This window comes from Variovorax atrisoli 110B (genome assembly GCF_000382045.1).
Classification (GTDB): Bacteria; Pseudomonadota; Gammaproteobacteria; order Burkholderiales; family Burkholderiaceae_C; genus Variovorax; species Variovorax atrisoli.
Window position 1 is genome coordinate 510,204 of the sequence record NZ_KB907450.1, and the last position, 111,650, is coordinate 621,853.

The 111,650-nt window shown below is 67.4% G+C and carries 110 protein-coding genes and 3 tRNA genes (1 of these 113 only partly in view); 60 read left to right on the forward strand and 53 right to left on the reverse strand.

Going from position 1 to position 111,650, the window contains the following annotated elements:
- Positions 1-39 precede the first annotated feature (39 nt).
- Together G369_RS0102480 and G369_RS0102485 are read left to right on the forward strand one after the other, a co-directional pair.
- Entirely contained in the window at positions 40-834 is a 795-nt protein-coding gene (locus tag G369_RS0102480; RefSeq protein WP_019652393.1) for an adenosylcobinamide-GDP ribazoletransferase, read from the forward strand.
- Complete coding sequence (locus G369_RS0102485; protein WP_019652394.1) at positions 831-1,388, forward strand: histidine phosphatase family protein; 558 nt, start codon at positions 831-833, stop codon at positions 1,386-1,388. Before G369_RS0102480 ends, G369_RS0102485 begins: the two co-directional genes overlap by 4 nt.
- Before the next feature lie 30 nt (positions 1,389-1,418).
- Here the strand turns inward: G369_RS0102485 and G369_RS0102490 are convergent, their stop codons facing one another.
- Complete coding sequence (locus G369_RS0102490; RefSeq protein WP_080647788.1) at positions 1,419-4,172, reverse strand: LuxR C-terminal-related transcriptional regulator; 2,754 nt, start codon at positions 4,170-4,172, stop codon at positions 1,419-1,421.
- 146 nt (positions 4,173-4,318) lie between these two features.
- Between G369_RS0102490 and G369_RS0102495 the strand changes: the two genes are divergently transcribed.
- Positions 4,319-5,881 (forward strand): methyl-accepting chemotaxis protein, encoded by a 1,563-nt coding sequence (locus G369_RS0102495; RefSeq protein WP_019652396.1) that lies wholly within the window; start codon positions 4,319-4,321, stop codon positions 5,879-5,881.
- A gap of 15 nt (positions 5,882-5,896) precedes the next feature.
- On the opposite strand, the gene G369_RS0102500 is transcribed toward G369_RS0102495, so the two are convergent.
- Entirely contained in the window at positions 5,897-6,754 is an 858-nt protein-coding gene (locus G369_RS0102500) for an Ivy family c-type lysozyme inhibitor (RefSeq protein WP_020722928.1), read from the reverse strand.
- A gap of 35 nt (positions 6,755-6,789) precedes the next feature.
- On the reverse strand, positions 6,790-7,437 hold the full coding sequence (nth, locus tag G369_RS0102505; RefSeq protein ID WP_019652398.1) for an endonuclease III: 648 nt from the start codon (positions 7,435-7,437) through the stop codon (positions 6,790-6,792).
- A gap of 121 nt (positions 7,438-7,558) precedes the next feature.
- On the opposite strand from nth, the gene G369_RS0102510 reads away from it, so the two are divergent.
- Positions 7,559-8,746, forward strand: a complete 1,188-nt coding sequence (locus G369_RS0102510; protein ID WP_019652399.1) for an aminotransferase-like domain-containing protein — start codon at positions 7,559-7,561, stop codon at positions 8,744-8,746.
- Positions 8,747-8,762: 16 nt separating this feature from the next.
- Here the strand turns inward: G369_RS0102510 and G369_RS0102515 are convergent, their stop codons facing one another.
- Positions 8,763-8,990, reverse strand: a complete 228-nt coding sequence (locus tag G369_RS0102515; protein WP_019652400.1) for a hypothetical protein — start codon at positions 8,988-8,990, stop codon at positions 8,763-8,765.
- A 62-nt stretch (positions 8,991-9,052) separates the two neighbouring features.
- Between G369_RS0102515 and G369_RS0102520 the strand changes: the two genes are divergently transcribed.
- Positions 9,053-9,376: a DUF6172 family protein gene (locus G369_RS0102520; protein ID WP_019652401.1), complete on the forward strand. Its 324-nt coding sequence runs from the start codon at positions 9,053-9,055 to the stop codon at positions 9,374-9,376.
- 7 nt (positions 9,377-9,383) lie between these two features.
- On the opposite strand, the gene G369_RS0102525 is transcribed toward G369_RS0102520, so the two are convergent.
- The 3 genes from G369_RS0102525 to mfd are packed head-to-tail and all read right to left on the reverse strand — an operon-like array spanning position 9,384 to position 14,652.
- Positions 9,384-10,466 (reverse strand): Ldh family oxidoreductase, encoded by a 1,083-nt coding sequence (locus G369_RS0102525; protein ID WP_019652402.1) that lies wholly within the window; start codon positions 10,464-10,466, stop codon positions 9,384-9,386.
- Positions 10,463-11,173, reverse strand: coding sequence for a phosphoserine phosphatase SerB (gene serB / locus G369_RS0102530; protein WP_019652403.1), 711 nt, complete (start codon positions 11,171-11,173; stop codon positions 10,463-10,465). The genes G369_RS0102525 and serB overlap by 4 nt, the downstream gene beginning before the upstream one ends.
- The gene (gene mfd, locus G369_RS0102535; protein ID WP_019652404.1) at positions 11,170-14,652 is read right to left on the reverse strand and encodes a transcription-repair coupling factor; all 3,483 of its coding nucleotides are present in this window, start codon (positions 14,650-14,652) and stop codon (positions 11,170-11,172) included. Before mfd ends, serB begins: the two co-directional genes overlap by 4 nt.
- A gap of 118 nt (positions 14,653-14,770) precedes the next feature.
- Here mfd and ispD point away from each other — a divergent pair, with 118 nt between their 5' ends.
- Positions 14,771-15,493, forward strand: coding sequence for a 2-C-methyl-D-erythritol 4-phosphate cytidylyltransferase (ispD, locus tag G369_RS0102540; RefSeq protein ID WP_019652405.1), 723 nt, complete (start codon positions 14,771-14,773; stop codon positions 15,491-15,493).
- Positions 15,490-15,981: a 2-C-methyl-D-erythritol 2,4-cyclodiphosphate synthase gene (gene ispF / locus G369_RS0102545; protein WP_019652406.1), complete on the forward strand. Its 492-nt coding sequence runs from the start codon at positions 15,490-15,492 to the stop codon at positions 15,979-15,981. Before ispD ends, ispF begins: the two co-directional genes overlap by 4 nt.
- Positions 15,982-16,010: 29 nt before the next feature.
- On the opposite strand, the gene G369_RS0102550 is transcribed toward ispF, so the two are convergent.
- Both G369_RS0102550 and ompR (G369_RS0102555) read right to left on the reverse strand, forming a co-directional pair.
- Positions 16,011-17,435 carry a sensor histidine kinase family protein gene (locus tag G369_RS0102550; protein ID WP_019652407.1) on the reverse strand — a complete coding sequence of 475 codons (1,425 nt, stop codon included), beginning with the start codon at positions 17,433-17,435 and terminating at the stop codon, positions 16,011-16,013.
- A gap of 74 nt (positions 17,436-17,509) precedes the next feature.
- Positions 17,510-18,241, reverse strand: a complete 732-nt coding sequence (gene ompR / locus G369_RS0102555; RefSeq protein WP_007837017.1) for an osmolarity response regulator transcription factor OmpR — start codon at positions 18,239-18,241, stop codon at positions 17,510-17,512.
- A 173-nt stretch (positions 18,242-18,414) separates the two neighbouring features.
- Between ompR (G369_RS0102555) and G369_RS0102560 the strand changes: the two genes are divergently transcribed.
- Positions 18,415-18,774, forward strand: coding sequence for a hypothetical protein (locus G369_RS0102560; protein WP_019652408.1), 360 nt, complete (start codon positions 18,415-18,417; stop codon positions 18,772-18,774).
- A gap of 79 nt (positions 18,775-18,853) precedes the next feature.
- Entirely contained in the window at positions 18,854-19,564 is a 711-nt protein-coding gene (locus tag G369_RS0102565; RefSeq protein ID WP_019652409.1) for an SIMPL domain-containing protein, read from the forward strand.
- A gap of 48 nt (positions 19,565-19,612) precedes the next feature.
- Here the strand turns inward: G369_RS0102565 and G369_RS0102570 are convergent, their stop codons facing one another.
- Entirely contained in the window at positions 19,613-20,383 is a 771-nt protein-coding gene (locus tag G369_RS0102570) for a 3-hydroxybutyrate dehydrogenase (RefSeq protein ID WP_026346151.1), read from the reverse strand.
- A gap of 26 nt (positions 20,384-20,409) precedes the next feature.
- On the opposite strand from G369_RS0102570, the gene G369_RS0102575 reads away from it, so the two are divergent.
- The 6 genes from G369_RS0102575 (at position 20,410) to rimO (ending at position 26,467) form a co-directional block, all read left to right on the forward strand.
- Entirely contained in the window at positions 20,410-21,411 is a 1,002-nt protein-coding gene (locus G369_RS0102575) for an alpha/beta fold hydrolase (protein ID WP_020722929.1), read from the forward strand.
- Between the two features lie 94 nt (positions 21,412-21,505).
- The gene (locus G369_RS0102580) at positions 21,506-23,695 is read left to right on the forward strand and encodes a RelA/SpoT family protein (protein ID WP_051127524.1); all 2,190 of its coding nucleotides are present in this window, start codon (positions 21,506-21,508) and stop codon (positions 23,693-23,695) included.
- 48 nt (positions 23,696-23,743) lie between these two features.
- Positions 23,744-23,820, forward strand: a tRNA-Val gene (locus G369_RS0102585).
- 170 nt (positions 23,821-23,990) lie between these two features.
- Positions 23,991-24,359 carry a hypothetical protein gene (locus tag G369_RS0102590; RefSeq protein WP_019652413.1) on the forward strand — a complete coding sequence of 123 codons (369 nt, stop codon included), beginning with the start codon at positions 23,991-23,993 and terminating at the stop codon, positions 24,357-24,359.
- Between the two features lie 74 nt (positions 24,360-24,433).
- Positions 24,434-24,994, forward strand: a complete 561-nt coding sequence (phaR, locus tag G369_RS0102595; protein WP_019652414.1) for a polyhydroxyalkanoate synthesis repressor PhaR — start codon at positions 24,434-24,436, stop codon at positions 24,992-24,994.
- Positions 24,995-25,060: 66 nt separating this feature from the next.
- Positions 25,061-26,467, forward strand: a complete 1,407-nt coding sequence (rimO, locus tag G369_RS0102600; protein WP_019652415.1) for a 30S ribosomal protein S12 methylthiotransferase RimO — start codon at positions 25,061-25,063, stop codon at positions 26,465-26,467.
- Positions 26,468-26,548: 81 nt separating this feature from the next.
- Here rimO and G369_RS0102605 read toward each other — a convergent pair.
- Together G369_RS0102605 and G369_RS0102610 are read right to left on the reverse strand one after the other, a co-directional pair.
- Positions 26,549-26,633 (reverse strand) — tRNA-Leu (locus G369_RS0102605).
- A 209-nt stretch (positions 26,634-26,842) separates the two neighbouring features.
- Positions 26,843-26,927, reverse strand: a tRNA-Leu gene (locus G369_RS0102610).
- Positions 26,928-27,008: 81 nt separating this feature from the next.
- Between G369_RS0102610 and rnr the strand changes: the two genes are divergently transcribed.
- Entirely contained in the window at positions 27,009-29,279 is a 2,271-nt protein-coding gene (gene rnr, locus G369_RS0102615; RefSeq protein ID WP_244164284.1) for a ribonuclease R, read from the forward strand.
- A 67-nt stretch (positions 29,280-29,346) separates the two neighbouring features.
- Positions 29,347-30,111 carry an SDR family oxidoreductase gene (locus G369_RS0102620; RefSeq protein WP_019652417.1) on the forward strand — a complete coding sequence of 255 codons (765 nt, stop codon included), beginning with the start codon at positions 29,347-29,349 and terminating at the stop codon, positions 30,109-30,111.
- Between the two features lie 6 nt (positions 30,112-30,117).
- On the opposite strand, the gene G369_RS0102625 is transcribed toward G369_RS0102620, so the two are convergent.
- Entirely contained in the window at positions 30,118-31,578 is a 1,461-nt protein-coding gene (locus tag G369_RS0102625) for a bifunctional ADP-dependent NAD(P)H-hydrate dehydratase/NAD(P)H-hydrate epimerase (RefSeq protein WP_019652418.1), read from the reverse strand.
- Between the two features lie 52 nt (positions 31,579-31,630).
- Here G369_RS0102625 and G369_RS0102630 point away from each other — a divergent pair, with 52 nt between their 5' ends.
- Complete coding sequence (locus G369_RS0102630; RefSeq protein ID WP_019652419.1) at positions 31,631-32,059, forward strand: hypothetical protein; 429 nt, start codon at positions 31,631-31,633, stop codon at positions 32,057-32,059.
- Here G369_RS0102630 and G369_RS0102635 read toward each other — a convergent pair.
- On the reverse strand, positions 32,049-33,302 hold the full coding sequence (locus tag G369_RS0102635; RefSeq protein WP_019652420.1) for a D-amino acid dehydrogenase: 1,254 nt from the start codon (positions 33,300-33,302) through the stop codon (positions 32,049-32,051). The two genes, G369_RS0102630 and G369_RS0102635, sit on opposite strands and share 11 nt — an antisense overlap.
- Positions 33,303-33,358: 56 nt before the next feature.
- Complete coding sequence (locus G369_RS0102640) at positions 33,359-34,681, reverse strand: amidase (protein ID WP_020722931.1); 1,323 nt, start codon at positions 34,679-34,681, stop codon at positions 33,359-33,361.
- A gap of 206 nt (positions 34,682-34,887) precedes the next feature.
- Between G369_RS0102640 and rpsB the strand changes: the two genes are divergently transcribed.
- The 21 genes from rpsB (at position 34,888) to G369_RS0102745 (ending at position 56,635) form a co-directional block, all read left to right on the forward strand.
- The gene (gene rpsB / locus G369_RS0102645) at positions 34,888-35,640 is read left to right on the forward strand and encodes a 30S ribosomal protein S2 (RefSeq protein ID WP_019652422.1); all 753 of its coding nucleotides are present in this window, start codon (positions 34,888-34,890) and stop codon (positions 35,638-35,640) included.
- 80 nt (positions 35,641-35,720) lie between these two features.
- Positions 35,721-36,644 carry a translation elongation factor Ts gene (tsf, locus tag G369_RS0102650; RefSeq protein ID WP_019652423.1) on the forward strand — a complete coding sequence of 308 codons (924 nt, stop codon included), beginning with the start codon at positions 35,721-35,723 and terminating at the stop codon, positions 36,642-36,644.
- Between the two features lie 95 nt (positions 36,645-36,739).
- Positions 36,740-37,462, forward strand: coding sequence for a UMP kinase (gene pyrH / locus G369_RS0102655; RefSeq protein WP_019652424.1), 723 nt, complete (start codon positions 36,740-36,742; stop codon positions 37,460-37,462).
- Between the two features lie 11 nt (positions 37,463-37,473).
- Positions 37,474-38,034 carry a ribosome recycling factor gene (gene frr / locus G369_RS0102660; RefSeq protein WP_019652425.1) on the forward strand — a complete coding sequence of 187 codons (561 nt, stop codon included), beginning with the start codon at positions 37,474-37,476 and terminating at the stop codon, positions 38,032-38,034.
- A gap of 8 nt (positions 38,035-38,042) precedes the next feature.
- The gene (uppS, locus tag G369_RS0102665; protein ID WP_019652426.1) at positions 38,043-38,765 is read left to right on the forward strand and encodes a polyprenyl diphosphate synthase; all 723 of its coding nucleotides are present in this window, start codon (positions 38,043-38,045) and stop codon (positions 38,763-38,765) included.
- Between the two features lie 18 nt (positions 38,766-38,783).
- Positions 38,784-39,629 (forward strand): phosphatidate cytidylyltransferase, encoded by an 846-nt coding sequence (locus G369_RS0102670; RefSeq protein WP_019652427.1) that lies wholly within the window; start codon positions 38,784-38,786, stop codon positions 39,627-39,629.
- Positions 39,626-40,816: a 1-deoxy-D-xylulose-5-phosphate reductoisomerase gene (ispC, locus tag G369_RS0102675; protein ID WP_019652428.1), complete on the forward strand. Its 1,191-nt coding sequence runs from the start codon at positions 39,626-39,628 to the stop codon at positions 40,814-40,816. Before G369_RS0102670 ends, ispC begins: the two co-directional genes overlap by 4 nt.
- Positions 40,817-40,861: 45 nt before the next feature.
- Positions 40,862-42,235: an RIP metalloprotease RseP gene (rseP, locus tag G369_RS0102680; RefSeq protein ID WP_019652429.1), complete on the forward strand. Its 1,374-nt coding sequence runs from the start codon at positions 40,862-40,864 to the stop codon at positions 42,233-42,235.
- Positions 42,236-42,273: 38 nt separating this feature from the next.
- Positions 42,274-44,706 carry an outer membrane protein assembly factor BamA gene (gene bamA / locus G369_RS0102685; RefSeq protein ID WP_019652430.1) on the forward strand — a complete coding sequence of 811 codons (2,433 nt, stop codon included), beginning with the start codon at positions 42,274-42,276 and terminating at the stop codon, positions 44,704-44,706.
- Complete coding sequence (locus G369_RS0102690; protein WP_019652431.1) at positions 44,707-45,252, forward strand: OmpH/Skp family outer membrane protein; 546 nt, start codon at positions 44,707-44,709, stop codon at positions 45,250-45,252. It begins immediately after the preceding gene.
- A 14-nt stretch (positions 45,253-45,266) separates the two neighbouring features.
- The gene (gene lpxD / locus G369_RS0102695; protein WP_019652432.1) at positions 45,267-46,244 is read left to right on the forward strand and encodes a UDP-3-O-(3-hydroxymyristoyl)glucosamine N-acyltransferase; all 978 of its coding nucleotides are present in this window, start codon (positions 45,267-45,269) and stop codon (positions 46,242-46,244) included.
- A gap of 23 nt (positions 46,245-46,267) precedes the next feature.
- The gene (gene fabZ, locus G369_RS0102700; RefSeq protein WP_038113972.1) at positions 46,268-46,717 is read left to right on the forward strand and encodes a 3-hydroxyacyl-ACP dehydratase FabZ; all 450 of its coding nucleotides are present in this window, start codon (positions 46,268-46,270) and stop codon (positions 46,715-46,717) included.
- 34 nt (positions 46,718-46,751) lie between these two features.
- Complete coding sequence (gene lpxA, locus G369_RS0102705; RefSeq protein WP_019652434.1) at positions 46,752-47,540, forward strand: acyl-ACP--UDP-N-acetylglucosamine O-acyltransferase; 789 nt, start codon at positions 46,752-46,754, stop codon at positions 47,538-47,540.
- 10 nt (positions 47,541-47,550) lie between these two features.
- The gene (gene lpxB / locus G369_RS0102710; RefSeq protein ID WP_019652435.1) at positions 47,551-48,699 is read left to right on the forward strand and encodes a lipid-A-disaccharide synthase; all 1,149 of its coding nucleotides are present in this window, start codon (positions 47,551-47,553) and stop codon (positions 48,697-48,699) included.
- Entirely contained in the window at positions 48,671-49,396 is a 726-nt protein-coding gene (rnhB, locus tag G369_RS0102715; RefSeq protein ID WP_019653463.1) for a ribonuclease HII, read from the forward strand. The genes lpxB and rnhB overlap by 29 nt, the downstream gene beginning before the upstream one ends.
- A gap of 11 nt (positions 49,397-49,407) precedes the next feature.
- A complete protein-coding gene (locus G369_RS0102720) occupies positions 49,408-50,193 on the forward strand; it encodes a TrmH family RNA methyltransferase (RefSeq protein ID WP_019652436.1) in 786 nt (261 codons plus the stop codon).
- 141 nt (positions 50,194-50,334) lie between these two features.
- Complete coding sequence (gene carA, locus G369_RS0102725; RefSeq protein WP_019652437.1) at positions 50,335-51,528, forward strand: glutamine-hydrolyzing carbamoyl-phosphate synthase small subunit; 1,194 nt, start codon at positions 50,335-50,337, stop codon at positions 51,526-51,528.
- Complete coding sequence (gene carB / locus G369_RS0102730) at positions 51,521-54,769, forward strand: carbamoyl-phosphate synthase large subunit (protein WP_019652438.1); 3,249 nt, start codon at positions 51,521-51,523, stop codon at positions 54,767-54,769. Before carA ends, carB begins: the two co-directional genes overlap by 8 nt.
- A gap of 14 nt (positions 54,770-54,783) precedes the next feature.
- Positions 54,784-55,653, forward strand: coding sequence for a Kdo hydroxylase KdoO (kdoO, locus tag G369_RS0102735; protein WP_019652439.1), 870 nt, complete (start codon positions 54,784-54,786; stop codon positions 55,651-55,653).
- A 68-nt stretch (positions 55,654-55,721) separates the two neighbouring features.
- Positions 55,722-56,198, forward strand: a complete 477-nt coding sequence (gene greA / locus G369_RS0102740) for a transcription elongation factor GreA (protein WP_019652440.1) — start codon at positions 55,722-55,724, stop codon at positions 56,196-56,198.
- A gap of 11 nt (positions 56,199-56,209) precedes the next feature.
- Positions 56,210-56,635: a DUF4149 domain-containing protein gene (locus G369_RS0102745; RefSeq protein WP_019652441.1), complete on the forward strand. Its 426-nt coding sequence runs from the start codon at positions 56,210-56,212 to the stop codon at positions 56,633-56,635.
- A 63-nt stretch (positions 56,636-56,698) separates the two neighbouring features.
- Here the strand turns inward: G369_RS0102745 and G369_RS0102750 are convergent, their stop codons facing one another.
- Both G369_RS0102750 and G369_RS0102755 read right to left on the reverse strand, forming a co-directional pair.
- On the reverse strand, positions 56,699-57,418 hold the full coding sequence (locus G369_RS0102750) for a glycosyltransferase (RefSeq protein WP_099047469.1): 720 nt from the start codon (positions 57,416-57,418) through the stop codon (positions 56,699-56,701).
- A gap of 44 nt (positions 57,419-57,462) precedes the next feature.
- Positions 57,463-57,942 (reverse strand): YhbY family RNA-binding protein, encoded by a 480-nt coding sequence (locus tag G369_RS0102755; RefSeq protein WP_019652443.1) that lies wholly within the window; start codon positions 57,940-57,942, stop codon positions 57,463-57,465.
- A gap of 33 nt (positions 57,943-57,975) precedes the next feature.
- Between G369_RS0102755 and G369_RS0102760 the strand changes: the two genes are divergently transcribed.
- From G369_RS0102760 to G369_RS0102780, 5 genes are all read left to right on the forward strand, one after another.
- A complete protein-coding gene (locus G369_RS0102760) occupies positions 57,976-58,644 on the forward strand; it encodes an RlmE family RNA methyltransferase (RefSeq protein ID WP_019652444.1) in 669 nt (222 codons plus the stop codon).
- A 166-nt stretch (positions 58,645-58,810) separates the two neighbouring features.
- The gene (gene ftsH, locus G369_RS0102765) at positions 58,811-60,730 is read left to right on the forward strand and encodes an ATP-dependent zinc metalloprotease FtsH (RefSeq protein WP_019652445.1); all 1,920 of its coding nucleotides are present in this window, start codon (positions 58,811-58,813) and stop codon (positions 60,728-60,730) included.
- A gap of 59 nt (positions 60,731-60,789) precedes the next feature.
- Positions 60,790-61,674, forward strand: coding sequence for a dihydropteroate synthase (gene folP, locus G369_RS0102770; protein WP_019652446.1), 885 nt, complete (start codon positions 60,790-60,792; stop codon positions 61,672-61,674).
- A complete protein-coding gene (gene glmM, locus G369_RS0102775; protein WP_019652447.1) occupies positions 61,671-63,008 on the forward strand; it encodes a phosphoglucosamine mutase in 1,338 nt (445 codons plus the stop codon). Before folP ends, glmM begins: the two co-directional genes overlap by 4 nt.
- Positions 63,005-63,502 carry a GNAT family N-acetyltransferase gene (locus G369_RS0102780; RefSeq protein ID WP_019652448.1) on the forward strand — a complete coding sequence of 166 codons (498 nt, stop codon included), beginning with the start codon at positions 63,005-63,007 and terminating at the stop codon, positions 63,500-63,502. Before glmM ends, G369_RS0102780 begins: the two co-directional genes overlap by 4 nt.
- Before the next feature lie 81 nt (positions 63,503-63,583).
- On the opposite strand, the gene G369_RS0102785 is transcribed toward G369_RS0102780, so the two are convergent.
- From G369_RS0102785 to lexA, 9 genes are all read right to left on the reverse strand, one after another.
- Positions 63,584-64,855, reverse strand: coding sequence for an acyl-CoA dehydrogenase family protein (locus G369_RS0102785; protein WP_019652449.1), 1,272 nt, complete (start codon positions 64,853-64,855; stop codon positions 63,584-63,586).
- Positions 64,856-64,883: 28 nt separating this feature from the next.
- A complete protein-coding gene (locus G369_RS0102790; RefSeq protein WP_019652450.1) occupies positions 64,884-65,990 on the reverse strand; it encodes a phosphotransferase in 1,107 nt (368 codons plus the stop codon).
- A 50-nt stretch (positions 65,991-66,040) separates the two neighbouring features.
- Positions 66,041-66,760, reverse strand: a complete 720-nt coding sequence (locus G369_RS0102795) for a Crp/Fnr family transcriptional regulator (protein ID WP_019652451.1) — start codon at positions 66,758-66,760, stop codon at positions 66,041-66,043.
- An 81-nt stretch (positions 66,761-66,841) separates the two neighbouring features.
- Positions 66,842-67,624 carry an oxepin-CoA hydrolase, alternative type gene (locus G369_RS0102800; RefSeq protein ID WP_019652452.1) on the reverse strand — a complete coding sequence of 261 codons (783 nt, stop codon included), beginning with the start codon at positions 67,622-67,624 and terminating at the stop codon, positions 66,842-66,844.
- Between the two features lie 33 nt (positions 67,625-67,657).
- On the reverse strand, positions 67,658-69,178 hold the full coding sequence (locus tag G369_RS0102805; RefSeq protein WP_019652453.1) for a 3-hydroxyacyl-CoA dehydrogenase: 1,521 nt from the start codon (positions 69,176-69,178) through the stop codon (positions 67,658-67,660).
- A 155-nt stretch (positions 69,179-69,333) separates the two neighbouring features.
- A complete protein-coding gene (locus G369_RS0102810; RefSeq protein ID WP_019652454.1) occupies positions 69,334-70,491 on the reverse strand; it encodes an MFS transporter in 1,158 nt (385 codons plus the stop codon).
- On the reverse strand, positions 70,488-71,495 hold the full coding sequence (locus tag G369_RS0102815; RefSeq protein ID WP_019652455.1) for a D-2-hydroxyacid dehydrogenase family protein: 1,008 nt from the start codon (positions 71,493-71,495) through the stop codon (positions 70,488-70,490). Before G369_RS0102815 ends, G369_RS0102810 begins: the two co-directional genes overlap by 4 nt.
- A 112-nt stretch (positions 71,496-71,607) precedes the next feature.
- Positions 71,608-71,985 carry a hypothetical protein gene (locus G369_RS0102820; protein ID WP_019652456.1) on the reverse strand — a complete coding sequence of 126 codons (378 nt, stop codon included), beginning with the start codon at positions 71,983-71,985 and terminating at the stop codon, positions 71,608-71,610.
- Between the two features lie 148 nt (positions 71,986-72,133).
- Positions 72,134-72,817 (reverse strand): transcriptional repressor LexA, encoded by a 684-nt coding sequence (gene lexA / locus G369_RS0102825; RefSeq protein WP_019652457.1) that lies wholly within the window; start codon positions 72,815-72,817, stop codon positions 72,134-72,136.
- Between the two features lie 73 nt (positions 72,818-72,890).
- Here lexA and G369_RS0102830 point away from each other — a divergent pair, with 73 nt between their 5' ends.
- Positions 72,891-73,856: an asparaginase gene (locus tag G369_RS0102830; protein WP_019652458.1), complete on the forward strand. Its 966-nt coding sequence runs from the start codon at positions 72,891-72,893 to the stop codon at positions 73,854-73,856.
- 63 nt (positions 73,857-73,919) lie between these two features.
- Here the strand turns inward: G369_RS0102830 and adk are convergent, their stop codons facing one another.
- The 6 genes from adk to G369_RS0102860 all read right to left on the reverse strand — a co-directional run bounded on the left by adk (position 73,920) and on the right by G369_RS0102860 (position 77,828).
- Positions 73,920-74,576: an adenylate kinase gene (adk, locus tag G369_RS0102835; protein WP_019652459.1), complete on the reverse strand. Its 657-nt coding sequence runs from the start codon at positions 74,574-74,576 to the stop codon at positions 73,920-73,922.
- Between the two features lie 137 nt (positions 74,577-74,713).
- Positions 74,714-75,487, reverse strand: a complete 774-nt coding sequence (gene kdsB / locus G369_RS0102840; protein WP_019652460.1) for a 3-deoxy-manno-octulosonate cytidylyltransferase — start codon at positions 75,485-75,487, stop codon at positions 74,714-74,716.
- Positions 75,484-75,666 (reverse strand): Trm112 family protein, encoded by a 183-nt coding sequence (locus tag G369_RS0102845; RefSeq protein WP_019652461.1) that lies wholly within the window; start codon positions 75,664-75,666, stop codon positions 75,484-75,486. Before G369_RS0102845 ends, kdsB begins: the two co-directional genes overlap by 4 nt.
- A complete protein-coding gene (gene lpxK / locus G369_RS0102850; RefSeq protein ID WP_019652462.1) occupies positions 75,647-76,669 on the reverse strand; it encodes a tetraacyldisaccharide 4'-kinase in 1,023 nt (340 codons plus the stop codon). The genes G369_RS0102845 and lpxK overlap by 20 nt, the downstream gene beginning before the upstream one ends.
- Complete coding sequence (locus G369_RS0102855) at positions 76,670-77,095, reverse strand: ExbD/TolR family protein (RefSeq protein WP_026346156.1); 426 nt, start codon at positions 77,093-77,095, stop codon at positions 76,670-76,672. It lies immediately after the preceding gene.
- 100 nt (positions 77,096-77,195) lie between these two features.
- Positions 77,196-77,828 (reverse strand): MotA/TolQ/ExbB proton channel family protein, encoded by a 633-nt coding sequence (locus G369_RS0102860; RefSeq protein ID WP_019652464.1) that lies wholly within the window; start codon positions 77,826-77,828, stop codon positions 77,196-77,198.
- Positions 77,829-78,141: 313 nt separating this feature from the next.
- Here G369_RS0102860 and xseA point away from each other — a divergent pair, with 313 nt between their 5' ends.
- Entirely contained in the window at positions 78,142-79,455 is a 1,314-nt protein-coding gene (xseA, locus tag G369_RS0102865) for an exodeoxyribonuclease VII large subunit (RefSeq protein WP_019652465.1), read from the forward strand.
- Between the two features lie 50 nt (positions 79,456-79,505).
- Positions 79,506-80,087: a superoxide dismutase gene (locus G369_RS0102870; protein ID WP_019652466.1), complete on the forward strand. Its 582-nt coding sequence runs from the start codon at positions 79,506-79,508 to the stop codon at positions 80,085-80,087.
- 71 nt (positions 80,088-80,158) lie between these two features.
- Here G369_RS0102870 and G369_RS0102875 read toward each other — a convergent pair whose 3' ends face one another.
- The 3 genes from G369_RS0102875 to G369_RS0102885 form a co-directional block, all read right to left on the reverse strand.
- Positions 80,159-80,626 carry a DUF192 domain-containing protein gene (locus G369_RS0102875; RefSeq protein WP_019652467.1) on the reverse strand — a complete coding sequence of 156 codons (468 nt, stop codon included), beginning with the start codon at positions 80,624-80,626 and terminating at the stop codon, positions 80,159-80,161.
- A gap of 98 nt (positions 80,627-80,724) precedes the next feature.
- Positions 80,725-80,919: a hypothetical protein gene (locus tag G369_RS0102880; protein ID WP_026346157.1), complete on the reverse strand. Its 195-nt coding sequence runs from the start codon at positions 80,917-80,919 to the stop codon at positions 80,725-80,727.
- A gap of 153 nt (positions 80,920-81,072) precedes the next feature.
- The gene (locus G369_RS0102885) at positions 81,073-81,396 is read right to left on the reverse strand and encodes a hypothetical protein (protein WP_019652469.1); all 324 of its coding nucleotides are present in this window, start codon (positions 81,394-81,396) and stop codon (positions 81,073-81,075) included.
- Between the two features lie 219 nt (positions 81,397-81,615).
- Between G369_RS0102885 and icd the strand changes: the two genes are divergently transcribed.
- The 7 genes from icd (at position 81,616) to G369_RS0102920 (ending at position 90,114) form a co-directional block, all read left to right on the forward strand.
- On the forward strand, positions 81,616-82,875 hold the full coding sequence (gene icd, locus G369_RS0102890; RefSeq protein ID WP_019652470.1) for an NADP-dependent isocitrate dehydrogenase: 1,260 nt from the start codon (positions 81,616-81,618) through the stop codon (positions 82,873-82,875).
- 250 nt (positions 82,876-83,125) lie between these two features.
- Positions 83,126-83,485 carry an ATP-dependent Clp protease adapter ClpS gene (gene clpS, locus G369_RS0102895; RefSeq protein ID WP_038113980.1) on the forward strand — a complete coding sequence of 120 codons (360 nt, stop codon included), beginning with the start codon at positions 83,126-83,128 and terminating at the stop codon, positions 83,483-83,485.
- Positions 83,486-83,552: 67 nt separating this feature from the next.
- On the forward strand, positions 83,553-85,874 hold the full coding sequence (clpA, locus tag G369_RS0102900; RefSeq protein WP_019652472.1) for an ATP-dependent Clp protease ATP-binding subunit ClpA: 2,322 nt from the start codon (positions 83,553-83,555) through the stop codon (positions 85,872-85,874).
- A 104-nt stretch (positions 85,875-85,978) separates the two neighbouring features.
- The gene (gene cls / locus G369_RS0102905; RefSeq protein ID WP_019652473.1) at positions 85,979-87,424 is read left to right on the forward strand and encodes a cardiolipin synthase; all 1,446 of its coding nucleotides are present in this window, start codon (positions 85,979-85,981) and stop codon (positions 87,422-87,424) included.
- Positions 87,425-88,864 carry an exodeoxyribonuclease I gene (gene sbcB / locus G369_RS0102910; protein ID WP_019652474.1) on the forward strand — a complete coding sequence of 480 codons (1,440 nt, stop codon included), beginning with the start codon at positions 87,425-87,427 and terminating at the stop codon, positions 88,862-88,864. It begins immediately after the preceding gene.
- Positions 88,865-88,896: 32 nt separating this feature from the next.
- Positions 88,897-89,631 (forward strand): CatB-related O-acetyltransferase, encoded by a 735-nt coding sequence (locus G369_RS35355; protein ID WP_019652475.1) that lies wholly within the window; start codon positions 88,897-88,899, stop codon positions 89,629-89,631.
- A 27-nt stretch (positions 89,632-89,658) separates the two neighbouring features.
- A complete protein-coding gene (locus G369_RS0102920; RefSeq protein ID WP_019652476.1) occupies positions 89,659-90,114 on the forward strand; it encodes a DUF3574 domain-containing protein in 456 nt (151 codons plus the stop codon).
- 33 nt (positions 90,115-90,147) lie between these two features.
- Here G369_RS0102920 and G369_RS0102925 read toward each other — a convergent pair whose 3' ends face one another.
- A complete protein-coding gene (locus tag G369_RS0102925; protein WP_026346159.1) occupies positions 90,148-91,137 on the reverse strand; it encodes a Bug family tripartite tricarboxylate transporter substrate binding protein in 990 nt (329 codons plus the stop codon).
- Positions 91,138-91,206: 69 nt separating this feature from the next.
- Between G369_RS0102925 and G369_RS0102930 the strand changes: the two genes are divergently transcribed.
- Positions 91,207-92,052 carry an NAD-dependent protein deacetylase gene (locus tag G369_RS0102930; protein ID WP_019652478.1) on the forward strand — a complete coding sequence of 282 codons (846 nt, stop codon included), beginning with the start codon at positions 91,207-91,209 and terminating at the stop codon, positions 92,050-92,052.
- On the opposite strand, the gene G369_RS0102935 is transcribed toward G369_RS0102930, so the two are convergent.
- Genes G369_RS0102935 through G369_RS0102950 form a run of 4 tightly spaced genes read right to left on the reverse strand, consistent with a single transcriptional unit; the run spans position 92,049 to position 94,540 of the window.
- Positions 92,049-92,888, reverse strand: coding sequence for an alpha/beta hydrolase (locus tag G369_RS0102935; protein WP_019652479.1), 840 nt, complete (start codon positions 92,886-92,888; stop codon positions 92,049-92,051). The two genes, G369_RS0102930 and G369_RS0102935, sit on opposite strands and share 4 nt — an antisense overlap.
- 35 nt (positions 92,889-92,923) lie before the next feature.
- Positions 92,924-93,784 (reverse strand): sterol desaturase family protein, encoded by an 861-nt coding sequence (locus G369_RS0102940; protein WP_020722933.1) that lies wholly within the window; start codon positions 93,782-93,784, stop codon positions 92,924-92,926.
- Positions 93,785-93,788: 4 nt separating this feature from the next.
- On the reverse strand, positions 93,789-94,079 hold the full coding sequence (locus G369_RS35360; RefSeq protein WP_020722934.1) for an EF-hand domain-containing protein: 291 nt from the start codon (positions 94,077-94,079) through the stop codon (positions 93,789-93,791).
- 17 nt (positions 94,080-94,096) lie between these two features.
- Positions 94,097-94,540: a hypothetical protein gene (locus G369_RS0102950; RefSeq protein ID WP_019652482.1), complete on the reverse strand. Its 444-nt coding sequence runs from the start codon at positions 94,538-94,540 to the stop codon at positions 94,097-94,099.
- Between the two features lie 193 nt (positions 94,541-94,733).
- Here G369_RS0102950 and ompR (G369_RS0102955) point away from each other — a divergent pair, with 193 nt between their 5' ends.
- Entirely contained in the window at positions 94,734-95,456 is a 723-nt protein-coding gene (ompR, locus tag G369_RS0102955) for an osmolarity response regulator transcription factor OmpR (protein WP_026346161.1), read from the forward strand.
- Positions 95,453-96,781, forward strand: a complete 1,329-nt coding sequence (locus tag G369_RS0102960; RefSeq protein WP_026346162.1) for an ATP-binding protein — start codon at positions 95,453-95,455, stop codon at positions 96,779-96,781. The genes ompR (G369_RS0102955) and G369_RS0102960 overlap by 4 nt, the downstream gene beginning before the upstream one ends.
- 9 nt (positions 96,782-96,790) lie before the next feature.
- Here G369_RS0102960 and G369_RS0102965 read toward each other — a convergent pair whose 3' ends face one another.
- From G369_RS0102965 to G369_RS0103020, 12 genes are all read right to left on the reverse strand, one after another.
- On the reverse strand, positions 96,791-98,077 hold the full coding sequence (locus tag G369_RS0102965; RefSeq protein ID WP_019652484.1) for an amidohydrolase family protein: 1,287 nt from the start codon (positions 98,075-98,077) through the stop codon (positions 96,791-96,793).
- A 52-nt stretch (positions 98,078-98,129) separates the two neighbouring features.
- Positions 98,130-98,603 carry a hypothetical protein gene (locus G369_RS0102970; protein ID WP_019652485.1) on the reverse strand — a complete coding sequence of 158 codons (474 nt, stop codon included), beginning with the start codon at positions 98,601-98,603 and terminating at the stop codon, positions 98,130-98,132.
- A gap of 22 nt (positions 98,604-98,625) precedes the next feature.
- A complete protein-coding gene (locus tag G369_RS0102975) occupies positions 98,626-99,099 on the reverse strand; it encodes a hypothetical protein (RefSeq protein ID WP_019652486.1) in 474 nt (157 codons plus the stop codon).
- On the reverse strand, positions 99,099-100,022 hold the full coding sequence (locus G369_RS0102980; RefSeq protein ID WP_019652487.1) for an ABC transporter permease: 924 nt from the start codon (positions 100,020-100,022) through the stop codon (positions 99,099-99,101). The genes G369_RS0102975 and G369_RS0102980 overlap by 1 nt, the downstream gene beginning before the upstream one ends.
- Positions 100,023-100,155: 133 nt before the next feature.
- A complete protein-coding gene (locus G369_RS0102985; protein ID WP_186475738.1) occupies positions 100,156-101,220 on the reverse strand; it encodes an ABC transporter permease in 1,065 nt (354 codons plus the stop codon).
- The gene (locus tag G369_RS0102990; protein ID WP_019652489.1) at positions 101,220-102,827 is read right to left on the reverse strand and encodes an ABC transporter ATP-binding protein; all 1,608 of its coding nucleotides are present in this window, start codon (positions 102,825-102,827) and stop codon (positions 101,220-101,222) included. Before G369_RS0102990 ends, G369_RS0102985 begins: the two co-directional genes overlap by 1 nt.
- Positions 102,824-103,519 carry an alpha/beta fold hydrolase gene (locus G369_RS0102995; protein ID WP_063827402.1) on the reverse strand — a complete coding sequence of 232 codons (696 nt, stop codon included), beginning with the start codon at positions 103,517-103,519 and terminating at the stop codon, positions 102,824-102,826. Before G369_RS0102995 ends, G369_RS0102990 begins: the two co-directional genes overlap by 4 nt.
- A 44-nt stretch (positions 103,520-103,563) precedes the next feature.
- Complete coding sequence (locus G369_RS0103000; RefSeq protein WP_026346164.1) at positions 103,564-104,502, reverse strand: 5'-methylthioadenosine/S-adenosylhomocysteine nucleosidase; 939 nt, start codon at positions 104,500-104,502, stop codon at positions 103,564-103,566.
- Between the two features lie 101 nt (positions 104,503-104,603).
- Positions 104,604-105,608 (reverse strand): BMP family protein, encoded by a 1,005-nt coding sequence (locus tag G369_RS0103005; RefSeq protein ID WP_019652492.1) that lies wholly within the window; start codon positions 105,606-105,608, stop codon positions 104,604-104,606.
- Between the two features lie 196 nt (positions 105,609-105,804).
- On the reverse strand, positions 105,805-106,437 hold the full coding sequence (gene upp, locus G369_RS0103010; RefSeq protein ID WP_019652493.1) for a uracil phosphoribosyltransferase: 633 nt from the start codon (positions 106,435-106,437) through the stop codon (positions 105,805-105,807).
- A 45-nt stretch (positions 106,438-106,482) separates the two neighbouring features.
- Positions 106,483-107,910 carry a URC4/urg3 family protein gene (locus G369_RS0103015; protein WP_019652494.1) on the reverse strand — a complete coding sequence of 476 codons (1,428 nt, stop codon included), beginning with the start codon at positions 107,908-107,910 and terminating at the stop codon, positions 106,483-106,485.
- Complete coding sequence (locus G369_RS0103020) at positions 107,907-109,226, reverse strand: GTP cyclohydrolase II (RefSeq protein WP_019652495.1); 1,320 nt, start codon at positions 109,224-109,226, stop codon at positions 107,907-107,909. Before G369_RS0103020 ends, G369_RS0103015 begins: the two co-directional genes overlap by 4 nt.
- A 154-nt stretch (positions 109,227-109,380) precedes the next feature.
- On the opposite strand from G369_RS0103020, the gene G369_RS0103025 reads away from it, so the two are divergent.
- From G369_RS0103025 to G369_RS0103035, 3 genes are all read left to right on the forward strand, one after another.
- Complete coding sequence (locus tag G369_RS0103025) at positions 109,381-109,689, forward strand: hypothetical protein (protein WP_026346166.1); 309 nt, start codon at positions 109,381-109,383, stop codon at positions 109,687-109,689.
- Between the two features lie 73 nt (positions 109,690-109,762).
- Positions 109,763-110,353, forward strand: coding sequence for a sigma-70 family RNA polymerase sigma factor (locus G369_RS0103030; protein WP_019652497.1), 591 nt, complete (start codon positions 109,763-109,765; stop codon positions 110,351-110,353).
- Entirely contained in the window at positions 110,350-110,997 is a 648-nt protein-coding gene (locus G369_RS0103035; RefSeq protein ID WP_019652498.1) for an NrsF family protein, read from the forward strand. The genes G369_RS0103030 and G369_RS0103035 overlap by 4 nt, the downstream gene beginning before the upstream one ends.
- A gap of 25 nt (positions 110,998-111,022) precedes the next feature.
- Here G369_RS0103035 and G369_RS0103040 read toward each other — a convergent pair whose 3' ends face one another.
- Positions 111,023-111,650 carry the final stretch of a helicase HerA-like domain-containing protein gene (locus G369_RS0103040; RefSeq protein WP_019652499.1) on the reverse strand. 893 nt of this gene lie beyond the right edge of the window, so only the last 628 of its 1,521 coding nucleotides appear in the window; the start codon falls outside the window, past its right edge; its stop codon occupies positions 111,023-111,025.

Genomic DNA, 111,650 nt, shown 5'->3' on the forward strand with positions numbered 1-111,650 from the left:
GCAAGCTCGCACCGCAGTGCGAAGCACGGAGGTTCCCCGATGAGCGGCATCCGCCATTTCCTGCTCGCGCTGCAGTTCTTCACCCGGGTGCCGGTGACGGGCGCCCTGGCCGAGTGGGTCGGCTTCAGCCCGCAGATGCTGCGCGCGAGCGCGGCGCATCTGCCGGGCATCGGCTGGCTGGCGGGCGGGGCGGCGGCGCTGGTGTTCGCGGGCGTGGCCTGGGGCTTGCCCGGCGTGGCGGGTGCACTGGCCGCCGCGGTGCTCAGCACCGTCGCCACCGTGATGCTGACCGGCGCCTTCCATGAAGACGGGCTGGCCGACGTGGCCGACGGCCTGGGCGGATCGGCCAGCCGCGAGCGGGCGCTGGAGATCATGAAGGACTCGCGCATCGGCGCCTTCGGTGCAGTGGCGCTGGTGCTGGCGCTCGGACTCAAGTTCGCGCTGCTCGCCGCGCTGGCGGGGCGGGGTCTGCAGGCGGCGGCGATCGCCGTCGTCGGCGCGCATGTGCTGTCGCGGCTGATGCCGCTCTTCCTGATCCGCTGGCTGCCCTACGTGGGCGACAGCGGCGCGAGCAAGGCCAAGCCGCTGGCGGATGCGATCAGCCCGGGGGCGCTGCTCATCGCCATCGTGTGGACGGTGCCCGCCGTGGCGCTGCTGCTGCAGGCACACGACGCGGTTCACGTCGCGGCGGCGGTGCTCGCGGCCATGCTGGCGGCAGGTTGGATGGCCCGGCTCTTCATGCGGCGGCTGCAGGGCTTCACCGGCGACGGGCTGGGCGCGACCCAGCAGGTCTGCGAGCTCGCGATCTACCTCGCGCTGGCCTGGAAGGCATGAGCACGCTCTGGCTCCAGCGCCACGCGCCGGTCGTGGCGGAACCCGGCCTCTGCTACGGGGCGACGGACCTCGAAGCGTATGCCGATGCCACGCTGGCCGCCGCCCGCCGCATCGCACCGCTGCTGCCGGCCGACGTGCTGCTGTGCAGCTCTCCGCTCAGGCGCTGCGTCGCGCTGGCCGAGGCCATCGCCGCGCTGCGCCCGGACCTGTCGGTGACGCGGGACGCGCGGCTGGCCGAGATGGATTTCGGCGCCTGGGAGGGCCGGCCGTGGGCCGACATCCCGCGTGAAGACTTCGATGCCTGGACGGCCGATTTCGCCGACCTGCGCGCCGGCACGCACGGCGAGAGCGTGCGTACCTTCATGTCGCGCATTGCCGAGGCGCACGACGAGTGGCTGGCGCAGCCGCGCGACACGCTGTGGGTCACGCATGCCGGGGTGCTGCGCGCCGTGAGCCTGCTGCGGCGCGGCATCCGCTGCCCGGCTTCGGCCAGCGACTGGCCGTCCGGCGAGATGCCTTTCGGCGGCTGGCTGGTTTTCGACAATCCGGGCTGACCCAGCCTGACCCGACAGGCGCGGCAGGCCCTAGCCCGAACGCCCCCCGTCGTCGCGTTCGAGCTCCTGCCGCATGCGCCGCGCGACGGCGCTTCGCCCGTGAGCGTCCAGCTTCAGGTAGATGTTCTTCAGGTGCCACTTGACCGTGTCCAGCGACAGTCCGAGGGTGAGGGCAATCTTCTTGTTGGGCAGGGACTGCAGCAGCAGCTCGGCGATCTCTGCCTCGCGCAGGGTGAGCAGGCGCGTCAGGCGCCGGTCGTCGCGCAGCAGCGGCATGGGCGGCGGCTCGGCACGCGCGTCGCGCTGCAAGCGGGCCAGCGACTCGATCCGCTCGATGAAGAAGCCGAGCACCGGATCGAGATTGGGAATGGCCGCGGCAGAGACGATGAGCGACAGCGCATTGCCGTGCGCGCTCAGCAGGGTCTGCATCAGCCCGAGCCGGTGCCCCAGTCGCAGCGCCGCGCAGACGCGCGTTCTCGAGGCCTCGGCGCGGCCGAGCCTGTGTTCGACCTCCGCTGCCAGCATCTGCAGGGAGGCGACGAGGCCGACCTGTCCGCGCTGCTGGTAGTGGTTGGACAGGCGTTCGATCTTCTCCAGCGCATCGGGAAGCTCGCCGTCGTGCATCGCCATGCGGATGCGTCCGCGCTCCACGATGTCGGCGATGCGCCGCAGGGTGCCCGGCCCCACGCCCGGGTGCCTGGCGTGCAGCGCCTCCATCTCCCGCAACGACTCGCGCGCGCCGTCGGCGTCGCCGGTCGCGAGCTGGATGCCCTGTTGTTCCAGCAGCACGCAGGCCAGCGCGCGGTCCATGGCAAAGCGCCGCATGAAGCCGCCGGCCTGCGCGAGCTGCTCGAGCGCCTCGGTCCAGCGGCCGGCGGCCTGCTGAGCGCGGTTGGCCACGATCATCATGCGCAGGGTGGTGTCGGGGATCAGGCCGTCGTGCGTGCCGAGCTGTTCCTGCATGAAGCGCGCGGCGGCGAGCGGGCCCTGCTGCTCGTACAGCACCTCGACCAGCAGCTGGGCGGTCAGCCGCGCGGCCTCGCGGCAGCGGGCGCCGCGCTCCTGCGCCTCCGCCAGCACCTGGCGGTAGATGCGCTCGGCCCGGTGCATGTGGCCCTCGATGGCGTATGAAAGCCCGACCAGGCACTGGCCCACCAGCGAGCCGAACAGCGTGCCGGCGACCGGCTCGCCATCGATGCGCGGCGCCGGCTCGTCACGCTGGATGCGCCGCGCTTCCTCGAATTCGCCGCGGTGCAGGTGCAGCCAGGTGAGCACGTTGCGTCGCCCGGCGAGCGCGAACTCGTCGGCCGCCGGCGGCGGTGCCAGCAGTTCGGGCAGCAGCCACGAGAGCGCGTCGTTGTCGTCGTTGCGGATGGCGAAAAGGCAGCCGAGCAGCGTCAGCCGGTAGCGCATGGCGGGGTCGAGCGCGCCGGGCATCTGGCGCAGCCGCTCGATGCTGCGGGCGCAGTCGTCGAGCCGGTAGTCGGCCAGCTCGACCCAGGCAATCCAGAGAGCGAGGTTTGCGTTGTCGCCGATCTTTCCGGGGTCGATCTGGCGCATGAGCGCGATCACCTCGCTCATCCGGCCTCGCGTGAAAAGCGCCTCCGCGCCCCGCACGGCCAGCCGGGCAGCGGTGTCGTGGTCGTCGGCCGCCAGCGCGTGGCGTACCGCCTGATGGTGCATGCCGCGGATCGCGAAGGCCTGGCAGGCCGTGGCATGCACCCGCAGGCGCGTGGCTTCGGGCCAGGCCTCGAAACGCACCAGCAGCACGCTGCGCAGCAGCGGATGCATGTGCCACCAGCGCTCGTGGGGGGCCGTCTCCGGCGTTTCGGTCACCAGCGACAGCAGGCCCTCGTGCACCAGCGGTTCCAGAAGCTCGGCGCACATGGCCGGCGTGAAGCCTTCGCCGGCCAGGTCGGCGCACAGCGGGGCGCTGAAGCGGGTGGCGGCGGCGCAGAAGGTGAGCAGGCGCAGCTGGGTCTCGGACAGGCGCGGGAAGACGTGCGCGTCGAAGTAGGCGGCGAAGGGCTCCGGGTCGGCCACCCCGTGCACCAGCGGCGACTGTACGCTGCGCCGGCGGCGCACGTCGGCGCTGGCCAGCCGCAGCAGGGCCGGCCAACCTTCCGTCAGCCGATGGATCGCCGCGGCGGCGCGCTCGTCGAGCCGGGGCAGGCGCATGCCGAGGTAGTCGATCGATTCCGGCAGGCTGAAGCGCAGGTCGTCGTTGCGCAGTTCCAGCACCGTCTTGGACGCCGGGGCGTGCGCCAGCGTCATCGGCAGTTCGTCCTGGCTGGCGAAGACGCACATCAGGTTGGGCGGCGCGTACTCCACGAGCAGTTGCAGCGCGTGCAGCACGAGGCCGCTCTGCGCGCGCTGCACGTCGTCCACGATCAGCACCACCCTGCGTCCGTGCGCCGCGATGCCCCGTACCAGCGCGATGACCATGCGCTCCATGGCGAGTGCGTCGGGAACGGCGTGCGCCATCGCCTGCCGGGGAATGACGGAGTCGATGCCCGCCAGCGCCGACATCAGGCCGGTCATGAAGTGCAGGTCGCCTTCGGGCAGGTCGGCGAGCCTGAGCCAGGCGATGCCCGCGTCCGCGGAGACCAGTTCGCGCTGCCAGGTCAGCAGCAGCGAGCTCTTGCCGAAGCCGGCTGGCGCGCGCAGCACCACGCACCGTCGGGTGTCCGGCCCGTCGAGCCTTTCGAGCAGGCTTCGGCGGACCAGCAGTCGGCGGCTTCGCGTGCGCAGTGCCGGCGTACCGGGTATGGGGACAGGTTGCATCCGTGCGGATTCTGAGTCATCCCGCAAGCGGATCGAATCCCATATTCGAGGGTTTGCCCATCCCCACCCTTCGGGGGTGGGGTGGCGTGCAGGGGCGATGCCGATGACTCGGCGGAGCCCCCGCAAACAAGACTGGAGAACGCCTCATGTTCGATCTTTCGAATCTCAGGATCGGAGCCCGCCTAGGGCTGGGATTTGCGCTGTTGCTGCTGCTTCAGCTCGTCATCACCGGCATCGGCCTGCGCGAGATGGCGCATCTGTCGGAGCGCGTGGCCTTCGCCACCGAGGTCGGCGAACGCAAGCTCAACGAGCTCAACAACGTGCAGTCCGCCATCGGCAAGCGGGCCATCGCGGCGCGCAACCTGGCGCTGGTGTCCGATCCGGCCGCGCAGAAGGGTGACATCGAACTGGTCGGCAGCTCGCAGCGCGAGATCGACACCGGCCTGCAGAGCCTGGCCGCGGTCATGGCCGCGCCGGATGCCGCGACGCCCGACGAGCGCAGGATGCTGGAGAAGCTCGGCGCGCTCGAGGCGCAGTACCTGCCGATCGCGAAGAACGTGGTCGGGCTCGCCACCTCGCGCCAGACCGACGCGGCCGTGAAGGTGCTCACCCAGGAATGCATGCCGCTGCTCAACCAGGTGCTGGCGCATGCCTCGGCCTTCCAGGCGCTGCTGAGGAAGGGCGCGGACGAAAGCACCGCGTCGACCCAGGCCGCCTACCAGCGCGCCAAGTGGATGATCGTGTGGATCAGCTGCGCCTCGATGGCCGGCGGGCTGCTGCTGGCGTTCCGCATGACGCGCTCCATCACCCGGCCGCTGGGCCAGGCCGTGACCGTGGCCCAGCAGGTGGCGTCGGGCGATCTCACGGCCCGCATCGAGGTGGCCGACGCCTCGGAGTCGGGCATGCTGATGCGCGCGCTGCGCTCGATGAACGACGAGCTCGCCAAGGTGGTGGGTCAGGTGCGCGAGGGCACCGATTCCATCGCCTCGGCATCGAGCCAGATCGCCTCGGGCAACCGCGACCTGTCGTCGCGCACCGAGGCGCAGGCCAGCTCGCTGGAGCAGACGGCGGCGGCCATGCAGGAACTCACCGGCACCGTCAGGCAGAACGCCGACAACGCTCGCCTGGCCAACGAACTCGCCGACTCCGCCTCGCAGGTGGCCTCGCGCGGCGGGGCGGTGGTCGACCAGGTGGTGGAGAAGATGGCGTCCATCAACGCATCGTCGAGGAAGGTGGTGGAGATCATCGGCGTGATCGACGGCATCTCGTTCCAGACCAACATCCTCGCGCTCAACGCGGCTGTGGAGGCGGCTCGTGCCGGCGAGCAGGGGCGCGGCTTCGCGGTGGTGGCCTCGGAGGTGCGCAGCCTAGCGCAGCGCTCGGCCGCGGCGGCCAAGGAGATCAAGACGCTGATCGGCGACTCGGTGGGCGAGGTGGAGGCGGGAAGCACGCTGGTCAACCAGGCCGGCAGGACCATGGAGGAGATCATGGGCAGCGTGCGCCGGGTGACGGACATCATGGCGGAGATCACCGCGGCCAGCCAGGAGCAGGCCGCCGGCATCGGCCAGGTCAACGACGCCATCAAGCAGATGGACCGCACGACCCAGCAGAACGCGGCGCTGGTCGAGCAGGCCTCGGCCGCAGCTCAGTCGATGAACGACCAGGCCGCGGGGCTGGTGCACGCGGTGCGGATGTTCAAGCTGGCCTGAGCGGGCCGGCCGCGGTCAGTTCGACTTGCTGCGCCACTGCTCGCGCCAGAGCTTGTCGAGCTGCGGCGCGAGCGCGGCGGGCGGCGAGCCCAGCAGGCGGTTGCCGCCGTTGCGCTGCACCAGGCCATAGATGCGGCCGGAGCCCTGGTCGTAGAGCGCGATGGCGTTGTTGTCGTAGCAGTCGTGCGGCTTGCAGAAGGCGTGCAGCAGGTAGCGCGTGCCGTCGACGGTCACCCATTTCGGCTCGGGCGCCGGGCCTTCGCGGCGCACCAGCCATGGCTCGGTCTCGCGCGTGCCCAGGGCGGTGCGCCAGGCCTTCTGCATGGCGGGGCCGCGCGCCAGCGCGGCGGGGCTGCCGGTGGGCGGGGGCGGCACCTTGGCGGCAGGCTCGGGTGGCGGCGGCAGCGCGCGGGCGGCGCCGTTGCAGCGCCAGTAGCGCAGCTTCATCATCTCGGGGCCGAGCTGGCCGGCCAGGGGCTTGTCGGCATCGAGCGTGACGTACTGGCCGCGCGGGCTGCGGTAGACGAGGAAGGTCAGCGCGCCGGCCTTGTCCGTCTCGCCCACCAGCGCCACGTCGAAGCCCGCAGGCGGCGGGCTGTTGCCGAAGAGGCTGTGGACCGTCTGCGGCTCGCGGGTGACCACGCGGCGCTTGCCGCTTTCGGCGATCAGGGAATCCTCCCGGACCTGCAGCGCGGCGGCCGAGTTGTTCGCGCAGTCGGCCGACCATCGGCCGGTGTACTGCCCGACGTAGTTGGGAAGCTGCTGGCCACCCTGCTGCGACCAGGCAGCGGCCGGCAGCAGCGCGGCCAGCACGGCAAGAAGCAGGGCTCGGGAGTCGTTCGTCGTCTTCGCTGTGGTCTGGCGTCTCGTCATTCGTCTTTTCGTTGTCGTTGTTTCGTTCTCTTGTCTCAGGGCGACTTGGGCGCGGGCGTCTTCGGCTTGTAGGCGCAGAAGGCGGCCACCGCGCATTCCCAGCAGCGCGGCTTGCGCGCCACGCAGATGTAGCGGCCATGCAGGATCAGCCAGTGGTGGGCGTGCAGTCGGTACTCCGGTGGGACGCGCTTCTCGAGCTTGAGTTCCACCTCCAGCGGCGTCTTCCCGGGGGCCAGGCCGGTGCGGTTGCCCACGCGGAAGATGTGCGTGTCGACCGCGATCGTCGCCTCGCCGAAGGCCACGTTGAGCACCACGTTCGCCGTCTTGCGCCCGACGCCCGGCAGGGCCTCCAGCTCGGCGCGGGTACGGGGCACCTCGCCGCCGTGCTTCTCGACCAGGATGCGGCAGGCCTCGATCAGGTGCTTGGCCTTGCTGCGGTACAGGCCGATGGTCTTGATGTACTCCTCCAGCCCTTCCACGCCCAGTTCCAGGATGGCCTGAGGCGTGTTCGCCACGGGAAAGAGCTTGCGGGTGGCCTTGTTCACGCCCACGTCGGTGGCCTGGGCCGACAGCAGCACGGCGGCCAGCAGCTCGAAGGGGGTGCTGTATTCCAGCTCGGTCTCGGGTTCGGGGTTGGCCGCCTGCAGGGTGGCGAAGAAGAGGGGGATGTTGTCTTTTTTCATGGGGCTTCGGAAGGGGCAGGCAAGGCCGCCAGCCGCAATATATCGTCGAAAGCGGATGGCCTTACGCAGCTTTATTGACCGCGCTTTGGCGACAATGCAACCCCAGAAAGTGAGACCGACCATGCAATTCGCCTCCCGCCTCGACAACGTCGAGACCTCCGCCATCCGCGAACTCTTCAAGCTGCTGGGCAAGCCCGGCATCATCAGCTTCGCGGGCGGCTTCCCCGACAGCGCCATGTTCGACGTCGAAGGCCTCAAGGAGGCGAGCCAGAAGGCCCTGGCCGAGGAACCCGGCGGCGCCCTGCAGTACGGCGCCACCGAAGGCTACGAGCCCCTGCGCAGCCAGCTCAGCTCGTTCATGAAGACCAAGGGCGTCGACGTCGACCCCAGCGGACTGATCGTCACCACCGGCAGCCAGCAGGCGCTGGACCTGCTGGGCAAGACCATGATCTCGCCCGGCGACAAGGTGATCGTCGAGGGCCCGACCTTCCTGGCCACCATCCAGTGCTTCCGCCTGTACGGCGCGCAGCTCGTCAGCGCACCCGTCGACGCCAACGGCGTGAAGACCGACGAGCTCGAAAAGCTCATCGCCGAGCACAAGCCCAAGCTCGTGTATCTCATTCCCACCTTCGGCAACCCCAGCGGTGCCACGCTGAGCCTGGAGCGCCGCAAGAAGGTGCTCGAGCTGGCCGTGAAGTACCAGACGCTGATCGTCGAGGACGACCCCTACGGCGACCTCTACTTCGGCGAGGCCCCGCCGCCCTCGATCATGGCGCTGAGCAAGGACGTGCCCGGCAGCCGCGAGCTGCTGGCGCATTGCGGCAGCCTGAGCAAGGTGCTGAGCCCCGGCCTGCGCATCGGCTGGATGATCGCCCCGCCCGAGCTGCTGGCCAAGGCCACCATGTGCAAGCAGTTCAGCGACGCCCACACCAGCACCTTCTCGCAGGCCACGGCCGCCCAGTACCTAAAGAGCGGCCGCATGCCCGCCACGCTGGCCCATGTGCGCGAGGTGTACGGCCAGCGCGCGCAGGCCATGGGCGCGGCGCTCAAGCGCGAGCTGGGCGACGCGGTGAGCTTCACCCAGCCCAACGGCGGCCTGTTCTTCTGGGCCCGCCTGACGGGCGCCAACGGCAAGCTGGCCGATGCGAACGAACTGGCCAAGCGCGCCATCGAGAAGCTGGTGGCTTTCGTGCCCGGCGCGCCGTTCTTCGCGGAGAAGCCCGATGTCGCCACGCTGCGCTTGAGCTTCGCCACGGCCGACGTGGCGAAGATCGAAGAGGGTGTGAAGCGCCTCGGCCAGGCCCTGTAAGAGGCCCGCGCAGGGCTCAGGGCGACCGGTGCAGCCGGGGCGCCGCGAGCAGGTCCAGGTTGTCCGTGATGGCCGCATCCACGTTCGGATAGCGGCCTTTCATCTTCGACAGCGTCATGATCGTCTGCAGCGCCTTCAAATCCTTGACCGAGGGCGCGACCTTGATCTGCGCGATGGCCGCGCTGGGGTTGCCGCCGTTGATCAATGCCATCACCTTGCTTGCCCAGTCGTTCGCGCGCGCCATGTCGTCACCTGTCCTGTTGTCCGTGGAATGAGGCGACTGTACACAGCGGGTTAGGATCACCCATGAGAAAAACCTTCCAGCTTCAGGTCGAGGGCAAGCACCCCGACCGTCTACTCGAAGCCATCAAGCACGAGATCCGCAAGTACATCAAGCGCGAGCGGCGCCGCGAACTACCCGAGGGCGTGGACTACTGGGACTTCGACTGCCGCTTCGGCACGTCGCAGGAATCCGCCGAAGTCATCCACCTTTCCGCCATCACCGGCCTGATCGACGGCGTGGTGAAGGAGGGCGGCAAGCAGTTCTACATCGAGATCCTCGCCAAGCCGGCGCAGCGCAAGGCGCGCCCGGCCGGCTCGCCGGAATCCGAATCGCCCGAGGAAGGCTGAGCCCCGCTCAGACCAGCGCCTGCGCCAGCCGCAGGCCGTGGCGCTGCTCCGCATCCTGCAGCGAGCGCGCGATCGAGGGGTGCAGCCGCACCCCGTCCTTCGACTGCAATTCCCGACGCTTCAACCCGCCTTCGCCCGGCAGCCGCACAGGCTTCGCCGGGTCGATGGGCGCATTGCCGCGGCACTGCGCTGCCACATGGTCCATCTGGCGCAGGAAGGCTTCCTTGCCGCCGAAGGCGCTCAGGTCGTGCAGCGTGACGTGCACCGTCGCGCCCCAGCCCTCTGGCGGGTCGGCGCGGCCGTGGCCCGCGAGGCCGGCCGTGAGCGTCTCCACCAGCAGCGCCATGCCATAGCCCTTGTGGCCGTGGCTCAGTCCGCCCACGGGCAGCAGCGTGCCGGGGGGCTGGTCGAACAGCACCTGAGGATCGTTGGTGGGCTTGCCGGCGGCGTCGATCAGCCACTCTTCGGCGAAGGTCTCGCCGGCCGCGCGCTTGCGGTTGCTCATGCCGTTGGTGGTGATGGAGGCCGAGATGTCGACCATCACGCCGCCCTGCGACAGCGGAAAGCCCATGGCCAGCGGATTCGGCGTGAACACCGCCTGCGTGCCGCCGAAGGGCGCGACGCTGGCGGCATTGGGGTCGGAGCAGGCCAGCAGCATCAGCATGTCTTCGTGCAGCGCGCGCAGCATGTAGACGGCGAGGCAGGCGATGTGGTGGCTGCGCCGGATGACCAGCGACGCCGTGCCCAGCTCGCGCGCACGCGGCACCAGCAGGTTCATGCCCTGGTCCATCAGCCACGGGCCGGGCAGGCGCCTGCCGTCCCACAGCACGGCGGCGGGGCGGTCGGACAGCACTTCGGGCGCGCCGTCGCGCGTCATGCCGCCGGATTCCAGCTCCTTGACGTACCCCGCCAGCAGCGCGAGGCCGTGCGTGTCGTGGCCCAGCAGGTCGCCTTCGACCAGCGTGCGCGCGACCACGGCCGCCTTCGGCGCGGCGAGGCCGGCCTTCTGCAGCAGGGCGTCCGCATAGGCGACGAGCGCTTCGGCGCGATAGAGAGGAGCCGATGAAGCAGGCGCGGCGGCGTCGGTCATTTCAGTATTTCCAGCACGCGGTCGAGGCCGCCTTCGTTGATGGCCACCATGGCCTGCTCGCGCACCTTCGGCTTGGCGTGGTAGGCCACCGAGAGGCCGGCCTCGCCCATCATCGGAAGGTCGTTGGCGCCGTCGCCCACGGCGATCGTTTCCTGCGGCGAGATGCCCATGAGCGAGGCCACCTCCAGCAGCGTGCGGCGCTTCTCGGCGCCGTCGCAGATGTCGCCCCAGCTCTGCGTGACCACCTCGCCGGTGAGCTTGCCGTCGGCCTCGTCGAGCAGGTTGGAGCGTGCGAAATCGATGCCCAGGCGGTCCTTCACGCGGTTAGCGAAGAAGGTGAAGCCGCCCGACACCAGCAGCACCTTGAGGCCGGCCGCCTTGCAGGCCGACACCAGTTCGGCCGCGCCGGGGTTGAGCTTCAGGCGCTCGTCGTAGACCTGCTGCAGCGCCTCGACCGGCACGCCCTTGAGCAGCGCCACGCGGCGGCGCAGGCTTTCCTTGAAGTCCTTGATCTCGCCGCGCATCGTGGCTTCGGTGATCGCGGCCACCTCCGCCTTCTTGCCGACGGCATCGGCGATCTCATCGATGCACTCGATGCTGATCAGCGTCGAGTCCATGTCGAAGGCGATCAGCTTGAAGTCGGCGAGCTTCAGCGGCGGCTTCACGCGCTGGATGACGAGGCCGGGGGAGATTTCAGTAGCGCTCATGCGGTGGCGTTTTCCTTGACGGTGGGCTGGCCCAGGCTGCGCAGCACGTCGCGCACCATCTGGGCCCGGTCCTTGGGTTCTTTCAGTTCGCGCTCGATGCGCAGCTTCTCGTTGCCGGCTAGCTTGATGTGCCTGTTCTTCTGGATCAGCTGGATGATGGCCATGCCGTCCACCGGCGGATCCTTCTTGAATGTGATGTTGATGATGCCCGGCGCGGCGTCGACCTTCACCACGCCGTAGGGCCGCGCGAGCACGCGCAGGCGGTGGGTGTCGATCAGCGTCTGCGCCTGCGGCGGCAGCTTGCCGAAGCGGTCGACGATTTCCTCCAGCAGCGTGTCGATCTGGTCGGGCGTCTTCGCCGTCGCCAGCTTCTTGTAGAACGACAGGCGCAGGTGCACGTCGCCGCAGTAGTCGTCGGGCAGCAGGGCGGGGGCGTGCAGGTTGATCTCGGTGGTGACCGACAGCGGCGACAGCAGGTCGGGCTCCTGCCCGGCCTTCAGCGCGCGCACGGCCTCGCTCAGCATCTCGTTGTAGAGCTGGAAGCCGATCTCCATCATGTTGCCGCTCTGGTTCTCGCCCAGCACCTCGCCGGTGCCGCGGATTTCCAGGTCGTGCATGGCGAGATAGAAGCCGGAGCCCAACTCCTCCATCTGCTGGATGGCATCGAGCCGTTGCGCGGCCTGCTTGGTCAGGCCCTCGGTGTCGGGCACCATGAGATAGGCGTACGCCTGGTGGTGCGAACGGCCGACGCGCCCGCGCAGCTGGTGCAGCTGCGCCAGGCCGAACTTGTCGGCGCGGCTGATCACGATGGTGTTGGCGGTCGGCACGTCGATGCCGGTCTCGATGATGGTCGAGCACAGCAGCAGGTTGTGGCGCTGCGCCACGAAGTCGCGCATCACGCGCTCCAGCTCGCGCTCTGGCATCTGGCCGTGGGCCACGGCGATGCGCGCCTCTGGAAGGATCTCTTCCAGCTTCTGGCGGCGGTTCTCGATGGTCTCGACCTCGTTGTGCAGGAAGTAGACCTGCCCGCCGCGCTTGAGCTCGCGCAGCACGGCCTCGCGGATCACGCCGGTGCCCTCGTTGCGAACGAAGGTCTTGATGGCCAGGCGCCGCTGCGGCGCGGTGGCGATCACGCTCAGGTCGCGCAGCCCTTCGAGCGCCATGCCCAGCGTGCGCGGGATCGGCGTGGCGGTGAGCGTGAGCACGTCGACCTCGGCGCGCATGGCCTTCATCGCCTCCTTGTGGCGCACGCCGAAGCGATGCTCCTCGTCGATGATGAGCAGGCCCAGGTTCTTGAACTTGACCGACTGCGAAAGCAGCTTGTGCGTGCCGACCACGATGTCGACCTGTCCGTCGGCCAGCCCCTTGGCGGCGGCGGCGACCTCCTTGGCGGAGCGGAAGCGGCTCATCTCGGCCACCTTCACCGGCCACTTGGCGAAGCGATCGACCAGCGTCTGGTAGTGCTGCTCGGCCAGCAGCGTCGTGGGCGCGAGGAAGGCCACCTGCTTGCCGCCGGTGACGGCGATGAAGGCCGCGCGCAGCGCCACCTCGGTCTTGCCGAAGCCCACGTCGCCGCACACGAGGCGGTCCATGGGTTGCGGCGAGATCATGTCCTGCACCACGGCGTGGATGGCCGCCTTCTGGTCGGCGGTCTCCTGGAAGCCGAAGTCGTTGGCGAACACCTCGTAGTCGGCCGGCGAGTAGCGGAAGGCATGGCCTTCGCGCGCCGCACGGCGGGCGTAGATGTTGAGCAGCTCGGCGGCCGAGTCGCGCACCTGCTCGGCGGCCTTGCGCTTGGCCTTTTCCCACTGGCCGGAGCCCAGCTTGTGCAGCGGTGCCTCGTCGGCGCTGACGCCGGTGTAGCGGCTGACCAGGTGCAGCTGGCTCACGGGCACGTAGAGCGTGGCCTTGTCGGCGTATTCCAGGTGCAGCATTTCCTGCAGCAGCGGCTTGCCGTCGGGGCCGTTGCCCTGGCCCAGGTCCATGTGGATCAGGCCGCGGTAGCGGCCGATGCCGTGCGCGCTGTGGACCACCGGGTCGCCCACGTTGAGCTCCGACAGGTCCTTGATGAGCGCCTCGACGTCGCTGACCTGCTCCTGCTTCTTGTTGCGCCGGCGCGTGGTGGGCGCGGTGGCGAAGAGTTCGGTTTCGGTGACGAAGTCGATGCCCTGCTCGCGCCACGCGAAGCCAGAGGCCAGCGCGGCGGTGGCGATGCCCGTCTTCTCGTCGCCGGACGCCTCGAACTCGGCCAGCGAATCGAAGGCCGGTGGATTCACGCCGCTGGCGCGCAGGAAGTCGAGCAGGCTCTCGCGGCGGCCTTCGCTCTCGGCGATCAGCAGCACGCGGTGCGGCGTCTTCGCGATGTGGGCCTTCAGCCCGACCAGCGGGTCTTCGGCGCCGCGCACCACGGCAAAGGGCGGCAGCCTGTCGAACTCGGCGTAGGGCGTGTCGGTGTCCACGTCGCCGCGGATGGCGAGCTGCGCATGCGGCTTGGCGCGCTGGTAGAACTGTTCGGCGTTCAGGAACAGCGCCTCGGGCGGCAGGGCGGGGCGCTCGGGGTCTCCGCGCACGAGGCGGTAGCGCTCGTTGGTGTCCTGCCAGAAATGCTGGAAGGCTGGTTCCAGGTCGCCGTGCAGCACCACGGTGGCGTCGGCGCCGAGGTAGTCGAACACGGTGGCCGTCTCGTCGAAGAACAGCGGCAGGTAGTACTCGATGCCGGCGGTGGCCACGCCGTTGCCCATGTCCTTGTAGACGCGGCTCTTGGTCGGGTCGCCTTCGAGCAGTTCGCGCCAGCGGCTGCGGAAGCGCCCGCGCGCGTCGTCGTCCATCGGGAACTCGCGGCCCGGCAGCAGCCGGACCTCGGGCACCGGGTAGAGGCTGCGCTGGGTGTCGGGGTCGAAGGTGCGGATGGTGTCGATCTCGTCGTCGAACAGGTCGACGCGGAAGGGCACGAGCGAGCCCATGGGGAACAGGTCGATCAGGCCGCCGCGCACCGCGTATTCGCCGGGGCTCACCACCTGCGTCACGTGGGTGTAGCCGGCCAGCGTGAGCTGGGCCTTGAGCTTCGATTCCTCCAGCTTCTGCTTCGCCTTGAAGTGGAAGGTGTAGCCGGCCAGGAAGGAGGGCGGCGCCAGCCGGTAGAGCGCGGTGGTGGCGGGGACCAGCACCACGTCGGCCTCTTTCTGGCTGATGCGCCAGAGGGTGGCCAGGCGCTCGCTGATCAGGTCCTGGTGAGGCGAGAAGCTGTCGTAGGGCAGCGTCTCCCAGTCGGGGAACAGGGCGCAGCGCAGGTCGGGGGCGAAGAACGCGATCTCGTCGATCAGGCGCTGGGCGTCGTTGGCGTCGGCCGTGAACATCGCGGTAGCGCGCCCGGCGGCTTTCTCGCGCATGGCCAGTTGCGCCAGCAGCAAGGCATCTGCCGACAAGGGAGGACGCGGCAGCGTGAATCGCTTGCCCGCCGTGAGGTGGGGGAGGTCCATGGAACGCTTGATGGAAATGCACAACACCCCGCGCCGGCTGGCGAGGGGTGTGCGTAACGGGCAATTCTAGAATGGCGGCCCTTTATCCGCTTGTCGGCCACGGCCGACGCTGGGCCCCATGTCCTCTTCCCGACTCTTCGTGCTGATCCCGTGCGCCGGCTCCGGCCATCGCGCGGGGCATGCGCAGTCCACGCAACCCAAGCAGTACCGGCGCTTGGCCGGCCCGCCGATGGTGGCCCATACGCTGGAGGCCTTCCGCGCGATGTCGGGGCGCTTCGCCGGGCTGGCGCTGGTGGTGTCGCCGGACGACCGGGACGTGAACGCGGTGCTGCCGCGCTTTCCGGCCGAGAACGAGTACCTGCTGCGCGTGGGCGGCGTGACCCGCGCCGCCACCGTGCGCAACGGTCTCGCGGCGCTGCGCCAGAAGGGCGCCGGCGCGCACGACTGGGTGCTGGTGCACGACGCGGCCCGCTGCCTCGTCACCTCCAGCCAGATCGAGGCGCTCATCGCCGCCTGCGAGCACGATGCCGTCGGCGGCCTGCTGGCTCAGCGGCTGGCCGACACGCTGAAGTCGTCCACCACCGAAGGCCGCGTGGCGCAGACCCTGCCGCGCGCCGACAAGTGGCTGGCGCAGACGCCGCAGATGTTCCGCATCGGCATGCTGCTCGACGCGCTGGAGCGCGCCGGCGACGCCGTCACCGACGAGGCCAGCGCCATCGAGGCGATCGGACTGTCGCCACTGCTGGTACCCGGAAGCGCCCAGAACTTCAAGGTCACCTTTCCGGAAGACTTCGCCCTGGCCGAGGCCGTGCTGCTGGGCCGCAGGAAGGAGCTGGCATGACCGCAGCGACTTTCAACATCCGCATCGGCGAAGGCTGGGACGTCCATCAGCTGGTGGCGGGGCGCAAGCTGATCCTCGGCGGCATCGAAGTGCCGCACACCACCGGCCTGCTCGGCCATTCGGACGCCGACGTGCTGCTGCATGCCATCACCGACGCGCTGCTGGGCGGCGCGGGGCTCGGCGACATCGGCCGGCACTTTCCGGACACCGATCCGCAGTTCCGCGGCGCCGATTCGGCCGTGCTGCTGGCCGAGGCGGCGCGCCGGGTGCGTGCCGCGGGCTGGGAGATCGGCAACGTCGACAGCACGGTGATCGCGCAGGCGCCCAAGCTCGCGCCGCACATTCCGCTCATGTGCCAGCGCATCGCCGACACGCTGGGCGTGGCGTTGGAGCAGGTGAACGTGAAGGCCAAGACCGCCGAGAAGCTCGGCCCGGTGGGCGAGGGCCGAGCGATGGAGGCTCGCGCGGCCGTTCTTCTCCACAGATAAGCAAGACCAGCGCGGCCGGCGGCCACCAGTCAGGCGGGCTTCTTTCCGCTGCCGCCCTGCGGTTCGCCGGGCTTGGTGCCGGGTGGCATCGCGCGCGGCATGCGGATGTGCGCCGCCAGACCCCGACCCGGCGTGCTCGTCAGCGCGAAGGTGCCGCCCATGCGCTCGATGTTCTTCGCCACGATCGACAGGCCCAGTCCCGCGCCGGCCGCGGATGTCCGTGCGGTGTCGCCGCGGAAGAAGGGCTTGGTCAGCTGCGCGAGCAGGGCCGGCTCCACGCCCGCGCCGTGGTCGCGCACCTTGATGAGCACCGCGTCGTTGTTGGCCTGCGCCTGGATCGTCACGTCGGCCACGCCGGTGGAGGGCGTCTTGCCGTAGCGGCGCGCGTTCTCGACCAGGTTGGAGATGACGCGCGTGAGCTCGACCTCGTCGCCCATCACGCGCAGGTCGGGCGGCACCTCGACCTTGATGTTCATCTCCTCGTAGTCCTGCACGGCGTAGGTGCAGGCATCGACCACGTCGCGCAGCAGCACCGGCTTGGGGTCGACGTGGTCGGGCCGCGCGTAGTCGAGGAACTTGTCGATGATCGCGTCGAGCTGGGCGATGTCGGCGGCCATGTGGTCGCGCGCGTCCTCGTCGGCCACGCTCATCTCGGTTTCCAGCCGCAGCCGGGCCAGCGGCGTGCGCAGGTCGTGCGAGATGCCGGCCAGCATGATGGCGCGGTCCTGCTCGATCTTGGCGAGCTGGTCCGCCATGCGGTTGAAGCCGATGTTGACCGCGCGGATCTCGTTGGTGCGGGCGCGCTCGTCGAGGCGGTGAGCCTCGTACTCGCCTTCGCGCACCTGCATGGTCGCGCGCGACAGCTGCTTGAGCGGCAGGTTGATGAGCCGCGTGATCAGCGCCGCACCCGCCAGCGACAGCGCCATGGCGGTGCTCAGCCATACCAGCCAGGTGCGTCCGCCCACGCGGCTGAAGCGGGTCGGGTCGAGCAGCAGCCAGTAGGTGTCGCTTTCGATGGTGAAGCCGATCCACAGGCCCGCCTCGTCGTTCACGCGGCTTGCCACGGTCGTGCCTTCGCCGAGCTGCTCGATGAGCTCCTCGGTCACGCGCAGGTCGAGCGCGCCGCTGGTGTAGGGCTGGAAGCGGTCGTTGGGCTCGCGCGGCAGGATGCGCACGCCCTCCTGGTCGGCCAGCGTCTTGATCAGCGACACGCGGGTGATGGCGTCGGAGTACACCAGCGCAGCCCGCGTGAGGTTCACGAGCGAGGCGATCTGGTGCGCCGTTTGGATGGCGCGCGGCTCGTATTCGAGCGAGCGGAAAGTCTGCAGCCAGGCGACCGTGCAGCCGATCAGCAGCAGAGCGAGCAGGAAGAAGGTGCGCCAGAAAAGGCTGAAGCCCAGCTTGAGGCCGGGGCGGCGGTCACGCTGCGAGCTCGCTTCGAGCGGGCTGGGCATCGTGACCTGCGCGCCGTCCTCCTGGGCAGCGCCGGGTCTGGGGGGTTGGCCGACGGCCACCTTTCAACGTGGCGTCAGGCCGTGCCGTCCGGCACGAACACGTAGCCCACGCCCCAGACGGTCTGGATGTAGCGGGGCGCAGCGGCGTCGGACTCCACGAGCTTGCGCAGGCGCGAGATCTGCACGTCCAGGCTGCGGTCGAAAGGCTCGAACTCACGGCCGCGCGCCAGCTGCGCCAGCTTCTCGCGCGACAGCGGTTGACGCGGATGGCGCACCAGCGCCTTCAGCATCGCGAACTCGCCGGTGGTCAGCGAGAGCTCTTCGCCATCCTTCTTCAGGGTGCGCGAACCGAGGTCGAAGGCGAACGGGCCGAAGGTGACGGTCTCGTTCTCGGTGGAGGGGGCGCCGGGCGCCTCGAGCGGCGGGCGGCGGCGCAGAACGGCGTGCACACGGGCCAGCAGTTCGCGGGGGTTGAAAGGCTTGCCGAGGTAGTCGTCGGCGCCGACTTCGAGGCCGACGATGCGGTCCACGTCCTCACCCTTGGCGGTGAGCATGATGATCGGCGTGCGGTCGTTGGCGGCACGCAGGCGGCGGCATACGGACAGGCCGTCCTCGCCGGGCATCATCAGGTCGAGCACGATCAGGTCGACCGTGTCGCGCAACAGGATGCGGTTGAGCGCCTTGCCGTCCTCGGCCACGATCACTTCGAAGCCTTCCTGCGTCAGGTAGCGGCGCAGCAGGTCGCGGATGCGGGCGTCGTCGTCGACGATCACGATCTTGTCGGTGCGAGCGGGAACTTGAGTCATTTCTACAACGTCGAATTTGTAACAGCGCCGATTCTGAAGGCGTTGCGGTCCGGTTGAGCCGGATTTGCTTGGGGTTTGACACTAAGTTACAAAACTTGCGGACACTCGCGGTCTGGTCATTCGACGTTAGTCCGGCAGTGGCAAAGTCGCGTGTACCGATGACTTTCGCCTCAATGAGACGTCCTTTCCCCGCACTGCCGCTCATCCTCGTTTTCGCCTGCGGCCCGTCGCTGGCGGTTTCCGGCGACTTCCTCCGGGTCGGCGAGGCAAGACGCAACGAAGTCCGCGACGCCGTCGCCGCCCACCGTGCCGAGCAGCGCGAGGAGAAGCGCCGCGGAGAAGCGATCGCCGGAAGGCGCCTCACGCCCGCCGAGCTGTTCGAACTGCGCCAGCAGGTACGCGGCCAATGGGCCCCGCCCGCCGCGGGTGCTTTGCTCAATTCGGCAGAATCGCAGCCGGCCGAGCGCATCGTGCCGGTGCCGCCGCCCGCGGTGGGCACTTTGCCGCTGGCGCCGCGCAGCCAGCGCCGCTGATGCGGCATCGATGCGCCTGCGGCCTGCCGCGGCAAGCCCGGCGCCTGCCTTTCCATACCAACATCGGGAGTACTTCGCCATGAAGAAAAAGATCAAACTGCTTGCGGCCTGCGCCGCCCTGGCTGCCGCCGGCAACGCGCTGGCCCAGAACGTCGTCGCGCCCGCGCCCCAGAACGTGCTGCAGCTGACGGCATCGGGCACCGTCGAAGTCCAGCAGGACATGCTGAGCATGACCCTCGTGACCACCCGCGATGCCGCCGACGCCGCCACCGTGCAGACCCAGTTGAAGGCCGCGCTCGACGCCGCGCTGTCCGAGGCGAAGAAGAACGCCCAGACCGGTCAGCTCGACGTGCGCACCGGCAACTTCAGCCTGTCGCCGCGCTACACGAAGGAAGGCAAGATCAACGGCTGGCAGGGCTCGACCGAGCTGGTGCTCGAAGGCCGCGACTTCCCCCGCATCACCCAGACGGCAGGGCGCATCACCACGCTCAACGTCGGCAATGTCGGCTTCGGCCTGAGCCGCGAGCAGAGGGCCAAGACCGAGACCGAGGCGCAGAACATCGCCATCGAGAACTTCAAGCAGAAGGCCAACGAACTGGCCAAGGGCTTCGGCTTCGGCGGCTACACGCTGCGCGAGGTGTCGGTGAACGCGAGCGACAACGGCCCGATCCGCCCGCGCATGATGGCGGTGCAGGCCAAGTCCTTCTCCTCCGCCGATTCGGCGGTGCCGGTCGAGGCCGGCAAGACCGCCGTGGTGGTGACGGTGTCGGGCTCCGTGCAGCTCAAGTAGAGCCCATATATAGATAGAGAGGGCAGGTCCCCGCCGGCGGGCTACCCTCTATTGGGCAGTCCAGCCGCCGTCCATCGCCCAGGCCTGGCCACGGACCTGATCGGCAGCCGGCGAGCACAGGAAGACGGCCAGGCCGCCCAGTTGCTCGACGGTGGTGAACTGCAGCGAAGGCTGCTTTTCGCCAAGCAGGTCGTTCCGGGCCTGCGCGACGGTGATGCCTTCGCGCGCTGCGCGGTCGTCGATCTGCTTCTGCACCAGCGCAGTCAGCACCCAGCCGGGGCAGATCGCGTTGACGGTGACTCCCGTGGTCGCGGTTTCCAGCGCGACCGCTTTGGTCAGGCCGACGATGCCGTGCTTGGCCGCGACATAGGCCGACTTCTGCGCCGACGCCACCAGTCCGTGCGCGGAGGCGATGTTGATGACCCGGCCCCAGTTGGCCTCGCGCATCGCGGGGATTGCCAGCCGCGTGGTGTGGAAGGCGCTGGTGAGATTGATCGCGATGATCGCGTCCCAGCGTTCGAGCGGGAAGTCTTCCACCTTGGCGACATGCTGGATGCCGGCGTTGTTCACCAGGATGTCGACGCGGCCGAACTTCGACGCGGCGAACTTCATCATGTCCTCGATCTGCTCGGGCTTGCTCATGTCGGCGCCGTGGTACTCGGCGCGCACGCCCAGCGCCTCGACCTCGGACTTGGGCGCGGCGTAATCGCCGAAGCCGTTGAGCACGATGTCTGCGCCCTGCTGGGCGAGGGACTTGGCGATGGCGAGGCCGATGCCACTGGTGGACCCCGTAACAAGCGCGGTTTTGCCTTTGAGCATGAAGATCAATCTCCGGATGAATTAGGATGCGACGAGACAATTATCCGCACCAGGACACCTTCGTTTCCATGACCGAACCGACGCTTCATCACGTGGCGTGCGATGACGCCCAGGGCGGCCACCGCATGGCCTATTGGCAATGGGGCGACGCGGGCAGCGAACACGTCGTGGTCTGCGTGCATGGACTGACCCGGCAGGGGCGCGATTTCGACCTGCTGGCCCAGTCCATCGTGGAGCGTGCTGGCGGCGACGTGCGCGTGGTCTGCCCGGACGTGGTGGGCCGTGGGCGCAGCGACTGGCTGCGCGATCCATCTCTCTACCAGGTGCCGGTGTATGCGGCCGACATGGTCGCGCTGATCGCCCGACTGCATCGCGAGCAGCCGATCGGCACGCTCGACTACATCGGCACCAGCATGGGCGGGCTCATCGGCTTCGTGCTGGCAGGCCACAAGGAATTGCCGCTGGCGCGGCCCATCCGCCGCTTCGTCGCGAACGACGTCGGCCCGACCATCGAGCCGGTGGCGCTTCAGCGCATCGGCGCCTACGTCGGCAAGAGCGGCAGCTACGAGAGCGTGCAGGCGGCGGCCGATGCCATGTGGGCGCTGTCGACCACCTTTGGTCCGCACACGCCGCAGCAGTGGCTGGCGCTGTCGCAGCACATGGTGGTGCCTGCCTCGCAGCGCACGTCCGATGGTTCGGCGAAGGTCGAGGCACGGGGCGACGAACCTGGCGAAGGCGGCCGCTGGCTGCTTCACTACGACCCGGCCATCGGCGTGGCGCTTCGTGCGATCACGCCGGAAGCCGCTGCGCAGGGCGGTGCGATCATGTGGAGCCTGTACGACGCCATCCAGGCGCGCACGCTTCTCACCCGCGGTGCCGAATCGGACCTCCTGTCGCGCGACACGGCCGTGGCCATGACGCAGCGCGGACCGCACGCCACGCTGGTCGAGTTCGAAGGCGTGGGCCATGCGCCGACCTTCGTCGATCCCGCTCAGATAGCAGTCGTCACCAGGTTCCTTTTCGACTGATCCGCAGCCGATTGACTGATTTGAGCAAGTGAGTGAGCGAAGCGTGAAGCGCGATTCATCGAGTCTGCAGACGGCAACCGCGTCAGAGGCGGTCATGGTCGATTACCCGCTGTCCGCGGCGACGGCCGAGCGCACGCCGGTGATGGAGAACATGCTGGCCCGCGCGCGCGCCTTCGCCGAGCCGCTGATCGCCGACGAGAAGCTCGATACAGGAGAGAACACGCTCGCGCACGCCGACGCGGTGGCTGCCATCGTTGCGAAGATGGGGGGCTCCGAGGCGATGCAGGCGGCGAGCTACCTGGTCTATTCGTGCCAGCACCTGAACCGTCCGCAGGAGGTGATCGCCAAGGTGTTCGGCGACAACTTCGCCTCGCTCGCCGTCGAGACGACCAAGCTGGTACGCGTGCAGGAGCAGGCCCGCTCGGCCTCGCAGGGACATCACATCGAGGGCGCCGGCGCGCAGACCGAGAACGTGCGCAAGATGCTGCTTGCGTTCTCGCGCGACCTGCGCGTCGTGATGCTGCGGCTGGCTTCGCGCCTGCAGACCCTGCGCCATGCGGCCGCAAGCAAGCAGCCAGCCCCCGAGGGGGTCGCGCGCGAGTCGCTGCAGGTCTTCGCGCCGCTGGCCAACCGGCTGGGCATCTGGCAGGTGAAGTGGGAGATCGAGGATCTTTCGTTCCGCTTCCTCGAGCCCGAGACCTACAAGCTGATCGCACGGCTTCTTGACGAGAAGCGCGTCGAGCGCGAGGGTTACGTGGAGCAGCTGCGCTCCAAGCTGGAGCGCGAGCTGCAGACCGAGGGCATCAAGGCCGCGGTGCAGGGGCGGCCCAAGAACATCTACAGCATCGTGAAGAAGATGCGCGGCAAGTCGCTCGACTTCGCGCAGGTCTTCGACATCCTGGCGCTGCGCGTGGTGGTGCCCGACGTGAAGGACTGCTATGCGGCGCTGGCCTGGGTGCACTCGCACTTCCAGCCCATCGACGAGGAGTTCGACGACTACATCGCGCGCCCCAAGCCCAATGGGTACCAGTCGCTGCACACGGTGGTGCGCGAGCTGGTCGATGGCAAGGCCGGCAAGCCGATCGAGATCCAGATCCGCACAGAAGAGATGCACGACCACGCCGAGCATGGCGTGGCTGCGCACTGGGCCTACAAGGAAGCGGGCCACAAGGGCTACGCGGGCGTGTGGGCCAGCGGCGAGTACGACGCGAAGATCGCGGTGCTTCGGCAACTGCTCGCGTGGGAGCGCGATCTTTCGGGCGGCCTGCAGGGGCAGGGCCTGTTCGACGACCGCATCTACGTGCTGACGCCCGATGCGGCGATCGTCGAATTGCCTCAAGGGGCGACGCCGGTCGACTTTGCCTATACCGTGCACACGACGCTGGGGCATCGCTGCAGAGGGGCTCGCGTCGATGGCGCGATGGTTCCGCTGAACACGCCGCTGTCGAACGGACAGACGGTCGAGATCATCGCGGCCAAGGAGGGCGGCCCGTCGCGCGACTGGCTGAACGCGGAGCTCGGTTATCTCGCCAGCAACCGTGCGCGCGCGAAGGTGCGTGCATGGTTCAACGCGCAGATCACGCACGAGACCGTGGCGCGTGGACGCGAGGCCGTCGAGAAGCTGCTGCAGCGCGAAGGCAAGACCGCGGTGCGGCTCGAGGATCTTGCCTCGCAGCTCGGCTTCAAGTCGGCAGACCATCTGTTCGAAGTCGTCGGCAAGGACGAGTTCTCCCTGCGCAACATCGAGACGCTGCTGCGTCCGCCCGAACCCGCACAGGGCCCCGACGACGGCGTACTCATCAAGAAGGCACGCGGCAGCGAGAAGTCGGGCAAGGGCGGCGTGCTCGTGGTGGGCGTGTCTTCGCTGATGACGCAGCTGGCCAAGTGCTGCAAGCCGGCGCCGCCCGATGCGATCCGCGGCTTCGTCACGCGCGGCCATGGCGTCAGCGTGCATCGCAGCGACTGCAGCAACTTCCGCACGATGGCCGCGAAAGATGGCGAACGCGTCATCGACGTGGAGTGGGGCGTCGCGAAGAAGGGCGCCGAGGCGCCTGTGTATGCGGTCGACGTAGCTGTCGAAGCGGCCGACCGCCAGGGCCTCCTGCGCGATATCTCGGATGTCTTCGCGCGCGAGAAGATGAACGTGATCGGCGTGCAGACGCAGTCGATCAAGGGCACTGCGTGGATGACGTTCACCGTGGAAATCGCAGATGCAGCGCGCCTCACGCAGGTTCTTGGGCTGGTCACTGCAGTTATTGGTGTGCGATCTGCACGTCGTCGCTGAAAAACGCGATTTCTCCTGCTACAATAACTGCTTCTCGGACACATCCTTAGGCGCGTAGCTCAGCTGGTTAGAGCACCACCTTGACATGGTGGGGGTCGTTGGTTCGAGTCCAATCGCGCCTACCAATTTCTGTTTCAACCCCGGCCAACCACCGGGTCAATTGAACAGATCATCCACCGGGTTCTCCGGTGTGTATATCGCCCCTTGTGATGATGCAGGCAAAGACCTCGGCCACGTACTTGTGCTACCTTGGTCACTCTGCAACTTCATTCCATTTTTCTTGATAAGCGATTCGATGAATATGCGGTCGACCACGGCTGATCGGACTCATGCCGACAAGCGTCTGGCCGCATTGCTGAAGCAGGCTCCCATCGAGTTTGCGCGTGCCGTCTACGGCATCAACGACTACGCGAGCGGGCGCACCGACACGATGGCTGCCCGGGAAGTGGCGCGTGCGCACCGCCAGGGCATGCCCCTGACGGAGGAGCGTGCCGAGCAGCGTGCGCGGGCCTATCTGCCTACCGTTGGACAGGAGCACTGTCCGCGCTGCTGGGTGGTCTATGGCCACAAGACGCCGCTGCGATTCCGCGAAGCCGAGGGAGAGAGGCCCGAGGTCGCCGCCTGCAATGTGTGCGGCGCCGAATACGCGACCTCGTCCGATTGAGGCAAGTGGCCGGCCCGGTCAGGGTAAACCTTGTCGCGGCGCAGCAAAACCGCTCCCTAGAATCGTCCGACGACATGGGCGTCCATGTGAAGGAGTCCGCAGTGCAGAGCAAGAAGTCCGGGGTCAAGCCGGTACAGCGTGTGATCAAGAAGTACCCGAACCGAAGGCTCTACGACACCGAGACATCCACGTACATCACGCTGACCGAGGTGAAGCAGCTGGTCATCCAGAATGCCCAGTTCGTGGTGCGTGATGCCAAGACCGGCGACGACCTCACGCGCAGCATCCTGCTGCAGATCATCCTCGAAGAAGAAGCGGGCGGCGCGCCGATGTTCACGGAGCAGGTGCTGGCCAACATCATCCGCTTCTACGGTCAGGCCATGCAGGGCTACATGGGGCCGTACCTCGAGAAGAACATCCAGGCCATGACCGAGGTGCAGGCGCAGCTCGCCGAAAAGGCCGAGGGCCTGACCCCCGAGATGTGGGCCCGCTTCATGACCATGCAGTCGCCGATGCTGCAGGGGCTGATGGGCAGCTACGTCGAGCAATCGAAGAACGTGTTCCTTCAGATGCAGGAGCAGATGCAGAAGAACACCGAGCAGGTGCTGGGGGCCTTTGGCATCAAGCGTTCCTGACCTGCGGCAGGTGCCCGCAAGCGGTGGTTGCCCCGCCGTCTCCGATAGCTGGGACAATAGAGGCATATGAGCGAAGTTGCCTCCCCCGAACGCATGGCCGCGCCGACCGCCCCCAAGGTCGGCTTCGTGAGCCTTGGCTGCCCCAAGGCCCTGACCGATTCCGAACTGATCCTGACCCAGCTGAGTGCCGAGGGTTATCAAACTGCCAAGACTTTCGAAGGCGCCGATCTGGTGATCGTCAACACCTGCGGCTTCATCGACGACGCCGTGAAGGAGAGCCTCGACACGATCGGCGAGGCGCTGGCCGAGAACGGCCGCGTGATCGTCACCGGTTGCCTTGGCGCCAAGACCGGCGACCAGGGCGGCAACCTGGTGCGCCAGATGCACCCGAGCGTGCTGGCCGTGACCGGTCCGCACGCCACGCAGGAGGTGATGGATGCGGTGCATGCCAATCTGCCGAAGCCGCACGATCCTTTCATCGACCTCGTGCCGAATACCTTCGGGGTCGCCGGCCTCAAGCTGACGCCGCGGCACTATGCGTACCTGAAGATCAGCGAGGGCTGCAACCATCGCTGCACCTTCTGCATCATTCCATCGATGCGCGGCGACCTCGTGTCGCGGCCTGTGGGCGATGTGCTGAGCGAGGCCAAGGCCTTGTTCGAAGGTGGCGTGAAAGAACTGCTGGTGATCAGCCAGGACACCTCGGCCTATGGGGTCGACGTGAAGTACCGCACCGGTTTCTGGGACGGCAAGCCCGTGAAGACGCGCATGCTCGAACTGGTGCGCACGCTTGGTGAAATCGCCGAGCCGTACGGCGCCTGGGTTCGACTGCACTACGTGTACCCGTACCCCAGCGTCGACGAGATCGTTCCGCTGATGGCGAGCGGCCAGGTGCTGCCGTACCTCGACGTGCCCTTGCAGCACAGCCATCCTGATGTGCTCAAGCGCATGAAGCGCCCGGCCAGCGGCGAGAAGAACCTGGAGCGACTGGCGCGTTGGCGCGAGGTGTGCCCCGAGCTCGTCATCCGCAGTACCTTCATCGCGGGCTTTCCTGGCGAGACGGAGCAGGAGTTCGAGCACCTGCTCGATTTCATCCGCGAAGCCGAGATCGACCGCGCCGGCTGCTTTGCCTACAGCCCCGTCGAAGGCGCCACCGCCAATGACATCCCCGGCATGCTGCCGGAGGCCGAGCGCGAGGCGCGCCGTGCGCGCTTCATGGAGGTGGCCGAGGCCGTGTCGATCGCCAAGCTGCAAAGGCGCATCGGCTCGACGATGCAGGTGCTGGTCGATTCGGCGCCCGCCCTGGGTCGCAAGGGCGGGGTGGGGCGTACGTACGCAGATGCGCCGGAGATCGACGGCACGGTCCGTCTGCTGCCGCCCGAGAAGATCAGCAAGACGCTGAAGGTGGGTGAGTTCACCCGCGCGCGCATCGTGGGTGCAGAGGGCCACGACCTGATCGCACTGCCCGTTTGATGCGGATCCGATCGACCATGAAAAAAGCCACCGGAGACCGGTGGCTTGTTTCGGATGACCTGGCGGGGGTCAATTTGGATCTGGTGCCCAGAAGAGGACTCGAACCTCCACGATGTTACTCGCTAGTACCTGAAACTAGTGCGTCTACCAATTCCGCCATCTGGGCTGACTCTGCTTTTCAGCAAAGACTGCAAGTATACACAATTTGTCGCGGCTGCCCAAAAAAAACGGGGCGCGCGCAAAAAAACTGGCGCTGGTCCGGCTCTTGCCTGTCCGGTTGCGCCGACCGTTCGATGCGGATTCGATCGGCAATGAAAAAAGCCACCGGAGACCGGTGGCTTGAATCGAATGACCTGGTAAGGGTCTGTTTAAACTTGGTGCCCAGAAGAGGACTCGAACCTCCACGATGTTACTCGCTAGTACCTGAAACTAGTGCGTCTACCAATTCCGCCATCTGGGCCCACGTAGTTGCAGAAGCAACTACGTTTTGAATTTCAGGAAAGAAGGAGATCATATCAAAAATAATGTCACTTCCAGCGGCCTGCTGGATGAAATCGAAGGAACTGTTCAAGGACATCGCGACGGGCACGGCTTCGTGCAGCGCGACGATGGCGAAGCGGACATCTATCTGCCCCCGAACGAAATGCGCGCGGTGCTGCACAAGGACCGCGTCAAGGCGCGCATCGTGCGCCAGGACCGCCGCGGACGTCCCGAAGGGCGCGTGGTGGAGATCGTCGAGCGCCCTGAGCAGCCCATCATTGGCCGCCTGTTGCACGAAGGCGGCATCTGGCTCGTCGCACCGGAAGACAAGCGCTACGGCCAGGACGTCCTGATTCCCAAGGGAGCGACCGGTCCCGCGAAGGTGGGGCAGGTCGTTGTCGTGCAGCTCACCGAACCGCCGGCCCTTTTCGGCCAGCCCGTGGGCCGCGTGAAGGAGGTGCTGGGCGAGATCGACGACCCCGGCATGGAGATCGAGATTGCCGTGCGCAAGTACGGCGTGCCGCATGAATTTTCCGCGGAGTGCCTGGCCGCAGCCAAGGCACTGCCCGAGAAGGTCCGCCCGGCCGACAAGAAAGGCCGCGTCGACCTCACCGACGTCCCGCTCGTCACCATCGACGGTGAAGACGCGCGTGACTTCGACGACGCCGTCTATTGCGAGCCCGCGAAGGTGGGTCGCGGCAAGGGCTGGCGCCTGCTGGTTGCCATTGCCGATGTCAGCGCCTATGTGCAGACCGGCTCGCCCATCGACATCGACGCCTACGACCGCGCCACCAGCGTCTACTTCCCGCGCCGGGTGATCCCGATGCTGCCCGAGAAGCTGTCGAACGGCCTGTGCTCGCTCAATCCCGAAGTCGAGCGCCTGTGCATGGTGTGCGACATGCTGGTCGATGCCGACGGCGAAATCTACGCCTACCAGTTCTATCCGGCAGTGATGTTCAGCCACGCGCGCTTCACGTACACCGAGGTGGCTGCGATCCTTAGCAACACCCGCGGCCCCGAGGCTGCGAAGCGCAAGGAACGCGTCAAGGACCTGCTGAACCTCGCCGACGTCTACAAGGCGCTGCTCAAGCAGCGCGGCAAGCGCGGCGCCGTCGACTTCGAGACCACCGAGACCCAGATCATCTGCGACGACGCCGGCCGCATCGAGAAGATCGTGCCGCGCACGCGCAACGAGGCGCACCGCCTGATCGAGGAGGCGATGCTCGCCGCCAACGTCTGCAGCGCCGACTTCATCGCCCAGGGCAAGCACCCTGGCCTGTACCGCGTGCACGAAGGCCCGACGCCCGAGAAGAAGGAAATCCTTCGCGGCTACCTGAAGGCGATGGGCGTGGGCCTGAGCATCACCGATGAGCCGAGGCCGGGCGAGTTCCAGGCGATCGCCGAGGCCACCAAGGACCGTCCCGACGCGCAGCAGATCCACACCATGCTGCTGCGCTCGATGCAGCAGGCGATCTACACGCCGATCAACAGCGGCCACTTCGGCCTGGCCTACGAGGCCTACACGCACTTCACCAGTCCGATCCGGCGTTATCCCGACCTGCTGGTGCACCGCGTGATCAAGGCGATCCTCGGCAACACGCGCTACCAGCTGCCGATGCTGCCGACCCCTGGCGAGGCACACGCCAAGCTGGCCAAGCGCCTCGCGTCTCGCGTGAAGGCGCCGACGGCCAAGCCTCAGAAGGCCACCGTCGCGCCCAGCAAGGAAGTTTTGGCATGGGAGGCCGCGGGCCTGCACTGCAGCGCCAACGAGCGCCGTGCCGACGAGGCCAGCCGCGACGTCGAGGCATGGCTCAAGTGCAAGTACATGCGCGAGCACCTCGGCGAGGAGTACGGCGGGGTGGTTACTGCGGCCACCACCTTCGGCATCTTCGTCACGCTCGACGCGATGTACGTCGAGGGCCTGGTGCACATCACCGAGCTCGGCGGCGAGTACTTCAAGTTCGACGAGATGCGCCAGGAGTTGCGCGGCGAGCGCACCGGCATCCGCTACGCCATCGGCACGCGGGTGCGGGTGCAGGTGAGCCGCGTCGACCTGGACGGCCGCAAGATCGACTTCCGCCTCGTTCGCGAAGGCGAGGAGCTGACGACGCGGGCGATGAAGGACAAGGGTGCGGCATCATCGGGTGTGCCCGTGAAGGCCTCGGCCAAGCGCAGCACGCGCAACAAGGCGGAAGCCGGCAATGCCGAGCCCCGCGGCGAGCGGCCGACTTCGGCCACGGCCGGTGCGCAGTCGGCGATGCAGGCCTTCAAGTCGGCGGTGAAGAAAGCCGCCAGCAAGATGAAGGGCAAGGGGCGCAAGCCGCGCCGCTGACCGGCCTCGCATCGCCATGATCTAAACGAACGAACCATCGACAACCGAGAAGAAAGAGACAGACAGCATGAGCGCTGAAGACAACAAGGGCCGTATCGCCATCGTCACGGGTGCCGGCTCCGGCATCGGCCGTGCAGCCGCGCTGGCGCTGCTGGCCGACGGCTGGAGCGTGGCGCTCGCAGGCCGTCGCCTGGAGCCGCTGGAGCAGGTGGCGGAAGAATCGGGCGCCGGCGCGCGCGCCTTCGCGGTGCCCACCGACGTGTCGAACGCAGCCTCGGTGCAGGCCTTGTTCGCCGCGACGGTCGAGCGCTTCGGCCGCGTCGACCTGCTGTTCAACAACGCCGGCGTGGGCAACCCGCCGGGACCGTTCGAGGACTGGACACCCGAGCAGTGGCAGGGCGTGGTCGACATCAACCTGACCGGCATGTTCTTCTGCATCCAGCAGGCCTTCCGCACGATGAAGGCTCAGACGCCGATGGGCGGCCGCATCATCAACAACGGCTCGATTTCGGCCACGGCGCCGCGCCCGAACTCGGCCGCGTACACCGCGACCAAGCACGCGGTCGAAGGACTGACCAAGACCGCGTCGCTCGACGGCCGCAAGTACGACATCGCGGTGGGCCAGATCGACGTGGGCAACGCCATGACCGAGCTGGCCGCGCGCATGGCCAAGGGCGTGCCGCAGGCCAACGGAGAGCTCGCGATCGAACCGCTGATCGACGTCAAGATCGTCGGCCAGTCGGTGCTCTACATGGCGAACCTGCCGCTGGAAGCCAACGTGCTGTTCCACACCGTCATGGCGACGAAGATGCCCTTCGTCGGTCGCGGCTAGGGTCTTTCAGTCGGATGCGCGGCGGGCCAGCGCGCCGGCAGTGAGCGGGGCCGCATCGGCCGGCCAGGTGTCGGCGATGTGGCCGTGCTGCCAGACGGATTCGCGTGCCGCTTCGAACGCTGGGCGGCCCGCCGCCAGCGCTGCGCCGATCATTCCGGCCAGCACGTCGCCGGTGCCCGCGGTTGCGAGCCGGGCGTTGCCGGTCAGGTTGATGACGGGCGTCGTTTGGCCGGCGCCGGCGATGACGGTGCCTGATCCCTTGAGCACGGCAACGACGCCGAAGCGCGCCGCGAGTTCTCGCGCCGCGGCCATCCGGTCGCCCTGGACTTCCCCGACCGATCTGCCCAGCAGGCGCGCCGCTTCCAGCGGATGCGGCGTGATCACCGTTGGCGATCCAATTTTTCCGCGCGATGCCAGCTGGGCTTGCAGTGTGTTGTCGGTTGCGATGGCATTGAGCGCATCTGCATCGAGCACCAGCGCGGCCGCCGTCGAGAGCACACGTGGCAGAAGTTCGCGCACGGCTTCTGCTCCGCCGCAGCCGCAGACGGCCGTCATGTTCGAGAGATCGAGCGTTCGTGCGTCGCGCAGCATCAGTTCGGGCTGCGCGGTATCGACGGGCGCTGCGCTCGGATCGAGCAGCCCGACGAACACGCGGCCGGCGCCCCCATGCAGAGCCGCCGAGCCAGCCAGCAAAGCCGCGCCTGCCATGCCGGAGGCGCCTCCGATCACCGCGACGTCGCCATAGCTGCCCTTGTGCGAGGCATGCTCGCGAAGCTGCGCATCGGGCGCTCCGGCGATGCGCGCCACGGGGCGGTCCCTGAATGCGCCGCAACCCAGATCGTCGAACCAGACCGTGCCCGCCGCGTCGCGGCCTTGCGCCGTGAACAGGCCGGGCTTGAGCGTGAGGAAGGTGATGCAGCTGCGGGCGGCTGCCCGTGCGTGACCGGCGCCCCGAGGCAGCGTGCCGGTATCCGCATTCAGCCCGGAGGGCACATCGACGCACAGCACGGGTTGGCCGCTGGCGTGCATCTGCTCGAGCCAATCGGCCATCGTGCCGTCGGGCGGACGCGCCGAGCCGATGCCGAGCAATGCGTCGATCGCGAGTTCAAAGGCCGAAGGCGGCGTCGTGGCAAAGGTGACGCCTGCATCGCGAGCCCGCTGCAGCGATGCCTTGGCGTCCGGCGGCAGCCTGCCTTCATCGCCGAGGAAGGTGACGACCGGGAAGAAGCCCCGGTGCCGCAACTGCGCAGCAGCTTCGAAGCCGTCGCCGCCGTTGTTGCCTGGTCCGCAAGCCACCCAGATCGTGCGCGCATGCGGCGCGATCGCCATCGCGAGCCGCGCCACCGCGAGGCCCGCGCGCTGCATCAGCGTGTGGGCGGGCAGGGCGGCCGACGCTGCCTGCTCGATGCGGCGAGTTGCAGCGATGTCGAACAGATCGGCAGCAGTGGCGGAGGTGATGCGTTGCATCGACGCATTGTGCCGCCGGCCTGCCAGCGGCTTGCCTGCCTATGATCCGGGGATGAATTTCAAGGGCGCCGGTTGGCTGCTTGTTCTGCTCGTCGCGGCGCTGGTGTCGTTCCTCGCCGCGACGCTGGCGTGGATCGCCGGATTCGCGTGGGTTCTCGGCCTGCTGTGCATTGTGTGGGGCATCTTCCTGCTGGCCGAGTTCAGGCGATGGATTCCGCTGCGGGACGTGGCCTGGGCCGCCAATGTCGGTTTCGGCATCAGCGTGGTCCGCTGGTTCGACCTGCCGGCCGAAGCGACTTCCGGGCTGGAGCGCCTGGCACTCCTGGGGGCTGCCGGCTTGTGCCTGGTCTTCTTCGGGTTGGTCTGCCCCGGATTGCTGGGCTGGATGGCCGGCAGGTTCCGGCCTCCTCCGGAGCCGGAGCTTCCCGTCGAAAAGCCGGCAAGCCCGGAGGCGTTGCGCCGATGGGGTCCTAGAGACTGAGCCGTTCGACCCCGAGTCCTTCGAGGTCGATGCCCGGCTCGCGCCCTGCGATCAGGTCGCCCAGCACGCGCGCGCTGCCGCACGAGAGTGCCCAGCCGCTCGATCCGTGCCCGAGGTTGAGCCAGACGCCGGGAATGCCGCTGGCACCCAGCACCGGCGGACCGTCGGGCAGCATCGGCCGGGCGCCTTTCCACTGCTGGATGCCCGACTGCAGCGTCGCGGCACCCGGAAACCAGTCGTGCAGCACCTTGTAGAGCGTCTGCACCGCGGCGGGATTCATCGTCTCCAGCGAGCCGCCGATCTCCGCGCTGCCGGCCACGCGCACCCGCTGGCCCAGCCGGGAGATGGCGACCTTGAAGCGCTCGTCCATCACCGCGCTGCGCGGCGCATTGAGCGGCTCGCGGATCGGCGCGCTGACCGAATGGCCGTAGACCGGCGCCATCGGAATCCGCAGGCCCAGGGGCCGCAGCAGCGCGGCCGATTCCAGTCCGGCGCAGACCACCACGGCGTCGTAGCGGACCGGGTCCGAGCCGCTGGCGAGCGAGAGAGAGGTGGGCGCTGCGCGGCTCAGCGGCGCGATGTCGCAGTTGAAATGGAACTGGGCGCCGAAGGATTCGGCCTCCCACTTGAGCAGCAGTGCGAACTGGCGGCAGTTGGCCACCTCGTCCTCGGGCAGGTGGATGGCGCCTGCCAGCGGGGTATCAGGGTTCAGGGCGGGTTCGATCAGCCGGGCCTCGTCGGCGTCGACTTCCTTGAAGACGCTGCCGGCCGCGCGCAGCACGTCGAGCCCGGGCTGCACCAGCTTCTTCTCGCGCTTGGAGCGCAGCAGCACCAGGTAGCCGTCGCTGCGCTCGTAGCTGAGTTCGCGCGCCTCGGTCACCTCGTGCAGCCGGTTGCGGCTGTAGAAGGCAAGACGCTGCATGCGGGCGCGGTTGGCGAGGTAGGTGTCGAGCTTGCAGGCCTTCTGCCAGCGGGAGAGCCAGCCGAGGTCGCGCGAGCCCAGGGGCCAGCGCAGCTTGATGGCGCCGTGCGAAGAGAGCAGGGAGCGCAGCACCTTGCCGCGCATGCCGGGACCGGCCCACGGCGTGACGTATCCGGGAGCGACCACGCCGGCATTGGCGAAGCTGGCTTCCTCGGCGGCGGCGCCTCGGCGCTCGAACACGGTCACTTCATGGCCGTCGGAAACCAGTTCCCAGGCGGTGGTGACGCCGATGATGCCGGCGCCCACGATCGCGATTTTCATTGAATGTTCAGGATGAGAGAGATGGCCGGCGCCAGCGGAGCGGACGCCGTCGGCCGCTATTCTTGCAGTGCGCGTTCGGTCTGGAGCGCCACCGCAAGGACGGCGTCGTCGTGCAGCGCGGCATGCCACAGCATCAGGCCCACCGGCAATTCACCGGGGACGTGGCAGGGCAGCGAGATGGCGCACCCGTCGAGCATGTTGATGACCGACGGGTTGCGCAGCAGCAGCGCATTGACGCGGAAGAATTCTTCGTCGCGCTCGGCGCCCGGCGCCACGCTGGCGATGGGCGGCGCGGTGATCGGCACGGTCGGCGACAGCACGGCGTCGAACGGTGCGAGCGCGGCTTCGACGCGGCCGATCCAGTCGCGTCGGGCGTTGATCAGGTCGATGTACTCGTGCGCCTTCATCGTCGCGCCGCGCAGGATGCGCTGGGCCACGCGCGGGTCGTAGCCGGCGCCGCTGCGTTCCAGCAGCAGGCGATGCCAGGCGTAGGCCTCGGCAGCCGAGAAGCCGCCGGTGGCATTGATGGCGCCGAGTTCGGCGAGCTCGGGCAGTTCGATCTCCACGATGCGGGCGCCGGCGGCACGCAGAGCCTTCAGCGAGCGCTCGAAGGCGGTGGCGACGGCGGGCTCGACGCCATCGAAGAACAGGTTCTTCACCACGGCCAGCCTGTAGGCGGAGAGCGGGGCGTTGCCGGCGGTCACGCGCCGGGCGGCGAGGATCTCGTGCGCGGTGATGGCATCGCGCACCGATCGGGTCATGGCGCAGGCGGTGTCCAGGGTGGTCGACAGCGGCAGGGCGCCGGCGGTGGGCGTCAGCCGGGCCGTGTTCTTGAAGCCGACGATGCCGTTGAGCGCCGCGGGAATGCGGATCGAGCCGCCGGTGTCGGAGCCCAGCCCGATGAAGGCGGCCCCGCTCGCCACCGAGATCGCCGCCCCGGACGAGGAGCCGCCCGGAATGCGCGGCACCGCGGCGTCGCTGACGTTGGCCGGCGTTCCATGGTGTGGATTGACGCCGACGCCAGAGAAGGCGAATTCCGTCATGTTGGTCCGGCCCGTCAGCACGCCACCGGCGGCGCGCAGCCGAGCAACGGCAGGAGCATCGGCCTTTGCGGCCGGGGCGTGGGCGAGGACGGCGGAGCCGGCAGGGGTGGCCTGGCCCTCGACGTCGAAAAGGTCTTTTGCCGTGAAGGCGAGCCCGGCCAGGCGGCTCGCCGGGTCGCAGGCCTGGGCCGAACCCGGGGCCTCGTCGAACATCGTCCGGGTGAAGGCGTGGGCGCAGGCGGCGGACCTGGAGATGTCGAGCGCGCGCTCCATTTCGGTGCGGGCGTCGGTGCCACCTGCCAGAAGGTCGAGACGGGTGGCGTGGAGGTCGTTCATGGGAGCTGCAGGGTGCCGCCGGGGCGGTTCAGGTTCAGGGGAGGGGCGACGCCCGTGCTATACTCTTTGGGTTTCGCTGGCCGGGCAACGGCTTTCATTGCTCCCAGCCAGACACATCCGCAAACCGGCCCAATCAAGGTGTTGTGACTCGATTCGAAGAGCGCAAAACGGGCTGGATTTTAGACCCAACCTTTGGAGTAATTTCAATGTCCACGACCATGCGCGAAATGCTGGAGGCAGGTGTCCATTTCGGTCACCAAACCCGCTTCTGGAACCCCAAGATGGCCCCGTACATCTTCGGCCATCGCAACAAGATCCACATCATCAACCTGGAAAAGTCGCTCCCGATGTTCCAGGAGGCGATGAAGTACGCCAAGCAGCTCACCGCCAACCGCGGCACCATCCTGATGGTCGGTACCAAGCGCCAGGCCCGTGACATCGTGGCGACCGAAGCCCGCCGTGCCGGCGTGCCGTACGTCGACACCCGCTGGCTGGGTGGCATGCTGACCAACTTCAAGACGGTCAAGACCTCGATCAAGCGCCTGAAGGACATGAAGGCCCAGCAGGAAGCCGGCCTCGACAACCTGAGCAAGAAAGAGCAGCTCACGTTCACGCGTGAAATCGAGAAGCTCGAGAAGGACATCGGCGGCATCCAGGACATGAGCGCCCTGCCTGACGCCATCTTCGTGATCGACGTGGGCTTCCACAAGATCGCCGTGGCTGAAGCCAAGAAGCTGGGCATCCCGCTGATCGGCGTGGTGGACTCCAACCACTCGCCCGAAGGCATCGACTACGTGATCCCCGGCAACGACGACTCGTCGAAGGCTGTCACGCTGTACGCCCGCGGTATCGCCGACGCGATCATCGAAGGCCGCAACAGCGCCACCGGCGACGTGGTGAAGGCCATCGTCGAAGGCAATGACGAATTCGTCGAAGTCGAAGAGGGTGCCTCGGCCTGATTGGCGCGCCCGCGAGCCTGAAGAAGGGGCTTTGGTGCCCCTTTTTTTTAACCTGATTTTTGAATTCACGGAGATACAAAATGGCTGCAATCACCGCAAGCATGGTCGGCGAACTGCGCGCGAAGACCGACGCGCCGATGATGGAGTGCAAGAAGGCCCTGACCGAGGCCGACGGCAACATGGAAAAGGCAGAAGAGCTGCTGCGCATCAAGCTCGGCAACAAGGCTGGCAAGGCGTCGAGCCGCATCACCGCCGAAGGCGTGGTGGCCGCATACGCTGCCAGTGACGCCGGCGCGATGATCGAAGTCAACTGCGAAACCGACTTCGTCTCGAAGAACGACAGCTTCCTGGCCCTGGTCAACGCCGCCGCCAAGCTCATCGCCGAGAAGAATCCCGCCGACATCGCTGCACTGGGTGCACTGCCCTACGAGCAGGACGGCTTCGGCCCCACGCTCGAGGACGTGCGCAAGGGCCTGATCGGCAAGATCGGCGAGAACATGACCTTCCGCCGCTTCAAGCGCTTCGCCGGCAACGGCAAGCTGGCTTCGTACCTGCACGGCACGCGCATCGGCGTGATGGTCGAGTTCGAAGGTGACGACACTGCCGCCAAGGACGTCGCGATGCACATCGCCGCCATGAAGCCCGTGTCGATCGCTGCTTCGGACGTGCCTGCCGAGCTGATCGAGAAGGAACGCGCCATTGCTGCCGGCAAGGCGGAAGAAGACCGCAAGGCCGCCGAAGCAGAAGGCAAGAAGCCCCAGCCGGCCGACATCGTCGCCAAGCGCATCGAAGGCGGCGTGCAGAAGTTCCTGAAGGAAGTCTCGCTGCACAACCAGCCTTTCGTGAAGAACGACAAGCAGACCGTCGAGCAGATGCTCAAGGCCGCCAACACCACGATCAAGGGCTTCACCCTGTACGTGGTCGGCGAAGGCATTGAGAAGAAAGTTGACGACTTCGCTGCAGAGGTCGCCGCTCAAGTCGCCGCAGCCAAGGCTGCCGCCTAAGCCTTTATGGCTCCAGCGACGGTGCGTTCGCGCGCACCGTCGTTTTTTCATCGTCACGTTTTACACTCGTCCCGCCCAACCAAAGGAAATTGCCCATGTCTGATGCCCGTCCAGCCCACAAGCGAATCTTGTTGAAGCTGTCGGGAGAGGCGTTGATGGGTGACGATGCCTTCGGCATCAACCGCGCGACCATCGTGCGCATGGTGCAGGAGGTGGCCGAGGTCGTGAACATGGGCGTCCAGGTGGCGGTCGTGATCGGCGGCGGCAACATCTTCCGCGGCGTCGCAGGCGGTTCGGTCGGCATGGACCGAGCCACGGCCGACTACATGGGCATGCTGGCCACGGTCATGAATTCGCTGGCCCTGGCCGACGCGATGGACAAGCAGGGCCTCGTGGCCCGCGTGATGTCCGCGATCGCGATCGAGCAGGTGGTCGAGCCCTATGTGCGCCCCAAGGCGCTGCAGTACCTCGAAGAGGGCAAGGTCGTCGTGTTCGCGGCCGGTACGGGCAACCCGTTCTTCACCACCGACACGGCCGCTGCGCTGCGTGGTGCCGAGATCGGCGCCGAGCTGGTGCTCAAGGCGACCAAGGTCGATGGCGTCTACACCGCCGACCCCAAGACCAACCCCGACGCAACCCGCTACGCCACGTTGACCTTCGACGAGGCGATTGCGCAGAACCTCGGCATCATGGACGCCACGGCCTTTGCGCTGTGCCGCGACCAGAAGCTGCCGATCAAGGTGTTCTCGATCTTCAAGAATGGCGCGCTCAAGCGCGTTGTCATGGGCGAGGACGAAGGCACGCTGGTGCATGCCTAGGAGTATTTGAGATGACCATTGCAGACATCCGCAGTGCGACCGACGCGAAGATGAACCAGTCGATCGCCGCATTCCAGAACAACCTCACCAAGATCCGTACGGGCCGTGCCAATTCGGCGCTGCTCGACTCGATCCACGTGGAGTACTACGGCTCCCAGGTGCCCCTGAGCCAGGTTGCCAACGTGTCGGTGCTCGATTCGCGCACCCTCAGCGTGCAGCCGTGGGAAAAGGGCATGGGCGCCAAGATCGAGAAGGCCATTCGCGAAAGCGACCTGGGCCTCAACCCTGCCTCGATGGGCGACCTGATCCGCGTGCCGCTGCCCGCCATGAGCGAAGAGCGCCGCAAGGAAATGACCAAGCTGGTCCGCAACGAAGGCGAGAGCGCCAAGATCGCCACGCGCAACCTGCGCCGCGATGCGAACGAGGCGGTCAAGAAGCTGGTCAAGGAAAAGCTGGCCTCCGAGGACGAGCAGAAGCGCGCCGAAGCCGAGATCCAGAAGGTCACCGACCGCCATATCGCGGAAATCGACCGCCTGGTCGCGGCCAAGGAAGCGGAGATCATGGCCGTTTGAGGCCTGCCATGGCCTCGTCGGCGCCGCGCATTCCCCACCACGTTGCCATCGTCATGGACGGCAACGGCCGCTGGGCGACGCGGCGCTTTCTTCCCCGTATCGCAGGGCACAAGCAGGGCGTCGAATCGCTGCGCCGCTGCGTCAAGGCCTGCGCCGAGCGCGGCGTGGGTGTGCTCACCGTGTTCGCGTTTTCTTCCGAGAACTGGAATCGTCCTGTCGAGGAGGTTTCCGGGCTCATGGAACTGATGGTCGGCGCGCTCGCCCGCGAGGTGCCCAAGCTCAGCGCCGACGGCGTGCAGCTGCATTTCGTCGGCGAACGCGCGGGCCTGTCGCCCAAGATGGTGAACGGCCTGCTCGAGGCCGAAGCCGCCACGGCGCACAACACGCGGCTCGTGCTCAACGTCTGCTTCAACTACGGCGGCCGGTGGGACATCGCGCAGGCTGCCGCCAAGCTCGCTGCGAAGGGCGAGCCGATCACGGAACTCAGCCTCGATCGCGCCATGGCGCTGGCCCATGTGCCTGATCCTGACCTGTTCATCCGCACCGGCGGAGAGCAGCGTCTTTCCAATTTCCTGCTCTGGCAGAGCGCCTACGCCGAGCTCTTCTTCAGCGACAAGCTGTGGCCCGAATTCGACGAGGCCGCGCTCGACGAGGCCATCGCGGCCTTCCAGGGGCGCGAACGGCGCTTCGGCCAGACCTCGGCGCAAGTCTCTTCCACCGCCGAGGCCTGACGGCCCGGCAGCCTCCGCATGCTCAAGCAACGAATCATCACGGCGATCGTGCTTCTCGCGATCCTGCTGCCGGCGCTGTTCTATCCAAGTTACATCCCCTTCGGCTGCGTCATGCTGGTGCTGATCGGCGCCGGCGCCTGGGAATGGGGCCGCCTGAACGGCTACGGCCAGGGCGTGTCGCTTTTCCTGGGTGCCGAAACCATCGCGCTGTGCGCGTTGTCCTGGTGGCTCGGGTTGCTGGCGCAGCCGCTGATCCTGATGTGGACCCTGGCCAGCGCGGCCTGGGTGCTGGGCGGCGCAGCCTTGCTTCGAGTCGCCGTGCCCGGTTGGCCGCGCATTCCGCGAGGGCTGCGCCTGGTCGGCGGCCTGCTGGCGTTGTGGGTTGCCTGGCTTGCCGCGGTGCAGGCGCGCATGATCGGCATCAACTTCCTGCTGTCGATCCTCGTGCTGGTGTGGGTGGCCGACGTGTTCGCCTATTTCGCCGGCCGCGCCTTCGGCCTCAAGTTCACCCGCAGCAAGCTCGCTCCGGCCATCAGCCCCGGCAAGAGCTGGGAGGGCGTCTGGGGCGGCATGATCGGCGTGGTGGTGCTGGCCTTCGCCTGGGTCTGGGCCGACAAGGCAGCCGGCGCCACGGTGGCCAGCCTGTACACACGTCTCGCCGATCGCGGCTGGTGGCTGCTGCTGCTGGCTGCGCTGTTCCTCGCGGCCATGAGCGTCGTGGGCGACCTCGTCGAATCTCTCATCAAGCGCAGCGCCGGCGCCAAGGACAGCAGCCGGCTGCTGCCCGGCCATGGCGGCGTCCTCGACCGCGTGGATGCCCTCTTGCCGGCGTTGCCCATTGCCATGATGCTGGCTTCCCTGTGAATTCATCCAGAAGACAACGCGTTACGGTGCTCGGATCGACCGGTTCGGTCGGTGTGAGCACGCTCGACGTCATTTCGCGCCACCCCGAGCAATTCGAGGTTTTCGCGCTTTCCGCGGCCACCAGGGTCGACGAGCTGTTGGCGCAATGCGCGCAGTTCTCCCCGAAATTCGCGGTGATGGCCAGTGCGCCGCACGCCGCGCTGCTGGCCGAGAAGCTGAAGCAGAACGGCCTGAAGACGGTCGTGCTGATGGGCGACGATGCTCTTGAAACGATAGCGTCGCACGACGAAACCGATGCCGTGATGGCGGCCATCGTCGGCGCTGCCGGCCTGGGGCCGTGCCTGGCCGCGGCGCGCGCCGGCAAGCGGCTGCTGCTGGCCAACAAGGAGGCGCTCGTCGTCGGCGGCGAGCTCTTCATGCGTACTGTGCGCGAGGGCGGGGCGACGCTGCTGCCCATCGACAGTGAGCATTCGGCCATCTTCCAGTCGCTGCCCGAGGACCCATCCACGTGGGCGCGGCGCATCGACAAGATCATCCTGACCGCCTCGGGCGGCCCGTTCCGTACCCGCGCGCCCGAGACCCTCCGGATGGTGACGCCCGAGCAGGCTTGCGCGCATCCGAACTGGGTGATGGGCCGCAAGATCTCGGTCGATTCGGCCACCATGATGAACAAGGCGCTCGAGGTGATCGAGGCGCGCCATCTGTTCGGCGTGTCGCCTGAGCAGATCGAGGTGGTCATCCATCCGCAGAGCGTGGTGCACTCGATGGTCCAGTTCACCGACGCCTCCGTCATCGCCCAGCTCGGCACGCCCGACATGCGTGTGCCGATCGCGGTAGGTCTGGCCTGGCCCGAGCGCGTCGAAAGCGGCGCCGCGCGGCTCGACTTCCGCCAGATGGGCTCGCTTACCTTCGAGTCGCCCGATTCGGCGCTCTTTCCGGGGCTGGGCCTGGCCTGGCACGCCTTGCGAGCCGCGCCGGGCACAACGGCGGTGCTCAACGCTGCCAACGAGGTCGCGGTCGAGGCCTTCCTTGACCGCCGTTTGCGGTTCGATTGCATACATGCAGTCAACATGGAAACTTTGGAAAGAGTGGCTCCCTCCAAGCCGGCATCGCTGGCCGACCTGCTGGCGATCGACGCCAGCGCCCGGGCGGCAGCCAATGCCGCGGCCCTGCGATTCGCTGCCTGAAGTACCTGACCGAGCGACGCCTTTCCCCGAAAAGCAAGGACTCCGATGCTGCTTACTGTCATAGCCTTTGTAGTTGCACTCGGTGTCCTGATCGCGGTGCATGAGTACGGCCATTACCGCGTCGCGGTGGCCTGTGGCGTCAAGGTGGAGCGTTTCTCCGTCGGTTTCGGCAAGGCGCTTCTCCGATGGGAGCCGAAGCGGCAGCATCCGGGCCAGAAGACCGAGTTCGTGATCGGCGCATTTCCCTTCGGCGGCTACGTCAAGATGCTCGACGAGCGCGAAGGTCCCGTTGCGCCCGAGGAACGCCACCGCGCCTTCAATACCCAGCCCCTGCGTTCGCGTGCGGCCATCGTGGCGGCCGGGCCGATCGCCAACCTGCTGCTGGCGGTGGTGCTCTACACGGCGGTCAACTGGATCGGCGTGCAGGAACCTGTTGCCACGCTGGCGCGCCCGGTGGCGGGCTCGATCGCCGAATCGGCCGGCCTGAAGGGCGGCGAGCACATCACCCGTGCCGGTTTCGACGGCGACCTGACGCCGGTCCAGTCCTTCGAGGATCTGCGCTGGCGCATGACGCGCGGTGCGCTCGACGGCCGGGACCTGACCATCGAGGTCGCGGGCGAGGGCGGTCGGCCTGCACGTGAACTGGTGCTTCCGCTGAGCCGCATGGAGGCCAGAGACGCCGATCCGCAGATGTTCCGCAAGATCGGCGTGCTGGCACCCCTGACCCGGCCCGAGATCGGAGAGGTCATGAAGGGCAGTGCAGCCGAGTCGGCCGGCCTGCTCAAGGGCGACGTGGTCCGTGCCATCGGCGCCACGGCGATCATCGACGGCCAGCAATTGCGCGAAGCGATCCGCGCATCGGTCGACAACGGCCAGCCGCGCACGCAGGCCTGGGAGATCGAGCGCGGCGGCCGTTCGCTCACCATCGACGTGAAGCCCGAGGTTCGCGAAGAGGGCGGCGCCAAGGTGGGGCGTGTGGGCGCCTATGTCGGCGCACCGGCTGAAATGGTGACTGTGCGCCAGGGGGTGATCGATGGCATCTGGCGTGGCGTGGTGCGCACCTGGGAGGTGTCCGCGCTGACCGTTCGCATGATGGGCAAGATGGTCATCGGCGAAGCGTCGATCAAGAATCTCAGCGGTCCTCTCACGATAGCCGACTACGCGGGCAAGTCCGCGAGCCTCGGATTGACGCAGTACCTGGTGTTCCTGGCGCTCATCAGCGTGAGCCTCGGGGTGCTCAATCTCATGCCGCTGCCGGTCCTCGATGGAGGACACCTGATGTATTATCTTTGGGAGGGCCTGACCGGCAAGAGCGTCTCCGACGCCTGGATGGAACGGCTTCAGCGCGGGGGTGTGGCCCTGTTGCTGGTCATGATGTCGGTCGCACTCTTCAACGACGTCACGCGGCTCTTTGGTTAACTTTCTGCCGGCCCTTTCCGTGCCGGCTCAATTCACAGATGAACAAAAACTTCAGTCGCTTTCGCCTGCGTAGCGTTGTCGCGGTGGTTGCAAGTGCGCTTGCAGCTTCGGCCGCCTGGGCCGTCGAACCCTTCACGGTGCGCGACATCCGCGTCGAAGGTCTGCAACGCGTCGAGGCCGGTACGGTCTTCGCGTCGCTGCCGCTGCGCGTGGGCGATACCTACAGCGACGAGCGCGGTTCCGCCGCCATTCGCGCGCTGTTCGATCTGGGGTTGTTCAAGGACGTTCGCATCGACGTGAACGGCAACGTGCTGGTGGTCATCGTGGAAGAGCGCCCGACCATCGCCGATGTCGACTTCGTCGGCACCAAGGAGTTCGACAAGGCCGCGCTGCAGAAGGCGCTGCGCGAAGTCGGCCTTGCCGATGGCCGGCCCTACGACAAGGCTCTGGCCGACCGCGCCGAGCAGGAGCTCAAGCGCCAGTACGTGAGCCGCAGCCTGTACAACGCGCAGGTCGTGACCACCGTCACGCCGATCGAGCGCAACCGCGTCAACCTGACCTTCACCGTGACCGAAGGCGAATCGGCCCGCATCCGCGAAGTGCGCGTGGTGGGCAACAAGGCCTTCAGCGAATCGACTCTGCTGAGCCTGTTCGACCAGGACAGCGGCGGCTTCATGAGCTGGTACACGAAGTCGAACCAGTATTCGCGCACCAAGCTCAACGCCGACCTCGAAACCCTGCGCTCGTACTACATCACGCGCGGCTATCTCGAGTTCCGCATCGACTCGACCCAGGTCGCTATCTCGCCGGACCGCAAGGACCTGACGGTGACCGTCAACATCACCGAAGGCGAGAAGTTCGTGGTGTCGAGCGTCAAGCTGGACGGCAACTACCTCGGCCGCGACGACGAGTTCAAGTCGCTCATCACCATCAAGCCGGGTGAGCCCTACAACGGCGAACAGGTCACCGAGACCACCAAGGCCTTCAACGACTACTTCGGCACCTTCGGCTACGCCTTCGCGCGCGTGCAGGCGCGTCCCGAGATCGACCGCGTCAACAACCGCGTGGCCCTCACGCTGCAGGCCGAGCCCTCGCGCCGCGTCTACGTTCGCCGCGTTTCCGTCGGCGGCAACAACAAGACCCGCGACGAGGTGATCCGCCGCGAATTCCGCCAGTACGAGGCCTCCTGGTACGACGGCGACAAGATCAAGCTGTCCCGCGATCGCGTGGACCGCCTGGGCTTCTTCACCGAAGTCAACGTCGACACCCAGGAAGTGCCCGGCTCGCCGGACCAGGTGGACCTGACCGTCAGCGTGGTCGAGAAGCCCACCGGCAGCCTGCAGCTCGGCGCCGGCTACTCCAGCGCCGAAAAGGTCGCGCTGACTTTCGGCATCTCGCAGGAGAACGTGTTCGGCTCGGGCAACTTCCTGGGCGTGCAGGTCAACACCAGCAAGTACAACCGTACGCTGTCGTTGACCGCGACCGATCCGTACTTCACGGCGGACGGCATCTCGCGCACGTTCAGCATCTATCACACGACGACGCGTCCGTACCAGACCTCCACCGACGGTGACTACAAGCTGGTGAACCAGGGCGCCTCCATCCGTTTCGGCGTGCCGTTCAGCGAAGTCGACACCGTCTTCTTCGGCATCGGCCTGGAGCGCTATGCGTTCGACCCGAACAGCTCGACTGCTTTCTCCGGCTTGTATACGCCGCCGTCGTACCTCAATTACTTCGGATGCCAGAAGGACGCCACGGGCCTGCTGGTGGTGAACTGCAGCCAGAAGAGCGTCTGGGGCGTCCCGCTGAGCGTCGGCTGGGGCCGCGACAGCCGCGACAGTGCCCTGATCCCGACCACAGGTCGCCTGCAACGTGCCAACCTCGAAGTCGGCGCCGCCGGCGACATGAAGTACGTCAAGACGAACTACCAGTACCAGCAGTTCTTCGCGATCAACAAGCAGTACACCTTCTCGATCAACGGCGAAGTCGGCTATGCCAAGGCCTTCGGCAACAAGGTCTACCCGATCTTCAAGAACTTCTACGCGGGTGGCCTGGGTTCGGTGCGCGGCTTCGAGCAGAACTCGCTCGGCCCGCGCGACGCCCCGCTGTTCCTCCAGAGCGAAGGCGCGGCCATCGGCGGTACGAAGAAGGCGATCTTCAACGCCGAGCTGAGCACTCCGTTCCCGGGTGCCGGCAACGACCGCACCCTGCGTCTGTATGGCTTCTTCGACATCGGCAACGTGTTCGGCACCCGGGCGCCCGGCGTGACCGACGAGCAATGGAGTGCCGAGAAGAAGCTGCGGGCCTCGGTCGGCCTGGGTATCAGCTGGATTTCGCCGCTGGGTCCGCTGCGCCTCGCCTATGCCTTCCCGGTCAGGTCCCAGAAGGAAGTGGGACAACCCTTCACGGCAGGCTATATCCCCAAGGATAGAATCCAGCGCCTCCAATTCCAGATCGGAACGTCTTTCTAAATGAAGCATTTGATTCGCGCCGCGGCCGGCGCGTTGTTGATTCCCGTTTTTGCACTTGGCGCGGCTCCGGCCCAGGCGCAGGAAACCTTTCGCATCGGCTTCGTGAATCCGGACCGCGTGCTGCGTGAGGCGCAGCCGGCCAAGAACGCCCAGGCGAAACTCGAGGCGGAATTCCTCAAGCGCGAGAAGGACCTGACGGCGCAGGGCGATGCCCTGAAGGCCGCATCGGAAAAATTCGAGCGCGAGGCGCCGACTCTGGCCGAGTCGCAACGTGTCGCCCGCCAGCGCGCGCTGGTCGATCAGGACCGCGATTTCCAGCGCAAGCGCCGTGAGTTCCAGGAAGACCTGAACGCGCGAAAGAACGAGGAGCTCCAGCAGGTCTACGAGCGCGCCAACCGCGTGGTGAAGCAGGTGGCTGAAGCCGAGAAGTACGACGCCATCCTGCAGGAAGCGATCTACATCAATCCGAAGCACGACATCACCGACAAGGTGATCAAGGCGCTGAACGCGTCCGTCGCTTCTCCTGCGCCCGCGGCCGGCAAGTAACGCCGCGAACCGGCGTGTCACTGCAGCTCGGAGCCATTGTCGACGCCCTCGGGGGCGAGCTTCATGGCGATGCGGCGCTGCCCATCGAGCGGCTTGCGCCGCTCCAGAATGCGCAGCCCGATGCGCTCAGCTTCCTGAGCCATCCCAAATACCAGCAGGAGCTGGCGGCCTCCAAGGCCGCCTGCGTGATCGTGTCGCCCGCCATGCGGGAGGCGGCCGCGGCGCGCGGTGCCTACATCGTCACGCCTGATCCGTATCTCTACTTCGCCCGTCTCACGCAGCTCTGGAAGTCGCATCACGCGCGTCCGGAGGCCGACCTCATCCATCCCAGCGCGGTGATCCACCCTGAAGCGCAGGTCGACGCCACGGCGCGCATCGGCGCGCTGTGCGTGGTGGAGCGGGGCGCCCGCATCGGTGCGGGCACCGTGCTGAAGTCGCGCGTGACGGTCAGCGAGGACTGCTTCATCGGCGAACGATGCCTGCTGCATCCAGGCGTGGTGATCGGTGCCGACGGCTTCGGGCTCGCCCCGCACGAGGGGCGCTGGGTCAAGATCGAGCAGCTCGGCGCGGTGCGCATCGGTAACGACGTCGAGATCGGCGCCAACACCTGCATCGACCGCGGCGCGCTGGACGACACCGTCATCGAAGACGGCGTGAAGCTCGACAACCTGATCCAGATCGGCCACAACGTGCGGGTCGGCAGGAACACGGCCATGGCGGGTTGCGTCGGCGTGGCCGGCAGCGCGAACATCGGTGCCGGATGCACCTTCGGTGGCGGTGCCATCGTGCTGGGGCACCTGACCGTCGCCGACGGCGTGCACGTGTCGGCCGCGACCGTGGTCACCCGTTCCATCCACAAGGCCGGCCAATACACCGGCATGTTTCCCATCGATGACAATGCGAACTGGGAAAAGAATGCGGCAACGCTCAAGCAGTTGCACAGCCTGCGCGAACGACTGAAGGCGCTGGAGAAGGCTCCCTCGAAAAAATGACGACGATGCAGGAACAGAAAATCATGACGACGACGCTCGATATCCATCAAATCCTCAAGCTGCTGCCTCACCGCTACCCGTTCCTGCTGGTGGACCGCGTGCTGGACATGGAAAAGGGCAAGCGCATCACGGCGCTCAAGAACGTGACGATGAACGAGCCGTTCTTCAACGGCCACTTCCCGCACCGCCCTGTGATGCCGGGCGTGCTGATGCTCGAAGCGATGGCGCAGGCGGCGGCGCTGCTGTCGTTCCATTCGCTGGACATCGTGCCGGACGACAACACCGTCTACTACTTCGCCGCGATCGACGGTGCCCGCTTCAAGCGCCCCGTGGAACCTGGCGACCAGCTGACCCTCGAAGTCGAGATCGAGCGCATGAAGGCGGGCATTTCCAAGTTCAAGGGCCGGGCCCTGGTGGGCAGCGAACTCGCCTGCGAGGCGTCGCTGATGTGCGCCATGCGCCAGATCAACTGATGGCCGGCCGCAGCCAGTCGCTCATCCACAAGGCATGACCCAGGTTCACTCGACGGCCATCGTCGACCCCCAGGCACAGCTCGACGCCTCGGTGTCGGTCGGGCCCTATGCCGTGATCGGTCCGCACGTGCGGATCGGCGCGGGCACCACCATCGGCGCGCACTGCGTGATCGAGGGGCGCACCACCATCGGGCGCGACAACAGGATCTTCCAGTTCTCGTCGCTCGGCGCCGTTCCGCAGGACAAGAAATACGCCGGCGAGCCGACCGAGCTCGTCATCGGCGACCGCAACGTGATCCGCGAGTTCTGCACCTTCAACCTCGGCGTGCCCGGGGCAGGTGGCGTGACGCGTGTCGGCAACGACAACTGGATCATGGCCTACACGCACATCGCCCACGACTGCCGTGTGGACGACCACACCACGCTGGCCAACAACACGACGCTGGCCGGGCACGTGCACCTGGCCGACTGGGTCACGGTCGGCGGGCTCACGGGCATCCACCAGTTCGTCTCCGTGGGCGCCCACGCCATGCTGGGCTTCGCGAGCGCGGTCACGCAGGACGTGCCGCCTTTCATGCTGGTCGATGGCAATCCGCTGGCGGTGCGCGGCTTCAACATCGTCGGCCTGCGCCGGCGCGATTTCTCCGCCGAGCGGATCGCGGCGGTGAAGCAGATGCACCGCCTGCTGTACCGCCAGGGCAAGACGCTCGACGAGGCGCGGGCAGGCATCGCCGCACTCGCGACCGAAATGCCCGAGGCGGCCGGTGACGTCGCGCTGATGGAATCCTTCCTCGCCAATTCGACGCGCGGCATCGCGCGCTGAAGTGACGGCCATGCAGAACGACGGACAGCGACGCTTCGCGCTGGTCGCGGGCGAAGCGTCCGGTGACCTGCTCGCCGGCCTCCTGCTCGACGGCCTGCTGGCGCGCTGGCCTGATCTCCAGAGCGCCGGTATCGGCGGCCCACGCATGCTGGCCCACGGCTTCCAGAGCTGGTGGCCGCAGGAGAAGCTCGCGGTGCGCGGCTACATCGAGGTGCTGCGGCACTACGCCGAGATCGCCGGCATCCGCCGGCAGCTCAAGGCGCGGCTGCTGCAGGAGCGGCCTCAGCTCTTCATCGGCGTCGACGCGCCCGATTTCAACCTCGACCTCGAGGCCGGCCTGCGCAGCCAGGGCATGAAGACGGTGCACTTCGTCTGCCCGTCGATCTGGGCCTGGCGGCCCGAGCGCATCGAGAAGATCCGCGCCGCAGCCGACCACGTGTTGTGCATCTTCCCCTTCGAGCCCGAACTGTTGGCGGAGAAGGGGGTCGCCGCGAGCTATGTCGGCCATCCCGTCGCCAACGTCATTCCGATGGTGCCCGACCGCGCCGGCGCGCGTGCGGCGATCGGCCTGGCGCCCGATGCGCCGGTCGTGGCCCTGCTGCCGGGCAGCCGCCGTTCGGAGATCCGCTACCTGGCCGCCCGCTTCTTCGCCGCTGCGGCGCTGATGCAGAAGGAGCGACCGGCGCTGCAGTTCGTGGCTCCGATCATCCCGGGCCTGCGTGCCGAAGTCGAAACCCTGCTGCGGGCCAGCGGCATGGCCGGCCGCGTCACGCTGCTCGACGGCCAGTCGCATGCCGTGCTGGCCGCCTGCGACGCCACGCTGATCGCCAGCGGTACCGCCACGCTCGAGGCGGCGCTGTTCAAGCGGCCGATGGTCATCGCCTACAACATGAATGCGCTCTCTTGGCGCCTGATGCAGCGCAAGCAGCTGCAGCCCTGGGTGGGATTGCCCAACATCCTGTGCCGGGACTTCGTGGTGCCCGAGTTGCTGCAGGAAGCCGCCACGCCCGAGGCACTTGCCCGCGCCACCCTCGACTGGCTCGATGCGCCGGAAAAGACCCGGGCACTGCAACAAAGATTTTCAGAGCTGCATGTGCAATTGCAGCGCGATACGCCCACACTTTGCGCCGATGCGATCCAGAAAGTTCTTGAAGGCTGAGCAGGCCCCGCTGGCGTGGGATGCGCCCGGCCTGATCGCCGGTGTCGACGAGGCGGGCCGGGGCCCCCTGGCCGGGCCGGTGGTGGCGGCCGCCGTGATCCTCGACGACCTGCGGCCTATCCGCGGTCTCGCGGATTCCAAGACGCTCACGGCCCTGCAGCGCGAACGCCTGCACGACCAGATCCTGGCCAAGGCGCTGTGCTGCTCCATCGCGCAGGCCACCGTCGAGGAGATCGACACCCACAACATCCTGCAGGCGACCATGCTGGCGATGCGCCGGGCCGTCGAGGGGCTGCGGCTCAGGCCGGCGAAGGTGCTGGTCGACGGCAACCGCCTGCCGACGCTCGACGTGCTGGCCGAGGCCATCGTCAAGGGCGATGCGCGGGTCAAGGCGATCTCGGCCGCGTCGATCCTCGCGAAGGTGCACCGCGACCGGCTTTGCGAGCAGCTGCACGTCGAGTTTCCGCACTACGGCTTCGCCGGCCACAAGGGCTACGGCACGCCCGAACACCTGGAGGCCCTGCAGCGCCATGGCGCCTGCGTGCACCACCGCAAGTCTTTCAGCCCGGTGGCGGCGGCGCTGGCACGTACCGGTGGAACCTTGAAGGTGGCGCTGCCCGTCGAAACCGACGGCCAGCCGCCGATGGGCCTCGGCGCCATCGAAGTGTCGCGGCCCGAGCTTCGCGCAGCCCCCTGAGCCTTGCCCCGATGACTTCCGACACCGGCGCCAGCCACATCAGCTCGCGCGACAACCCGCTCCTCAAAGACCTGCGCAAGCTCGCGCAGGACCCCGGCGCCTATCGCAAGCTGGGACGGATCTGGCTCGAAGGCGATCATCTTTGCCGGGCTGCGCTGGCGCGGGGCGTCAAGCCCGCCGTGGCGGTGTTCTCGGAGTCGTTCTGGCCCAAGGCGCCGGCCGAGTGGTCGGCTGGTGCTATCAAAACCGTAGTGGTTGCCGACAACCTCCTGCGCGACATCAGCGGCCTGGAATCGCCGGCGCCGATGGGCTTCGTGCTCGATGTGCCGTCTCGGCCCGAGCTGCTTGCAGATGCGCCCAGCGTCGTGCTCGACCGCCTCCAGGACGCCGGCAACGCCGGCTCCATCCTACGCAGCGCCGCGGCGTTCGGCTTCACCCAGGTGATAGCGCTCAAGGGCACGGCGGCGCTGTGGGCGCCCAAGGTGCTGCGCGCCGGCATGGGGGCGCATTTCGGCCTGCGGCTGATCGAAGGCGCGGACGCCGACGCGCTCGAAGGCCTGAAGGTACCGCTGGTCGCCACCAGCTCCCACCGCGGCGACTGGCTGCACAGGGCCGAATTGCCCCATCCATGCGCCTGGTTGATGGGACATGAAGGGCAGGGCGTCTCGGCGGCGCTGGAGGCACGGGCTTCGCACCACATCCGGATCGCCCAGCCAGGCGGTGAGGAGTCGCTGAACGTGGCCGCCGCGGCCGCGATCTGCCTCCATGCGAGCGGAGCAGCCCTGCTGGCCAAATAACACACCCAGTCCGGGCTACAATCGGGGGCTTACTCGCAAATCAGCGTCGCCCGGCCGCCTACAACGCCATCTTCCCCTTAAGCAGCAGTCCCCAGGCACGCGCCTGAGGCTCCGGGCGACCGTAACCATCCGGAGAACCCAGTGCTTTTGTCTCTCAAGGGAAGTTTCCCGCCCGCCATCCTGGCGCTCGCAGACGGCACGGTCTTTCTCGGCAACTCGATCGGAGCCACCGGCTCCACGACCGGTGAAGTGGTGTTCAACACCGCCATGACCGGCTACCAGGAAATCCTCACCGACCCGAGCTACTGCCAGCAGATCGTGACGCTCACGTATCCGCACATCGGCAACTACGGCGTCAACGGCGAGGACATCGAAGCCGACAAGATCCATGCCGCGGGCCTGATCATCAAGGACCTGCCCCTCGTCGCCTCCAACTTCCGCAAGACCGCCACGCTGACCGAGTACCTCGTGTCCGGCAACACCGTGGCCATCGCGAACATCGACACCCGCAAGCTCACCCGCCACCTGCGAACCAACGGCGCGCAGAACGGCTGCATCCTGGGCCTGGCCGCGGGCGAGACCGTGACGCAGGCGCTGATCGACAAGGCCATCGCCTCCGCCAAGGCCGCGCCGAGCATGGCGGGCCTCGACCTGGCGAAGGTGGTGTCGGTCAAGCAGACCTACGAGTGGACCGAGACCGAGTGGAAGCTGGGCGCGGGCTACGGCGTGCAGATCACGCCGCGCTTCCACGTCGTGGCTTTCGACTACGGCGTCAAGAAGAACATCCTGCGCATGATCGCCCAGCGCGGCGCGCGCATCACCGTGGTGCCGGCGCAGACGCCCGCGGCCGACGTGCTCAAGCTCAAGCCGGACGGCATCTTCTTGGCCAACGGCCCCGGCGACCCGGAGCCCTGCGACTACGCCATCAGCGCCGTCAAGGAGCTGATCGAGACCGGCATCCCGACCTTCGGCATCTGCCTGGGCCACCAGATCATGGCGCTGGCCTCCGGCGCCAAGACCTTCAAGATGAAGTTCGGCCACCACGGGGCGAACCACCCGGTGAAGGACCTCGACAACGGCCGCGTGAGCATCACCAGCCAGAACCACGGTTTCGCGGTCGACGAGAAGTCGCTGCCGGCCAACCTGCGTCCCACCCACATCAGCCTGTTCGACAACACGCTGCAGGGCCTGGCACGCACCGACAAGCCCGCCTTCTGCTTCCAGGGCCACCCCGAAGCCTCGCCGGGCCCGCACGACATCGGCTACCTGTTCGATCGCTTTACGGCACTCATGGAAAAGAACAAGACGGAAAAGACGGAGAAAGAGAATGCCTAAGCGCACAGACCTCAAATCGATCCTCATCATCGGCGCCGGCCCGATCATCATCGGCCAGGCCTGCGAGTTCGACTACTCCGGCGTGCAGGCCTGCAAGGCGCTGCGCGAAGAAGGCTACAAGGTCATCCTGATCAACAGCAACCCCGCGACGATCATGACCGACCCGGCCACGGCCGACGTCACCTACATCGAGCCCATCACCTGGCAGACGGTCGAGAAGATCATCGCCAAGGAGCGTCCCGACGCGATCCTGCCGACCATGGGCGGCCAGACCGCGCTGAATTGCGCGCTCGACCTGTGGCGCAACGGCGTGCTCGACAAGTACACGGGCGCATCCACCAACAAGCCCGTCGAGCTGATCGGCGCCACGCCCGAAGCCATCGACAAGGCGGAAGACCGCCTGAAGTTCAAGGACGCGATGACCAAGATCGGACTGGGCTCGGCCCGCTCCGGCATCGCGCACTCCATGGACGAGGCCTGGGCGGTGCAGAAGCACGTTGGCTTCCCGACGGTGATCCGCCCCAGCTTCACGCTCGGCGGCACCGGCGGCGGCATCGCCTACAACCCGGAAGAGTTCGAGACCATCTGCAAGCGCGGCATCGAAGCCTCGCCGACCAACGAGCTGCTGATCGAAGAGTCGCTGCTCGGCTGGAAGGAGTACGAGATGGAGGTCGTGCGCGACAAGGCCGACAACTGCATCATCGTCTGCTCCATCGAGAACCTCGACCCGATGGGCGTGCACACCGGCGACTCGATCACCGTGGCACCCGCGCAGACGCTGTCCGACAAGGAATACCAGATCCTGCGCAACGCCTCCCTGGCCGTGCTGCGCGAGATCGGCGTGGACACCGGCGGCTCTAACGTGCAGTTCTCGATCAATCCGAAGGACGGCCGCATGGTCGTCATCGAGATGAACCCGCGCGTGTCGCGTTCGTCGGCGCTGGCCTCCAAGGCCACCGGCTTCCCGATCGCCAAGGTCGCGGCCAAGCTGGCCGTGGGCTACACGCTCGACGAGCTGCGCAACGAGATCACCGGCGGCGCCACGCCGGCGTCGTTCGAGCCCTCGATCGACTACGTCGTCACCAAGATCCCGCGCTTCGCCTTCGAGAAGTTCCCGCAGGCCGATTCGCGCCTCACCACGCAGATGAAGTCTGTGGGCGAGGTGATGGCCATGGGTCGCACCTTCCAGGAGTCGTTCCAGAAGGCGCTGCGCGGCCTCGAAGTCGGCGTCGACGGCATGAACGAGAAGACGCAGGACCGCGAAGTGCTCGAGAAGGAGCTGGGCGAGCCCGGCCCCGAGCGCATCTGGTACGTGGGCGATGCCTTCGCCCAGGGCATGAGCGTCGAGGAAGTGTTCGCGCTCACGAAGATCGACCCGTGGTTCCTGGTGCAGATCGAGGAGATCGTGAAGATCGAGCTCGAGCTGGAAACCAAGTCGCTCGACGACATCGACGCCGCCACGCTGCGCCTGCTGAAGCAGAAGGGCTTCTCCGACCGCCGCCTGGCCAAGCAACTGCGCACGACCGACACTGCCATCCGCGAAAAGCGCCGCGCCCTGGGCGTGCGCCCGGTCTACAAACGCGTGGACACCTGCGCGGCCGAGTTCGCCACCAACACGGCCTACATGTACTCGACCTACGAGGACGAGTGCGAGGCCGATCCGAGCGACAAGAAGAAGATCATGGTGCTCGGCGGCGGTCCCAACCGCATCGGCCAGGGCATCGAGTTCGACTACTGCTGCGTGCACGCCGCGCTTGCCATGCGCGAGGACGGCTACGAGACCATCATGGTCAACTGCAACCCCGAGACCGTGTCGACCGACTACGACACGTCCGACCGCCTGTACTTCGAGCCGCTGACGCTGGAAGACGTGCTCGAGATCGTCGACCGCGAAAAGCCCCTGGGCGTGATCGTGCAGTACGGCGGCCAGACGCCGCTGAAGCTCGCGCTCGACCTCGAGGCCAACGGCGTGCCGATCATCGGCACTTCGCCCGACATGATCGACGCCGCGGAAGACCGCGAGCGCTTCCAGAAGCTGCTGCACGAGCTCAAGCTGCTGCAGCCGCCGAACGCCACCGCGCGCACCGAAGCCGAGGCGCTCGAGAAGGCCTCCGAACTGGGCTACCCGCTGGTGGTGCGTCCGAGCTACGTGCTGGGCGGCCGTGCGATGGAAATCGTGCACGAGCAGCGCGACCTCGAGCGCTACATGCGCGAGGCCGTCAAGGTCAGCAACGACTCGCCGGTGCTGCTCGACCGCTTCCTGAACGACGCGGTCGAATGCGACGTCGACTGCCTGCGCGACGCCGAGGGCCAGACGCTCATCGGCGGCGTGATGGAACACATCGAGCAGGCCGGCGTGCACTCGGGCGACTCCGCCTGCTCGCTGCCTCCGTACAGCCTGAGCGCCGAGACGGTGGCCGAGCTCAAGCGCCAGAGCGCCGCCATGGCGGCCGCGCTGAACGTGGTCGGCCTGATGAACGTGCAGTTCGCCATCCAGCAGAAGGACGGCAAGGACGTCATCTACGTGCTCGAAGTGAACCCGCGCGCATCGCGCACCGTGCCCTACGTGAGCAAGGCCACCGGCATCCAGCTCGCCAAGGTGGCGGCACGCTGCATGGCCGGCCAGTCCCTGAAGTCGCAGGGCATCGAGAAGGAAGTGACGCCGCCGTACTTCAGCGTGAAGGAAGCCGTGTTCCCGTTCGTCAAGTTCCCGGGCGTGGACACCATCCTCGGCCCCGAGATGAAGTCGACCGGCGAAGTGATGGGCGTGGGCAAGACCTTCGGCGAAGCCTTCGTGAAGTCGCAGCTGGGCGCGGGCACGCACCTGCCGAAGTCGGGCAAGGTCTTCATCTCGGTGAAGAACAACGACAAGGCACGTGCCGTCGAAGTGGCGCGCGGCTTGGCCAAGCTGGGCTTCGAACTGATCGCGACCAAGGGCACGGCCGCTGCCATCAACGCCGCAGGCATCGAGTGCGCGACGGTGAACAAGGTGACCGAAGGCCGTCCGCACATCGTGGACATGATCAAGAACAACGAGATTGCCTTGGTCATCAACACGGTGGAGGAGCGCCGCAACGCCATCACCGACTCGCGCCAGATCCGTACCTCGGCGCTGCAGGCCCGCGTGACCACCTTCACCACGATCTTCGGCGCCGAAGCCGCGGTGGAAGGCATGGGCTTCATGGACGAGCTCGGCGTGATCTCGGTGCAGGAAATGCACGCGCAACTGGCTGCGGCCTGAGCGTCATCGCGACCATGGAAACGCAGCTCGTCGAACTCGGCCTGACCGACTGGAACGCGGCCACGCCCAACGAGGCGTGGATCGCGGAGCTGGAGGCGGGCAAGGTGCTGTACTTCCCGCGCCTGGGCTTCGAGCTGCTGCCCGAAGAGCGCAGCCTGCTCACGCCCAGCCTGCTGTCGCCCGACGTGCGCAACATCAGCCTCGACGCCAACGGCAAGCTCAAGGGCGCCGTGGGTGACGAGACGGTGCAGCGCAAGGCGGCAGCGATGGTGGGGCGATTCAGGGCGCAGGCCACGCAGCTCATCCACGGGCTGCTGCCGCACTATGCGCCGGCCCTGCGGCTCGCGCCGACCAGCTACAGGCCGGCACAGGTCGAGACGCGCGTGCAGTCGTGGCGTGCCGACGACCGTCGCTTGCATGTCGATGCATTCCCGTCGCGGCCGAACTACGGCGAGCGGATCCTGCGCGTCTTCACCAACGTGAACCCCGACGGCGCACCGCGGGTGTGGCGCGTGGGCGAGCCTTTCGAAGACATCGCGAAGCGTTTCCTGCCGCGCGCCAAGCCTTACTCGCGCCTGCAGGCGAAGCTGCTGCAGGCGTTGCACGTCACCAAGTCGTTCCGCAGCGAATACGACCACCTGATGCTGCAGCTGCACGACGGCATGAAGTCGGACATGGCCTACCAGGAAAACTCGCCGCAGGAAACTGCGAAGTTTCCGCCGGGTTCGGTGTGGGTCTGCTTCTCGGACCAGACTTCGCACGCCGTGATGGCCGGCCAGTTCATGCTGGAGCAGACCCTCCACCTGGATGCTTCCAAGCAATACAATCCGGCTTCGAGCCCGCTCGCCATCCTGAGCCGGCTGACAGGACGGACGCTCGTCTGAGCGCAGTCCCCCATCGACCGCCGAACGGCAGCGTTCGGCGGTTTCGCTTTATGGAGAGAAAACTAGACATGGCGACCATCCCCATCACCAAGCGCGGCGCGGAGAAGCTGCGCGAAGAACTGCGCCGGCTCAAGTCGGTGGACCGTCCTGCTGTCATCAATGCGATCGCCGAAGCGCGCGCGCAGGGTGACATCAGCGAGAACGCCGAATATGAATCCGCCAAGGATCGCCAGGGCTTCATCGAAGGCCGCATCCTGGAGATCGAGGGCAAGCTTTCCGCATCGCAGGTGATCGATCCCAGCGAGCTCGACGCCGGCGGCAAGGTGGTTTTCGGCTCCACCGTCGAACTCGAGGAAGAAGACAGCGGCGATGCCGTCAAGTACCAAATCGTGGGCGAGGACGAGGCCGACCTGAAGCAGGGCCTGATCAACGTCTCCAGCCCGATCGCCCGCGCGCTGATCGGCAAGGAAGAGGGCGACACTGCTGAAGTGCAGACGCCCGGCGGCCTCAAGCGCTACGAGATCGTGGCGGTCAGTTACGTCTGATCGCGGCGCGCATGAAGGACCTGAAGGATCGTATTGCGCTGATTCTGGCCGCCTTCTGGTGGGGCAGCCTGACGACGATCGGCTTTCTGGTCGTGCCCATGCTCTTCGCGAAGCTGGGCAACCCGTCGGTGGCGGGTAATTTCGCAGCGCAGCTGTTCGAGGCGCAGAGCTGGATCGCCATCGCCTGCGGGGTGATCCTGCTGATCCATTTCCGCTCCAAGGCCGACGAACGGATGAGCGGACCGGCGATGACGACCATCTTCTTCATCCTGGGTGCGCTGCTGCTGGCGCTGTTGCAGCAGTACGCGGTGGCACCGCGCATCGTGGCCCGCGAGAACCTCAAGCTGTGGCACGCCATGGGCACCGGGATGTACTTCTTGCAGTGGCTGTGCGCCGGCGTGGTGCTGTGGCGCATCGGGGGCCGCACGGCAGGCTGAAGCGACGGCGGAGCAAGAAAAAAAGGCGGCCCGGGCCGCCTTTCGCTTTTTGCCTGTCGCTTCCTACTCTTTCCAGTATTCCGCGACCCAGCGAGCCGGCTTGATGAAGCGGAATGCCCGGTTGCGGCGGCCCGCCAGCGCGTCCGGCGGGTTGCATTCGCCGTGGAACACCATGATGCGGGCGCCTTCGGGCACGAAGGGCTCTTCCCAGTAGTTGGTCGGCCAGGTCGGGATGCCGTGGTACTTGAAGCTCGGGCACCAGCCGTCGGGCCAGTAGGCCAGCTTGCCCTGCTTGTGGAGCACGTCCGACAGGTAGGTCTGCTCGTTGCGGTATTCGGCCTGGACCTTGTCCATGTTGGCCCGGAAATACGCCAGCACATCGGCATGGGCGCCGAGCTCGAAGCGATAAACCGAGGAGTTGCCCGTGATCCGGCCGCGCCGCCAGGGACGGTCGTAGTCGTGGATGATCAGGAACTCGCCCGGCTGCTCGAAGAAGGCGTCCAGGCTGCCCACGACGACCACGTCGAGGTCGAGGAAGAGTGCGGGGCCGCGCAGGCCGTGCAGGTCCTTCTCGAAGGTGGTGAGCTTCTTCCAGGCGCCATCGCGCTGGCCGGGGGCCAGGTGCAGGTTCAGCGGCGGAATCGGCAGGCAGGTCACCTCGGGACGCACGCCGTTGCCATCGTCGGTCAGGCAGACGAACTTGAAGTCGCCGCTCAGGTGGCGGCGGACCATCGCGTACAGCCGGTTGACGTACTCGGGGCCGTACTTCGTGCCCCACTTCATGCAGAGGATGTGGCGCTGAGCGCCTTCGGCGGCTGCCACCAGGCTTAATCCGCCTGGTTGCGCTTCTTGGCCGACAGCGGCCGCTTCGCCTTGGCGCGCTTGATGGTGCCACCCGGGGTGAGGCGCTGGTTGCCCAGAACGCGCAGGGTCTTGATTTCAGGGCGCTGGCCGCCGCGCTTGCTGTACTTGACGATCTTCACGTCGCGCGGGCCGGGCATGCGGTCTTCGTCGACCACGCGTTCCTTCTCGGGCTTCGGGCGCCACAGCACGAGCAGCTTGCCGATGTGCTGGATCGGGGCGGCATCGAGTTCGTCGGCCAGTTCGCGCAGCATGGCGTCGCGGGCCAGGCGGTCGTCGGAGAAGACGCGGATCTTGATCAGGCCATGGGCCTTGAGCGCCGCGTCGGCTTCCTTCTTCACGGCAGGGGTGAGCCCGTCTCCACCGACCATGACGATCGGATCCAGGTGGTGAGCTTCGGCGCGATGCACCTTGCGCTCGGCAGGGGTAAGTTGAATGGCGGGCATCCCCGTATTATCGACCCGTACACGAAGACCCCCATGAGCACCAAAGCCAAAAGCAAGAAAGTCAACAAGGCGTGGCTGCACGACCATATCAACGACCCCTATGTGAAGCTCGCCACGAAGGAGGGCTACCGGGCTCGCGCCGCCTACAAGCTCAAGGAGATCGACGAGTCGTTCGGCCTGATCAAGCCGGGCCAGCTGGTGGTGGACCTCGGCTCCGCCCCCGGCGCCTGGAGCCAGTACCTGCGCCGGCGCATGTCGCCGGGCGGGGCTGCCGCAGGTGAGCTGAACGGCACCATCATCTCGCTCGACCTGCTGCCGATGGAGCCCATCGAGGGCGTGACCTTCCTGCAGGGCGATTTCCGGGAGGACGACCTGCTGCAGCAGTTGCTCGGCGTGCTCGCCGGACGCAAGGCCGATCTTGTGGTTTCGGACATGGCGCCCAACCTGTCGGGCATCCATTCGGCCGACGCGGCCCGCGTTTCGCACCTGATCGAGCTGGCTATCGACTTCGCCCAGAACCACCTGAAGCCCGAGGGGGCGCTGGTGGCCAAGGTTTTCCATGGCAGCGGCTACGACGAGCTGGTGAAGCTCTTCAAGGCCAATTTCCGTGTCGTGAAACCTTTCAAGCCCAAGGCGTCGCGGGACAAATCGGCCGAGACCTTCCTGGTCGGGGTGGGGCTGAAGGCAGCGGATACGCCTTGATACCGGCCCGAGCAACATCCTTTGCGGTGCAAACCCATGTCAGGCTATGGCTGCATTAGGGAAATGCCAGCTTTTCGTAGCTTGAAAAGCCTAAAATGGGGCGCAATTGCGTACCCACAGCGCGTTTTTTCATTCACCTGTCACGCGCTTTAGCCTGGAGCTTCGTTTGAACAATCAGTGGTTTTCCAAAGTTGCCGTATGGCTCGTCATTGCCATGGTGTTGTTCACTGTCTTCAAGCAGTTCGACACCCGCGGTGGCGTCGGCTCGGGGACAGTCAGCTACTCCGAGTTTCTGGATCAGGTCCGCAACAACCAGATCAAGAGCGCCGTCATTCCTGAAGGCGCAGCAGGCGGCGAGATCGTCGCCGTCACGAACGACGACCGCAAGATCCGCACGACCGCAACCGTGCTCGACCGCGGTCTCGTGGGCGACCTGATCGACCACAACGTCAAGTTCGACGTCAAGCCGCGCGAAGAAAGCTCCCTGCTCATGACCCTGCTGGTCAGCTGGGGCCCGATGCTGCTGCTGATCGGCGTCTGGATCTACTTCATGCGACAGATGCAGGGCGGCGGCAAGGGCGGGGCGTTCAGCTTCGGCAAGAGCAAGGCCCGCATGATGGACGAGAACAACAACACGGTCACCTTCGCCGACGTCGCGGGCTGCGACGAGGCCAAGGAAGAAGTCCGTGAAGTCGTCGATTTCCTGAAGGACCCGCAGCGCTTCCAGAAGCTCGGTGGCCGCATCCCGCGCGGCCTGCTGCTGGTCGGCCCTCCGGGCACCGGCAAGACGCTGCTGGCCAAGTCGATCGCCGGCGAAGCCAAGGTGCCTTTCTTCTCGATCTCGGGTTCCGACTTCGTCGAGATGTTCGTCGGCGTGGGTGCTGCCCGTGTCCGCGACATGTTCGAGAATGCCAAGAAGAACGCTCCCTGCATCATCTTCATCGACGAAATCGATGCGGTGGGCCGCCAGCGCGGCGCCGGCCTCGGCGGCGGCAACGACGAACGCGAGCAGACGCTCAACCAGATGCTGGTCGAGATGGACGGCTTCGAAACCAACCTCGGCGTGATCGTGGTGGCTGCCACCAACCGCCCCGACATCCTGGACGCCGCTCTGCTGCGCCCGGGGCGTTTCGACCGCCAGGTCTACGTCACGCTGCCCGACATCCGCGGCCGCGAGCAGATCCTCGGCGTGCACATGCGCAAGGTCCCGCTGGGCCAGGACGTGAATCCGAGCGTGATCGCCCGCGGCACGCCCGGCATGTCCGGCGCCGATCTGGCCAACCTCTGCAACGAAGCCGCCCTGATGGCCGCCCGCCGCAATGCGCGCGTGGTCGAGATGCAGGACTTCGAGAAGGCCAAGGACAAGATCTTCATGGGCCCCGAGCGCAAGAGCATGGTCATGCCCGAGGAAGAGCGCCGCAACACGGCCTACCACGAGTCCGGCCATGCCCTCATCGGCAAGCTGCTGCCCAAGTGCGACCCGGTCCACAAGGTCACGATCATTCCGCGCGGCCGCGCCCTCGGTGTGACCATGAGCCTGCCGTCGCAGGACCGCTACAGCTACGACCGCGAGTACATGCTGAACCAGATCAGCATGCTGTTCGGCGGCCGCATCGCCGAGGAAGTGTTCATGCACCAGATGACCACCGGCGCGAGCAACGACTTCGAGCGCGCCACCAACCTGGCGCGCGACATGGTCATGAAGTACGGCATGAGCGATGCGCTCGGCCCGATGGTCTACGCCGAGAACGAAGGCGAAGTGTTCCTGGGCCGCTCGGTCACCAAGACCACGAACATGAGCGAGCAGACCATGGAGAAGGTCGACTCGGAAGTCCGCCGCATCATCGACGAGCAGTACGCCCTGGCGCGCCGCCTGATCGAGGAGAACAGCGACAAGATGCACGCCATGGCCAAGGCGCTGCTCGAATGGGAAACCATCGACACCGAGCAACTCGACGACATCATGGCCGGCCGCGCGCCCCGTCCTCCCAAGGACTGGACGCCCCGCATCCCGCCTTCGGGCAGCGGTGGCGGCAGCGGCGGCACGCCGGCCGTGACGACCGATCCGGCTCCCAACGCAGCGTGAGCGCGAGCTTGGCGTCAAACGACAACGGGGCCTCTGGCCCCGTTTTCGATGGCGTACAGATGAGCGCCGGCGGCGCCTTCTGGCAGACCTCCCGCTTCCGCATCGACCTCGCGCAGCCGCGCGTCATGGGCATCGTCAACGTCACGCCCGATTCCTTTTCCGACGGCGGCACCCATGCCTCTACCGAGGCGGCCCTCCGGCACTGCGAGCAACTGCTGAAGGAAGGCGCCGACATCCTCGACATCGGCGGCGAGTCGACTCGTCCCGGCAGCCCCGCGGTGCCGCTCGATGCCGAACTGGCGCGCGTGGTGCCGGTGGTACGCGAGGCTGTCAGGCTGAACGTACCGATCTCCATCGACACCTACAAGCCCGAAGTCATGCGCGCGGTGCTCGACCTGGGCGCGGATATCGTCAATGACATCTGGGCGCTGCGTCAGCCGGGCGCGCGCGAGGCGGTCGCCGCGCACCCCTCGTGTGGCATCTGCCTGATGCACATGCATCGCGATCCGCAGACCATGCAGGCGTTGCCCATGGCGGGCGATGTGGTTCCCGAAGTGCTGTCATTCCTTTCGGCCCAGGTGCAACTCCTGCGCGCGATGGGAGTCGATTCCTTGCGCATCACGCTCGATCCTGGTGTTGGCTTCGGCAAGACGGTGGCACAGAACTTCGCCTTGCTCGCGCGGCAGCGCGAGTTGCTCGCCGGTGGCTATCCGCTGCTGCTGGGCTGGTCGCGCAAGTCGTCGATCGGTGCGGTCACCGGCATCGAGGTGGCGGGAGAGCGAATCGTGCCCAGCGTCGCCGCGGCGGTGCTGGCGGTGGACAGGGGAGCGGCCGTGGTGCGCGTACACGACGTGCGCGACACCGTCGCGGCACTCGCGGTATGGCGCGCCATGAAGGCGCAAGAGTCACTAAAACAAACACAAGAGCAGACACCCTCAACATGACCCGCAAATATTTCGGCACCGACGGCATCCGTGGCACCGTAGGCAAGGCGCCCATCACTCCCGACTTCGTCCTGCGCCTCGCGCACGCGGTGGGCCGCGTGCTCAAGAAGACGCAGTCGCGCCCCACGGTGCTCATCGGCAAGGACACGCGCATCTCGGGCTACATGCTCGAATCCGCGCTCGAGTCCGGCTTCAACTCTGCCGGTGTCGACGTGGTGCTGCTGGGGCCGCTGCCGACGCCCGGCGTCGCTTATCTCACCCGCGCGCAGCGTGCGAGCCTCGGCGTGGTGATCAGTGCCAGCCACAACGCGTATCCGGACAACGGCATCAAGTTCTTCAGCGCGCAGGGCACCAAGCTCGACGACGCCTGGGAGCTGGCCGTCGAGGCCGCGCTGGAAGAAGACCCGGTATGGGTCGATTCCGCCAACCTCGGCAAGGCGCGCCGCCTGAACGACGCGCCCGGGCGCTACATCGAGTTCTGCAAGAGCACCTTCGCCAATGACCTGAGCCTGCGCGACATGAAGCTGGTGGTCGATGCGGCCCACGGCGCGGCCTACCAGGTGGCACCCAACGTGTTCCACGAACTGGGCGCTGAAGTGACCAGCATCGGCGTCGCCCCCGACGGACTGAACATCAACAAGGGCTTCGGCGCCACGCATCCCGAGGCGCTGATCGCAGCGGTGACGGCGCAGAAGGCCGACTACGGCATCGCACTCGACGGCGACGCTGACCGCCTGCAACTGGTCGACGCGAGCGGGCGCCTCTTCAACGGCGACGAGCTGCTCTACCTCATGGTGTCCGAGCGCATCGCGCGCGGCGACAAGCCGGTGGGTGTGGTCGGCACGCTCATGACCAACAAGGCCGTCGAGATGGCCCTGCGCAAGCAGGGCATCGAGTTCGTGCGCGCCAAGGTCGGCGACCGCTACGTGCTCGAAGAGCTCGACAAGCGCGGCTGGCTGCTGGGTGGCGAGGGCTCCGGGCACCTGCTGGCGCTCGACCGCCACACCACCGGCGACGGCATCGTGAGCGCGCTGCAGGTGCTGCAAGCCTGCGTGCGCAGCGGCAAGACGGTGGCGCAGCTGCTCGAGGGCGTCACCCTGTTCCCTCAGACGCTCATCAACGTGCGCATCTCGCCCGAGCAGGACTGGAAGGCCAACAAGGCGCTGGCCAGCGAAACCGAGCGCATCGAAGCCGAGCTCGGCGATTCCGGCCGCGTGCTGATCCGCGCGAGCGGCACCGAGCCGCTGGTGCGCGTGATGGTCGAGGCGCGCGATGCGAAGCAGGCCGAGTCCTGCGCCAAGCGCCTCGCGGCGACGCTGGATCCCGCGCGATGACGGCGGCGGCGACGCCGATCGAGGTGTTCATTGCCGACTATCGCAATACCGCCCACGCGGCCGCGCTGGTCGACCTTCTCGATGCCTATGCCAGCGACCCGGCCGGGGGCGGCAAGCCGCTCGAGGCTGCCGTGCGCCAGAGCCTTCCGGCCGAACTGGCTATGCGGCCCCAGGCATTCAGCGTGCTGGCGTATGAAGGCGGCCAGCCCGTGGGCCTTGTCAATTGCATCGAGGGCTTCTCGACTTTCGCCGCCAGGCCGCTCGTGAATGTCCACGACGTGGTGGTGCTGCCCAGCCATCGTGGGAAGCGCGTGGCGCAGCAGATGTTTGCGCTGGTGGAAGAGGAGGCCCGCAGGCGCGGTGCCTGCAAGCTGACGCTGGAGGTGCTGTCGGGCAACGCGCCGGCGTTGCGCGCCTATGAGCGCGAAGGCTTCGCGGGCTACCAGCTCGACCCGGCTTTCGGCACCGCTGTCTTCCTGCAGAAGAAGCTCTGAAAAAGAAGAGGGCCGGGGGCGAATCGATCGCCGTCGGCCCTCACCCCGGCGCTCTCCCAGGGGGAGAGCGCGCAAGTCAGATCAGAAGCGCGTCACCGGCATTTCGGCGTCGGCCTTGCCCGGTGCGTACTTGCCCAGCTCCCACTTGGCGATCGCATTGCGGTGCACTTCGTCCGGACCGTCCGCGAAGCGCAGCGTGCGTGCGCCGGCATAGGCCGAGGCCAGCGGGAAGTCGTCGCACATGCCGCCGCCGCCGTGGACCTGCATGGCCCAGTCGATCACCTGGCAGGCCATCGAGGGTGCCACCACCTTGATCATCGCGATCTCGTTCTTCGCGACCTTGTTGCCGGCCACGTCCATCAGCCATGCGGCCTTCAGCGTGAGCAGGCGGGCCATGTCGATCTTGCAGCGGGCCTCGGCGATGCGCTCCTGCGTCACCGTCTGCGAAGCCACGGTCTTGCCGAAGGCCACGCGCGACGAGGCACGCTTGCACATCAGCTCCAGCGCGCGCTCGGCCAGGCCGATCAGGCGCATGCAGTGGTGGATGCGTCCGGGGCCGAGGCGGCCCTGGGCGATCTCGAAGCCGCGGCCTTCGCCCAGCAGCATGTTGCTCGCGGGCACGCGCACGTTCTCGAAGTACATCTCGACGTGGCCGTGCGGCGCGTCGTCGTAGCCCATCACGTTCAGCGGGCGCACGATGCGGATGCCCTTGGCGTCGGCCGGCACCACGATCATGCTCTGCTGCGAATGCCGCGGCGCCTCGGGGTCGCTCTTGCCCATGGTGATGAAGACCGCGCAGCGCGGATCGGCCGCGCCGGAGATCCACCACTTGTGGCCGTTGATGACGTACTCGTCGCCCTGGCGCTCGATGCGCGTGGAGATGTTGGTGGCGTCGCTCGAGGCCACTTCGGGTTCGGTCATCGCGAAGGCCGAGCGGATCTGGCCTTCGAGCAGCGGCTTGAGCCAGCGGGCCTTGATCTCTTCCGAGCCGTAGCGGGCGATGGTCTCCATGTTGCCGGTGTCGGGTGCCGAGCAGTTGAAGGCCTCCGATGCCCATGGCACCCGGCCCATGATCTCGGCCAGCGGGGCGTACTCCTGGTTGGTCAGCCCGGCGCCGTCGTAGCCGGAGGCCGCTGCGCTGTCGACCGGCAGGAACAGGTTCCACAGGCCCTGGGCCTTGGCCTTCTCCTTGAGCTTCTCGACCGTCTTGAGCGCCGTCCAGCGCTTGCCGGCGGCTGTGTTCGCGGCAAGTTCGGCGGCGTACTCGGCTTCGGCCGGATAGATGTGGTCGTCCATGAATGCCTGCACGCGCTTCTGCAGGTCCTTGGTCTTGGCCGAGTATTCGAAGTCCATCTTGTCTCTCCTGGTGGGGTGGGGCGGCTTATGCCTTCTGGGCAAACTGCCAGGCCATGTCGGCCATGGGGCGGGCGCCGCGGGCGGATGCCACGGCTTGCTCGCTCGACGCGGTGCCGGCCTCGACCCGCTTGGCAATGCCTTGCAGGATCGCGGCCATGCGGAACAGGTTGTAGGCCTGGTAGAAGTTCCAGTCGGGCGCGAGCGCCTCGGGCGTGCTGATGCGGGTGCGCTCGCAGTAGCGGCGGATGTATTCGTTCTCGGTGGGGATGCCCAGCGAGGCGACATTGACACCGCCGATGCCGCGTCCGGTGGTCGGCGGCATGTGCCACGACATGCAGTGGTAGCTGAAGTCGGCCAGCGGATGGCCCAGCGTCGACAGCTCCCAGTCGAGCACCGCGATGATGCGCGGCTCAGTGGCATGGAACATCACGTTGTCGAGGCGGTAGTCGCCATGGACGATCGACACCTTGCTCTCGTCGCGCGCGCTTGCGGGCATGTGGGCCGGCAGCCAGTCGATCAGCCGCTCCATGGCCTCGATGGGCTGCGAGAGCTCGCCCGCGCCGTCGGCCGATGCCTTGTACTGCTTGCTCCAGCGGCCAATCTGGCGCTCGAAGTAGTTGCCGGGCTTGCCGTAGTCGGCCAGGCCGCGGGCGGCGAAGTCGACGGTGTGCAGCGCCGCGATCACGCGGTTCATCTCGTCGTAATGGGCGGCGCGCTCGGCGTTGCTCATGCCGGGCAGCGACTGGTCCCACAGCACGCGGCCCTGCATGAACTCCATGACGTAGAAGGCACGGCCGATCACGCTCTCGTCTTCGCACAGGCAGTACATGCGCGGCACGGGCACGTCGGTGCCGGCCAGGCCGCTCATCACCTTGTACTCGCGCTCCACCGCGTGGGCCGAGGGCAGCAGCTTCGCGACCGGGCCCGGCTTGGCGCGCATCACGTAGCTCTGCGTGGGCGTGACCAGCTTGTAGGTCGGGTTCGACTGGCCGCCCTTGAACATCTCGACCGTCAGCGGGCCCTTGAAACCGTCGAGGTTCTTCCCGAGCCAGGCCGCGAGCGCGTCGACGTCGAAGGCGTGCTGTTGCGAGACGGCACGGGTGCCGATGAAGGAGGAGAAGTCCTGGCTCATGTCGGTGTGTTTGTCTGCCTGTGGTTGTTGTTCTGCTGGTCGTTGCCGCCCTAGCTCTCAGCTTCCGAGACGCGCATCAGCGCAGCCCGGTCGAGCACCACGAGGCCGCCCGGCTCGATGCGGATGGTGCCCTCGCGCTCCATGGTCTTGAGCTCCTGGTTGACCCGCTGGCGCGATGCGCCCAGCAGCTGCGCCAGTTCTTCCTGTGCCAGCTGCAGGCCGATGCGCATCTGGCTGCCGTCTTCCAGGTTGGGCACGCCGTAGCTGCGCACCAGGTGGATGAGCTGCTTGGCCAGCCGCGCGCGCAGGGGCAGGGTGTTGAGGTCTTCCACCAGCCCGAAGAGTGTGCGGATGCGCCGCGCCTGCAGCCGCATCAGCGCCTCGTACAGCTCCACGTGCGAGGCCAGGATCTTCTGGAAGTCGGCGCGCGCCACGCACAGGATGGTGGTGTCCCCATGCGAGTAGGTGTCGTGCGTGCGCCGGTCCCCGTCGAACATCGCCACGTCGCCGAACCAGATGCCCGGCTCCACGTAGGTCAGCGTCACCTGCTTGCCCGAGACGGCCGTCGAGCTCACGCGCACCGCGCCCTTGGCACAGGCGATCCAGTGTTCGGGCGGATCGCCGCGGGCGGCGATCAGGTCGCCGTCCTTGTAGCGTTTGACGAAGGCGCATCGGAGGATGTCGTGCCGCAGCGATGGAGAAAGGGAAGAAAACCAGCGACCACTGTTGATCGCTTCACGTTCTTCGATGGTAAGAATGGGGTCGTCCATTGGTCTGTCCTCTCGGCGACTGGAAAGCTGGTGGGTGTCACGGGAGCGACGCCGTCGGGCGCCGGCTCGTCACATGGGTACTTACTCGTATTGCGGCGGCTTCTTCTCGAGGAACGCGGCGATGCCGATGCCCGCGTTCGCGTGATGCAGGTTGCGCACGAAGTGATCTCGCTCCTGCGCGAGCTGCGAGGCCAGCGTGGCGCCCCGGGCCTCGCTCAGCAGCTCCTTGATGCTGGCCAGCGAATTCGGCGCACGCGCGTTGAGCCGGCCCGCCAGCGCCAGTGCGCCCGCAAGGGCCTGGCCGCTTTCGGTGAGCTCGTTGACGAGGCCCAGCGCATGCAGGCGCGAAGCCGCGATGCGCTCGCCGTTCATCAGCCATTCGCTCGCAAGCTGGCGCGGCAGCTGCCGGCCGAGGTGCCAGCTCAGGCCGCCGTCGGGCGAAAGCGCCACGTTGCTGTACGAGGCCGCGAACACTGCATCGCGCGCCGACACCACGAAGTCGCAGGCCAGCGCGAGCGAGAAGCCCGCGCCCGCCGCAGCACCTTCGACGGCAGCGATGACCGGCTTGGGAAAGGTGCGGATCGAATCGATCCAGTTGTGCAGGCCCTCGATGCTCTCGGCTTGCACCGAGCGGTCGAGCTGCCGGTTGGCCAGCAGCCGCTGCAGCGAGCCGCCGGCGCAGAACCATGAGCCTTCGCCCACGATGACCACGCTGCGGATTTCCGCGCTGTTCTCGGCGCCGTTGAGCGCTTCGATGCCCGCCGCGTAGATGTCGGGGCCCAGCGCGTTGCGCTGGGTGGGGTTGGAGATCGTCAGCACCATGGTGCTGCCCTCGCTCGTGCTCTTGAGTTCTGCGGTGCTCATGGATCGTTTCCGTGCTCGTCAGTTATTTCGCGATCATTCTTCTTCGTGCAACAGGCTCAGGCCCAGGGCGCCGCGGCGGCGCAGCCATGGGCTCGGGCGATAGCGCGGGTCGCCATACACCGTCTGCAGGTTGAACAGCACCTCGAGCATGTTGGTCGGCCCGTAGAGGTTGCCCATGGCGAGCGGGCCGCGCGGATAGCCCAGGCCCAGCTGCACGGCGGTCTCGAGGTCGGCCGGCGTGCACACGCGCTGCTGGCACATGTCGGCGGCGATGTTGACGATGGTGCCGATCACGCGCTGCGTGACGAAGCCGCCGCTGTCGCGGATCACGCTCACGGCCTTGCCGTCGCGTGCGAAGAGGGCGTGTGCGGCATCGCGGATGTCGCGGCGCGTGGCCGGGTTGGTGGCGAGTACGCGGCGCTTGGTGGCTGCATCGTCGATCAGCATGTCGATGCCGACGGTGCGCGTGGCGTCCAGCCGCTCGACGGCGGCGACCGTGGTCACGTCGAAGCCCAGCGGCGCGACCAGGATCAGCGATTGCGGCGCGGCAGTGGCGCCGCTGTCGATCTGCGCGCCCAGCGTGTTCACCAGGCGAAGCAGTTCGGCGCGGCGTGCCGCACGCGGCGACACCCACACCGAAGGCGTACCCTCGACGACCGGCGCGGGCGCCTCGGGCGCCTGCTGCATCACGCCGTCGTCGTAGCGGTAGAAACCTTCGCCGGTCTTGCGGCCCAGCGCGCCGGCAGCCAGGCGCTGTGCGGTGATCACGCTGGGTCGGAAGCGCGGCTCCTCGAAGTACTGGTGGTAGATCGACTCCATCACCGGATGCGACACGTCGAGCGCCGTCAGGTCCAGCAGCTCGAAGGGGCCGAGGCGGAAGCCGGCCTGGTCCTTGAGGATGCGGTCGACGGTCGCGAAATCGGCCACGCCTTCACCGACGATGCGCAGCGCCTCGGTGCCGTAGCCGCGGCCTGCATGATTGACGATGAAGCCGGGCGTGTCCTGCGCCTGCACTGCGCTGTGGCCCATCTGCGTGGCGTAGCCGGCGAGCTGTTTGCAGACTTCGGGTGCGGTCTTGAAGCCCGCGACCACCTCGACCACTTTCATCAGCGGCACCGGGTTGAAGAAGTGGAAGCCCGCGACGCGCGCCGGATGCTTCAGCCCCGCTGCGATGGCCGTCACCGAGAGGGACGAGGTGTTGGTGACAAGCGTGGCGGTCTCGGCCACCACGCCTTCGAGTTCGCGGAACAGCTTGCGCTTGACTTCGAGATCTTCGACGATGGCCTCGACCACCAGGTCGCAGCCGGCCAGCGCCTGGATCGAATCGACAGCCTTCAGGCGGGCGATGCAAGCGTCGCGTGTGGCGGCATCGATCTTGTTCTTCTCGTGCAGCTTGTTCCATTGGGCGCCGAGAGCTTCGCGCCCGCGCTCGGCGGCGCCTGCGAAGCTGTCGAGCAGCAGCACTTCGCTGCCTGCCTGCGCTGCGATCTGCGCGATGCCGCGCCCCATGGCGCCGGCGCCGACGACGCCGATTCGGGAGTAGTTCACTGTCATGTGCTGGAGATTTTCACTGGTTGGGTGGTATCCGGGCCCGCCGTGCAGGCGTCGACGCGACGCGGCATCGATGGATGCCGCTGCCGCAGTCGAAGACACCGATTTTGCAGCCCCGAGCGCAGGGGCCGTGACGGGTTTTACGCGGGGGCGCGCTTTCAGGGGGCGCGCCGGCTGCGGTCGATCGCAACGCTCAGCGAGATGGCGACCATCAGCAGGCCGAGGCCGACCCAGCTCATCCAGGCGCTGGCGTCATGGGCCAGCAGCCATCCGCCCAGCGCCGCACCGACGGCCTGGCCGGTGTAGATGCCGGAGCTGTTGAGCGCCACCGAGCCCGGCGCCAGCGCGGGCGCCAGGCCCACCAGCCGCGCCTGCTGTGCCGAGTTGGCGGCGAAGCAGCCCAGCCCCCATGGAACGAGCACTGCGGCCAGCAAGGCCAGCGTGGAGGCCATGGGCCAGAGCAGCAGGCTCAGCGAGATCAAAAGCGTGGTGACGAGCACCATGCGCCCGGCGCCCACGCGGTCGATGAATCGGCTGACCAGCATGTTGCCCACCAGCCCGCACACGCCGAACAGCGCCCACATCACGCTGAGCGTGGTGGCGTCGGCACCGTAGCTCTGCTTGAGGATCGGCCCGAAGTAGCTGAAGAGCACGAACTGGCCCGCGCCCTGCAGCGCCGTGACCGAGACGATGCCCATCAGCACCGGGCTGCGCAGCACGCGCGACCATGCAGCAGCCGTCAGCGCGGCAGGACGGATGCCGATCGGCAAGGTGAGCCACACCGATGTCGCGCTCGCGACACTGAGCGCCGCAATCGCGCCGAAAGCCATGCGCCAGCCAAGATGCCCGCCGATCAGCGCGCCGATGGGCAGTCCCAGCACCGAGGCCATCGACCAGCCGAGAAAGACGAAGGTGACGGCCCGCCCGCGATGCTCCGGCGGCACCAGCAGGCCGGCGCAGGCGGCGGCCTGGGGCGTGAAGATGGCCGGCGCGATCACCGTGAACATGCGCACCGGCAGCAGCGCGCCGAAGCTGGGCATCAGCGCGCAGGCCACGTGGCCGAAGGCATACCAGAGCAGGGTGAGGGCGAGAAGCTGGCGCCGGTCCCATCCGGCCACTGCGGCGGCCAGCAGCGGCGCGCCGACGCACATGACCGCGGCGGCGGCAGTGATCAACTGCCCGGCCGTGGCGGCCGTGACCGAGAGCGAGGCGCTGATCTCGTTGAGCGTACCGGGCACGACCATGACGCCCGTGCCGATCACGAAATTGCCGGCAAGCAGCGCCCAGAGCGCTCTCTGTGGCGCCGGCTGGCTCACCGGCGGACCTGCAGCGCGCCGGGATTCACGATGTTGGTGGGGTTGCCCTTGATGAAGCTCACGACGTTGTCGAAGGCCTGGCCGAAATAGCTCTCGTAGCTTTCCTGCTCGACGTAGCCGATGTGCGGCGTGCAGATGCAGTTCTCGAGGCGCAGCAGCGCGTGTCCCTGCAGCGGCGGCTCGCTCTCGAACACGTCGACGGCCGCGAGCCCGGGGCGGCCGCGGTTGAGGGCCGCGAGAAGGGCGTCGGCCTCGACCAGTTCCGCGCGGGAGGTGTTCACGAACAGGGCGGTCGGCTTCATGCGCGAGAGGTCTTCGAGCGTGATGAGGCCGTTGGTCTCTTCGTTGAGCCGCAGGTGGACCGACAGCACGTCGGCCGCGGCGAAGAACTCATGGCGGTTCTGGGCCACCTGGAAACCGTCGGAACGCGCCTTGGCGCAGCTGGCTTCACGGCCCCAGATCACGACCTGCATGCCGAAAGCCTGCCCGTAGCGCGCGACCAGCTGGCCGATGCGCCCGTAGCCCCAGATGCACAGCGTCTTGCCCTTGAGCACCGAGCCGATGCCGAAGTTGGGCGGCATGGAGGCCGACTTCAGGCCCGACTGCTGCCAGGCGCCATGTTTGAGGTTGCTGATGTACTGCGGCAGCCGGCGCATGGCCGCCATGATGAGCGCCCAGGTGAGCTCGGCGGGCGCCTGGGGAGAGCCGGAGCCCTCTGCCACCGCCACGCCCCGCTCGGTGCAGGCCGCGACGTCGATGTGCCCGGCCACGCGTCCGGTCTGGGAAATGAGCTTGAGCTTCGGGAGCTTTTCGATCAGCTGGCGCGAGATCTGGGTGCGTTCGCGGATCAGCACGATCACGTCGGCGTCCTTGAGGCGAACCGACAACTGTCCAATGCCCTTCACCGTGTTGGTATAGACCTTGGCCGCGTATGCGTCCAGCTTGGAAGCGCAGCGCAGCTTGCGTACGGCGTCCTGGTAATCGTCGAGGATCACAATGTTCATGGCACGCCATTGTGCCTCGCAGCATTGGAATGTCGCGCCGGCAAACGTTTGGATACCCGCCCCGCAGCCGATCGCAGGGCGTCAGGAGCCCGCTAAAGGGCTCGGCTCAGGCTCAATGCAGTCGCGTCGAGCGAGGCGCGGCGGCCATGGTCTCGGCGGCTTCCAGGGCGGCCAGCCGGTCGAGTTCGGCGCAAACGTCGGCCATGCGGCCGGAGATCACCATGCGGTTGTTGCCGCGTTGCTGTCCCTTGCCATCGACCACGCGGACGACGCGAAGAGGGCGTGCCTGAGCGGCCGATTCGGATGGCGTGGTACCGCTGCTGCGGGCGGTACAGGCAGGGCGAACCGCCACGTAGCGCAGCCCAGCCGAAGATTCGGCGGTGTCGAGATGGTCCCCGCGGCGGGAGGGGCGGCGCGCCGGCATCAGTCGATTGGCCAGCGATTGCAGCGGCATCCAGATGTCGGCGATGGCGAGGAGGGCGATTCCCATGTGAACTCCAAGAAAGTATGAGGTTGAACACAGGCAGGATTTCTTGAGTCGGCTGCGACAGGGTGATGGCGAAGAAGCTTCGCCATACGCCCGCCACCTGTCGCTGCCGGATGGGGTGCTGTTGCTCTGGAAAGCAGGCCGCCGTGGCCTACATCAGCATGGTGTTGCGGATGAGGCCGACCGCGAGGCCCTCGATCTCGAAGGGCTCGCCGGGCTGCACGATGATGGTCGGGTAGTCGGGGTTCTCGGCGTGCAGCTCGATGACCTGCTTGTTGCGCTTCAGGCGCTTGACCGTTACTTCGTCGCCGAGGCGCGCGACCACGATCTGGCCGTTGCGTGCTTCCTTGGTGGCCTGTACCGCGAGCAGGTCGCCGTCCATGATGCCGGCGTCGCGCATCGACATGCCGCGCACCTTGAGCAGGTAGTCGGGCTGGCGCTGGAACAGCGTGTTCTCGACGTAGTAGGTCTGGTCGACGTGCTCCTGGGCCAGGATGGGCGAGCCGGCTGCGACGCGACCGATCAGCGGCAGCGCCAGCTGGGCCATTCCGGGCAGCGAGAGCGAGAACTGGTTGCCTTCGCGGTGGCGCGTTTCGTTGAGCGAGCGCAGCGCGTCGCCCTTGAGGCGGATGCCGCGCGAGGTGCCGCTGACCAGCTCGATGACGCCCTTGCGAGCCAGTGCCTGCAGGTGTTCTTCGGCGGCGTTGGCGGACTTGAACCCGAGTTCATTGGCGATTTCGGCGCGCGTGGGCGGCGCACCGGTACGGGCGATGGCACTCTGGATGAGGTCCAGGATCTGCTGCTGGCGGGCTGTAAGCTTCACGGCGAACTGCATGTGTGGTTCCTTGCGGCACTGGTTGGATATCCAGTGCCTGTATTTTTAACCAGTTTTTAGAAGTTGACAAGCCATGGTCAATTCCTCTTCGTCGGGGCTGCCACGCCGGGTGGTTGTTTTGGGCACCGGCGGCACCATCGCGGGCCGCGCCGCCAGCAGTGACGACAACATCGGCTACACCGCCGCGCAGGTGAGCGTGGGCGACCTGCTCGGTGACATCGAGGCGCCCGCAGGCGTGACGCTGGAGGCCGAGCAGGTTGCGCAGGTCGACAGCAAGGACATGTCCTTCGCCATCTGGCAGCAACTGGCCAGGCGCTGCGCGCACTGGCTGGCGCAGCCCGACGTGGCAGGCGTGGTGATCACCCACGGCACCGACACGATCGAGGAGACGGCCTTCTTCCTGCACTCGGTGCTGGCCTCCTCCAAACCGGTGGTGCTGACCTGCGCGATGCGCCCGGCCACCGCACTGTCGCCTGACGGCCCCCAGAACGTGCGCGACGCCATCGGTGTCGCCGCGACCCGGGGTGCGAGCGGCGTGACGGTGGTGTGCGCCGGTGCGATCCATTCCGGCGTCGACATTCAGAAGGTCCACACCTACCGCCTCGACGCTTTCGCTTCGGGCGATGCGGGGCCTGTGGGCTATGTGGAGGAGGGCGAACTGCGCCTTGTCCGACCGTGGCCGGAGGGTGGCGGAATGTCGGTCGGGAAGCTCTTCGAAGCGGCCGAGCTGCAATGGCCACGGGTGGAGATCGTGATGAGCCACGCCGGCGCCAGCGGCGCCGTGGTCGAAGCACTGAGTCAGGCGGGCGGACCGGACCCTCTGCGCGGACTGGTGCTGGCGACCACCGGCAACGGCACCTTGCACCATGCGCTGGAAGCTGCCGCGCTCAAGGCGCAGGATGCGGGTATCGCAGTGCTCCGCGCGACGCGCTGCTCGAACGGGCGCATCCTGCCGAAGACGGGCGACCTGCTTCGCGATGCGGGCGAGCTGACGCCCGTGAAGGCCCGAATCGCCCTGGTGCTCGAGTTGCTGGGCTGAAAGCAGAACCGCCCCTCTGGAGGGGCGGTTCGGTGCGGGTCGGATGCTCGGTCGATGTTTCGATCAGCTGCTCAGCGCGGCCAAGGCACGCTGGGTGATCTCGTCGACCGTGCCCACGCCCTTGATGGCGCGGTATTTCGGCGCGGCGGCCGGATCGGCCTTGGCCCAGGCCGAGTAGTAGTCGACCAGCGGACGCGTCTGCTGGCTGTACACGTCGAGCCGCTTGCGAACGGTTTCTTCCTTGTCGTCCTCGCGCTGGATCAGGTCCTCGCCGGTCACGTCGTCCTTGCCTTCCACCTTGGGCGGATTGAACTTGACGTGGTAGGTGCGGCCCGAAGCCGGATGCGAACGGCGGCCGCTCATGCGCTCGATGATGTCGCTGAAGGGCACGTCGATCTCGAGCACGTAGTCGAGCTTGACGCCTGCCGCCTTCATGGCGTCGGCCTGGGGGATGGTGCGAGGAAAACCGTCGAACAGGAAGCCGCTGGCACAGTCGGGCTGCGCGATGCGTTCCTTTACGAGGTTGATGATCAGGTCGTCGCTGACCAGAGCGCCGGCGTCCATGACCGCCTTGGCCTGCAGTCCGAGCGGCGTGCCGGCCTTGACGGCTGCGCGCAGCATGTCGCCCGTGGAAATCTGGGGAATGCTGTATTTCTGGCAAATGAAGGCCGCTTGCGTGCCTTTGCCCGCCCCGGGCGCGCCCAGCAAAATTAGTCTCATGGTGTCCTCGGACGGTTCTTAGATCTTGTGTCGCGCCGAGCTTCGGCCCCATGGCTGGGCTGGGCGGAGTTGCTTCGAGGATAGCATGCGTGCCCTTCGGGAAATCCCGCTACTTGCAGCCGGAAGGACGCGAAGGCTCAGTGCCCGGCGGCCGCGAAGACCGCACGGACGCGTGCCAGGTCCTCGGGCGTGTCGATGCCGGGCCCCGGGGCAGCGTCACTAACGTGCACCGCGATGCGATGGCCGTGCCACAGGGCGCGCAGCTGTTCGAGCGCTTCCGTCGCCTCCACGGGGGAAGGCGGCAGGGAAGGAAAGCGCCGCACGAAGCCCGCGCGGTACCCGTAGATGCCGATGTGGCGCAGCGGGGCAGGGGCTGCAGGCAGCACCGTGGGTGCGGCACCGTTGGCCGAGCCGTCGCGCCACCATGGAATGGGCGCGCGGCTGAAATACATCGCGTCGCCTTGAGCGTCGAGCACGACCTTCACCACGTTGGGATTCATGAAGTCGCCGACCGAGTCGATCTCGTGGGCGGCGGTGCTCATCGCCGCCTGGGCATGCGTGGCCAGCGTGGATGCCACGGCATCGATCAGCGCGGGGTCGATCAGCGGCTCGTCGCCCTGGACATTGACGACGATGTCGTCGCCATCGAGACCCAGCTGTTCGCAGGCTTCGGCCAGCCGGTCGGTGCCGCTGGGATGGTCCTGTCGTGTGAGGACGACCTCGACGCCGTGCGCCTTGCAGGCCTCGATGATGGAGGGATCGTCGCCCGCGACCACCACGCGTGCCGCGCCCGATTCGCTTGCCCGCTGCGCCACGCGCACCACCATCGGCACGCCTGCGATGTCGGCCAGGGGTTTGTTGGGGAGCCTCGTCGACGCGAGCCGCGCCGGAACCAGAACGGTGAAGCTCACAGTCCGAGCTCTTCGTCGGAGAGCGCGCGTGCCTCGTTCTCGAGCAGCACCGGAATGCCGTCTCGCACCGGATACGCGAGTCGGGCGCTGCGCGACCACAGCTCCTGCTTCTCGGGGTTCCAGGTCAGCGGCCCCTTGGTGACGGGGCAGACGAGCAGTTCAAGCAGCTTGGTATCCATCGAGCGATGATAGCTTTGCGTCGAGTGCCGCGAAGAAATCCGCAGAGGGCGAGAATTCCAGCGGCACTGCCAGTGCGTCGGACGCCTTGCGCCACAGCTTGACGGCGTCTTTCTCGGTGCAGACGAGGGTCTGGTCCAGACCCGATGGGCGTTGCCAGCTCTCGAAATCGAAGTGATCGGGCAGCGCGATGGTGTCGGCAAGCGTCAGGCCGCGGGCGCGCAGCATCTCGAAGAAGGCCTCGGGCCGCGCGATCGCCGCCAGTGCGACCAGGGGCCTGCCGGCCAGGGATGCCAGGGGCACGCGCTTGCCGTCGCTGCCCACGGCGGTGTCCGAAAGAGCACGCGTGGCGGTATGCCCACCCGCGAAAGCCGGCCGCGATCCGCTGTGCAGCACCAGGTCGCAGCGGCGCGGCCAGGCTTCTCGCAACGGGCCGGCAGGCAGGCGCCACCCGTTTCCGATTCCGCGGTCGTCGAATACGCAGATCTCGATGTCGCGCGCCAGGGCCAGGTGCTGCAGCCCGTCGTCGCTGACGATGACCTGGGTGGCCGGATGCCGCTCGAGCAGGGCGCGCGCCGCATCGATGCGCCGGCGCGCCACGAACACCGGTGCCCCGGTCGCATGGTGGATCAGCGCCGGTTCGTCGCCAACGTCCTGCGGATCGCTGTCGCCGAGCACTTCGCGGCAGTCGTCGGTGCGCCGGCCATAGCCGCGCGACACCACGCCGACCCGCATGCCGCGCGCCTGCAGGTGACGCACGACGGCCATCACGACCGGCGTTTTTCCCGCACCCCCCGCGATCACGTTGCCGACCACGATCACGGGTACCTGCACTCGCTCAACCCTCAGCAATCCCGCGCGATAGAGCAGGCCGCGCAAGGCGAACAGCGCGGCATAGACGAGCGACAGGGGCCAGAGCAGGCAGGCCAGGAGGCCGCGGTGCAGCCAGGCCTGCTGCAGGCGCGAACCTGTGTGGCCGCTGTTGCCGCTGCCTTCGGAAGGCACTCAGCGGCCGGCCTGCGCCGTCGACTGGGCCGCGAAGGTGATCTGCATCAGGCCCGCGCGGCGCGCGGCCTCCATCACCGTCACCACGGCCTGGTGCGGGCTGGTCGCGTCGGCGCTGATGATCACGACGCTGTCCTTGCCGCCGGTGGCCGCGGCGGCGAGAGCGGTCGTCACGGTCTCAACGCTGCGGTCGGCCACGGGATTCTTGTTGATCGAATAGCGGCCGTCGGCCGACACCGAAACGATCACTTCCTTCGGATAGTCGCGCTGCGCGTCGACGTCCGCCGTGGGCAGGCGCAGCTGCATCTCGGTGAACTTGCTGTAGGTGGTCGACAGCATCAGGAAGATCAGGATCACCAGCAGCACGTCGATGAACGGGATCAGGTTGATCTCCGGCTCGTCGCGCGCGCTGTGGCGGAACTGCATGCGGCCGCGGGTCATGACAAGTCTCCGTCGCGGCGCTGCAGGGAGGCGGCTGCCCGCTCGGGGGGGAGCGCAGAGCACGCAGTGACAGGCGTGGGGGCCATCATTTGCGCAGTGCGTTCAGATGGCGGGCGAAGCGCTCGCCGGAGAGTTCGAGGTTCAGCAGGTACTCGTCGACCCTGCTGCGGAAGTAGCGCCAGAAGATCAGCGTCGGGATGGCGACGATCAGGCCGAAGGCAGTGTTGTAGAGCGCGATCGAGATGCCGTGCGCCAGCTGGGCCGGGTTGCCCGAGCCTACGGCGCCGCTGCCGGGCGACTGCGAGCCGAAGATCTCGATCATGCCGATCACGGTACCCAGCAGGCCCAGCAGCGGGGCTGCCGAGGCGATGGTGGCCAGCGCAGGAAGGTAGCGCTCGAGCCTGTGCGCCACGGTGCGGCCCGAGGCTTCCATCGCGGCGCGCAGGTCGTCCTCGGTGCAGCGCGGATTGGCGTTCAGCGCACGCAGGCCGGCGGCCAGCACCTGGCCGAGCATCGAGTTGCGTTCCAGTTTGGTCACCACATCGGGCCCGGGAATCGCGCCATGCGAAGCGGTGATGGTCTCGTCGAGCAGCTTCGGCGGAAGGACCCTCACCGTCTTGAGGCTCGTGAAACGTTCTATAACCAGCGCGAGCGCGATGACCGAACAAGCAAGCAAGGGCCAGATCGGCCAACCTGCGGCAACTATGATGGAAAACAAGAAAATCCTCCGGCCCGTAGACTGCAAATGCGCGGCGATTATCCACTGAGGTCACCATCGTCACGCGCCTTGTTTTTGTGTCAGCAAGGACGCACAGATTCTGTGGATAACTTTGTGATTAACCTGCTGCGCAACGTGTCCGGACCCGCATGGGACGGCCTTTTCGCTGGATCGACTGAATTTTGAGCAGCACTTTTTTCAATGAAATCAACAGGTTGCACGAGAAACCGTGCAACTGTCCCGCCCCGAGGGCTGAATGCGGGGGCCATGGCGCCCGTTGTGGAAGAGTGGCATTCGGCCGAGCGTGCACTTTGTGAGCTTGCGTGAACCGAATTCCGTGCCGGGGCCGCGCGTCTGGGCTGTCGGCGCGCTGTGCCGAGCTGTTGCCGATGCGCTCGACGCGCGCTTCAACCCGGTGTCCGTGCGCGGCGAAATCTCGGGCTTTTCCCGTGCTTCGAGCGGACATTGTTATTTCGCGCTCAAGGACGAATCCGGCCAACTGCGCTGCGCGATGTTTCGTCGTGCTGCCGGCCTGCTCGATTTTTCGCCGCGCGACGGCGACCAGGTCGAGGTGCGCGGGCGGCTCGCCGTCTACGAGCCGCGCGGCGATCTGCAATTGGTCGTCGAGAGCCTGCGCCGGGCGGGGCAGGGCGCCCTGTTCGAGCAGTTCCTTCAGCGCAAGGCGCGCCTCGAAGCGGAAGGCCTCTTCGATCCGGCACGCAAGCGTGCGCTGCCGACCATGCCGCGTTCGATCGGCATCGTCACTTCGCTCGGCGCGGCCGCGCTGCACGACGTGGTCACTGCGCTGCGAAGACGTGTTCCGCACATCCCGGTCGTGCTTGCGCCTGCGGCGGTGCAGGGCGCCAATGCGCCGGGAGAGCTGGTGCGGGCGCTGCAGTCGCTGTACGAACTGACGCCTGCCGTCGATGTGATCCTGCTGGTGCGTGGCGGCGGCTCCATCGAAGACCTCTGGGCCTTCAACGACGAGACGCTGGCCCGCACCATCGTGCGCAGCCCGGTGCCGCTGGTCAGCGGGGTGGGGCACGAAACCGACTTCACCATCGCCGATTTCTGCGCCGACCTGCGCGCGCCGACGCCCACCGCCGCCGCGGAACTGGTCAGCGCGCCGCGCGACGTGTGGCTGGGAGCTCTAGACCTGATCGAGGAGCGCTTGGGCGATGCCTTGGGCGGGCGCCTCGATACGCTCGGGCAGCGGCTCGACCAGGCAGCGGGGCGCCTGGGGCGTCCGTCGGGCCTGGTGAGCCGGCAGCAGGTGCGCCTTGCCCATCATGCGCAGCGCCTGCGCTACACGGTGCTGGCCCGCAGGGAGCGCCTCACGCAGGCGCCGCGCCGGATCGCCGCCGACTTTCCACAGAAGCTTGAGCGCGCGGTGACCCAGCGCCGCGATCGGCTGGAGCGCGTGGCTCTGCGCATGCGGCTGCTCGATCCGGCGCTGGTGCTGCAGCGCGGCTACGCCTGGCTCACCGATGTGGACGGCCATGCGATCGTCAGCGCAAGGCAGCTTGGGCCCGGCGATGCCGTCAAGGCGCGGCTCGCCGACGGCGAGGTCGACCTGACCGTCACACCGGGCGGTGCGACGGGAACGCGTCCGACGCCGTCTCGATGATTACTTCCTAGAATCCCTCTTTCCCGCAACCAACCCACGAGTAAAAAACCATGGAACATGTGCTCCCACCCCTGCCGTACGCCCTGGACGCACTGGCACCCGAGTATTCGAAGGAAACCCTCGAGTACCACTACGGCAAGCACCACAACGCCTACGTGGTGAACCTCAACAACCTGCAGAAGGGCACCGAATTCGAGTCGATGACGCTCGAGGAGATCGTCAAGAAGTCCAGCGGCGGCATCTACAACAACGCCGCGCAGATCTGGAACCACACCTTCTTCTGGAACTGCATGAAGCCGCAAGGCGGCGGCGCTCCCACCGGCGCGCTGGCCAAGGCCATCGAAGCCAAGTGGGGCAGCTACGACGCCTTCAAGGAAGCCTTCGTGAAGTCGGCCGTGGGCAACTTCGGCTCGGGCTGGACCTGGCTGGTGAAGAAGGCCGACGGTTCGGTGGACATCGTGAACACGGGCGCAGCCGGCACGCCGCTGACGACTGCAGACACCGCGCTGCTGACGGTGGACGTCTGGGAGCACGCCTACTACATCGACTACCGCAACTTGCGTCCGAAGTTCGTCGAGACCTTCCTGGCCAAGCTGGTCAACTGGGACTTCGCCGCCAAGAACTTCGGCTGATCCCCCCGTTCTGCCGAAAACGAAAAAGCCGACCTTGGGTCGGCTTTTTGTCGGCTATGGACGGCAGACACTCATCGTTTGCCGGCCGCGAACAGCTCCCCGCCGATCTTCGCGCCCTTCTTGATGTTCTTCTTGGCGAACCATCCCTGGTTCATTTCGAGCACGTAGCGCACCGGCTCCTGCGAGCAATGCGTGTTCTCGGTCATGGGCTGCATGTCGGCCAGATTCACGATGCGGCCGTCGTCTGCCACGAACGCGGCGGTCAGCGGCAGGATCGTGTTGCGCATCCAGAAGCATTGCGTCGCAGGCTGCTCGAACACGAAGATCATGCCCTCGGCCTGCGGCATTTCCTTGCGGAACATCAGTCCGATTTCACGTTGCAGCGGAGTCTGCGCGACCTGCGCGTCGATCTTGTAGAGCCCGATCGACAGTTGCGTACGCGGCAGATCGGTCTGGGGTTGCTGCTGGGCATGGGCCGGCACCATGAACGATGCGGATGCGAGGAGCAGGGGAAGCAGTACGGCGAGACGCTTGAGCATCGGACGACTCTTTCAGGGCGGGGCCAGGGCCCGGCCTCGATTTAAAAATGCCAATAAAAATGCCCGCTGATGCGGGCATTGCCGGTGAGCGTGGAAGCTTACACCTTCTTGGCAGCGGCCGTGTGGGCCTTGGCCACGTGGCGAACCTTGTGCTTCTTGGCTGCGTGCTTCTTGGCCGAAGCGTGCTTGGCAGCCTTGGCGGGAGCGGGAGCAGCCGGAGCGGGTTCGGCTTGTTGAGCGAAAGCGCCGACTGCGAAGAGACCGGCGACCAGGGCTGCGAGCAGCTTGTTCATGAACATATCCTTTGAAATTCGTTGATCTGGATTGCCCTCCCTGCGGAAGGTAGACATTCAACGGAGGCCACTGCGCGCGGTTGACACCAACGTGGACACTTCAGGCGAAAAAAAAGCGCTCCGGAGAGCGCTTCTTTTGCGGGGCAGGCCGAATTACTTCGGGGTGCCGCCTTGGGTCGACTTGCGCTTGATGCTGCCGTCCTTGTTGCGACGACGCTGGTCGCGGGTTTCAGCGCGCTTCTCGCCGGAGGCTGCAGCCTTGTCGGCACCGATGGCGCCGCCTTCGGGGGTCTTGGCTTCGTCGCCGGCCGGAGCCTTGACCTGGCCAGCGGGCTTGGCAGCCTTCTTGGCTTCGGCGCGTTGCTGCGACTTGCTGTTGGTGGCGTTGCCTTGCTCGGGCGTCGTGCCGGCCGGGTTCTGGGCGTAAGCGCCAGCGGCGAACAGGCCGGCGATCATGACTGCGAGAATTTTGCTCATTGATGATTCCTCTATCGAGAATTGGTTGGAAACGCCTCCCGGCGAGCAGAAGGTCAGCCACTAACGACGCCGTCGGGCCGTCGGTTGACAAACGCTTGCTGATGGGTTGCGTCTAAAATGTACAGCGATTTGTTCGCCGGCTGTACAGCGGAATGCGCGCCGTGTCTGAATTCGCTGACAGTTGTCAAAAGTACGTCAATCCCGGAGCCGCCTCCCTTCATGACCAGTTATCAGCACATCAAAGTCCCGACCGAAGGCCAGAAGATCACGGTCAACGCCGACAACTCTCTCAATGTGCCTGACCAACCGATCATTCCTTTCATCGAGGGTGACGGCACCGGACTCGATATCACTCCGGTGATGCTGAAGGTGGTGGATGCCGCGGTGGCGAAGGCCTACGGCGGCAAGAAGAAGATCCACTGGATGGAGGTCTACGCCGGCGAGAAGTCGACCAAGGTCTATGGCCCCGATGTCTGGCTCCCCGAGGAAACGCTGCAAGCCGTGCGCGACTACGTGGTTTCCATCAAGGGCCCGCTGACCACGCCGGTCGGCGGCGGCATCCGGTCGCTGAACGTGGCGCTGCGCCAGGAGCTCGACCTCTACGTATGCCTGCGCCCCATCCAGTATTTCGAAGGCGTTCCCAGCCCGGTGCGCGAGCCGCACAAGACCAACATGGTGATCTTCCGCGAGAACTCGGAGGACATCTATGCCGGCATCGAGTTCGAGGCCGAAAGCGAGAAGGCGAAGAAGCTCATCAAGTTCCTGCAGGAAGAGATGGGGGTCAAGAAGATCCGCTTCCCCGAGACCTCGGGCCTTGGTGTCAAGCCGGTGTCGCGCGAAGGCACGGAGCGCCTCGTGCGCAAGGCGCTGCAATACGCCATCGACAACGACAAGCCCAGCGTCACCCTGGTGCACAAGGGCAACATCATGAAGTTCACCGAAGGCAGCTTCCGCGACTGGGGCTACGGCCTGGCCGCGAAGGAGTTCGGTGCGGAACTGATCGACGGCGGCCCGTGGATGAAGTTCAAGAACCCGAAGACGGGCAAGGAAATCACCGTCAAGGACAGCATCGCCGATGCCTTCCTGCAACAGATCCTGCTGCGTCCCGCCGAATACAGCGTGATCGCCACGCTCAACCTCAATGGCGACTACGTGTCCGACGCCCTGGCGGCCCAGGTCGGCGGCATCGGCATCGCCCCGGGTGCGAACATGAGCGACACCGTCGCGATGTTCGAGGCCACCCATGGCACGGCCCCCAAGTACGCCGGCAAGGACTACGTGAACCCCGGTTCTGAGATCCTCTCGGCCGAAATGATGCTGCGCCACATGGGCTGGAAGGAAGCCGCCGACCTGATCATCAGCTCGATGGAGAAGTCCATCGCCAGCAAGAAGGTCACCTATGACTTCGCCCGCCTGATGGAGGGGGCGACACAGGTGAGCTGCTCGGGCTTCGGCCAGGTGATGATCGACAACATGTAATTGCTGCGCGTCCCGGCGCCGCGGGCGTCGTGGCCGCACACGGCGGGCCCTTGAACTTCCGGAAGGAATTCAAGGGCTTTTTATTGCGTCTTCAATCGGGGTTTTCGCCGGGTTTTTTGCCTAAAACTCTTCGCGGCGCCGCCTTGGGGGAATACTGTCGCAAGCGCCGCAAACCCCTTGAATTGTCGGATAAGCGCCACCACGTTTTTTTGCTCGGCACGGCGCTTGCACGCTCTATAGAATGATTTTCATGGCAACGAGAATTCCAAAGACTCCAGGCACTCCGCCGGCGCAGAAACCGGCCGGGGACGATGGAGATTCGGTGGTCATCGAGCGCCGGCCGCAAAGAACCGCGCCGCCGCAGATGTACCAGGTGGTGATGCTCAACGACGACTACACGCCGATGGAGTTCGTGATCGTCGTGCTGCAGGAATATTTCAGCAAGGATCGCGAAACCGCTACCCAGATCATGCTCAAGATCCACCTCGATGGCCGGGGCGTCTGTGGGGTTTATTCCCGCGACATGGCGGCCACCAAGGTCAATCAGGTCATGGAGGCCGCCCAGCAGGCGGGGCATCCGCTCCAATGCATCAGCGAACCTGTTGCATGAACCAGTTGAATTGCGCAAGCTCCAACCCATCTGAGAACTTATTTACAGCAAGGCAAAAGGAAATCACATGATTGCCCAGGAACTGGAAGTCAGCTTGCACATGGCCTTCGTCGAGGCCCGGCAGCAGCGCCACGAGTTCATCACCGTGGAGCATCTGCTGCTCGCTTTGCTGGACAACCCGAGCGCCGCGGAAGTTCTGCGCGCCTGCTCGGCCAACGTCGACGACCTGCGGGCGTCGCTCACCAACTTCATCAAGGACAACACGCCCCAGGTGGCGGGTACCGACGATGTCGACACCCAGCCCACCCTGGGTTTCCAGCGCGTGATCCAGCGCGCCATCATGCATGTGCAATCCACCGGCAACGGCAAGAAGGAAGTCACTGGCGCCAACGTGCTGGTCGCGATCTTCGGTGAGAAGGATTCGCACGCCGTGTACTACCTGCACCAGCAGGGCGTCACCCGCCTCGACGTGGTGAACTTCATCGCCCACGGCATCAAGAAGAGCGATCCGCCGGAAGCCGTCAAGGGCAGCGGCGAAGCTCCCTCGGGTGAAGGCGAGGAGGGCGGCGGCGAGCGCAACGAGAAGGCTTCGCCGCTCGAGCAGTTCACCCAGAACCTCAACCAGATGGCCAAGGACGGCAAGATCGATCCGCTGATCGGCCGCGAGTACGAGGTCGAGCGCGTCATCCAGATCCTGTGCCGTCGGCGCAAGAACAACCCGCTGCTGGTCGGCGAGGCCGGCGTGGGCAAGACCGCGATCGCCGAGGGCCTCGCATGGCGCATCACGCAAGGCGACGTGCCGGAGATCCTGGCCGAGTCGAACGTGTTCTCGCTCGACATGGGCGCGCTGCTGGCCGGCACCAAGTATCGCGGTGATTTCGAGCAGCGCCTCAAGGGCGTGCTCAAGTCGCTCAAGGACAAGCCGAATGCCATCCTCTTCATCGACGAGATCCACACCCTGATCGGTGCGGGCGCAGCCTCGGGCGGCACGCTCGATGCGTCGAACCTGCTCAAGCCGGCGCTTTCCAGCGGCCAGCTCAAGTGCATCGGCGCGACCACCTTCACGGAGTACCGCGGCATCTTCGAAAAGGACGCGGCCCTGTCGCGTCGTTTCCAGAAGGTCGACGTGGTCGAGCCGTCGGTGCAGGAGACCGTCGACATCCTGAAGGGGCTGAAGTCGCGCTTCGAGGAGCACCATGGCGTGAAGTACGCCGTGGCGGCCCTGCAGGCTGCGGCCGAGCTCAGCGCCAAGTACATCAATGACCGTCACCTGCCCGACAAGGCGATCGACGTCATCGACGAGGCCGGCGCTGCCCAGCGCATCCTGCCGCCGAGCAAGCGCAAGAAGACCATCAGCAAGAGCGAAGTCGAGGAAATCGTCGCGAAGATCGCGCGCATTCCCCCTGCCAACGTCAGCAATGACGACCGCAGCAAGCTGCAGACCATCGAGCGCGACCTCAAGAGCGTGGTGTTCGGCCAGGACAAGGCGCTCGAAGTGCTCGCCTCGGCGGTCAAGATGGCTCGCTCGGGCCTGGGCAAGGGCGACAAGCCGATCGGCTCGTTCCTGTTCTCCGGTCCCACCGGTGTCGGCAAGACCGAAGCCGCGAAGCAGCTCGCCTACATCATGGGCATCGAGCTGATCCGCTTCGACATGTCGGAATACATGGAACGGCACGCGGTGAGCCGCCTGATCGGCGCGCCTCCGGGCTATGTCGGGTTCGACCAGGGCGGTCTGCTGACCGAAGCCATCACGAAGAAGCCGCACGCGGTGCTGCTGCTCGACGAGATCGAGAAGGCGCATCCGGACATCTTCAACGTGCTGCTGCAGGTCATGGACCATGGCACGCTGACCGACAACAACGGGCGCAAGGCCGACTTCCGCAACGTCATCATCATCATGACAACGAACGCGGGTGCCGAGACCATGAACAAGGCGACCATCGGCTTCACCAACCCGAGGCAGGCCGGCGACGAGATGGGCGACATCAAGCGCTTGTTCTCGCCCGAGTTCCGCAACCGGCTAGACGCCATCGTCAACTTCAAGGCGCTCGACGAACAGGTCATCCTGCGCGTGGTCGACAAGTTCCTGCTGCAGCTGGAAACCCAGCTCAGCGAGAAGAAGGTGGAAGTCACCTTCAGCGACAAGCTGCGCAAGCACCTGGCGAAGAAGGGCTTCGATCCGCTGATGGGCGCACGGCCGATGCAGCGTCTGATCCAGGACACGATCCGTCGTGCACTGGCCGACGAGCTGCTGTTCGGGCGCCTCACCGACGGTGGTCGCCTCGAAGTCGATCTCGACGACAAGGACGAAGTGCTGCTGGACATCCAGCCGCTTCCGAAGAAGGAAGGCAAGTCGAAGCCTGAAGCCGAGGAAGCAGCGGCAGGCTGATCGCTTGCGGTTCCTGAAATGAAGCCAAAGGCCGGTAGCATCGCTACCGGCCTTTTTCTTTGGGCCCGTCCATATCGAATCGCCGTCCCAGCCGCCTTCCCGCCTTGATCCTCCCCGAACTCAGCAACGAATGGAAAACCGGCCTCTCCCTCGCGTGGAGCGGCTACATCGCCGTGCTGTCGATCTGGATCGTGATGCAGAAGCGCGCTCCGGTGTCGACGATGAGCTGGATCCTCTCGCTGGCGCTGCTGCCATTCGCGGGGTTCGTCGTCTATTACTTCCTCGGGCCGCAGCGGCTGAAGAAGCAGCGCCTGAAGCGCCTGCGCAGCCGCGCCAGCGCCTCCTCGCAGGCCGACCTGGCAAGGCTGCGCGACGCGGCTCAGAACGCGCCGCCCGCGCTGCAGCAGATGGCCAAGCTCGGCACCGCGACCTGCGGGCTGCCGGTGTCGAGCGCGCTCGACGTCGAGCTGCTCTCGGGCGGCGCACGCACCTTCGATGCGATCTTCGATGCCGTTCTCGCCGCGCAGGACCACATCCACCTCGAGTACTACATCTTCGAGCCAGACCGCATCGGCACCGCGCTGCGCGACCTGCTCATCGAGCGTGCGAGAGAGGGCGTCACGGTGCGCCTGCTGATCGATGCGCTGGGTTCCAAGCGCATCGGCCGCAAGTTCATGGCGCCGATGCTGGAGGCCGGCATCAAGGTGGCGCTCTTCCATGACACCAAGATCGGCCGGCGACTGCGCCCGGTGACCAACTACCGCACCCACCGCAAGATCGTGGTGTGCGACGGCCGTGTCGGCTTCACCGGCGGCGTGAACATCACCGACGAGGAAGACAAGCGCACCAACCCCGACGCCTACCACGACGTGCACCTGCGCATCGAAGGCAGTGCCGTGCGCTGGCTGCAGACCACCTTCCTTGAAGACTGGACCTACGCCACCGGCGAAGACCCGCGCGGCATGGACGACGCGCTCAACGATATGCTGCCGCAGCTGGAGGCCGGCCACATTCCGGTGCAGATCGTCACGAGCGGCCCCGACAGCCCGATGGAAGCCATACATCGCATGCACGTCGAGGCCATCCATTCGGCCACGCACCGCGCCTGGCTCACCACGCCGTACTTCGTGCCCGGCGAGCCGGCACTGATGGCGCTCACGAGCGCTGCGCTGCGCGGCGTCGACGTGCGCCTGCTGGTGCCGCGCCGCAGCGACTCGGCCGTCGTGAGCGCCGCCGCGCGGTCGTACTTCGACGAGCTGATCGCTGCCGGCGTGAAGGTATGGGAGTACAAGGCGCGCATGCTGCATTCCAAGACCCTGGTGGTGGACGATCATTGCGCGATGATCGGCACCGCCAACTTCGACAACCGCAGCTTTCGCCTCAACTTCGAGGTCAGCGCGGTGGTCTATGGTCCCGAGCTGACGCGTCCGCTGGCGGCGCAGTTCGAGACCGACCTGCACAGTTCCGGCGCGGTGCGCGCCAACCGGCGCCAGGGTTTCTGGCGCCGCCTCGGCGACGCCATCGCGCGCCTGTTTTCACCCCTGCTCTGAATGAACCACACTTTTCTCTGGCACGACTACGAAACCTTCGGCGCGGTGCCGCGCCGCGACCGTCCGTCGCAGTTCGCGGCCGTGCGCACCGACGCGGAGCTCAACGAGGTCGGCGAGCCGCTGATGATCTACTGCAAGCCCGCGCCGGACTACCTGCCCAGCCCCGAAGCCTGCCTGATCACCGGCATCACGCCGCAGCTGTGCCTGGAGCGTGGCGTTCCCGAGCATGAGTTCGCCGCGCAGATCGAGCGCGCCTTCTCGCAGCCCGGCACCATCGGCGTGGGCTACAACACCATCCGCTTCGACGACGAGGTCACGCGCTTCCTCTTCTGGCGCAACCTGATCGATCCGTACGCCCGCGAATGGCAGAACGAATGCGGCCGCTGGGACCTGCTCGACGTGGTGCGCCTCACCTATGCGCTGCGCCCCGACGGCATCGAGTGGCCGGAGAAGGAAGACGGCAAGCCCAGCTTCAAGCTCGAAGACCTGGCGCGTGCCAACGGCCTGCTGCACGAGTCGGCACACGATGCCTTGTCCGACGTGCGCGCCACCATCGCGCTGGCCCGCCTCATCCGCAGCAAGCAGCCCAAGCTGTTCGACTTCGCCTTCGGCCTGCACAGGAAGGACCGCGTCGCCACCGAACTCGGCCTGCCCGCGACGCGCGAGACCGCGAAGCCCTTCCTGCATGTCTCGGGCATGTTCCCGGTCGAGCGCGGCTGCCTCGCCGTGATGTGGCCGCTGGCGAGCCATCCCACCAACAAGAACGAGCTGCTGGCCTGGGACCTGGCCCACGACCCGAGCGAACTGCGCGACATCGACGTCGAGACGCTGCGGCTGCGCCTCTTCACCCGCACCGCGGACCTGCCCGAGGGTGTGGTGCGCCTGCCGGTCAAGGGCGTGCACCTCAACAAGTCGCCGATGGTCGTCGGCAACCTGCGCACGCTCGCGGCGCCCATGGCCGAGCGCTGGGGCGTCGACCTGGAGGCGGCGATGCGCCACGCGGCCATCGCGCGCGACCTGCCCGACATGAGCGCGATCTGGTCCCAGGTATATGCCCGCCCCAAGGAGGCCACGCCCGACGTCGACGAGGACCTGTACGGCGGCTTCGTCGGCAATGCCGACCGGCGGCGCCTGAACCAGTTGCGCGGCCTCTCGCCCGAGGAACTGGCCAAGGACCGCACCGGCTTCGACGACGGCCGGCTCGAAGAGCTCCTCTTCCGCTACCGCGCCCGCAACTGGCCCGAACTGCTGAACGAGGACGAGACCGAGCGCTGGGAAGCCCTGCGCGTCGCCAGGCTCTTCAAGGGCGAGGGCGGCGCACGCACCATCGAGATGCTGTTCAGCGAGGTCGACGCGCTCTCCGAGAACGCCGACGAGCGCGGGGAGGAGATCCTCGGCGCGCTCTACGAATACGCCGAGGCCATCGCGCCCGAGGCCTGATTGACGCAACGACACAGCGGAGCGCCCAGCCCATGAGCCTGACGATCAACGCGGAACTGTCGAAGGGGCTCGAAAGCTACGGGCTCTTCCTCTCCGAAGGCTGCCTGCTGCCGACGCCGTTGCGCTTCGAGACGCCGGTGCGCATCTGGCATTCGGCGCAGCTGCATGCCAGCTGCTCCATCGGCGCCTATTCGAGCATCTCGCCCGGCGTGCTGCTCGTCGACGTTCGCATGGGGCGCTATTGCTCGATCGGCGACGGCGTGCAGACCCTGTCCGACCATCCGGCCGGCTGGTTCACCACGCACATGCTGGCCTACGCGCCGAATTTTCCGGAGCCCTACCGGCACCAGTCCGTCGGGCAGTTCGCTTCGCACTCGCCGGTGACCATCGGCAACGACGTGTGGATCGGCTCGCGCGTGAGCCTCAAGAGCGGCATCACCATCGGCGACGGCGCGGTGATCGGCGCCGGCGCCGTGGTGACGCACGATGTGGAGCCGTTCTCCGTGGTGGGCGGCGTGCCCGCGCGGGTCATCCGCCGGCGTTTTCCGGATGCGCTGGTGGAGTGCATCCTTGCCTGCCCCTGGTGGGACTGGGACCTGCGCACGCTGGCGCTCGACTGGCAGCACCCGGACGCTGCCCAGTCGATGCTGGAGGAGGCCGTTGCCGAGAACCGCCTTTCGCGCTGGAATCCCGGCTGGAGGCTGCTCGACCGCGGCCGGCCGCCGGGCGAGGGTCAGCCGGCGCCGCTAGTCCTGCTGCCGGGCTGAGTGAGGTCGACGCACCGAGGTGTTTGCATGACAACGACGACGGCAACCATCCTTTCTCCCGGCCGTGCCGCGCTGGCGGCCGCCGCGGCGGCGATCGCGCTCGCCGGGTGCGGGAGCCTGCCGCCCGCGCCTGTTGGCGCGAACGCCTGCGCAAGCGGCTTCGAGGCCTTCGAGCGCGACACGCTGTACTTCGGCCGTGCCATTCCCTCGGGTGGCCAGGTCTCCGATGCCGAATGGACCGCCTTCCTGGACAGCGCGGTGACACCGGCCTTTCCCCAGGGGCTCACGGTGATCGACGCGGCGGGCCAGTGGCGCGGCATGTCCGGCGAGGTCGTGCGCGAGCGCTCCAAGCTGGTGGTGCTGCTGCACGCCCGCAGCGAGAAGGACGACGCGGCCATCGCAACCATCGTGGGCAGCTACCGCCAGCGATTCGCACAGGAGGCGGTGCTGCAGGAGAGGCAGGCCGTCTGCGTCCGCTTCTGAAGGGTTCTGTGGGCCGCCCGGGCGGCCGCGAGGCTACAGCTTGATGCCGGCGCCCTTGACCGTCGGCCCGAGCACTTCGACCTGCTCTTTCACGAAGCCGTTGAACACGGCCACCGACTCCGGTTTCGCGACGATGCCCAGCTCGGTCAGCTTCTTCTGGATATCGGGCATGGCCAGCACCTCGTTGCATGCGGCATTGAGGCGCGCCACCATGTCCGGCGGCAGCTTGGCCGGCCCCGAGAGGCCGAAGAAGTTCTCCAGCACCAGCTTCGGCTGACGCAGCTCGACCATCGTCGGCACCTCCGGCATCAGCGGCGAACGCTGCGTGCCCGTCACGGCCAGCGGCACCAGCTGGCCGCTCTTGAAGAAGGGAACGTACGAGGTGATGACGTCGATGCCTACCGGGATGGTGTTGGCGATGAGGTCGGTGCTCATCGGCGCACCGCCGCGATAGGGCACGTGCACCATGTTGATCCCGGTGATCTTCTTCAGCAGCTCGCCGTGGACGTGCCCGATGGACCCGGGCCCGCCCGAGCCGAAGTCGATGTGGCCTTCCTTGCGCGCCAGCGCCTCGAAGTCGGCGAAGGTCTTGAGGCCGGAGCCCTTGCTCGCCATGATCACCAGCGGCGCCGCCCCGAGGTAGGCGACATGGGTGAAGCCCGTGACGGGGTCGTAGGGCAGCTTGTCGAGCGTGAATGGGCCGAGCGCGATCGGCGTGGTGTTCGACAGCATCAGCGTGTAGCCGTCGGCCGGTGAGGACGCCACCAGCGCGCCGCCGATGGTGCCGCCCGCGCCGGGCTTGTTGTCGACCACCACGGGCTGCCCCAGCTTCTTCGCGAGCTGTTCCGCCATCACGCGGGCGAGCACGTCGCTGGAGCCGCCGGGCGGGAAGGTCACGATGATCTTGATGGCCCGGTCGGGCCATTGGGCGAAGGCGGGCAGGGCTGCTCCGGCGAGGCCTGCGGCAAGGATCTGCATCGCAGCGCGCCGCGTAGGGCGATGGGGGCTTGAGTGGTGGTTCATGGCGTTCTCCGGCGACGGGCAAGAGCCAGGGCTTTAGCAGGAATCGGGCCGCCGACTTATGCTCGCCGCATGTCCGCCAACCTCGCCGCCAACCCTGCTGCCTACGCCGGGCTCGCCGACTTCGCCACGCGCCACCGCAAGCTCTTCGTGCTCACCGGCGCGGGCTGCAGCACCGAATCGGGCATTCCCGACTACCGCGACGTCGATGGCGAATGGAAACGCCCGTCGCCCGTCACCTACCAGGCCTTCATGGGCGAGGAATCCACGCGCAAGCGCTACTGGGCGCGCAGCCTGATCGGCTGGCCGACGATGGCGGGTGCCCGCCCGGGTGCCGCGCACCACGCGCTGGCGCGGCTGGGCGAGGCGGGCCGCGTCGGCCTGTTGCTCACGCAGAACGTCGACGGCCTGCACGAGGCTGCCGGCAGCCGCGGTGCCATCGACCTGCACGGGCGCATCGACACCGTGCGCTGCATGGGCTGCGAGCGGCGCACGCCGCGCGCAGAACTGCAGCTCGAACTGCGGCGGCGCAATCCGCGCTGGGCCGAGCTGGAAGCCCGCGCCGCGCCCGACGGCGACGCCGACCTCGACGGCCGTGATTTCTCCGACTTCGACGTGCCGGCCTGTCCGCACTGCAGCGGCCTGCTCAAGCCCGACGTGGTGTTCTTCGGCGAAAGCGTGCCGAAGGAGCGCGTCACCGCCGCCTTCGCCGCGCTGGAGGAGGCCGATGCGGTGCTCGTGGCCGGTTCGTCGCTGATGGTCTATTCGGGCTTCCGCTTCGTGCAGGCCGCCGCCGCGGCGGGCAAGCCGGTGGCGGCGGTCAACCTGGGGCGCACCCGGGCAGATCCGCTGCTTTCGCTGAAGGTCGAGCGCCCGGTCGGCGAGGCGCTGACGGCGCTGGCGCAGGAATTCGCCTAGCTTCGACCCGATGCCTTGAGCAGCGAGCGGACGAAGGCATCCACTGTGGTGGTGTAGGCGCCCGGCAGCCCCAGCTCGGCGTTGATCTGCGCGTGCGAGAGATCTTCCGGCGCCACCTCGGCACGGCCGCCTGTCGCCGCGATGCGCGCCGCGAACTGCCTCGCCTGAGCGCAGGAGCCGTCGCGGCGCTGGGTCGAGCACACCAGCAGCATCGGCGGCGCGCCGGAAGCCAGTGCGTCGGTGGGCGACACGCTGCGCCAGAAGGCCGGGTCGCCGCCGAATACGCGGTCGTAGAAGGGCATGTGCCGGCGCTGCATCAGTTCGGCCGTATCGAGCGCCGCACTGTCGAGTGCCACGGTGCCGAGCCAGGGGCGGGCGCCTTGCTGGCGGGCAATGGAAGGCGATGCGCTGACCAGCGCCGCGAGATGCGCGCCGGCCGAGTGGCCCATGAGCACGATGCGGCCGGCATCACCGCCCCACGAAGGAGCGTTCGCCTGCGCGGTGGCGACGGCACGTGCGACGTCCTGCGCCTGCTGCATCACGTCGACCTGCGGCACGAAGCGGTAGCTCACCGAGACCAGGATGAAACCCTGCTCGCGCACCCAGTGCTCGACCTTCCGGTCGACCACCGATGCGGCCGCCTTGTCGCCGAACATCCAGGCGCCGCCGTGGACCATCACGAGCATCGGGGCACCTTGCTGCATCTTCGGCGGCAGGTAGACATCCATGCGCTGGCGCGGATCGGGGCCGTAGGGCTGGTTGGCCAGCAGGCGCACGTCCGGCTGTGCGACAGGCGAACCGGACGGCTGCGCCGTCGCGGGCAAGAAAGCCGTCATGCACAGCCAGGCTGCGCAGATCCGCAACAAACGAGTCATGACAGGGCTCCCGGTGGACCGAAAAGGGCAGAGATTTTCGCGCGCCACCCCTTGGCTCGCCAGAGGTCGCGGCCCAGGTTCGCCCATTCGTGGAATGCGATGCGCAGCGGGTTGTGCGTGAGCAGCGGCGTGGTCAGCCCATAGCGCAGCCGCACGTCGCCTCTTTCCTGTGCGAAGGTGCCGAACATCCTGTCGAACACGATCAGCACGCCGCCGTAGTTGCGGTCGAGGTATTCCGGGTTCGACGCATGGTGCACCTTGTGGTGCGCTGGCGTGTTCAGCACCCATTCGAGCGGCCCCAGGCGAGGCATCCACGGTGCGTGCAGCCAGAACTGGTAGAGCAGGTTGGCGGCGAGGGTTGCCACCACCGCCAGCGGCGGAAAGCCCAGCCACACGAGCGGCGCGAAGAACAGCGCGGTGCCGGTGAGCTTGCCTGTCCAGCCCAGGCGCAGTGCGGCGGCCAGCGTGAGTTCGTTGGGCGAGTGGTGCACCGCGTGCGTGGCCCAGAACCAGCGCACCCGGTGCGCCGCGCGGTGATACCAGTAGTAGCAGAACTCCTGCCCCACGAAGAGCAGTGCGAAGGCCGCCGGCGTCGACAGCGAAATGGTGTCGACCCGGTGCGCATGCGCCCAGGCCAGCACCGGCGCGGCAATCGACAGGCCCAGCGCGTCGACCGCTCGCCGGCCCACCGCGTCGGCGAGCGAGGCGCCATAGGCGCGCCAGTCGTAGGACTGGCGCCGCACGAAGCTCTGGACCAGGCCTTCCAGCGTGGCCGCCGCGAGCACGAAGACGAGCAGGCCGGTCAGCCAGATGCCGATGGCGGGACCCATCGAATCACGGATCACATCGAAGGACATGGTGCTATTTTTGCCGTGCGCGGGGTTGCTGGGTCATGGCGTAGGCCTCTATCTGCTCCATCGTCACGCTGCCCGCCCGGGCTCTGTCGATGGCGTCGAAATTGCGGTAGACCCAAGGCATCCTGCCGCGGGCTTCGTCACGGGTGAGGCGCCCGTCGGCGTCGATGTCTGCGGCGCCGAAACGCTTGTGCAGCTCGGTGCGCATCTGCGCGGCGCGGCCTGCATCGGGTGTCTGGGCGCAGGCGGCGAACGATGCCGTCGCGAGTGCCAGAAGGAGGACGTGGCATGTCTTCATGGCTTTTCTCTCCGGCATCAACGGCAGGGGATGACCGCGCCGGCCGCGCTGTAGCAGGTGGCGCTGTGCGTCAGGCCGCTGCCGCTGCTGTAGCTGGTGCTGCTCTGCACGCTGTTGCCGGTGACGGCGCTGGTGGCCGTGGTGCTGCGGTTCTGGGTCACGTTGCCCGATGCGTCGCGGCTCGCGCTGCCACTGCTTTCCACGCTGCCGCGTGCGCCGGCTGCTGCAAAGCCGCTGCGGTGGCTGGCCGAGCCGTCGGGGTTGACGGAAGTCGAGCCTGCGCGTGCGGCGTAGCCTCCGTAGGGCCCGCGTACCGCTCGCATGTTGGTGGCGGTGGCGCCGCCCGCCGAGTTGGGCAGCACTACATGCCGGCTGGCCGCATCCGCATCGGCGGGCGAGCCGGATGCCAGCATGGCGCCGGCCAGCACGGCGAAGGTGGACAGGGAAAGAACGCGCTTCATGTTCGGGACTCCTTGCGGTGCCGGCTCCGCACCGCGCGGGGCCGTTGCGGTGACTGTGGCCGCGAGATGTGAGCCATCCATGGCGCGGCCAGGTCCGCTCATGACAATCCGTGAGCGCTCCTGCGGACCTTGTCATCGTTTGTCATGATTTCCCGCGCGACCGGGCAGGGCGACCGCCGTTACGATCCGCCGCATGACCGAAGCGCTGGCCCGCATCCTGATTGCCGACGACGAAGCCGACCTGCGCGCGTTGCTGCAGCGCTACCTTGGCGACCAGGGCTATGCCGTGCGCACCGTCGAGAGCGCCCTGCCGCTCGACAAGCTGCTGGCGCGCGAGCGCTTCGATGTACTGGTGCTGGACGTCATGATGCCGGGCGAGGACGGGCTGGCCGTGTGCCGCCGGCTGCGTGCCCAGGGCGAGACCATTCCCATCCTGATGCTCACCGCGCGCGGCGACCCGGTCGACCGTATCGTCGGCCTCGAGATGGGCGCCGACGACTATCTGCCCAAGCCTTTCAACCCGCGCGAACTGCTGGCGCGCATTCAGGCGCTGGTGCGCCGCCAGCGCATGCTGGGTGCGCATGGCGGACCCGCGTCCCCGCAGGAAAGCGTGCGCTTCGGCGTGTTCACGCTGCACGTCGGCGAGCGGCGCCTCGAACGCGAATCGGACGGATCGAAGGAGAACATTGCGCTGACCACCGGCGAATTCGCCCTGCTGCAGGCGCTGGCGCTCAACGCCAACCGGCCCCTGGGCCGCGAGCGCCTGATCGAACTGGCCCATGGCCGCGACCATGAAGCGACCGACCGCAGCATCGACGTGCAGGTGATGCGGCTGCGCAAGCTGATCGAGGCTGACTCCGCCCAGCCGCGCCACATCCGCACCGTCTGGGGCGTGGGCTACCTGTTCGTGCCATGAGGCTCTTTCCCCGCAGCCTGTTCGGGCGTAACGCGCTGCTGATCGTCGTGCTGATCGTGCTGGGCCAGCTTGGCGGCGCGCTGCTGCTTCGCGAGATGGTGCTCAAGCCCCGCCTGGACCAGATCGCTGAAAGCGTGGCGCGCAACGTCGACGCGATCCGCTCCGGCCTGCTGGCGCTGCCGCCCGCGCAGCGGCCGGCCTTCGTCGATGGCTTCAATCGCCAGGCGCTCGCTGGCCGGGCCGATCGCACAAGGCGGGCAGGCGAAGGACTGCGTCCGATGCTCACGCCGCTGGAGCGCAGCTTCGTGCGCTCGGTGTCGGCGCGCATCGCCAGCCTCGGTGTCGATGCCGTCTGGCGCCGCGAGGAGGACGGCGGCCTCGCGCTGCGGCTGATGGTCGACGGCAGCGAGCACTGGATCGTGATGCCCGGTGTGCTGCCGGCGCGCGAGTTCACGGGGGCGCTGGTGGCGGTGTCGATAGGCAGCGCGCTGCTCGCCCTGGCGGGAGCGCTGTGGTTCCAGCGCCGGCTCAACAGGCCGCTGGTGCGCGTGGTGCAGGCCGCGCAGACCCTGGCTGGCGGTCATGAGCCCGTGCCGTTGCCCGAAGACGGCCCCACCGAAGTGGCAACCGTGAGTCGCAGCTTCAATCAACTGGTCAGCAGCCTTCGCCAGACCGAGCGTGAGCGCGCCTTGATGCTGGCCGGCATCTCCCACGACCTTCGCACACCGCTCACCAAGCTACGCCTGGGAGTTGAAATACTGCGCGAGCGTATGGAGCCCGAACTCGTGAGCAGCATGACCCGCAGCGTGGAGGAAATGGACGCCATCGTGGGCCAGTTCCTCGATTTCGCGAGAGGCGAGGGGGACGAGAAGCCGGCGGCGACGTCGCTGGACGACATGGCGTGCTCGCTGGCTGCCGCCGGTGCCGACCATGGCCGCCCCCTGGTCCTGCAACTGGGCGACGTGCCCACTGTCGCCTTGCGCCCACAGGCCATGCGGCGCGCCATCGGCAACCTGATCGAGAACGCCTGGCGGCATGGCAGACCTCCGGTCATTCTGTCGACCCGCGTGGATGGCGACGAGATCGTCGTCGAGGTCATCGACGGCGGCGATGGCATCGAACCCGGCGAGGCCGACGCGCTCAGGCAGGCTTTTCGCCGCGGTCGTGCGGAGCGCGGCGGCGTGGCCGGCGCGGGGCTGGGGCTGGCGATCGTGCAGCGCATCGCGCAGGCGCACGGCGGGCGGCTCGAACTCGAGACGCCGCCCGGTGCCGGCCTGCATGCACGGCTGCGTCTGCCGATGCAGATCGCGCCGGGCGGCACGTAGCTTTCTGATTCAGTCCTGGGGCTTCGGCACCATCCAGCTCGTCGATTCGCCACGGCCGGGAAGGTGCAGGCTGGCCGTGGCAGCCGGCGTTTCGGCCAGCAGGCGGCCCTTGCGGAACACCTTGAGCCGTGCGGCGCGCAGGCGGATCGCCTCGACCGGGTCGCGCGCCTGCAGCAGCACGAAGCTGGCGTCGCAGCCGGCCTCGAGGCCGTAGTTCTCCAGGTGCATCACGCGCGCGGCATTCGTCGTCACCGCCTCGAAGCACTGGCGGATGCCTTCCTGGCTGGTCATCTGCGCCACGTGCAGGCCCATGTGCGCCACTTCGAGCATGTCGCCCGAGCCCATGCCGTACCAGGGGTCCATCACGCAGTCGTGGCCGAAGGCGACGTTCACGCCGGCGGCCATGAGCTCCGGCACGCGCGTCATGCCGCGGCGCTTGGGGTAGGTGTCGTGGCGGCCCTGCAGCGTGATGTTGATGAGCGGGTTGGAGACCACCGACACGCCGCTTTCGGCGATCAGCGGCAGCAGCTTGCTCACGTAGTAGTTGTCCATCGAGTGCATCGAGGTGCAGTGCGAGCCCGTCACGCGGCCCTGCAGCGCCAGGCGCTGCGTCTCGAAGGCCAGCGTCTCGATGTGGCGCGAGAGCGGGTCGTCCGACTCGTCGCAGTGCATGTCGACCAGCTTGCCCCGGTCGGCCGCGATCTCGCACAGCAGCTTCACGCTGGCGGCGCCATCCGCCATGGTGCGCTCGAAGTGCGGGATGCCGCCGACCACGTCCACGCCCTTGTCGAGGGCGCGCTCGAGGTTCTCGACGCCGCCGGGCGAGCGCAGCACGCCGTCCTGCGGAAAGGCGACCAACTGAAGATCGAGATACGGCGCCACCTTGCGCCGGACCTCCAGCAGCGCATCGACCGCCAGCAGGCTCGGGTCGCTCGTGTCCACATGCGAGCGCACCGCCAGCAGCCCCTTGGCCACCGCCCAGTCGCAATAGGCCAGCGCGCGTTCGATGAGCGCGTCGGCCGTCAGCAGGGGCTTCAGCTCGCCCCACAGCGCGATGCCTTCGAGCAGCGTGCCGCTCTGGTTGACGCGCGGCAGGCCGTAGCTCAGCGTGGCGTCCATGTGGAAATGCGGGTCGACGAAGTGGGGCGAGAGAAGCAGGCCCTGGGCGTCGAGCTTGTCGTGCGCCGGCGCATCGAGCCCGGGCGTGACTTCGGCGATGCACCCGTCCTGCACGGCGACCGACATGCCGGTGCGGCCGTCGGGGAGGGTGGCGTTGGTGATGAGGAGGTCGAGCATCGTGGCGGCCTTTGCGTGTTCTGTGGTCGATCGGTCAGCGGGATTGTCCCGCTCACTGCGGCGAGGGCTGGTGCCGATGGGCCCAGCGGTTGTTCAGGTTGTGGAGGTAGATGTACACGTAGTCGCTGCGGTCGCGGGCGACGCCGATGCTGCCCCAGTGGAATCCGGCCGGGCTGCGGGCAACGCCCATGGTGGCCAGCCAGCGCTCGTGGAAGCGATGGCGCTGGTCGACGCTGCCGTAGAAGTCGGCGTCTTCCAGCTTGCGAAGGGCGGGGGTCGTGAGCGCCAGGAAGCAGCTCACGAGCAGCTCTTTCTCGAAACGCAGCTGGAGCTGCACCGTCATGTCGCCCGAGGTTGCCGCTGCCCGGGCGAATACGCAATCCACGACCTGTCCCTCGACATGGGCGGTTTCGGCTCTTTTCGTGAAGTGGGCGGGCAGGTCGTCCGCAAGGGTGTCGATGTCGACGATGATCCCGGCCGCCGACAGCCGCCCGCTTGTCGTGTCCAGATGCAGCACCGTATCCATTCGGCTGTCCGCCTCGGCCGCTTCAGCGCGTGTTCTGCGCCCGGTACCGGTATTGCCCCGGCGCAGGCCCGACCTCGATGGTCACGCGGCGCAGCTTCTCGTCGTGTCCCGAGTCGGCCTTGGCGGTGACGACGATGCCACGCGGCGTGGCGCGGCAGGTGAGGTCGGACAGCGAAATCTCCGCGTGGTCGTTGTCGAGTTCGGCGATGGCGACCGTGTGCTCCGCGCGCAGGCTGCCGTTGGCGTCGCGGCTCATCCACTGCACGTAGAGGAACGACTGGGCGTACTGCTCGGCGTGCACCACGCGGTAGGTGCCCTGGTGGTCCTTGCCCCAGGTGCCGCACATCTGCACCCAGGTCACGGCGTCGGCCGTGCTGAAGGCCTCGTAGCCGTAGTTCATGCCGAGTGCGCGAGCGCCGTTGCCGCCCATGGTCAGCAGAGCCAGCAGCGCCGCGAGCAGGGCGCCTCGCGCGGCGGCGGCGGTCCTCGTGGTCATCAGCGTTCCCCCTTGCGGTACGGTTTCATCAGCGCCTGCGGGTAGCTCGCCTTGCGCGCCACCAGCACCAGCGCCAGGATCGACAGCAGGTAGGGCAGCATCAGGTAGATCTGGTAGGGCAGCACGGCGTCGCCCGATTGTTGCAGCCGCAGCTGAAGCGCATCGAAGAAGGCGAACAGCAGCGCGCCCAGCAGGGCCTTGCCCGGCCGCCACGAGGCGAACACCACCAGCGCCACGCAGATCCAGCCGCGTCCGTTCACCATGTTGAAGAAGAAGGCGTTGAAGGCCGACAGCGTGAGAAAGGAGCCCGCCATGCCCATGAGCGCCGAGCCCGCGACGATGGCGCCGGTGCGCGTGGCCGCGACCGACACGCCCTGGCTCTCGGCGGCCTGCGGGTTCTCGCCGGCCATGCGCAGCGCGAGGCCCAGCGGCGTGCGGTACAGCACCCAGCCCACCGCCGGCACCAGCAGCAGCGCGAACAGGGTGAGCGCGGTCTGCGCACCCAGGATGGGAATGGGCAGCCAGTCCATCGGTGCGAAGGGCGTGATGGTGGGCGGCGTGTTCACCTTCGGAAAGCTCACGCGATAGCCGAAGTAGCTCAGCGCGGTCGCCAGCAGGGTGATGCCCAGCCCCGAGACGTGCTGCGAAAGCGCCAGCCCGACGGTCAGGAAGGCATGCAGCAGCCCGAACACCATGCCCGCGAGCGCGGCCACCCCCACGCCCACCCACAGCGGCGCACCGGCATAGACCGCGAGCCAGCCGGTGAAGGCGCCTGCGACCATGATCCCCTCGATGCCGAGGTTGAGCACGCCCGCGCGCTCGCACAGCAGCACGCCGAGCGTGCCCAGGATGAGCGGCGTGGCGATGCGCAGCACCGCGACCCAGAAGGCGGCGTTGGAAAGAATGTCCAGGAGGTCGGTCATTGCGTATTTCTCCCTCGCCTTCCGGGGGAGGGCCGGGGTGGGGGCAAGCGGCGCTCGATGGGGACTCCGATGCCCCCATCCCAGCCTTCCCCCAGCGGGGGAAGGAGCAAGGCAGAAGATGCGAAGGCTGCCGTCATTTCGTCATCCTCACCCGGTACTGCGTGAGCAGCGTCGCCACCAGCACCGCGATCAGCGAGGCCGCGACGATCACGTCGGCGATGTAGGTCGGCACGCCCACCGCACGGCTCATGGTGTCGGCGCCCACGAGCACACCGGCCACGAACACCGCGGCGGCGATCACGCCAAGCGGATGCAGCCCCGCCAGCATCGCGATCACGATGCCGGTGTAGCCGTAGCCCGGCGACATGTCGAGCGTGACGTAGCTGGTGCGGCCCGCCACCTCGATGGCGCCCGCCAGCCCGGCCAGCGCGCCCGAGAGCAGCGCCACCATCACCACCGTGCGCGTCACCGGCACGCCCGCGAAGGCGGCGGCGCGCGCGTTCGCGCCCACGGCGCGGATGTCGAAGCCCAGCACCGTGTACTTGAAGATCGCCCACACCATCACCGCCAGCGACACCGCCCAGAGCAAGCCGGTATGAACCCGCGTCTGCGCGACGAGCTTGCCCAGTTCGAGGTCGGACTGCAGCGACACGCTCTGCGGCCAGCCCATGGCCGTCGGGTCCTTCATCGGCCCGTCGAGCAGCGCCGACACGCCCAGCAGCACGATGAAGTTGATCAGCAGCGTGGTGACGACCTCGTCCACGCCCAGCCGGTTCTTCATGAGCGCCGGACCCAGCAGCATCAGCGCGCCGGCAATGGCGGCGGCCAGCATCATCAGCGGGAAGAGCAGCCACGGCGACAGCTCGAAGCCGGTGCCGCCATGCATGCCGCCCACTGCCACGGCAGCCAGCGCGCCGGCGTAGAGCTGGCCTTCCGCACCGATGTTGAAGAGCCGCGCCTTGAAGGCGACGGTGGCAGCCAGCCCGGTGAGGATCAGCGGGATCGCCCGCGTGAGCGTCTCGCTCCACGCGAACACCGATCCGAAGCCGCCTTGCAGCAGCAGCGCATAGGTGCGGCCGATCGGCGCGCCGGCCCAAAGCACCAGCAGCGCGCTGATCGCCATCGTGAACACGATCGCGCCGATGGGGGCGAGCACCAACGCCATGCGCGAGGTCTCGTGGCGTCGTTCGAGCCGCATCATGACGAAGCTCCCTTGGCGTGGGATGCCGACGTCGCGCCGGCCATGGCCAGCCCGATGGCCTCGCGCGTCCATGCCGCGGCAGGGCGCGCTTCGCCCAGGCGGCCGCCGTGCATCACGGCCACGCGGTCGCCCAGCGCGAGCACTTCGTCGAGGTCGTCGGAAATCACCAGCACGGCTGCCCCCGCGTCGCGGGCGGCGATCAGCTGCTGCTGCACATAGGCGACGGCGCCGATGTCCAGGCCCCAGGTGGGCTGGTGCGCGACGATCAGGCGCGGGGCTCGGTTGGGGTGCTTCCTGTCGGCCTTGTCCTGGCTGGAGTCGGACTGGGGTTGTTCGGGCGCCAGCAGGGCGCGTCCAAGAATCAGTTTCTGCATGTTCCCGCCCGAGAGCGAGCGAGCCGGCGCCATCAGGCCGGCTCCGCGCACGTCGAACGCCTTTTCGATGCGCCGCGCATGGAGTCTGGCGGCGGCGCGCTTCACGATCCACGACCAGCGCGAGAACACGGGGCTTCGCAGCCGCTCCGACACCGCGTTCTCCCACACCGGCAAGTCGCCGACCACGCCGACCGCGTGCCGGTCCTCCGGAATGCGCGCGACGCCGCGCTGCACCAGCCGGGCCGGCGAGGGCGGCAGCGCGCGGCCCATGAGCTGTGCCGTGCCCGAGGTCGCGCGGCGCGTGCCGCACAGCAGCTCGGCCAGCGCGACCTGCCCGTTGCCCGAGACACCGGCGATGGCGGTGATCTCGCCCGCGCGCAGCGTCAGCGACACCTCGCGCAGCCGGTCTCGCCCGTCGCCCTTGGCGGAGGCCGCGGTGCTCACGTGGTCGAGCACGCAGACGGCATCGCCCACCGACTTCGCGGGCCGGCGCTTCGGCGCCTCCACCGCATGCCCGACCATCCAGAGCGCGAGCTGCGCCTGCGTGGTGTCGGCCGTGCGGGCCTCGGCCACCAGCTTGCCGCCGCGCAGCACGGCGATGCGGTGCGACACGCGCAGCACCTCGTCGAGCTTGTGGCTGATGAAGATCACCGACAGCCCCTGTGCCACCATCTGCGAGAGCGTGGCGAAGAGCGCCTCGCTCTCCTGCGGCGTGAGCACGGCGGTCGGCTCGTCGAGGATGAGGATGCGCGCGCCGCGGTACAGCGCCTTCAGGATTTCCACGCGCTGGCGTTCTCCGACCGAGAGGCTGCCGACGAGCGCATCGGGCTGCACCGGCAGGCCGAAGCGCCGCGCCACATCGAGCAGCCGCTCGCGCGCGGCGGCGCGTCGCGACACCGGGCGCCACAGCGGCTCGGTGCCCATCATCACGTTGTCGAGCACGCTGAGGTTGTCGGCCAGCGTGAAGTGCTGGTGCACCATGCCGACGCCCGCGGCGAGCGCCGCCTTGGGGTTGCCCGGCGGCAGCGGCGAGCCGAAGACTTCGATGCTGCCTTCGTCGGCGACATAGTGGCCGAACAGGATCGACATCAGCGTCGACTTTCCTGCGCCGTTCTCGCCGAGCAGCGCGAGCACCTCGCCTGCGTGCAGGTCCAGGGAAATGGCGTCATTGGCCACCAGCGCGCCGAAGCGTTTGGTGATGCCGCCGAGCCGGAGCACAAGAGGGTTCATGGGATGGCGGGCTCGGGACTGCCGAGCTCGCGGCAAAAGTTGTCGATGGCATTGGCGGCGGCGATGGGCGCGGCCTGCAGCAATCCGTGCGGACCTTCCAGCCGGACGATGCGAAGGCCCGACAGCGCACGCTGGATGGTACGGGCGGCCTGGTCGGGAACGATGCGGTCCTCCATGGCCTGAAGGTACATCGCGGGCACGCGCACCTGCGCAAGCTTGTCGATCACGTTCACGCGCTGCACTTCCTTCATGCGGCGCGTCATGACGGCGGTCGACACCTGCCGCAGCGAACCCTGCAGCAGGGCCGCGAGGCGCGGCGTGGCGAAGCGGCCCAGCAGCATGCGCCGCATCGGTCCGCGCATCGGGCCGGAGTGCAGGAACTTCATCGACAGCTCGAGCAGGCCGCCGCGCAGCAGCGCCAGCCCCGGTGCAGGACGGCGGGCAAAGCTGCAGCACAGGATCAGGCCGCGCAGCCCCGGCGGCGGAGACGCCGCGATGGAGATGGCCAGCGGTCCCGAGAAGGATTCGCCCAGCAAAACGAAGGGCTGGCCGGCAGGCAACTGCGCGCGCACCAGCCGTTCGAGCTCGTCATAGCCCAGCGGCTCGGTGCCGGGGTAGCGCACGACGTCGATGGCGTCTCGCCGTTCCATGGCCTGGGCCAGGGGCTCGAAGAGTTCGCCGGTGCCGTCCATGCCCGGAAGCAGAACGAGTCGGATGAGGCCGGCGGGCGCCGCCGTCACTTCCAGGCGGCCAGGAAGGCCAGCATGACCTTGGCGGAGTTGTCCGCCGCGATGCCCATGAAGGTGCCCATTTCGTTCTCGCCGTCGCCGCCGCCCGCGAGGTCGCTGAGCGAGCGGAAGGCGATGAAGGGCACGCCGTTGCTGTAGGCGACCATGCCCACGGCTGCGGTCTCCATGTCGAGCACGTTGGCCTGGAAGGTCTTGTAGGTGTATTCGCGGTAGGCCTTGTTGTCCATGAAGGCCTGGCCCGAGACGCCGTTGCCGCCCACCACCAGCTGCGGCTTGCGCGGCAGGCACTTGCCGGCGCTGCAGTTGGCCAGGTCGACATTGCGGATGCTGCGGGCCACCTCGAGCATCTTCGCGTCGGCCTCGAACCAGAACTTGCGGTGGATCTCCGGCCGCGCCGCCGAACGCACCTCGACCGGGCGCGGGAACATCATCCCGAAGTTGGGCAGCGTCGCGTCGGTGATGAAGGGCGGGGCGGTGTACTTGCCGGGTGAGGTCTCGCGCGCCATCAGCACTTCGAGGTACTGGCCCCACTGCGCCGGCACGGTGACGTCGCCCACGTGCAGCGACGGGTTCACGCCGCCTGCGATGCCGCTGAAGACGATGTTGGTCACGCGGAAGCGGTTGAGCGCCAGCTGCGTGTTCATCGTCGCGTTGGTCATGCTGATGCCGGAGAGGAACAGCACGACCGGCTTGCCTTCGAGCGTGCCGGTGGTGAATTCCACGCCATTGACGCTGTGCTTCACCGGACCCTGCAGCCGCGTGAGCAGCAGCTTCAGCTCGGGCTCGAAGGCCGACAGCACCGCGATGCGCGGCGTGTCGTCGAGCCGCGTGCTGCTGTTGATGGCGACGGCGCCGCCCTTGTAGACACCCACGCAGCCGGTCAGCGAGAGCCCGATTGCTGCGGCAGCAAGAACATTCCCGGCCATTCGGGGAACACCGCGGAACCGGCTCTGCCGGGACGCAGGTGTTTCCCCCTGCAAGGGGGTGGGCGTAGCGGCACGAGGTGCGCGGGGCCTGGAGGTGTGTTTCATCGTGCCGTCGACTTGGGCTGAGAGTCGTCGACCTTCACGGTGAACTTGCCCGAGAGAATGTCGGCCTGCTTGGCCTTCACCTTCGCGACGATGTCGGCCGGGACCTTCTTCTCGAAGGTGCCCAGCGGCGCGAGCTCGGAGCCCTTGTACTTCATCTGCGCGTAGATGCCGTAGTCCTCTGCGGCGAACTTGCCTTCCTTCACGAGCTTGATCGCGCGGTCGGCCGCGGGCTCGAAGTTCCACAGGGCCGAGGCCACCACCGTGTCGGGGTACTGGCTCTGGGTGTCGATCACGTTGCCGATGGCGAGCTTGCCCTTTTCCTTGGCGGCATCGGAAACGCCGAAGCGCTCCGCGTACATCACGTCGGCGCCCTTGTCGATCATGGCGAAGGCCGCTTCCTTGGCCTTCGGCGGGTCGAACCAGCTGTTGATGAAGCTCACGCTGAACTCCACCTTCGGATTCGTTTCCTTCGCGCCGGCCATGAAGGCGTTCATCAGCCGGTTGACCTCGGGAATCGGAAAACCGCCGACCATGCCGATGCGGTTGCTCTTCGTCATGCCGCCGGCCACCATGCCGCTGAGGTAGGCTGGCTCCTGGATGTAGTTGTCGAACACGCTGAAGTTGGGCGCCTGGGGCTTGAGCGAGGAGCCCATCAGGAAGGCCACCTTCGGAAAGTCCTTCGCCACCTTGCGCGCCGCCGCCTCCACCCCGAACACCTCGCCCAGGATCAGCTGGTTGCCGGCCGTGGCGTACTCGCGCATCACGCGCTCGTAGTCGGCGTTGCTCACGTTCTCGGTGGCCTTGTACTCGATCTCCCCGCGCGCCTCGGCCGCCTTGAGTGCCTTGTGGATGCGGCCCACCCATTGCTGCTCGAACGGCACGGTGTAGACCGCCGCCACCTTCAACTTGGCCTGAGCGAGCGCAAGACCCGGGGCGCCCACCGCAGCGAGCGCTGCGGCAACGGCGACGGAACGGATGATCAATTGACGACGTGCGGTCACGGTACTTCTCCTCGATTCGATTGGTGATGAAAGAACTAGCGCTGCAATCCTCGTGCCCGACGAGGGCACGGCCCCAACCCCCAGCAACCCAATCCCGGGAACACCGCGGAACCGGCTTCGCCGGGCCGCAGGTGTTGCCCCCCGGTAGGGGGGTGGGCGAAGCGACACGAAGTGCGCGCAGCCTGGGGGGCGAGCCTCACTTCGTCCCGAAGATCCGGTCGCCCGCGTCGCCCAGGCCCGGAAGGATGTACCCGTGGCTGTTGAGCTCCCGGTCGATCGCCGCGGTGTAGATCGCCACGTCAGGGTGCGCCTTCTGCATGGTCGAGACACCCTCGGGGCAGGTCAGCAGGCAGACGAACTTGATCGACTTGGGGTTGAGTTCCTTCAGCCGCTCCACCGCCGCGACGGCCGAGTTGCCGGTGGCCAGCATCGGGTCGACCACGATCACGTCGCGGTTCTCCATCTCGCCGGGCATCTTGAAGTAGTACTCGACGGCCGTCAGCGTCTTGGGGTCGCGGTACAGGCCGATGTGGCCCACGCGCGCGCCGGGCACCACGGTGAGCATGCCGTCCAGGATGCCGGTGCCGGCCCGCAGGATGGACACCAGCACCAGCTTCTTGCCGTCGATGACCTTGGCCTGCATGGTCTCCAGCGGGGTTTCCACCTCGATGTCCTGCATCGGCATGTCACGCGTGACCTCATAGGCCATGAGCATGCTGATTTCGTTGAGGAGCCGGCGGAAGCTGTTGGTGGAGGCGTCCTTGCGGCGCATCAGCGTGAGCTTGTGCTGGATGAGGGGGTGGTCGAGGAGGTGGACGTTGCTGCTCATCGGAATTTTTTGTGGCGTTGCTGGAAGACAGGGGAACCCTGGAGTCTAAAAGACGGTGCCGTCGCTCTCGATCAACAGAGGCGGAGCGCCGTCGCGCAGGCGTTGTGCCAGGGCGCGGCCCGCCGCCCAGGTGCCGCCTTCGAGCACGCAGGCCAGTGGAAGCTCCTCCTCGGTGCGGTCGAGCACCTTGCGCACGCGCGGCGCGATCTCGTCGAGCAGCGCCACCGTGAGCGCGCGCCATTCGACGATGAATTCGTCGCTCACCTTCCACTGGCGGGTGAGGAAGGCCGGGTCCTTCGGCACGATCACGCCACTGTCGATCAGCAGGCCGCCGTTGCGGTATTCGGGCAGTGCGGTGAGCGCGTCGAGCTGGCGCACCTTCACGCCGGCCCATTCGAAGGGTTCGAGCAGCGAGTATGTGAGCCACTGCGAGAGCTTGTGGAAGGGCATCCAGCCGTTGGTGAGGCCGGGGCCGCGCACGGCGCTGTGGCGCCAGCAGTCGCCGAGCGCCAGCGCGGGGTCGCCCGAGCCGATGCCGCCGGGGCTGTCGCTTCCGTCGGCGGCGATGCTGTCGACCGCGTTGGCCGCCGGCCAGATGCGCGAGAGCGTCTCCAGCAGCAACGACAGGATCTGGTGCGCCGTGACCTCGGCGGTGGGCGGCGCGGCCGGGCCGTACGGGCCGACAAGCGCGTCGAACAGCCCGCCGGGCCGGCCGTCGTCGCCGAAGGTCTCGGGCTGCTCGCTCATGGCCTCGCCGAGCCGGCGCAGCAGCGTGGCGCGGCCGGCGAGGCCGACCAGCGGATTGACTTCGCTCACCTGGAAGGCGTCGCCGAGGCGGTCGGCGACCAGGCCGCGCAGGCCGACCGCGTCGACCTGGCAGGGGCGGTCGGGATTGGACGAGAAAAGCCCGCTGGTGAACGCATGGAAGCTCGCCACGCCCAGCCCCTCCGAGCGCGAGAAGCGCTGGCCCGTGGCCGATTCGGTGTAGTGCCAGCCGGCTCCGGCGCCGGCGTCGAGCAGCACGCTCACCAGCACCAGGTCGATGTGGGCGCGGGCGCGCTGGCGTGCGTCGACCCTGCCGAGCAGCTTGTCGAGCTCCTCGACCCGGTTCACGCCGCCGGCCTCGAAATGGCGCCAGCGGCTGTGGTACGGGATGGTGTCCCACGGGTAGCGCTCGCGCGTGACCTCGGCCACGGTGCGCGCCGCGTCTTCGAGCGCGTCGTCGCCGCCGATGCGGAACCACTGCGACTCGCCGCGCCGTGCGCGAGAGAGCAGGGCGTTGGCGCGCTCGCGGATGGCCGCGGTGGTGCGCAGCAGCGTGGCCGCGCCTGCCGGGTGTGCGGTGTCGGCAGTGAATTCGATGGAGGGGTCGACTTCGCCCGCGCCGCCGGGCGGCAGGCTGCCCGAGCCATCGACGGGCAGGTTCGGGTCGTCGCCGTTCCGGGTGGGGTTGACGGGAGTGTTGCTGTTCATTCGCTGAGTCCTCGGCCCTTGGCCTTCTTCAGTTCCTCCGCGTCCGGCACCGGGCCCGGCGTGAAGTAGCCGGCCGCCATCTTGGCGTCCATCTCGACGCGGGCGTCCGCGGGGATCAATTCATCGGGGATGTTCACGCGCTCGCCGATCTCGATGCCCGAGCTGGTGATCGCGTCGAATTTCAGGTTGCTCATCGACACGAGCCGATGGATCTTCCTGATGCCGAGCCAATGGAATACGTCGGGCATCAGCTCCTGGAAACGCATGTCCTGCACGCCGGCCACGCACTCGGTGCGCGCGAAGTACTGGTCGGCCGTGTCGCCGCCCACCTGGCGCTTGCGTGCGTTGTAGACGAGGAACTTGGTCACCTCGCCCAGTGCGCGGCCTTCCTTGCGCGAATAGGCGATCAGTCCGACGCCGCCGCGCTGCGCGCCCTGGATGCATTCCTCGATGGCGTGCGTGAGATAGGGGCGGCAGGTGCAGATGTCGGAGCCGAACACGTCCGAGCCGTTGCACTCGTCGTGGATGCGCGCGGTGAGCTCGACCTCGGGGTTGGCCAGGTCGCGCGGGTTGCCGAAGATGTAGAGCGTCTGCCCGCCGATGGGCGGCAGGAACACTTCGAGGTCGGAGCGCGTGACCAGCTCGGGATACATGCCGCCGGTCTCCTCGAAGAGCGTGCGGCGCAGGTCGGTCTCGGAGCAGCCGAATCTGCGCGCCACCTCGGGCAGGTACCACACGGGTTCGATCGCGGCCTTGGTCACCATCGCAGCGCCTCCGGCGGTGAGGAACCTGCCGTCGGCCTTGAGGCGGCCTTTCTGAAGCGCCTCGATCACCTCGGGCAGGATCACGTGGGCCTTGGTGATCGCGATGGTCGGGCGGATGTCGTAGCCCGCCGCCATCTCGGTGGCGAACACCTCCGCCACCTGCGCGCCCCACGGGTCGAGCGAGACGATGCGCCCCGGCTCGCTCCATTGAGGATAGGGCCCGATCGCGTCGGTGGGCGCGGTGTTGGTGAGGTCGGCCTTGTGCTCGCGCTTGAGCGCGCCGGCCGCCACCGCGAGCGCGCGGTAGACGCTGTAGGAGCCGCTGTGGGTGCCGATCACGTTGCGGTGGGCACGCTTGGTGGTGGTGCCGACCACCGGTCCGCGTTCGGCCGCGGTGGCGGCGCCCCATCGGATGGGCAGGGCGCCGAAGCCGCCGGCGTGCGAGGTCAGCCGGATGTGGCCGGTCGACGGCGAGGGATGGAGCGGGGGGAGGGGCGCGGCGCCGGTGGCACCGCCGGGAGCGGAAGGGATCGTTGTGCTGTCAGCAGACATTGGTGGCCCTCAAAAAATGCAATGTACCGATCACGCGTGCGGCTTGCAAGCAACGCGCCACGGGCGCACCCGGTGTCCTGCGGGCATGGCCGTGCCGATGGGGAACAATGCGCGAGAACGGACGGATGGACCGGACGCGATGGAGGAAAGAACGATGCGTGTGCTTGCCTGTGCATTTCTCGCCCTGGGCCTGCTAGGCCTGAGCGCCTGCGACAAGGCCAGGGAGGGTTTCTCCGAAGGCTTCGACTCCGCCTTCAGGACCAGCTTCCGCGAGAGCTTCGTCGGCAGCTGCGTCAAGAGCGCGGGCGAGCACGGGAACAAGTCCCAGGAAGAGCTGAAGAAGCTGTGCACCTGCGCGGCCGACGGCCTCATGAAGGACACCCCTGTGGCCGACCTGCAGGACCTGGAGAAGATCAGGACGCGGACCAGCCCGATCATCCAGCAGTGCCTGAAGCAGCCCTGACGCCATGCCGGCGCCCTCGGGCCCGGCACAATGCGTCGGAACTTTTTCGACAAGGCTGTAACCAGCCAGCCCGATGGAACGAAACACTGTAGGCAGCAGGAAGAATCCCGGCGACGTGGAAGCGGCGCTGCGCGGCCTGTTCCTCCGCGGCCTCGACGGCGACGCGAAGGCCTACCGCGACTTCCTGCAGCAGCTCGCCGCGCACCTGCGCGCCTTTCTGGGCAAGCGCCTTTTCGGCTGGCCCGATGAAGTGGAAGACCTCGTCCAGGAATGCCTGCTCGCCATGCACAACCAGCGCCACACCTACCAGAGCGACCAGCCGCTGACGGCCTGGGTGCATGCCATCGCGCGCTACAAGATGATCGACCTGCTGCGCGCCAAGTCGGCCCGTGAAGACCTGCATGAACCGCTGGACGACGAGCTCGCCGTTTTCGCCGAATCCGCCGAGGAGGCCAGCGACGCGAAGCGCGACCTGGGCGGCCTGCTCGAGACGCTGCCCGAGCGGCAGCGCCTGCCCATCGTGCACGTCAAGATCGAGGGCCGCTCGGTGGCCGAGACCGCGAGCCTGACCGGCATGTCGGAGTCGGCCGTCAAGGTCGGCATCCACCGCGGGCTGAAGGCGCTGGCCGCCCGCTTCGGCAATGGCTGGGGAGCCGCGGCATGAAGACCGACGACCTGGTCTCGATGCTGGCCACCGGCGACGTGGCCGTGCCGCTTCGCCGGCGTCGCGCCAGCTCGCGCATGTGGCTGGCGTTGCTGGTGGGGCTGCCGTTCTCGCTCGCGATCCTGTTCACCGGTTACGGCGTGCGGCACGACATCGTGCAGGCCATGTTCTGGCCGATGTTCTGGGTCAAGGTGCTGTTTCCGCTGTGCATCGCCGCGGCCGGCTTCGTGGCGGCGGAACGGCTGGGGCGGCCGGGCGTGAAGCCCCGGAATGTGTGGATGGGCGCCGTGCTGCCGGTGCTCGGGGTCTGGATGCTGGCGGCGATCGCCTGGTTCACGATGCCGGGCGAGGCGCGCATGCCCGCGCTGATGGGGCAGTCGTGGCGCATCTGCGCGGTGAGCATCGGGCTGATGGCGCTCCCGGTGTTCGCGGCTGCGCTCGTCGCGCTCAGGGGCATGGCGCCCACGCGGCCCGCACTGGCCGGCGCGGCGGCCGGTGCGCTGGCCGGCGGCGTGGGAGCCTCGGTCTATGCGCTGCACTGCATGGAGTTGACCGCTCCCTTCCTCGCCGTCTGGTACGTGAGCGGGATCGCGGTGCCGGTGCTGGTCGGGGCGCTGCTCGGGCCTCGGTTGCTGCGCTGGTAGGTAGGCAGGCGAGGCCCCTGGAGCTTCAGCGCTTCTTGCCGCCGAAGATCCCGCCGAGCACGCCGCGCAGGATCTCCTTGCCCACCGAGGTGCCCATGGTCCGCACTGCCGACTTGGCCATGGTCTGCACCAGGCCATCGTGCTTGGCGCCGCGCGGACCGGTGGTGCCGAAGAGCATGTCGTTGAGCATGCTGCCCATGCCGGAGCCCGACGATTCCTCCGTGCCCTTGGCGGAGCCCGGTGCAGCGGGGGCAGGTGCGCCGGGCGCGCTTTCGGCGCGGCCCTTGAGCTTCTCGTAGGCCGATTCGCGGTCGACCGACTTCTCGTAGACGCCGGCGACCAGCGAGCCGGCGATCAGCGCCTTGCGCTGCTCTGGCGTGATCGGGCCGAGCTGGCTGGCCGGCGGCAGCACGAACACGCGCTCGGTCACGCTCGGGCGGCCCTTCTCGTCGAGCAGGCTCACCAGCGCCTCGCCGACCGCGAGTTCGGTGATGGCGGTCTCGATGTCCAGCCCGGGCTTCTGGCGCATGGTGCTGGCGGCCGCCTTCACGGCCTTCTGGTCGCGCGGGGTGAAGGCCCGAAGCGCGTGCTGCACGCGGTTGCCGAGCTGGGCCAGCACCGTGTCGGGAATGTCCAGCGGGTTCTGGGTGACG

Bases quoted from the DNA above. Each gene is read 5' to 3' on its own strand.
- G369_RS0102480 (WP_019652393.1), top strand. From the start codon at position 40: ATGAGCGGCATCCGCCATTTCCTGCTCGCGCTGCAGTTCTTCACCCGG.
- G369_RS0102485 (WP_019652394.1), top strand. From the start codon at position 831: ATGAGCACGCTCTGGCTCCAGCGCCACGCGCCGGTCGTGGCGGAACCC.
- G369_RS0102490 (WP_080647788.1), bottom strand. From the start codon at position 4,172: ATGCAACCTGTCCCCATACCCGGTACGCCGGCACTGCGCACGCGAAGC.
- G369_RS0102495 (WP_019652396.1), top strand. From the start codon at position 4,319: ATGTTCGATCTTTCGAATCTCAGGATCGGAGCCCGCCTAGGGCTGGGA.
- G369_RS0102500 (WP_020722928.1), bottom strand. From the start codon at position 6,754: ATGACGAGACGCCAGACCACAGCGAAGACGACGAACGACTCCCGAGCC.
- nth (WP_019652398.1), bottom strand. From the start codon at position 7,437: ATGAAAAAAGACAACATCCCCCTCTTCTTCGCCACCCTGCAGGCGGCC.
- G369_RS0102510 (WP_019652399.1), top strand. From the start codon at position 7,559: ATGCAATTCGCCTCCCGCCTCGACAACGTCGAGACCTCCGCCATCCGC.
- G369_RS0102515 (WP_019652400.1), bottom strand. From the start codon at position 8,990: ATGGCGCGCGCGAACGACTGGGCAAGCAAGGTGATGGCATTGATCAAC.
- G369_RS0102520 (WP_019652401.1), top strand. From the start codon at position 9,053: ATGAGAAAAACCTTCCAGCTTCAGGTCGAGGGCAAGCACCCCGACCGT.
- G369_RS0102525 (WP_019652402.1), bottom strand. From the start codon at position 10,466: ATGACCGACGCCGCCGCGCCTGCTTCATCGGCTCCTCTCTATCGCGCC.
- serB (WP_019652403.1), bottom strand. From the start codon at position 11,173: ATGAGCGCTACTGAAATCTCCCCCGGCCTCGTCATCCAGCGCGTGAAG.
- mfd (WP_019652404.1), bottom strand. From the start codon at position 14,652: ATGGACCTCCCCCACCTCACGGCGGGCAAGCGATTCACGCTGCCGCGT.
- ispD (WP_019652405.1), top strand. From the start codon at position 14,771: ATGTCCTCTTCCCGACTCTTCGTGCTGATCCCGTGCGCCGGCTCCGGC.
- ispF (WP_019652406.1), top strand. From the start codon at position 15,490: ATGACCGCAGCGACTTTCAACATCCGCATCGGCGAAGGCTGGGACGTC.
- G369_RS0102550 (WP_019652407.1), bottom strand. From the start codon at position 17,435: ATGCCCAGCCCGCTCGAAGCGAGCTCGCAGCGTGACCGCCGCCCCGGC.
- ompR (WP_007837017.1), bottom strand. From the start codon at position 18,241: ATGACTCAAGTTCCCGCTCGCACCGACAAGATCGTGATCGTCGACGAC.
- G369_RS0102560 (WP_019652408.1), top strand. From the start codon at position 18,415: ATGAGACGTCCTTTCCCCGCACTGCCGCTCATCCTCGTTTTCGCCTGC.
- G369_RS0102565 (WP_019652409.1), top strand. From the start codon at position 18,854: ATGAAGAAAAAGATCAAACTGCTTGCGGCCTGCGCCGCCCTGGCTGCC.
- G369_RS0102570 (WP_026346151.1), bottom strand. From the start codon at position 20,383: ATGCTCAAAGGCAAAACCGCGCTTGTTACGGGGTCCACCAGTGGCATC.
- G369_RS0102575 (WP_020722929.1), top strand. From the start codon at position 20,410: ATGCGACGAGACAATTATCCGCACCAGGACACCTTCGTTTCCATGACC.
- G369_RS0102580 (WP_051127524.1), top strand. From the start codon at position 21,506: ATGGTCGATTACCCGCTGTCCGCGGCGACGGCCGAGCGCACGCCGGTG.
- G369_RS0102590 (WP_019652413.1), top strand. From the start codon at position 23,991: ATGAATATGCGGTCGACCACGGCTGATCGGACTCATGCCGACAAGCGT.
- phaR (WP_019652414.1), top strand. From the start codon at position 24,434: ATGGGCGTCCATGTGAAGGAGTCCGCAGTGCAGAGCAAGAAGTCCGGG.
- rimO (WP_019652415.1), top strand. From the start codon at position 25,061: ATGAGCGAAGTTGCCTCCCCCGAACGCATGGCCGCGCCGACCGCCCCC.
- G369_RS0102620 (WP_019652417.1), top strand. From the start codon at position 29,347: ATGAGCGCTGAAGACAACAAGGGCCGTATCGCCATCGTCACGGGTGCC.
- G369_RS0102625 (WP_019652418.1), bottom strand. From the start codon at position 31,578: ATGCAACGCATCACCTCCGCCACTGCTGCCGATCTGTTCGACATCGCT.
- G369_RS0102630 (WP_019652419.1), top strand. From the start codon at position 31,631: ATGAATTTCAAGGGCGCCGGTTGGCTGCTTGTTCTGCTCGTCGCGGCG.
- G369_RS0102635 (WP_019652420.1), bottom strand. From the start codon at position 33,302: ATGAAAATCGCGATCGTGGGCGCCGGCATCATCGGCGTCACCACCGCC.
- G369_RS0102640 (WP_020722931.1), bottom strand. From the start codon at position 34,681: ATGAACGACCTCCACGCCACCCGTCTCGACCTTCTGGCAGGTGGCACC.
- rpsB (WP_019652422.1), top strand. From the start codon at position 34,888: ATGTCCACGACCATGCGCGAAATGCTGGAGGCAGGTGTCCATTTCGGT.
- tsf (WP_019652423.1), top strand. From the start codon at position 35,721: ATGGCTGCAATCACCGCAAGCATGGTCGGCGAACTGCGCGCGAAGACC.
- pyrH (WP_019652424.1), top strand. From the start codon at position 36,740: ATGTCTGATGCCCGTCCAGCCCACAAGCGAATCTTGTTGAAGCTGTCG.
- frr (WP_019652425.1), top strand. From the start codon at position 37,474: ATGACCATTGCAGACATCCGCAGTGCGACCGACGCGAAGATGAACCAG.
- uppS (WP_019652426.1), top strand. From the start codon at position 38,043: ATGGCCTCGTCGGCGCCGCGCATTCCCCACCACGTTGCCATCGTCATG.
- G369_RS0102670 (WP_019652427.1), top strand. From the start codon at position 38,784: ATGCTCAAGCAACGAATCATCACGGCGATCGTGCTTCTCGCGATCCTG.
- rseP (WP_019652429.1), top strand. From the start codon at position 40,862: ATGCTGCTTACTGTCATAGCCTTTGTAGTTGCACTCGGTGTCCTGATC.
- bamA (WP_019652430.1), top strand. From the start codon at position 42,274: ATGAACAAAAACTTCAGTCGCTTTCGCCTGCGTAGCGTTGTCGCGGTG.
- G369_RS0102690 (WP_019652431.1), top strand. From the start codon at position 44,707: ATGAAGCATTTGATTCGCGCCGCGGCCGGCGCGTTGTTGATTCCCGTT.
- fabZ (WP_038113972.1), top strand. From the start codon at position 46,268: ATGACGACGACGCTCGATATCCATCAAATCCTCAAGCTGCTGCCTCAC.
- lpxA (WP_019652434.1), top strand. From the start codon at position 46,752: ATGACCCAGGTTCACTCGACGGCCATCGTCGACCCCCAGGCACAGCTC.
- lpxB (WP_019652435.1), top strand. From the start codon at position 47,551: ATGCAGAACGACGGACAGCGACGCTTCGCGCTGGTCGCGGGCGAAGCG.
- rnhB (WP_019653463.1), top strand. From the start codon at position 48,671: ATGCGATCCAGAAAGTTCTTGAAGGCTGAGCAGGCCCCGCTGGCGTGG.
- G369_RS0102720 (WP_019652436.1), top strand. From the start codon at position 49,408: ATGACTTCCGACACCGGCGCCAGCCACATCAGCTCGCGCGACAACCCG.
- carB (WP_019652438.1), top strand. From the start codon at position 51,521: ATGCCTAAGCGCACAGACCTCAAATCGATCCTCATCATCGGCGCCGGC.
- kdoO (WP_019652439.1), top strand. From the start codon at position 54,784: ATGGAAACGCAGCTCGTCGAACTCGGCCTGACCGACTGGAACGCGGCC.
- greA (WP_019652440.1), top strand. From the start codon at position 55,722: ATGGCGACCATCCCCATCACCAAGCGCGGCGCGGAGAAGCTGCGCGAA.
- G369_RS0102745 (WP_019652441.1), top strand. From the start codon at position 56,210: ATGAAGGACCTGAAGGATCGTATTGCGCTGATTCTGGCCGCCTTCTGG.
- G369_RS0102750 (WP_099047469.1), bottom strand. From the start codon at position 57,418: ATGAAGTGGGGCACGAAGTACGGCCCCGAGTACGTCAACCGGCTGTAC.
- G369_RS0102755 (WP_019652443.1), bottom strand. From the start codon at position 57,942: ATGCCCGCCATTCAACTTACCCCTGCCGAGCGCAAGGTGCATCGCGCC.
- G369_RS0102760 (WP_019652444.1), top strand. From the start codon at position 57,976: ATGAGCACCAAAGCCAAAAGCAAGAAAGTCAACAAGGCGTGGCTGCAC.
- folP (WP_019652446.1), top strand. From the start codon at position 60,790: ATGAGCGCCGGCGGCGCCTTCTGGCAGACCTCCCGCTTCCGCATCGAC.
- glmM (WP_019652447.1), top strand. From the start codon at position 61,671: ATGACCCGCAAATATTTCGGCACCGACGGCATCCGTGGCACCGTAGGC.
- G369_RS0102780 (WP_019652448.1), top strand. From the start codon at position 63,005: ATGACGGCGGCGGCGACGCCGATCGAGGTGTTCATTGCCGACTATCGC.
- G369_RS0102785 (WP_019652449.1), bottom strand. From the start codon at position 64,855: ATGGACTTCGAATACTCGGCCAAGACCAAGGACCTGCAGAAGCGCGTG.
- G369_RS0102790 (WP_019652450.1), bottom strand. From the start codon at position 65,990: ATGAGCCAGGACTTCTCCTCCTTCATCGGCACCCGTGCCGTCTCGCAA.
- G369_RS0102795 (WP_019652451.1), bottom strand. From the start codon at position 66,760: ATGGACGACCCCATTCTTACCATCGAAGAACGTGAAGCGATCAACAGT.
- G369_RS0102800 (WP_019652452.1), bottom strand. From the start codon at position 67,624: ATGAGCACCGCAGAACTCAAGAGCACGAGCGAGGGCAGCACCATGGTG.
- G369_RS0102805 (WP_019652453.1), bottom strand. From the start codon at position 69,178: ATGACAGTGAACTACTCCCGAATCGGCGTCGTCGGCGCCGGCGCCATG.
- G369_RS0102815 (WP_019652455.1), bottom strand. From the start codon at position 71,495: ATGAACATTGTGATCCTCGACGATTACCAGGACGCCGTACGCAAGCTG.
- G369_RS0102820 (WP_019652456.1), bottom strand. From the start codon at position 71,985: ATGGGAATCGCCCTCCTCGCCATCGCCGACATCTGGATGCCGCTGCAA.
- lexA (WP_019652457.1), bottom strand. From the start codon at position 72,817: ATGCAGTTCGCCGTGAAGCTTACAGCCCGCCAGCAGCAGATCCTGGAC.
- G369_RS0102830 (WP_019652458.1), top strand. From the start codon at position 72,891: ATGGTCAATTCCTCTTCGTCGGGGCTGCCACGCCGGGTGGTTGTTTTG.
- adk (WP_019652459.1), bottom strand. From the start codon at position 74,576: ATGAGACTAATTTTGCTGGGCGCGCCCGGGGCGGGCAAAGGCACGCAA.
- G369_RS0102845 (WP_019652461.1), bottom strand. From the start codon at position 75,666: ATGGATACCAAGCTGCTTGAACTGCTCGTCTGCCCCGTCACCAAGGGG.
- G369_RS0102855 (WP_026346156.1), bottom strand. From the start codon at position 77,095: ATGCAGTTCCGCCACAGCGCGCGCGACGAGCCGGAGATCAACCTGATC.
- G369_RS0102870 (WP_019652466.1), top strand. From the start codon at position 79,506: ATGGAACATGTGCTCCCACCCCTGCCGTACGCCCTGGACGCACTGGCA.
- G369_RS0102875 (WP_019652467.1), bottom strand. From the start codon at position 80,626: ATGCTCAAGCGTCTCGCCGTACTGCTTCCCCTGCTCCTCGCATCCGCA.
- G369_RS0102880 (WP_026346157.1), bottom strand. From the start codon at position 80,919: ATGAACAAGCTGCTCGCAGCCCTGGTCGCCGGTCTCTTCGCAGTCGGC.
- G369_RS0102885 (WP_019652469.1), bottom strand. From the start codon at position 81,396: ATGAGCAAAATTCTCGCAGTCATGATCGCCGGCCTGTTCGCCGCTGGC.
- icd (WP_019652470.1), top strand. From the start codon at position 81,616: ATGACCAGTTATCAGCACATCAAAGTCCCGACCGAAGGCCAGAAGATC.
- clpS (WP_038113980.1), top strand. From the start codon at position 83,126: ATGGCAACGAGAATTCCAAAGACTCCAGGCACTCCGCCGGCGCAGAAA.
- clpA (WP_019652472.1), top strand. From the start codon at position 83,553: ATGATTGCCCAGGAACTGGAAGTCAGCTTGCACATGGCCTTCGTCGAG.
- sbcB (WP_019652474.1), top strand. From the start codon at position 87,425: ATGAACCACACTTTTCTCTGGCACGACTACGAAACCTTCGGCGCGGTG.
- G369_RS35355 (WP_019652475.1), top strand. From the start codon at position 88,897: ATGAGCCTGACGATCAACGCGGAACTGTCGAAGGGGCTCGAAAGCTAC.
- G369_RS0102920 (WP_019652476.1), top strand. From the start codon at position 89,659: ATGACAACGACGACGGCAACCATCCTTTCTCCCGGCCGTGCCGCGCTG.
- G369_RS0102925 (WP_026346159.1), bottom strand. From the start codon at position 91,137: ATGAACCACCACTCAAGCCCCCATCGCCCTACGCGGCGCGCTGCGATG.
- G369_RS0102930 (WP_019652478.1), top strand. From the start codon at position 91,207: ATGTCCGCCAACCTCGCCGCCAACCCTGCTGCCTACGCCGGGCTCGCC.
- G369_RS0102935 (WP_019652479.1), bottom strand. From the start codon at position 92,888: ATGACGGCTTTCTTGCCCGCGACGGCGCAGCCGTCCGGTTCGCCTGTC.
- G369_RS0102940 (WP_020722933.1), bottom strand. From the start codon at position 93,784: ATGTCCTTCGATGTGATCCGTGATTCGATGGGTCCCGCCATCGGCATC.
- G369_RS35360 (WP_020722934.1), bottom strand. From the start codon at position 94,079: ATGAAGACATGCCACGTCCTCCTTCTGGCACTCGCGACGGCATCGTTC.
- G369_RS0102950 (WP_019652482.1), bottom strand. From the start codon at position 94,540: ATGAAGCGCGTTCTTTCCCTGTCCACCTTCGCCGTGCTGGCCGGCGCC.
- ompR (WP_026346161.1), top strand. From the start codon at position 94,734: ATGACCGAAGCGCTGGCCCGCATCCTGATTGCCGACGACGAAGCCGAC.
- G369_RS0102960 (WP_026346162.1), top strand. From the start codon at position 95,453: ATGAGGCTCTTTCCCCGCAGCCTGTTCGGGCGTAACGCGCTGCTGATC.
- G369_RS0102965 (WP_019652484.1), bottom strand. From the start codon at position 98,077: ATGCTCGACCTCCTCATCACCAACGCCACCCTCCCCGACGGCCGCACC.
- G369_RS0102970 (WP_019652485.1), bottom strand. From the start codon at position 98,603: ATGGATACGGTGCTGCATCTGGACACGACAAGCGGGCGGCTGTCGGCG.
- G369_RS0102975 (WP_019652486.1), bottom strand. From the start codon at position 99,099: ATGACCACGAGGACCGCCGCCGCCGCGCGAGGCGCCCTGCTCGCGGCG.
- G369_RS0102980 (WP_019652487.1), bottom strand. From the start codon at position 100,022: ATGACCGACCTCCTGGACATTCTTTCCAACGCCGCCTTCTGGGTCGCG.
- G369_RS0102985 (WP_186475738.1), bottom strand. From the start codon at position 101,220: ATGCGGCTCGAACGACGCCACGAGACCTCGCGCATGGCGTTGGTGCTC.
- G369_RS0102990 (WP_019652489.1), bottom strand. From the start codon at position 102,827: ATGAACCCTCTTGTGCTCCGGCTCGGCGGCATCACCAAACGCTTCGGC.
- G369_RS0102995 (WP_063827402.1), bottom strand. From the start codon at position 103,519: ATGGACGGCACCGGCGAACTCTTCGAGCCCCTGGCCCAGGCCATGGAA.
- G369_RS0103000 (WP_026346164.1), bottom strand. From the start codon at position 104,502: ATGGCCGGGAATGTTCTTGCTGCCGCAGCAATCGGGCTCTCGCTGACC.
- upp (WP_019652493.1), bottom strand. From the start codon at position 106,437: ATGAGCAGCAACGTCCACCTCCTCGACCACCCCCTCATCCAGCACAAG.
- G369_RS0103015 (WP_019652494.1), bottom strand. From the start codon at position 107,910: ATGAACAGCAACACTCCCGTCAACCCCACCCGGAACGGCGACGACCCG.
- G369_RS0103020 (WP_019652495.1), bottom strand. From the start codon at position 109,226: ATGTCTGCTGACAGCACAACGATCCCTTCCGCTCCCGGCGGTGCCACC.
- G369_RS0103025 (WP_026346166.1), top strand. From the start codon at position 109,381: ATGCGTGTGCTTGCCTGTGCATTTCTCGCCCTGGGCCTGCTAGGCCTG.
- G369_RS0103030 (WP_019652497.1), top strand. From the start codon at position 109,763: ATGGAACGAAACACTGTAGGCAGCAGGAAGAATCCCGGCGACGTGGAA.
- G369_RS0103035 (WP_019652498.1), top strand. From the start codon at position 110,350: ATGAAGACCGACGACCTGGTCTCGATGCTGGCCACCGGCGACGTGGCC.